Annotated in this window: 106 protein-coding genes, 1 tRNA gene and 1 pseudogene (2 of these 108 cut by a window edge); 45 read left to right on the plus strand and 63 right to left on the minus strand. The window is 65.9% G+C overall.

The features are described from left to right. The 5 genes from AB4Z42_RS11895 to rpmE form a co-directional block, all read right to left on the minus strand. Window positions 1-841 carry the 5' portion of a glycosyltransferase family 4 protein gene (locus tag AB4Z42_RS11895; protein WP_442009577.1) on the minus strand. 374 nt of this gene lie to the left of the window's left edge, so only the first 841 of its 1215 coding nucleotides appear in the window; its start codon is at window positions 839-841; its stop codon lies off the left edge, out of view. Further along, complete coding sequence (locus tag AB4Z42_RS11900; RefSeq protein WP_442009352.1) at window positions 841-1494, minus strand: L-threonylcarbamoyladenylate synthase; 654 nt, start codon at window positions 1492-1494, stop codon at window positions 841-843. The genes AB4Z42_RS11895 and AB4Z42_RS11900 overlap by 1 nt, the downstream gene beginning before the upstream one ends. 12 nt (window positions 1495-1506) lie before the next feature. Beyond that, window positions 1507-2343 (minus strand): peptide chain release factor N(5)-glutamine methyltransferase, encoded by an 837-nt coding sequence (gene prmC / locus AB4Z42_RS11905; RefSeq protein WP_442009353.1) that lies wholly within the window; start codon window positions 2341-2343, stop codon window positions 1507-1509. Further along, the gene (prfA, locus tag AB4Z42_RS11910; protein ID WP_442009354.1) at window positions 2340-3413 is read right to left on the minus strand and encodes a peptide chain release factor 1; all 1074 of its coding nucleotides are present in this window, start codon (window positions 3411-3413) and stop codon (window positions 2340-2342) included. The genes prmC and prfA overlap by 4 nt, the downstream gene beginning before the upstream one ends. A gap of 90 nt (window positions 3414-3503) precedes the next feature. Continuing rightward, window positions 3504-3755: a 50S ribosomal protein L31 gene (gene rpmE, locus AB4Z42_RS11915; protein ID WP_442009355.1), complete on the minus strand. Its 252-nt coding sequence runs from the start codon at window positions 3753-3755 to the stop codon at window positions 3504-3506. Window positions 3756-3983: 228 nt separating this feature from the next. Between rpmE and AB4Z42_RS11920 the strand changes: the two genes are divergently transcribed. Next, the gene (locus tag AB4Z42_RS11920; RefSeq protein WP_442009356.1) at window positions 3984-4622 is read left to right on the plus strand and encodes a TetR/AcrR family transcriptional regulator; all 639 of its coding nucleotides are present in this window, start codon (window positions 3984-3986) and stop codon (window positions 4620-4622) included. On the opposite strand, the gene rho is transcribed toward AB4Z42_RS11920, so the two are convergent. The 6 genes from rho to argS form a co-directional block, all read right to left on the minus strand. Beyond that, window positions 4619-6601: a transcription termination factor Rho gene (gene rho / locus AB4Z42_RS11925; RefSeq protein WP_442009357.1), complete on the minus strand. Its 1983-nt coding sequence runs from the start codon at window positions 6599-6601 to the stop codon at window positions 4619-4621. The two genes, AB4Z42_RS11920 and rho, sit on opposite strands and share 4 nt — an antisense overlap. 301 nt (window positions 6602-6902) lie before the next feature. Then, window positions 6903-7847 (minus strand): homoserine kinase, encoded by a 945-nt coding sequence (thrB, locus tag AB4Z42_RS11930; RefSeq protein ID WP_442009358.1) that lies wholly within the window; start codon window positions 7845-7847, stop codon window positions 6903-6905. An 11-nt stretch (window positions 7848-7858) separates the two neighbouring features. Continuing rightward, the gene (gene thrC / locus AB4Z42_RS11935) at window positions 7859-8941 is read right to left on the minus strand and encodes a threonine synthase (protein ID WP_442009359.1); all 1083 of its coding nucleotides are present in this window, start codon (window positions 8939-8941) and stop codon (window positions 7859-7861) included. Beyond that, entirely contained in the window at window positions 8938-10263 is a 1326-nt protein-coding gene (locus AB4Z42_RS11940; protein WP_442009360.1) for a homoserine dehydrogenase, read from the minus strand. The genes thrC and AB4Z42_RS11940 overlap by 4 nt, the downstream gene beginning before the upstream one ends. Further along, entirely contained in the window at window positions 10260-11648 is a 1389-nt protein-coding gene (gene lysA / locus AB4Z42_RS11945; protein ID WP_442009578.1) for a diaminopimelate decarboxylase, read from the minus strand. The genes AB4Z42_RS11940 and lysA overlap by 4 nt, the downstream gene beginning before the upstream one ends. A 35-nt stretch (window positions 11649-11683) precedes the next feature. Continuing rightward, the gene (argS, locus tag AB4Z42_RS11950; protein ID WP_442009361.1) at window positions 11684-13336 is read right to left on the minus strand and encodes an arginine--tRNA ligase; all 1653 of its coding nucleotides are present in this window, start codon (window positions 13334-13336) and stop codon (window positions 11684-11686) included. 104 nt (window positions 13337-13440) lie between these two features. Here argS and AB4Z42_RS11955 point away from each other — a divergent pair. Then, a tRNA-Arg gene (locus AB4Z42_RS11955) sits at window positions 13441-13513 on the plus strand. Window positions 13514-13610: 97 nt separating this feature from the next. Then, window positions 13611-14210 (plus strand): cysteine hydrolase family protein, encoded by a 600-nt coding sequence (locus AB4Z42_RS11960; protein ID WP_442009362.1) that lies wholly within the window; start codon window positions 13611-13613, stop codon window positions 14208-14210. Window positions 14211-14360: 150 nt separating this feature from the next. On the opposite strand, the gene AB4Z42_RS11965 is transcribed toward AB4Z42_RS11960, so the two are convergent. From AB4Z42_RS11965 to AB4Z42_RS11975, 3 genes are all read right to left on the minus strand, one after another. Beyond that, window positions 14361-15566 (minus strand): hypothetical protein, encoded by a 1206-nt coding sequence (locus tag AB4Z42_RS11965; protein ID WP_442009363.1) that lies wholly within the window; start codon window positions 15564-15566, stop codon window positions 14361-14363. A gap of 776 nt (window positions 15567-16342) precedes the next feature. Then, a complete protein-coding gene (locus tag AB4Z42_RS11970; RefSeq protein WP_442009364.1) occupies window positions 16343-17680 on the minus strand; it encodes an FAD-binding oxidoreductase in 1338 nt (445 codons plus the stop codon). A gap of 156 nt (window positions 17681-17836) precedes the next feature. Next, the gene (locus AB4Z42_RS11975; RefSeq protein WP_442009365.1) at window positions 17837-18466 is read right to left on the minus strand and encodes a MarC family protein; all 630 of its coding nucleotides are present in this window, start codon (window positions 18464-18466) and stop codon (window positions 17837-17839) included. A 119-nt stretch (window positions 18467-18585) separates the two neighbouring features. Between AB4Z42_RS11975 and AB4Z42_RS11980 the strand changes: the two genes are divergently transcribed. Next, the gene (locus AB4Z42_RS11980) at window positions 18586-18927 is read left to right on the plus strand and encodes a hypothetical protein (RefSeq protein WP_442009366.1); all 342 of its coding nucleotides are present in this window, start codon (window positions 18586-18588) and stop codon (window positions 18925-18927) included. Between the two features lie 4 nt (window positions 18928-18931). Here AB4Z42_RS11980 and AB4Z42_RS11985 read toward each other — a convergent pair whose 3' ends face one another. Both AB4Z42_RS11985 and AB4Z42_RS11990 read right to left on the minus strand, forming a co-directional pair. Next, the gene (locus AB4Z42_RS11985) at window positions 18932-19126 is read right to left on the minus strand and encodes a hypothetical protein (RefSeq protein ID WP_442009367.1); all 195 of its coding nucleotides are present in this window, start codon (window positions 19124-19126) and stop codon (window positions 18932-18934) included. A 14-nt stretch (window positions 19127-19140) separates the two neighbouring features. Then, window positions 19141-19596 carry a DUF4232 domain-containing protein gene (locus AB4Z42_RS11990; protein ID WP_442009368.1) on the minus strand — a complete coding sequence of 152 codons (456 nt, stop codon included), beginning with the start codon at window positions 19594-19596 and terminating at the stop codon, window positions 19141-19143. A 354-nt stretch (window positions 19597-19950) separates the two neighbouring features. Here AB4Z42_RS11990 and AB4Z42_RS11995 point away from each other — a divergent pair, with 354 nt between their 5' ends. Both AB4Z42_RS11995 and AB4Z42_RS12000 read left to right on the plus strand, forming a co-directional pair. Then, window positions 19951-20274 (plus strand): DUF732 domain-containing protein, encoded by a 324-nt coding sequence (locus tag AB4Z42_RS11995; RefSeq protein WP_442009369.1) that lies wholly within the window; start codon window positions 19951-19953, stop codon window positions 20272-20274. 438 nt (window positions 20275-20712) lie between these two features. Beyond that, window positions 20713-21699, plus strand: coding sequence for an alpha/beta fold hydrolase (locus AB4Z42_RS12000; protein ID WP_442009370.1), 987 nt, complete (start codon window positions 20713-20715; stop codon window positions 21697-21699). Between the two features lie 4 nt (window positions 21700-21703). On the opposite strand, the gene AB4Z42_RS12005 is transcribed toward AB4Z42_RS12000, so the two are convergent. After that, a complete protein-coding gene (locus AB4Z42_RS12005; RefSeq protein ID WP_442009371.1) occupies window positions 21704-22309 on the minus strand; it encodes a TetR family transcriptional regulator in 606 nt (201 codons plus the stop codon). 71 nt (window positions 22310-22380) lie between these two features. Here AB4Z42_RS12005 and AB4Z42_RS12010 point away from each other — a divergent pair, with 71 nt between their 5' ends. The 3 genes from AB4Z42_RS12010 to AB4Z42_RS12020 all read left to right on the plus strand — a co-directional run bounded on the left by AB4Z42_RS12010 (window position 22381) and on the right by AB4Z42_RS12020 (window position 24752). Further along, a complete protein-coding gene (locus AB4Z42_RS12010) occupies window positions 22381-23037 on the plus strand; it encodes a transmembrane-type terpene cyclase (protein ID WP_442009372.1) in 657 nt (218 codons plus the stop codon). A gap of 154 nt (window positions 23038-23191) precedes the next feature. Then, the gene (locus tag AB4Z42_RS12015; protein WP_442009373.1) at window positions 23192-24199 is read left to right on the plus strand and encodes a lipoprotein LpqH; all 1008 of its coding nucleotides are present in this window, start codon (window positions 23192-23194) and stop codon (window positions 24197-24199) included. 118 nt (window positions 24200-24317) lie between these two features. Then, window positions 24318-24752, plus strand: a complete 435-nt coding sequence (locus AB4Z42_RS12020; RefSeq protein ID WP_442009374.1) for a DoxX family protein — start codon at window positions 24318-24320, stop codon at window positions 24750-24752. A 19-nt stretch (window positions 24753-24771) separates the two neighbouring features. Here AB4Z42_RS12020 and AB4Z42_RS12025 read toward each other — a convergent pair whose 3' ends face one another. Next, on the minus strand, window positions 24772-25272 hold the full coding sequence (locus AB4Z42_RS12025; RefSeq protein WP_442009375.1) for a DUF4189 domain-containing protein: 501 nt from the start codon (window positions 25270-25272) through the stop codon (window positions 24772-24774). A 78-nt stretch (window positions 25273-25350) separates the two neighbouring features. Further along, the gene (locus AB4Z42_RS12030) at window positions 25351-26241 is read right to left on the minus strand and encodes an SDR family NAD(P)-dependent oxidoreductase (RefSeq protein ID WP_442009376.1); all 891 of its coding nucleotides are present in this window, start codon (window positions 26239-26241) and stop codon (window positions 25351-25353) included. A 101-nt stretch (window positions 26242-26342) separates the two neighbouring features. On the opposite strand from AB4Z42_RS12030, the gene AB4Z42_RS12035 reads away from it, so the two are divergent. From AB4Z42_RS12035 to AB4Z42_RS12060, 6 genes are read left to right on the plus strand one after another with little or no spacing between them, the layout of a single operon-like run. Next, the gene (locus AB4Z42_RS12035) at window positions 26343-26786 is read left to right on the plus strand and encodes a nuclear transport factor 2 family protein (RefSeq protein ID WP_442009377.1); all 444 of its coding nucleotides are present in this window, start codon (window positions 26343-26345) and stop codon (window positions 26784-26786) included. A 4-nt stretch (window positions 26787-26790) separates the two neighbouring features. Then, entirely contained in the window at window positions 26791-27978 is a 1188-nt protein-coding gene (locus AB4Z42_RS12040; RefSeq protein ID WP_442009378.1) for a sulfotransferase family protein, read from the plus strand. Next, window positions 27978-29231, plus strand: coding sequence for a hypothetical protein (locus AB4Z42_RS12045; RefSeq protein ID WP_442009379.1), 1254 nt, complete (start codon window positions 27978-27980; stop codon window positions 29229-29231). The genes AB4Z42_RS12040 and AB4Z42_RS12045 overlap by 1 nt, the downstream gene beginning before the upstream one ends. Window position 29232: 1 nt before the next feature. Further along, on the plus strand, window positions 29233-30066 hold the full coding sequence (locus tag AB4Z42_RS12050) for an oxidoreductase (protein WP_442009380.1): 834 nt from the start codon (window positions 29233-29235) through the stop codon (window positions 30064-30066). Between the two features lie 2 nt (window positions 30067-30068). Next, entirely contained in the window at window positions 30069-30887 is an 819-nt protein-coding gene (locus tag AB4Z42_RS12055) for a mycofactocin-coupled SDR family oxidoreductase (protein WP_442009381.1), read from the plus strand. 25 nt (window positions 30888-30912) lie between these two features. After that, a complete protein-coding gene (locus AB4Z42_RS12060; protein ID WP_442009382.1) occupies window positions 30913-31347 on the plus strand; it encodes a hypothetical protein in 435 nt (144 codons plus the stop codon). Here the strand turns inward: AB4Z42_RS12060 and AB4Z42_RS12065 are convergent. After that, entirely contained in the window at window positions 31332-32222 is an 891-nt protein-coding gene (locus AB4Z42_RS12065) for an LLM class flavin-dependent oxidoreductase (protein WP_442009579.1), read from the minus strand. The two genes, AB4Z42_RS12060 and AB4Z42_RS12065, sit on opposite strands and share 16 nt — an antisense overlap. Window positions 32223-32284: 62 nt before the next feature. Between AB4Z42_RS12065 and AB4Z42_RS12070 the strand changes: the two genes are divergently transcribed. Further along, window positions 32285-32698 carry a VOC family protein gene (locus tag AB4Z42_RS12070; RefSeq protein WP_442009383.1) on the plus strand — a complete coding sequence of 138 codons (414 nt, stop codon included), beginning with the start codon at window positions 32285-32287 and terminating at the stop codon, window positions 32696-32698. Between the two features lie 57 nt (window positions 32699-32755). Here the strand turns inward: AB4Z42_RS12070 and AB4Z42_RS12075 are convergent, their stop codons facing one another. Together AB4Z42_RS12075 and AB4Z42_RS12080 are read right to left on the minus strand one after the other, a co-directional pair. Then, the gene (locus AB4Z42_RS12075; protein WP_442009384.1) at window positions 32756-34081 is read right to left on the minus strand and encodes a flavin monoamine oxidase family protein; all 1326 of its coding nucleotides are present in this window, start codon (window positions 34079-34081) and stop codon (window positions 32756-32758) included. A gap of 27 nt (window positions 34082-34108) precedes the next feature. Continuing rightward, window positions 34109-35125 (minus strand): nitronate monooxygenase, encoded by a 1017-nt coding sequence (locus tag AB4Z42_RS12080; protein ID WP_442009385.1) that lies wholly within the window; start codon window positions 35123-35125, stop codon window positions 34109-34111. Window positions 35126-35214: 89 nt separating this feature from the next. Here AB4Z42_RS12080 and AB4Z42_RS12085 point away from each other — a divergent pair, with 89 nt between their 5' ends. Further along, window positions 35215-35607: a VOC family protein gene (locus tag AB4Z42_RS12085; protein ID WP_442009386.1), complete on the plus strand. Its 393-nt coding sequence runs from the start codon at window positions 35215-35217 to the stop codon at window positions 35605-35607. Here the strand turns inward: AB4Z42_RS12085 and AB4Z42_RS12090 are convergent. Both AB4Z42_RS12090 and AB4Z42_RS12095 read right to left on the minus strand, forming a co-directional pair. Continuing rightward, complete coding sequence (locus AB4Z42_RS12090) at window positions 35576-36235, minus strand: maleylpyruvate isomerase family mycothiol-dependent enzyme (RefSeq protein ID WP_442009387.1); 660 nt, start codon at window positions 36233-36235, stop codon at window positions 35576-35578. The genes AB4Z42_RS12085 and AB4Z42_RS12090 overlap by 32 nt on opposite strands. After that, a pseudogene (locus AB4Z42_RS12095) lies at window positions 36222-37136 on the minus strand (alpha/beta hydrolase); the annotation flags it as partial. The pseudogene AB4Z42_RS12095 and the gene AB4Z42_RS12090, both read right to left, overlap by 14 nt. 68 nt (window positions 37137-37204) lie before the next feature. Here AB4Z42_RS12095 and AB4Z42_RS12100 point away from each other — a divergent pair. Further along, window positions 37205-37846 (plus strand): TetR/AcrR family transcriptional regulator C-terminal domain-containing protein, encoded by a 642-nt coding sequence (locus AB4Z42_RS12100; RefSeq protein WP_442009388.1) that lies wholly within the window; start codon window positions 37205-37207, stop codon window positions 37844-37846. Here the strand turns inward: AB4Z42_RS12100 and AB4Z42_RS12105 are convergent. From AB4Z42_RS12105 to cysD, 4 genes are read right to left on the minus strand one after another with little or no spacing between them, the layout of a single operon-like run. Continuing rightward, on the minus strand, window positions 37843-38319 hold the full coding sequence (locus tag AB4Z42_RS12105; protein ID WP_442009389.1) for an Rrf2 family transcriptional regulator: 477 nt from the start codon (window positions 38317-38319) through the stop codon (window positions 37843-37845). The two genes, AB4Z42_RS12100 and AB4Z42_RS12105, sit on opposite strands and share 4 nt — an antisense overlap. An 8-nt stretch (window positions 38320-38327) precedes the next feature. Further along, the gene (locus tag AB4Z42_RS12110; RefSeq protein WP_442009390.1) at window positions 38328-39059 is read right to left on the minus strand and encodes a 3'(2'),5'-bisphosphate nucleotidase CysQ; all 732 of its coding nucleotides are present in this window, start codon (window positions 39057-39059) and stop codon (window positions 38328-38330) included. Next, window positions 39056-40900: an adenylyl-sulfate kinase gene (cysC, locus tag AB4Z42_RS12115; protein WP_442009391.1), complete on the minus strand. Its 1845-nt coding sequence runs from the start codon at window positions 40898-40900 to the stop codon at window positions 39056-39058. The genes AB4Z42_RS12110 and cysC overlap by 4 nt, the downstream gene beginning before the upstream one ends. Continuing rightward, window positions 40900-41823 carry a sulfate adenylyltransferase subunit CysD gene (cysD, locus tag AB4Z42_RS12120; protein WP_442009392.1) on the minus strand — a complete coding sequence of 308 codons (924 nt, stop codon included), beginning with the start codon at window positions 41821-41823 and terminating at the stop codon, window positions 40900-40902. Before cysD ends, cysC begins: the two co-directional genes overlap by 1 nt. 203 nt (window positions 41824-42026) lie before the next feature. On the opposite strand from cysD, the gene AB4Z42_RS12125 reads away from it, so the two are divergent. Further along, window positions 42027-42452 carry a PaaI family thioesterase gene (locus tag AB4Z42_RS12125; RefSeq protein WP_442009393.1) on the plus strand — a complete coding sequence of 142 codons (426 nt, stop codon included), beginning with the start codon at window positions 42027-42029 and terminating at the stop codon, window positions 42450-42452. A gap of 7 nt (window positions 42453-42459) precedes the next feature. On the opposite strand, the gene AB4Z42_RS12130 is transcribed toward AB4Z42_RS12125, so the two are convergent. The 11 genes from AB4Z42_RS12130 to AB4Z42_RS12180 form a co-directional block, all read right to left on the minus strand. Beyond that, window positions 42460-42783 (minus strand): hypothetical protein, encoded by a 324-nt coding sequence (locus AB4Z42_RS12130; protein WP_442009394.1) that lies wholly within the window; start codon window positions 42781-42783, stop codon window positions 42460-42462. Window positions 42784-42898: 115 nt separating this feature from the next. After that, window positions 42899-43888, minus strand: coding sequence for an NAD(P)-dependent alcohol dehydrogenase (locus tag AB4Z42_RS12135; protein WP_442009395.1), 990 nt, complete (start codon window positions 43886-43888; stop codon window positions 42899-42901). A gap of 86 nt (window positions 43889-43974) precedes the next feature. Continuing rightward, complete coding sequence (locus AB4Z42_RS12140; RefSeq protein ID WP_442009396.1) at window positions 43975-45264, minus strand: cytochrome P450; 1290 nt, start codon at window positions 45262-45264, stop codon at window positions 43975-43977. A 23-nt stretch (window positions 45265-45287) separates the two neighbouring features. Further along, window positions 45288-46691, minus strand: coding sequence for an NAD(P)/FAD-dependent oxidoreductase (locus tag AB4Z42_RS12145; RefSeq protein ID WP_442009397.1), 1404 nt, complete (start codon window positions 46689-46691; stop codon window positions 45288-45290). Then, window positions 46688-46903: a ferredoxin gene (locus AB4Z42_RS12150; protein WP_442009398.1), complete on the minus strand. Its 216-nt coding sequence runs from the start codon at window positions 46901-46903 to the stop codon at window positions 46688-46690. The genes AB4Z42_RS12145 and AB4Z42_RS12150 overlap by 4 nt, the downstream gene beginning before the upstream one ends. Window positions 46904-47071: 168 nt before the next feature. Continuing rightward, entirely contained in the window at window positions 47072-47563 is a 492-nt protein-coding gene (locus AB4Z42_RS12155) for a beta-class carbonic anhydrase (RefSeq protein ID WP_442009399.1), read from the minus strand. A gap of 104 nt (window positions 47564-47667) precedes the next feature. Beyond that, entirely contained in the window at window positions 47668-49581 is a 1914-nt protein-coding gene (locus tag AB4Z42_RS12160) for an ArnT family glycosyltransferase (protein ID WP_442009400.1), read from the minus strand. 19 nt (window positions 49582-49600) lie between these two features. Continuing rightward, window positions 49601-50866 (minus strand): glycosyltransferase, encoded by a 1266-nt coding sequence (locus AB4Z42_RS12165; protein WP_442009401.1) that lies wholly within the window; start codon window positions 50864-50866, stop codon window positions 49601-49603. 56 nt (window positions 50867-50922) lie between these two features. Further along, window positions 50923-52824, minus strand: a complete 1902-nt coding sequence (locus AB4Z42_RS12170; RefSeq protein WP_442009402.1) for a glycosyltransferase family 39 protein — start codon at window positions 52822-52824, stop codon at window positions 50923-50925. A 23-nt stretch (window positions 52825-52847) separates the two neighbouring features. Continuing rightward, complete coding sequence (locus AB4Z42_RS12175; protein ID WP_442009403.1) at window positions 52848-54425, minus strand: sensor histidine kinase; 1578 nt, start codon at window positions 54423-54425, stop codon at window positions 52848-52850. Then, window positions 54403-55107, minus strand: coding sequence for a response regulator transcription factor (locus AB4Z42_RS12180; protein ID WP_442009580.1), 705 nt, complete (start codon window positions 55105-55107; stop codon window positions 54403-54405). Before AB4Z42_RS12180 ends, AB4Z42_RS12175 begins: the two co-directional genes overlap by 23 nt. A gap of 184 nt (window positions 55108-55291) precedes the next feature. On the opposite strand from AB4Z42_RS12180, the gene AB4Z42_RS12185 reads away from it, so the two are divergent. Beyond that, window positions 55292-55828, plus strand: coding sequence for a hypothetical protein (locus AB4Z42_RS12185; RefSeq protein WP_442009404.1), 537 nt, complete (start codon window positions 55292-55294; stop codon window positions 55826-55828). A 3-nt stretch (window positions 55829-55831) separates the two neighbouring features. Here the strand turns inward: AB4Z42_RS12185 and AB4Z42_RS12190 are convergent, their stop codons facing one another. Further along, on the minus strand, window positions 55832-56065 hold the full coding sequence (locus AB4Z42_RS12190; RefSeq protein ID WP_442009405.1) for a hypothetical protein: 234 nt from the start codon (window positions 56063-56065) through the stop codon (window positions 55832-55834). Window positions 56066-56189: 124 nt separating this feature from the next. Next, the gene (locus AB4Z42_RS12195) at window positions 56190-56456 is read right to left on the minus strand and encodes a hypothetical protein (RefSeq protein WP_442009406.1); all 267 of its coding nucleotides are present in this window, start codon (window positions 56454-56456) and stop codon (window positions 56190-56192) included. Window positions 56457-56639: 183 nt separating this feature from the next. On the opposite strand from AB4Z42_RS12195, the gene AB4Z42_RS12200 reads away from it, so the two are divergent. Genes AB4Z42_RS12200 through AB4Z42_RS12215 form a run of 4 tightly spaced genes read left to right on the plus strand, consistent with a single transcriptional unit; the run spans window position 56640 to window position 62066 of the window. Continuing rightward, on the plus strand, window positions 56640-57617 hold the full coding sequence (locus tag AB4Z42_RS12200; RefSeq protein ID WP_442009581.1) for an ABC transporter permease: 978 nt from the start codon (window positions 56640-56642) through the stop codon (window positions 57615-57617). After that, a complete protein-coding gene (locus AB4Z42_RS12205) occupies window positions 57614-58543 on the plus strand; it encodes an ABC transporter permease (RefSeq protein ID WP_442009407.1) in 930 nt (309 codons plus the stop codon). The genes AB4Z42_RS12200 and AB4Z42_RS12205 overlap by 4 nt, the downstream gene beginning before the upstream one ends. Next, complete coding sequence (locus AB4Z42_RS12210; RefSeq protein WP_442009408.1) at window positions 58540-60375, plus strand: dipeptide ABC transporter ATP-binding protein; 1836 nt, start codon at window positions 58540-58542, stop codon at window positions 60373-60375. Before AB4Z42_RS12205 ends, AB4Z42_RS12210 begins: the two co-directional genes overlap by 4 nt. An 11-nt stretch (window positions 60376-60386) precedes the next feature. Further along, window positions 60387-62066, plus strand: coding sequence for an ABC transporter family substrate-binding protein (locus AB4Z42_RS12215; protein ID WP_442009409.1), 1680 nt, complete (start codon window positions 60387-60389; stop codon window positions 62064-62066). On the opposite strand, the gene AB4Z42_RS12220 is transcribed toward AB4Z42_RS12215, so the two are convergent. Further along, entirely contained in the window at window positions 62056-63309 is a 1254-nt protein-coding gene (locus AB4Z42_RS12220; RefSeq protein ID WP_442009410.1) for an alpha/beta fold hydrolase, read from the minus strand. The two genes, AB4Z42_RS12215 and AB4Z42_RS12220, sit on opposite strands and share 11 nt — an antisense overlap. 91 nt (window positions 63310-63400) lie before the next feature. Here AB4Z42_RS12220 and AB4Z42_RS12225 point away from each other — a divergent pair, with 91 nt between their 5' ends. Next, window positions 63401-63808, plus strand: coding sequence for a DUF1622 domain-containing protein (locus AB4Z42_RS12225; protein WP_442009411.1), 408 nt, complete (start codon window positions 63401-63403; stop codon window positions 63806-63808). Here the strand turns inward: AB4Z42_RS12225 and AB4Z42_RS12230 are convergent. From AB4Z42_RS12230 to AB4Z42_RS12250, 5 genes are all read right to left on the minus strand, one after another. After that, complete coding sequence (locus AB4Z42_RS12230) at window positions 63805-65346, minus strand: GMC family oxidoreductase (RefSeq protein WP_442009412.1); 1542 nt, start codon at window positions 65344-65346, stop codon at window positions 63805-63807. The genes AB4Z42_RS12225 and AB4Z42_RS12230 overlap by 4 nt on opposite strands. 13 nt (window positions 65347-65359) lie before the next feature. Beyond that, complete coding sequence (locus AB4Z42_RS12235; protein WP_442009413.1) at window positions 65360-67981, minus strand: AAA family ATPase; 2622 nt, start codon at window positions 67979-67981, stop codon at window positions 65360-65362. After that, a complete protein-coding gene (locus tag AB4Z42_RS12240; RefSeq protein WP_442009414.1) occupies window positions 67978-69126 on the minus strand; it encodes a metallophosphoesterase family protein in 1149 nt (382 codons plus the stop codon). Before AB4Z42_RS12240 ends, AB4Z42_RS12235 begins: the two co-directional genes overlap by 4 nt. Window positions 69127-69245: 119 nt before the next feature. Next, entirely contained in the window at window positions 69246-70781 is a 1536-nt protein-coding gene (locus AB4Z42_RS12245) for a PepSY-associated TM helix domain-containing protein (protein WP_442009415.1), read from the minus strand. Window positions 70782-70935: 154 nt separating this feature from the next. Continuing rightward, entirely contained in the window at window positions 70936-71481 is a 546-nt protein-coding gene (locus tag AB4Z42_RS12250) for a hypothetical protein (RefSeq protein ID WP_442009416.1), read from the minus strand. 87 nt (window positions 71482-71568) lie between these two features. Between AB4Z42_RS12250 and AB4Z42_RS12255 the strand changes: the two genes are divergently transcribed. Further along, the gene (locus AB4Z42_RS12255) at window positions 71569-72087 is read left to right on the plus strand and encodes a SixA phosphatase family protein (protein ID WP_442009417.1); all 519 of its coding nucleotides are present in this window, start codon (window positions 71569-71571) and stop codon (window positions 72085-72087) included. Between the two features lie 14 nt (window positions 72088-72101). Here the strand turns inward: AB4Z42_RS12255 and AB4Z42_RS12260 are convergent, their stop codons facing one another. Together AB4Z42_RS12260 and AB4Z42_RS12265 are read right to left on the minus strand one after the other, a co-directional pair. Beyond that, complete coding sequence (locus AB4Z42_RS12260; protein ID WP_442009418.1) at window positions 72102-72653, minus strand: DUF3558 domain-containing protein; 552 nt, start codon at window positions 72651-72653, stop codon at window positions 72102-72104. Further along, window positions 72650-73231 carry a DUF3558 domain-containing protein gene (locus tag AB4Z42_RS12265; RefSeq protein ID WP_442009419.1) on the minus strand — a complete coding sequence of 194 codons (582 nt, stop codon included), beginning with the start codon at window positions 73229-73231 and terminating at the stop codon, window positions 72650-72652. The genes AB4Z42_RS12260 and AB4Z42_RS12265 overlap by 4 nt, the downstream gene beginning before the upstream one ends. Before the next feature lie 114 nt (window positions 73232-73345). Between AB4Z42_RS12265 and AB4Z42_RS12270 the strand changes: the two genes are divergently transcribed. The 3 genes from AB4Z42_RS12270 to AB4Z42_RS12280 are packed head-to-tail and all read left to right on the plus strand — an operon-like array spanning window position 73346 to window position 79157. Next, window positions 73346-75073 (plus strand): ABC transporter ATP-binding protein, encoded by a 1728-nt coding sequence (locus tag AB4Z42_RS12270; RefSeq protein ID WP_442009420.1) that lies wholly within the window; start codon window positions 73346-73348, stop codon window positions 75071-75073. 8 nt (window positions 75074-75081) lie between these two features. Beyond that, complete coding sequence (locus AB4Z42_RS12275; protein WP_442009421.1) at window positions 75082-76974, plus strand: ABC transporter ATP-binding protein; 1893 nt, start codon at window positions 75082-75084, stop codon at window positions 76972-76974. 20 nt (window positions 76975-76994) lie between these two features. Further along, the gene (locus AB4Z42_RS12280; protein ID WP_442009422.1) at window positions 76995-79157 is read left to right on the plus strand and encodes a molybdopterin-containing oxidoreductase family protein; all 2163 of its coding nucleotides are present in this window, start codon (window positions 76995-76997) and stop codon (window positions 79155-79157) included. Here the strand turns inward: AB4Z42_RS12280 and AB4Z42_RS12285 are convergent. Beyond that, complete coding sequence (locus AB4Z42_RS12285; protein WP_442009423.1) at window positions 79154-79720, minus strand: hypothetical protein; 567 nt, start codon at window positions 79718-79720, stop codon at window positions 79154-79156. The genes AB4Z42_RS12280 and AB4Z42_RS12285 overlap by 4 nt on opposite strands. A 73-nt stretch (window positions 79721-79793) precedes the next feature. Further along, entirely contained in the window at window positions 79794-79997 is a 204-nt protein-coding gene (locus AB4Z42_RS12290; protein WP_442009424.1) for a hypothetical protein, read from the minus strand. Between the two features lie 39 nt (window positions 79998-80036). On the opposite strand from AB4Z42_RS12290, the gene AB4Z42_RS12295 reads away from it, so the two are divergent. Then, on the plus strand, window positions 80037-80927 hold the full coding sequence (locus tag AB4Z42_RS12295) for an AIM24 family protein (RefSeq protein ID WP_442009425.1): 891 nt from the start codon (window positions 80037-80039) through the stop codon (window positions 80925-80927). 7 nt (window positions 80928-80934) lie between these two features. Here the strand turns inward: AB4Z42_RS12295 and dtd are convergent, their stop codons facing one another. Beyond that, window positions 80935-81366, minus strand: coding sequence for a D-aminoacyl-tRNA deacylase (dtd, locus tag AB4Z42_RS12300; protein WP_442009426.1), 432 nt, complete (start codon window positions 81364-81366; stop codon window positions 80935-80937). Window positions 81367-81454: 88 nt separating this feature from the next. On the opposite strand from dtd, the gene AB4Z42_RS12305 reads away from it, so the two are divergent. The 3 genes from AB4Z42_RS12305 to AB4Z42_RS12315 are packed head-to-tail and all read left to right on the plus strand — an operon-like array spanning window position 81455 to window position 84739. Continuing rightward, complete coding sequence (locus tag AB4Z42_RS12305; protein ID WP_442009427.1) at window positions 81455-81661, plus strand: heavy-metal-associated domain-containing protein; 207 nt, start codon at window positions 81455-81457, stop codon at window positions 81659-81661. Further along, window positions 81661-82542 (plus strand): hypothetical protein, encoded by an 882-nt coding sequence (locus AB4Z42_RS12310; RefSeq protein ID WP_442009428.1) that lies wholly within the window; start codon window positions 81661-81663, stop codon window positions 82540-82542. The genes AB4Z42_RS12305 and AB4Z42_RS12310 overlap by 1 nt, the downstream gene beginning before the upstream one ends. A 1-nt stretch (window position 82543) precedes the next feature. Continuing rightward, entirely contained in the window at window positions 82544-84739 is a 2196-nt protein-coding gene (locus AB4Z42_RS12315) for a heavy metal translocating P-type ATPase (RefSeq protein WP_442009429.1), read from the plus strand. Here the strand turns inward: AB4Z42_RS12315 and AB4Z42_RS12320 are convergent, their stop codons facing one another. The 3 genes from AB4Z42_RS12320 to AB4Z42_RS12330 are packed head-to-tail and all read right to left on the minus strand — an operon-like array spanning window position 84740 to window position 87247. Further along, window positions 84740-85639 (minus strand): NAD-dependent epimerase/dehydratase family protein, encoded by a 900-nt coding sequence (locus AB4Z42_RS12320; RefSeq protein ID WP_442009430.1) that lies wholly within the window; start codon window positions 85637-85639, stop codon window positions 84740-84742. 28 nt (window positions 85640-85667) lie between these two features. Continuing rightward, window positions 85668-86078: a hypothetical protein gene (locus AB4Z42_RS12325; protein ID WP_442009431.1), complete on the minus strand. Its 411-nt coding sequence runs from the start codon at window positions 86076-86078 to the stop codon at window positions 85668-85670. 56 nt (window positions 86079-86134) lie between these two features. Further along, complete coding sequence (locus AB4Z42_RS12330) at window positions 86135-87247, minus strand: adenylate/guanylate cyclase domain-containing protein (RefSeq protein ID WP_442009432.1); 1113 nt, start codon at window positions 87245-87247, stop codon at window positions 86135-86137. A 69-nt stretch (window positions 87248-87316) separates the two neighbouring features. On the opposite strand from AB4Z42_RS12330, the gene AB4Z42_RS12335 reads away from it, so the two are divergent. Together AB4Z42_RS12335 and AB4Z42_RS12340 are read left to right on the plus strand one after the other, a co-directional pair. Further along, on the plus strand, window positions 87317-87817 hold the full coding sequence (locus AB4Z42_RS12335; RefSeq protein ID WP_442009433.1) for a DNA-deoxyinosine glycosylase: 501 nt from the start codon (window positions 87317-87319) through the stop codon (window positions 87815-87817). A gap of 64 nt (window positions 87818-87881) precedes the next feature. Further along, on the plus strand, window positions 87882-91010 hold the full coding sequence (locus AB4Z42_RS12340) for an ATP-binding protein (RefSeq protein ID WP_442009434.1): 3129 nt from the start codon (window positions 87882-87884) through the stop codon (window positions 91008-91010). 9 nt (window positions 91011-91019) lie between these two features. Here the strand turns inward: AB4Z42_RS12340 and AB4Z42_RS12345 are convergent, their stop codons facing one another. After that, window positions 91020-92396, minus strand: coding sequence for an amidase (locus AB4Z42_RS12345; protein WP_442009435.1), 1377 nt, complete (start codon window positions 92394-92396; stop codon window positions 91020-91022). Between the two features lie 114 nt (window positions 92397-92510). Here AB4Z42_RS12345 and AB4Z42_RS12350 point away from each other — a divergent pair, with 114 nt between their 5' ends. Both AB4Z42_RS12350 and AB4Z42_RS12355 read left to right on the plus strand, forming a co-directional pair. Continuing rightward, a complete protein-coding gene (locus tag AB4Z42_RS12350; protein ID WP_442009436.1) occupies window positions 92511-92948 on the plus strand; it encodes an HIT family protein in 438 nt (145 codons plus the stop codon). A gap of 3 nt (window positions 92949-92951) precedes the next feature. After that, the gene (locus AB4Z42_RS12355) at window positions 92952-93392 is read left to right on the plus strand and encodes a nitroreductase family deazaflavin-dependent oxidoreductase (RefSeq protein WP_442009437.1); all 441 of its coding nucleotides are present in this window, start codon (window positions 92952-92954) and stop codon (window positions 93390-93392) included. 5 nt (window positions 93393-93397) lie between these two features. Here the strand turns inward: AB4Z42_RS12355 and AB4Z42_RS12360 are convergent, their stop codons facing one another. Both AB4Z42_RS12360 and AB4Z42_RS12365 read right to left on the minus strand, forming a co-directional pair. Beyond that, window positions 93398-94435, minus strand: coding sequence for an LLM class flavin-dependent oxidoreductase (locus tag AB4Z42_RS12360; protein ID WP_442009438.1), 1038 nt, complete (start codon window positions 94433-94435; stop codon window positions 93398-93400). A 48-nt stretch (window positions 94436-94483) separates the two neighbouring features. Beyond that, the gene (locus AB4Z42_RS12365; RefSeq protein ID WP_442009439.1) at window positions 94484-95329 is read right to left on the minus strand and encodes a uracil-DNA glycosylase; all 846 of its coding nucleotides are present in this window, start codon (window positions 95327-95329) and stop codon (window positions 94484-94486) included. Window positions 95330-95387: 58 nt separating this feature from the next. Here AB4Z42_RS12365 and AB4Z42_RS12370 point away from each other — a divergent pair, with 58 nt between their 5' ends. After that, on the plus strand, window positions 95388-96626 hold the full coding sequence (locus tag AB4Z42_RS12370; RefSeq protein ID WP_442009440.1) for an MFS transporter: 1239 nt from the start codon (window positions 95388-95390) through the stop codon (window positions 96624-96626). Between the two features lie 6 nt (window positions 96627-96632). On the opposite strand, the gene AB4Z42_RS12375 is transcribed toward AB4Z42_RS12370, so the two are convergent. After that, window positions 96633-99254 (minus strand): LuxR C-terminal-related transcriptional regulator, encoded by a 2622-nt coding sequence (locus AB4Z42_RS12375; protein ID WP_442009441.1) that lies wholly within the window; start codon window positions 99252-99254, stop codon window positions 96633-96635. 140 nt (window positions 99255-99394) lie between these two features. Here AB4Z42_RS12375 and AB4Z42_RS12380 point away from each other — a divergent pair, with 140 nt between their 5' ends. From AB4Z42_RS12380 to AB4Z42_RS12395, 4 genes are all read left to right on the plus strand, one after another. Continuing rightward, entirely contained in the window at window positions 99395-101053 is a 1659-nt protein-coding gene (locus tag AB4Z42_RS12380; protein ID WP_442009442.1) for an L-lactate permease, read from the plus strand. A 19-nt stretch (window positions 101054-101072) separates the two neighbouring features. Beyond that, entirely contained in the window at window positions 101073-102434 is a 1362-nt protein-coding gene (locus AB4Z42_RS12385) for an FAD-binding oxidoreductase (protein ID WP_442009443.1), read from the plus strand. Window positions 102435-102529: 95 nt separating this feature from the next. After that, entirely contained in the window at window positions 102530-103771 is a 1242-nt protein-coding gene (locus tag AB4Z42_RS12390; protein ID WP_442009444.1) for a cytochrome P450, read from the plus strand. Next, complete coding sequence (locus tag AB4Z42_RS12395; RefSeq protein WP_442009445.1) at window positions 103771-104355, plus strand: TetR/AcrR family transcriptional regulator; 585 nt, start codon at window positions 103771-103773, stop codon at window positions 104353-104355. The genes AB4Z42_RS12390 and AB4Z42_RS12395 overlap by 1 nt, the downstream gene beginning before the upstream one ends. A 7-nt stretch (window positions 104356-104362) precedes the next feature. On the opposite strand, the gene AB4Z42_RS12400 is transcribed toward AB4Z42_RS12395, so the two are convergent. From AB4Z42_RS12400 to AB4Z42_RS12415, 4 genes are all read right to left on the minus strand, one after another. After that, the gene (locus AB4Z42_RS12400) at window positions 104363-106753 is read right to left on the minus strand and encodes an arylsulfatase (protein WP_442009446.1); all 2391 of its coding nucleotides are present in this window, start codon (window positions 106751-106753) and stop codon (window positions 104363-104365) included. A gap of 126 nt (window positions 106754-106879) precedes the next feature. After that, on the minus strand, window positions 106880-107599 hold the full coding sequence (locus AB4Z42_RS12405) for a siderophore-interacting protein (protein WP_442009447.1): 720 nt from the start codon (window positions 107597-107599) through the stop codon (window positions 106880-106882). A 27-nt stretch (window positions 107600-107626) separates the two neighbouring features. Next, complete coding sequence (locus AB4Z42_RS12410) at window positions 107627-108784, minus strand: acyltransferase family protein (RefSeq protein ID WP_442009448.1); 1158 nt, start codon at window positions 108782-108784, stop codon at window positions 107627-107629. After that, window positions 108781-110478 (minus strand): DEAD/DEAH box helicase, encoded by a 1698-nt coding sequence (locus AB4Z42_RS12415; protein ID WP_442009449.1) that lies wholly within the window; start codon window positions 110476-110478, stop codon window positions 108781-108783. The genes AB4Z42_RS12410 and AB4Z42_RS12415 overlap by 4 nt, the downstream gene beginning before the upstream one ends. A gap of 120 nt (window positions 110479-110598) precedes the next feature. Between AB4Z42_RS12415 and AB4Z42_RS12420 the strand changes: the two genes are divergently transcribed. The 3 genes from AB4Z42_RS12420 to AB4Z42_RS12430 all read left to right on the plus strand — a co-directional run. Then, window positions 110599-111123 (plus strand): LppP/LprE family lipoprotein, encoded by a 525-nt coding sequence (locus AB4Z42_RS12420; protein WP_442009582.1) that lies wholly within the window; start codon window positions 110599-110601, stop codon window positions 111121-111123. A 155-nt stretch (window positions 111124-111278) separates the two neighbouring features. Continuing rightward, window positions 111279-111779, plus strand: coding sequence for a hypothetical protein (locus AB4Z42_RS12425; RefSeq protein ID WP_442009450.1), 501 nt, complete (start codon window positions 111279-111281; stop codon window positions 111777-111779). A gap of 619 nt (window positions 111780-112398) precedes the next feature. Beyond that, on the plus strand, window positions 112399-115343 hold the 5' portion of the coding sequence (locus AB4Z42_RS12430) for a TM0106 family RecB-like putative nuclease (protein ID WP_442009451.1). The gene runs 472 nt beyond the window's last position; 2945 of the gene's 3417 nt are visible here — the first part of the coding sequence; the start codon lies at window positions 112399-112401; its stop codon lies off the right edge, out of view.

Genomic DNA, 115343 nt, shown 5'->3' on the forward strand with positions numbered 1-115343 from the left:
CGGTCTGCGATATCGGGCCCGCCGCGGTGGTCGAGGCCGCCGCGAGCATCAGCCCGATCAGCATCGAACCCGAGTCGCCCATGAAGATCTTCGCGGGGTGGAAGTTGTGGGGCAGGAAGCCCAGGCACGCACCGGCGAGCACCACCGAGATGACCGCGGGCGGATAGAACAGCACATCTCCCCCGTGATCTCGCAGCAGCCCGATCGAGAAGATGCAGATGGCGGAGGCGGTGATCAGACCCAGGCCCGCGGCGAGGCCGTCGAGTCCGTCGACGAAATTCATCGCGTTCACGATCGCGACGGTCAGCGCCAGCGTCAGCAGAATCGACGACACCTGATCGAGCACGATGGTGCCGACGCCAGGGATGTACAGGACGCTCCAGGCGACGCCCATCGTGACGAGCACGCTGGCGGCGGTGATCTGACCGGCGAACTTGGTGAGCGCGTCCAGGCCCCATCTGTCATCGATCAGACCGATGGCCATGATGAGCCCGCCGGCGACGACAACCGCCGGCATGCCCGATGAATAGACGAATCCGCGCGTGAGCGCAGGAAGCTGCGAGGCCAGCAGGACGGCGGCCACCACGCCGATGTACATCGCGAGGCCGCCCATTCGCGGAGTCGGCTGCAGGTGGACGTCACGCTCGCGGGGATAGGCAACGGCGCCGAGCCGACGGGCCAGCACCCGCACCCATCCGGTTGCGAAGTACGTGATGATGGCCGCGGTAAGACCGACAAGCACGAGCTCACGCAGGGGAACGCCGGTGCCGCGATCGCTGAGCGCAAGCAGGCCGTCTGCCGCGTAGACCACCGATGAACCGTACGTCACGTCGTCCCAGATCAATCCGTCAATGTCGAGGGGTCCACACCGAGCACCTTGGCCACCGCGTCGACAGTCACCGGCCCCTGCCGAAGCACCCTGGGGTCGTCACCGGTGAGGTCCACGATCGTCGACGCCGCCTGTTGTTCCGACGGTCCGGCATCGAGATACACCTCGACGAGATCACCGAGCTGGCCTCGCGCATCCTCCGCGGTCACCGCCGCGGGCCGGCCCGAGATGTTCGCGCTCGACACCGCCATCGGCCCCACCACGCGCAGAAGCTCGATAGCCACCGGATGCAGGGGCATCCGCACCATGACGGTGCCGTTCGCATCGCCGAGGTCCCATCGCAGCGATGGCGCCTGATGCACCACAAGGCTCAGGGCACCCGGCCAGAATGCGCGGATGAGCTCGCGGGCACTGGGTGGAACGGAGTACACCAGCCCCTCGATCGTGTGCCAGGAGCCGACGAGTACCGGCACGGGCATGTCACGACCACGCCCCTTGGCCGAAAGCAGCGACGAAACGGCCTCGCCATCGAAGGCGTCGGCGCCGATGCCGTAGACGGTGTCCGTCGGCAGCACGACCAGCCGGCCGCCCTTGAGCGCGCTGACCGCCGAGGCGATTCCGGTTGCCCGCGACTGCTCATCGAGGCAGTCGAACGTCTCCGTCATGAACCCAGCATCTCACCGGCTCCGCACAGCGGTGACGAACCGGGGCCGTCCCGTCAGATCGCGCCGCGCGGTGACGTCGTCGAATCGTCCTGCCCGGGTGAACGCTTCGACCGTCTGCGCCGCGGTGGTGTCATCGTGCTCGACGGCACAGAACCCGCCTGGGCGGAGCCATCCGGCGGCCAGTTCGGCGATGGCGTCGATGACCGCCATCCCGTCCGGGCCGCCGAACAGCGCATGTGACGGATCATGTTCGGCCACTTCGGGTTCCAAGACAGCGCCGTCAGGAATGTAGGGCGGATTCGCGACGAGGAGGTCGACGCAGCCGCCGAGTTCTGGCAGCAGGCCCGCGCTGGTGACGTCGGCACGTATCAGTTCGACGCCGGTGCCCTCGAGATTTCGTTTCGCGTACTCCAGCGCAGTATCGGAGTCGTCAACGGCGACGATGCGGGCGTCGGGCCAGTTTTTCGACAGCGCGAAGGCCAGCGCCCCGGTACCCGTGCACAGATCGACTATCACCGGATTCTGCGGTAACCGTTGCGCAACAGACCATTCCAGCATCGCTTCGGTCTCCGGCCGCGGAATGAACACCCCGGGTCCGACCTCCACGGTCACCGGGCCGAACGCCGCGGTTCCGACGATGTGTTGAAGCGGTTTTCGGTCAATGCGCTCGGCGACGAGTCCGTCATACAGCTCAAAGAAGCCTGGCCCCGCCTCGAAGAATGCAAGTCGTCCGCGGTCCACACCTGCGGCATGCGCGGCAAGCAATTCCGCATCAGCCCGCGGTGATCCAACTCCCGCCTCAGCCAACGCCGCCGCGGCGGCATCGATCGCCTGGCGGAGCACATTCATGCTTCTTGTAGCCGAGACTGCTTATCCGCCGCGGCCAGCGCATCGAACAGTGCGTCGAGTTCACCGTCGAGAACCTGATCGAGGTTGTGCGCCTTGAAGTTGATCCGGTGATCGGCGATTCGGTTCTCCGGGAAGTTGTACGTGCGGATCCGCTCGCTGCGGTCGACGGTGCGGATCTGGCTGGCGCGGTCCGCTGACGCGTCGGCGCTCGCCTGCTCCTCGGCCAGGGCCTGCAGCCGGGCTGCCAACACCAACATGGCGCGGGCCTTATTCTGCAGCTGGCTGCGTTCGTTCTGGCAGGTGACGACGATGCCGGTGGGCAGGTGGGTGATGCGCACCGCCGAGTCGGTGGTGTTGACGCCCTGGCCGCCCTTGCCCGACGAGCGGTACACGTCGATGCGCAGATCGGATTCGTCTATCTGGACTTCCTCGACCTCTTCGGGTTCGGGATACACGAGGACACCCGCCGCCGAGGTGTGCACGCGGCCCTGCGACTCGGTGACCGGCACGCGCTGGACGCGGTGTACGCCGCCCTCGAACTTGAGGCGGGACCACACACCGTCAGCGGAGTCGCCCTTGCTCCTGATCGACAACGTCGCGTCTTTGTAGCCGCCGAGATCCGAGAAGGTCTCGTCGAGAACTGTGACGGTCCAGCCGTGCCGCTCGGCGTATCGGATGTACATCCTCGCCAGGTCGGCGGCGAAAAGTGCCGACTCCTCACCACCCTCACCGGACTTGACCTCGAGTACGACGTCATCGGCGTCGTGGGGGTCACGGGGTGCGAGCAGGTCGGTCAGTTGGGTGTCGAGCCGTTCGACGGTGGCCTCCAGCTCGGGCACTTCCGCGGCGAAAGACTCGTCGTCGACGGCCAGCTCCCGGGCAGCTTCGAGATCACCGCGAGCCGTCTCGAGCTTGCGATAGGCCGCAACGATCGGTGACACCTGAGCGAACCGTCGGCCGACCCTACGAGCGGCAGTGGCGTCCGCATGCAGATTGGGGTCGGAAAGCTGGCGCTCCAGGTCGGAATGCTCGGTCAGTAGCGCAGTGATCACTGGCGCCGTGTCGGCCATGCCGCCCTCCTTCCCGAAGCGTTTCTTCCGCCGAACGCAAACCGACGCCCGGCCTGCGCTCGCGCGCAGAATCGGGCGTCGGAAAGACAGCTAGTTGTCTGCAGTGCTCTTCTCGGCGCTGTCAGCGCCGGTGCTCTTGCGCTTGCCATACCGCTTCTCGAAGCGGGCCACACGGCCGCCGCTGTCGAGGATCTTCTGCTTACCGGTATAGAAGGGATGGCACTGCGAGCAGACCTCGACGTGGATCTGTCCGCCTGCCTTGGTGCTACGCGTGGTGAACGTGTTGCCGCAACCGCAGTGCACCGTCGTGTCGGCGTAGTCAGGGTGAATGCCTGATTTCATGGTTTCCTCTTCAATCGTGGGTTCCGGGTCGCCCCTCCGTTGACCAGGAGGTTTCGGCGTGAACCGGGACCGAGGGTGTCGGCGCCATTATGCCAGGTCAACCGCCAAAGGCCTAAACGCGTGCGACCGAGTAGCTATTCCGGCGCACCGCCACTCTGTCGCGCCGAAGTGACGCGTCGGAGCGGATGAACAGATTTGCGAGTCTGTCTACCGTGACACAATGCCCAGGTGACGACGGGCACCCCCACCAAGAACGTCCGTGACCGGCTGATCGACGCGGCGGAGATCTGCATGCACGCGAAGGGCATCCGCGCGACCACGGTGTCGGAGGTGGCCGAGGTCGCCGGGGTGTCACGGGGCTGGCTGTACCGCCATTTCCCGGACAAGGTCACGCTTCTCGGCGCGGCCATCGTGCGCCTCAACGAGGCGTACTGGTCGGACGCGCACGCGATGCTCGAGCAGGTCGCCGGTCTGGACCACCAGATGGCGGTGGGCATCCGGCACGCCCGCACCGCATACGACGATCCCGGCGCGCTGCTGATGAAGCTGCGGTTGGAGGAACCCGAGGAGTTCTCGGCCTGCGCGGGCGCGGGCGTCCTGGGACTGGTGCCCGACCTGGCGGATTTCTGGTCGCGCTATCTCGTCGCGGCCCGCGATCGCGGTGAGATCCACGCCGGCACCGTAATCGACGAAGCCTCGGAATGGGTGGCGCGCATATTGATTTCGCTTGCCACCGTGCCTGGCGACACGCTCGATTCCGACAACGCAGACGCCGTACTCATCCACGTACGCCGATATGTGATGCCGGGCCTGCGGACCGACCCCACCGCGTCTGGGCCCACGCGCGAGCCGGGGACTGGCGACTAGTCGTTGTCGTTGCCGCCGGGCGTGTTCTTGGAGACCTGAACCAGGAACTCGTAGTTGTTCTTGGTCTTGCGCAGCTGGCTCATCAGCAGGTCGATGGCCTGATGCGGGTCAAGGCCGGACAGGACGCGGCGCAGCTTGTGCACCACCGCGAACTCGTCGGTCGAGAGCAGCAGCTCGTCCTTACGGGTGCCCGACGGATTGACGTCGACAGCCGGGAAGACTCGTCGCTCCGCGATCTTGCGGTCGAGCTTGAGCTCGGCGTTGCCGGTGCCCTTGAACTCCTCGAAGATCACCGTGTCACCGGTCGAGCCGGTTTCGACCATCGCGGTGGCGATGATGGTCAGGGAGCCACCGAATTCGATGTTGCGGGCCGCGCCGAGGAACCGCTTCGGCGGGTACAGCGCGGTCGAGTCGACACCACCGGACAGGATTCGGCCCGAGGCCGGCGACGCGTTGTTGTATGCGCGGCCGAGCCGGGTGATCGAGTCGAGCAGCACCACGACGTCCTTGCCCTGCTCGACGAGCCGCTTGGCACGCTCGATCGCCAGCTCGGCGGCCTGGGTGTGGTCCGACGGCGGGCGGTCGAAGGTCGAGGCGATGACCTCACCCTTGACCGAGCGCTGCATGTCGGTGACCTCTTCCGGACGCTCGTCGACGAGCACGACCATCAGGTGGCATTCCGGGTTGTTCTTGGTGATCGCGTTGGCGATGTCCTGCATGATCGTGGTCTTACCGGCCTTGGGCGGCGACACGATCAGCGCGCGTTGTCCCTTGCCGATCGGCATGATCAGGTCGATCAGACGCGTCGTCAGCTTGTCCGTCGTGGTCTCAAGGCGCAGCCGCTGATTCGGATAGAGCGGGGTCAGCTTGGTGAACTCGTCGCGATTCTTGGCATCCTCGACGGGTCCGCCGTTGACGGTGTCGAGCCGAACAAGCGGATTGAACTTCTGCCGCGGATTCTGACCGCCGCCTTCGCCCTCTTTGGGCACCCGGACCGCACCGGTCACCGCGTCGCCGCGGCGCAGACCGTTCTTGCGGACCATGTTCATGGACACGTACACGTCGTTGGGTCCAGCCAGGTAGCCCGAGGTGCGGACGAACGCGTAGTTGTCGAGCACGTCGAGGATTCCCGCAACGGGCTGGACGACGTCGTCCTCGCGCAGCTCGGTATCGCGGTCCTGACCGCCGCCACCTTCGCCGCCGCGCTCACGACGCCTGCGGTCCCGGAACCTGCGACCCCGGCGACCGCCCCGGCCCTCGCCGTCGTCGTCGTTCTGGTCGTCGTTGTTCTGGTCGTTGTTGCGGTTTTGGTCGTTGTTGCGGTTCTGGTCGTTGTTGCGGTTCTGGTCGTTGTTCCGATTCTGGTTGTTGCGGTTCTGGTTGTTGCGGTTCTGGTTGCGGTTCTGCTGGCCACCCTGGCGGTCATCGTCACCGTCGGACTTGTCGGATTCGGACTTGTCGCGCTGCTTGGGGGTCTGCTCTGCGTCCGCGTCACGCTTGGCGTCCTGGCCGCCGCCTTCTGCGGTCTGCTCGGTGCCACCAGGAGCGCCCGAATCACGGGATGCGCCGCGACGCTCGCGGCGTGGACGCTGCTGTCCGCTCTGCGCTTCGGGGGCGCTGTCGGCAGCAGTGTCAGTCGCGGCTGCGGCAGGCGCCTTCTCGGCGTCGGCTTTCGGGGTCGCGCCGTTGGCTTCGTCACGATGCTGGCGGATGGCCGCGACAAGTTCGCCCTTGCGCATGCCAGAGGCGCCGTCGACCCCGATCTGCTTGGCGAGCGCCCGCAGTTCGGGCAGCACCATGGTCGATAGGGAGCTCGCGCGGTCGCCGGACGCTACGTCCGCCGCCGGCGCGGTTTCCGCGGCTGGCGTGCTGTTCGACGCTTCTTCAGCCGCGGGAGTCGAGACGTCGGAATTCACGGGGCTCGGCAGCTGTTCGTTTTCGCTGCTACCGCCAGCCGTGATCAGGTCCGTTTCAGTCACGGATTTCCTTTCTTTCCCTCGCTGATCGAGTCATGCGGGGGTTCGGTGCGTTCAGCTAATCCGCTGAGCGCGGGGGTCCAACCATTGCCTCTGCAACAGTGATCGCCGGGATTCGCCGACAACCGGCGAACCGTCAGTCCATGAGATGAGCACTTGAAAGAAGAGTGGTCGTCCTAGTGTCTGCGCAGGCAAAGACGCTGCAATTGCTGGACGATTGCGAGAATAACCCGCTTCCGTGCTGGAAGCAAGAAAACACACTGGTTCGCATGTGACTCCTGTTGCTGACGCTTGCCAGCTCAGCTCAACGTGCGACGGCGACACCCGACGTCCACCGGACGCCCTCGCCGACCGTCATCTCTTTGACGGCGAATCCGTTCGCGGCGCCGAACTCCAGGGCTTCCGCAGGCAATGCCGGTTGTGTCGTCACTGCAATAATCGCAGGTCCAGCGCCGGATAACACCGTCGCTATTCCAGAACGCCGGAGGATCTGCAGGTATTCCGCGGAGCGGGGCATGGCGGCGGCCCGCTGAGGTTGATGCAGGACATCCTCGGTGGCCTCCATCAACAGATCCGGGCGCTCGGTCAGTGCCACCACCAGCAGCGCGGCGCGGCTCAGATTGAACCGGGCGTCGGTGTGGCTGACCTGCTCCGGCAGCAGCACACGCGTTTCCGCGGTCGAGGACCGTTCCTCGGGGATCGCGGGAAACAGATGGATGTCGGGGTGCAGTCGCATGGGCACGGCCGAGTAGCGCGGCAATACGCCTTCGTGTTCGGCCCACGACACCACCGCGCCACCAAGGACGGCCGCCGACGCATTGTCGGGATGCCCCTCGAACTCGCTGGCCAGCTGGATCAGTTCGGCTTCAGTGAGCGGCTCCGAACCCACCTGTGTCACAAGGCCGTTGACGACGGCGAGCCCTCCGACCACCGCCGCGGCCGACGAGCCCAGCCCGCGGGAGTGCGGAATGCCGTTGCGGCAGCGCACTTTTAGTCCCGGAACTCGCACACCTGCGCTCTGCAGCCCGTGCTCGATCGCGCGTACGACAAGATGCGTCGAGTCCAGCGGTACCTGACCGGCGCCCTCACCGTCGACTTCCACGAGGAGGCCCGATTCGATGGTCTCCACGACGATCTCGTCGTACAGGCTCAATGCGAGGCCGAGGCTGTCGAAGCCTGGTCCCAGGTTGGCACTGGACGCCGCCACGACCGACGCGGCCGTCAGTCCGGCCGGCAGATTCCGTGTCACAAGGCCACCCGCTAGACCAGACCCAGCTTCTCGACGACGGCCGACGGGTCGACGGGTAGCGCAGTGACGTTCGGCATGCCTTTCAGCGCCGTGTCAGGGTCCTTGAGTCCATTGCCCGTGACCGTGCACACCACAGTCGAGCCCTTGGCGACCCAACCGTCTTCGACGGATTTGAGCAGCCCGGCGATGCTGGCCGCCGAGGCTGGCTCGACGAAGACGCCCTCGGTGCGAGCCACCAGGTGATAGGCGGCAAGAATCTCCTCGTCGGTGGCGGCGAGAAAGCGGCCGTCGGACTCCTGCTGCGCCTCGACCGCGGTCGTCCACGACGCGGGTGAGCCGATCCTGATCGCCGTCGCAATCGTCTCGGGCGCAGTCACCGGCTCACCGAGCACCAGCGGTGCGGCGCCTGCGGCCTGGGTGCCCAGCATGCGCGGCAGTCGGTCCGACACCCCGTCGCGGTGGTACTCGGTGTAACCCTTCCAATAGGCGGTGATGTTGCCCGCGTTTCCCACGGGCAGCGAATGCACATCGGGAGCGATGCCAAGCGCGTCGACGATCTCGAACGCGGCAGTCTTCTGACCCTCGATGCGGAAGGGGTTGACCGAGTTGACCAGTGACACGGTCGGATAGTCGTTGGTGAGCTTGCGGGCCAGCTCCAGGCAGTCGTCGAAGTTGCCGTCGATCTGAATGATCTTGGCGCCGTGCATGACGGCCTGGGCGAGCTTGCCCATCGCGATCTTGCCCTGCGGGATCAGCACCGCGCAGGTGATGCCCGCCCGCGCGGCATAGGCAGCGGCCGACGCCGAGGTGTTGCCCGTGGACGCACACAGCACGGCCTGCTGACCGCGGGCGACGGCCTCGGTGACCGCCATCGTCATGCCACGGTCCTTGAACGACCCTGTCGGGTTGAGGCCTTCGACCTTCAGATGCACGGTGCAGCCCGTGTATTCGGACAGCCGGGGTGCGGGCAACAGCGGGGTGCCGCCTTCACGCAGCGTGATCGGTGTCCAGCTGTCCTCGACAGGGAGGCGATCGCGATATGCGGCGATCAACCCGGGCCAGGGCTGGTGTACCACCTGCCTCGCAGTACTCATTCGCTCGTTCCTTCCAGCCTCAGCACGCTGTTGATGCCCTCGACGACGTCGAGGTCTGCCAGCGCCTCGACGGTTTCGGAAAGGGCGGCGTCGGTGGCCTGATGCGTGACGACGACGATGCGCGCGCCGCACCTCAGGCCTTCCTGATCGACCATCCCTTCCTGGCGCACCTCGGCGATGCTGACCTCGCGCTTGCCGAATTCGGCTGCCACAGAGGACAGGACACCGGGACGGTCAGCCACGTTCATGCTCACGTAGTACCGGGTGGGGATGAAACCGATCGGCGAGATCGGCAGCTTGGCGTACTTGGATTCGCGCGGGCCGCGCCCGCCCTGTACCCGGTTGCGCGCCGCCATGACCAGATCACCCATCACCGCGGACGCCGTCGGCGCGCCACCTGCGCCCTGACCGTAAAACATCAGGCGCCCCGCGGCCTCCGCCTCGACGACGACAGCGTTGAAGGCACCGTTGACTGAGGCTAGCGGATGGTCCAGAGGTACCAGCGCCGGGTACACGCGGGCCGAAACCCGTTGCTGCCCTTCGTCGGTGGTCAGTCGCTCACATATCGCAAGCAGTTTGATCGTGCAACCCAGCGCACGCGCCGAGACGAAGTCCGCTGAGGTGACGTTCGTGATGCCCTCGCGATACACATCGTCGGCGGTGACGCGGGTGTGGAAGGCGATCGAGGCGAGGATCGCGGCTTTGGCGGCGGCGTCGTATCCCTCGACGTCGGCGGTCGGATCCGCTTCGGCGTAGCCGAGCGCGCTCGCATCGGCCAGAGCCGACGTGTAATCGGCACCGGTGCTGTCCATCTCGGACAAGATGTAGTTCGTCGTCCCGTTGACGATGCCCGCGACCCTGATCACGGTGTCCCCCGCCAGCGATTGCGTCAGGGGGCGAATTACGGGGATCGCACCGGCCACGGCCGCCTCGAAATACAGGTCCACGCGGGCCTTCTCGGCGGCCTGTGCCAGTTCGCCGGTGGCGATGGCCATCAGCGCCTTATTGGCGGTGACGACCGACTTGCCCTGCTCCAGCGCGGACAGAATGGCTTTGCGCGCGGGCTCGACCGGTCCCATCAGCTCCACGACGATGTCGACGTCATCCCGCGACACCAACTCGTCGATGTTGTCGGTGAGCAGGTCGATGGGCACGCCACGGTCGTCGGCCACCCTGCGCACACCGATGCCGCGCAACACCATCGGTGCGCCGATCCGGGCCGCCAGGTCCGGCGCGCTCTCCTCGATGATGCGGACGACCTGACTGCCCACGTTGCCAAATCCCAAGACCGCTACGCCGATGGGCTTCTCGTCGGTGCTCATTCGCTTGTCCTCACTTCCAGGCTGAGTAGATCGTCCACCGTCTCGCGGCGCAGGATCAGGCGGGCCTGCCCATCGCGCACGGCCACCACTGCGGGGCGGCCGATGAGGTTGTATCGGCTGGACATGGAATAGCAGTAGGCGCCCGTGGCCGCGACTCCGAGAAGGTCGCCGGGCTTGATGTCGTCGGGCACCCACGTATCGCGTACGACGATATCGCCGCTTTCACAGTGCTTTCCGACGATACGTCCCAGTGTCGACGACCCTTCGCTAACGCGGGAGATCAGACGGACGTCGTACTCCGCTCCATACAACGAGGTGCGGATGTTGTCGCTCATACCGCCGTCGACGCTGACGTAGCGGCGATACTTGTCGGACGCGACGGCCACGTCTTTGACGGTGCCGACCTCATAGAGGGTGATGGTGCCCGGGCCCGCGATGGCGCGGCCGGGTTCGACCACCAACATCGGTGCGGGCAGCCCGACGGCAGCGGACTCGTCGCGCACGATGGCGGTCAGCTTGGCTGCGAGCTCGGCCACCGGCGGCGGATCATCCTGCGGCAGATAAGAGATGCCGAGTCCACCACCCAGGTCGACGATCGACATCTGCGATGTCTTCTCGACGCCGAACTCGGCGACCACGTCGCGCAGCAATCCGATGACGCGGTGCGCGGCGATTTCAAAGCCGGCGACGTCGAAGATCTGCGATCCGATATGACTGTGCAGACCGACCAGCCGCAGATGATCGGTGTCGAACACGCGGCGCACCGCGGCCATCGCGGCCCCGCTCGCGAGCGACAGACCGAACTTCTGGTCTTCGTGGGCGGTGGAGATGAACTCGTGGGTGTGCGCCTCGACGCCGACGGTGACGCGCACCAGCACGTCCTGGACGACGCCCGCCTCCCCCGCGATCTCATCGAGACGTTCGATCTCCGTCATCGAGTCCAGCACCACGTGCTCGATGCCTGACTTGACGGCCGCAGTCAGCTCCTCGACGGATTTATTGTTGCCGTGCAGGGCGATTCGTTCAGCCGGGAAGCCTGCGTGCAGTGCGACCGCCATCTCACCGCCAGTCGCGACATCGAGCGAAAGCCCTTCTTCCGCGACCCAGCGAGCCACTTCCGAGCACAGGAAAGCCTTTGCGGCATAGCGCACGTGCTCACCACCACCGAAGGCGGCGAAGATCTCACGGCAGCGTGACCGGAAGTCGTCCTCGTCGATGATGAAGACGGGCGTGCCGAACTCGGCTGCGATATCGGTGACCGACACTCCGGCGATCGACACCACACCGTCATCGCCGCGAACGGTGTTCTGCGGCCACACATTCGGGGCTAGCCGCAGTACCTCGGCGGCCGACTGCGGTCGGGGCGGCGCACCACCGTGGTGCACCTCTTCGGCGTGCCGGGGTCCGGCGGGGTGCGCGATCACATCCGCTCCGGGGCGCTGACACCGAGAATGCCGAGGCCGTTAGCGATGACCTGGCGGGTCGCGGCGCACAGCGCCAACCGTGCGGCATGCAGATCGTTCGGAGCCTCGTCGCCTTGCGGCAACACGCGACACGAGTCGTAGAACCGGTGGTAGTCACCGGCCAGGTCTTCGAGGTAACGGGAGACCCGATGCGGTTCACGGAGTGCCGCTGCGGTTTTCAGCACGCGCGGGAACTCGCCGATGTTGCGGATCAGCACGCCCTCCTTCTCGTGCGTGAGAAGTTCGAGGTGGTCGGTGCTGGCCACAAGGCCCAGCTCGGCGGCGTTGCGGGCCAGCGCGGAGAGCCGGGCATGCGCGTATTGCACGTAGTAGACCGGATTCTCGTTGGACGCCGACGACCACAGTGCGAGGTCGATGTCGATCGGAGAGTCCACCGATGACCGGATCAGCGAGTACCGCGCGGCATCAACGCCAATCGCTTCGACCAGGTCATCGAGCGTGATCACCGTGCCCGCACGCTTACTCATGCGGACCGGCTGGCCATCGCGGACCAGGTTGACCATCTGCCCGATCAGCACCTCGACGGTTGCCGGATCCTCGCCGAGCGACGACGCGATCGCCTTCAGGCGGGCGATGTAGCCGTGGTGGTCTGCGCCGAGCATGTAGATGCACAGGTCAAATCCGCGTTCACGCTTATCGAGGTAGTACGCGATGTCGGCGGCGACGTAGGCGGGCGCACCGTCGCTCTTGATGACGACGCGGTCCTTGTCGTCACCGAAATCGGTGGTGCGCAGCCAGACTGCGCCATCCTTCTCGTAGACCTTGCCGGCTTCCCGGAGTTTGGCGATCGCCTGCTCCACGCGGCCGGAGGTGTGCATCGAATCCTCGTGCGTGAACATGTCGAAGTCGGTACCGAACTCGTGCAGCGAGGCCTTGATGTGCGTGAACATCAGGTCGACGCCGATGGCGCGGAACGTCTCCCGCATTTCGTCGTCGGGCAGGCCGAGCGCATCTGGTTCTTTGGTAAGCACCTGGGCGGCAATATCTTTGATGTAGTCGCCGGCATAGCCGTCGTCGGGCGTCGGCTCGTCCCTCGCCGCCGCGATCAACGAGTTGGTGAACCGATCGATCTGGGCGCCGTGGTCGTTGAAGTAGTACTCGCGGACCACCTTGGCGCCCTGCGTGGTCAACAGTCGGCCCAGCGCGTCGCCGACCGCTGCCCACCGCGTCCCGCCGATGTGGATGGGGCCGGTCGGATTGGCCGATACGAACTCCAGGTTGATGTTGCTGCTCTCGAGCACATCCGAGTGGCCGTACGCCGCACCGGCGTCGATCACGTTCGCGACGATCACGTTCTGGGCGGACGCAGCGATGCGCAGATTGACGAAGCCGGGGCCCGCGACGTCAGCGGCGGAGATACCGTCGGCCTGCGCCAGTGCGGTGGCGAGCCAGCCGGCCAGCTCACGCGGGTTCGCACCGACCTTCTTGCCCAGCTGGAGGGCCACATTGGTGGCGTAATCGCCATGCTCGGGGTTGCGTGGGCGCTCGACGGTGACCACAGCCGGAAGTGCCGCGGTGTCGAGGCCGTGCTCGGAGAGCACCGCAGCCGCGGTGGTCTTGAGCAGCTCAGCCAGGTCAGCGGGGGTCACGAGGGTCCATCCTATGGTCTGACATGGTCAGGCCCCGAATCCATTTCCGCTCACTTCGATGCGTTAGGCTGTCCACGCCCATCGGCGCAGCTTCATCGATATGCGCCCCCGTAGCTCAGGGGATAGAGCGTCTGCCTCCGGAGCAGAAGGCCGCAGGTTCGAATCCTGCCGGGGGCACCCATTTTGTACTGGCGAAACAGCGTTTGACGCCGCCGGCTACCTGGCGGTCAATCAGCCCTGACGGACCCGACTGCCGGACAGTAGGCTCCGAACCGTGTCTGCTCCCGAAACTCTGCGCGCGATGGCGGGCCTGCCGCTGACCCCGGTCAGCCTGTCCGATTCGGCGCTTGTCCTGATCGACTGCCAGAACACCTACACCCGGGGTGTCATGGAGCTCGAAGGGGTTCAGGCGGCACTCGACGAAGCTGCGACGCTGCTGGACCGCGCCCGCACGGCGGGGGCGCCCGTGATTCACATCCAGCACGACGATGGTCCCGGCTCGCTTTATGACATCGAGGGCGAGAGCGGTGCGATTGTGACGCAGGTGGCGCCGCGCAGCGGCGAGCGGGTGGTCATCAAGAACTATCCGAATTCGTTCGTGCAGACCGACCTTGACGAAATCCTCAAAGCCGCCGACGCGTCCAACCTGGTGCTCGCCGGGTTCATGACGCACATGTGCGTGAACTCCACGGCGCGTGGGGCTTTCAATCTCGGCTACTCGCCGACGGTGGTCGCAAGTGCTACTGCGACGCGGGCGTTGCCGGGTATCGGAGATGAGACTCTGCCTGCGAACGTCCTGCAGTCAGCAAGCCTGGCTGCGCTGTCGGATCTGTTCGCGGTCGTCGTCGTCGACAGCGCCGCGATACCCGACTGAAAATCGATCGCCCCGCCCATCCCCGCACTTATGCCACAGGTTCGAATCCCGATGGGGCATTAAATTATCTAGCTGAAGCAAGCAGCCGGCGGCCGAGCATATTGCCCGGCCGCCGGCCTCCACTGCGCGTGCTAGCTTGCGTTGCCGCCCTTACTTACTGCCGGCACCCGACTTATCGCCCGACTTGTCGCCGGACTTATCGCCCGACTTGTCGCCGGACTTATCGCCGGGCTTGCCGCCCTCAGCACCGGGCTTGCCGCCCTCAGCACCGGGCTTGCCATCCTCAGCACCGGGCTTGCCATCCTCAGCACCGGGCTTGCCATCCTCAGCACCGGGCTTGCCGCCCTCAGCACCGGGCTTGCCGCCCTCAGCACCGGGCTTGCCGCCCTCAGCACCGGGCTTGCCATCCTCAGCACCGGGCTTGCCGCCCTCAGCACCGGGCTTGCCATCCTCAGCGCCAGGCTTGCTGCCCTCAGCGCCGGGCTTGCCACCCTCGCCGAGCGTGCCTTCACCCGGACCGGGGTTGCCGGTACCCGATTGCGGGTTGTCAAGGTCCTGACCCGGCTTCGCACCGTCGTAACCCGTGGCCTCAAACCCGTAGCCCGACTTCGCGCTGTTCTCACCCGGCTTGGAGCCATCCTCACCCGGCTTGGCAGTGTCCTGCGCCAACTTGGGAGCTGCAGGGGTAGATCCCGGCGCGAGAATGGGCGCCAGTGGCGCTGCGAGATTCACCCCCGGCGTCGGGATGTGGAAGCCGAAGGAGGGTTCGAAATCGAATCCGAACACGAGTAGGCCGCCACCGATCGACACGTACTGCTTGTTGACACCCTTCCAGTTGAAGCTCACGCCGTTCTCGTCGACGACGGTGTCAGAGGTGAAGCCCAGTTGGCCGTACCACTCGACAAATCCCGGAATCCCTGTCGACCAGTTGCCGATATCCACGAGGTTGAGCTCGGCTTTCGGACCCTTGGTGGTCGTGGTTGTCGTCGGTTGATGTTCGGGGTGGTCGCACGGGCCGTGTCCGCCGGGCGTGGTCGTCGTCGTGGTCGTGGCGGGCGTGTAGGTGAACACGGCGGATTTGGTCACGTCGAGATTGAAGTAAGCAGGCCCGATGTGGGTGGTTTGTTGGAGGACGCCCTTGACGCCGACTTGGGTACCGGTCGGCCCTGAGTGGGCCCAGGCCCAGCCCCCGAGGGTGCCCTTCGAACCGCCGATTCCCTCGATTCCGACCAGCCAGGGCAGGACAAACCCGGCATGCGTATTGACAACATCTGTCGGGTCACCGTCGAAATCGATAACCGCGCCGGCTGACGCGGGTGCCGCGGTGAAGACCGACACGGCGAGAGGCAGCGCCACCACTCCCACACCAGCTTTTCGGATCCGCGCGGCGACCTGCCGGTTGCGTTGGCGCCGACGACCACTTTCTTCTAGACCCGTAGGTACAGCGCGATCCTTCATTTCCGATTCCCCTTTTCAAGGCCATATGAAGTGGGTCCGCAGTGCAGGAGGCCGCCTGAATGCGTGCCTTGCCCAGCTTTTCCACGTGTGACTGCAAAAAATCTGTGGGTGTGCCGATGGTGCTAGCAACGGTTTTAGAAGTTGCTATAAGCGTCGAACCTGTTGCTTACCGTTGCTCCAGAGGAAGCTATCACGCACCTAGCAACGTGAGAAGACCGCAGCTCAAAGCCGATAATGCCGGATGTAAAATCGACGCACGCGTAGAAATTAGCCAGCCTCTGTGAATATTCCAGGCTCTGAAATCGCTTTGCTCGTTCAGATCTAGCATCGCAATTAGCTCGCAAACCTGCATCGAGACTGGTCCCTGGGGGTTCACAGGTGGGAAGTGACCGCCCGTCGTGACACGTAGCAGACAACCTCTAAATGTTTGCTATGACCCGGCGGCACATCGTTGAGGAAGCGCAATAATTCATCTTTGTGGACTACGTCACACTCACAAAAAAGCGCCCCGAAGACGACGGAAGGTGGGTTCCACACCAAAAACCCTGTCGTGCAGCCCCACGACGCGGCCACCCGAGAGTGGCACAGTTTGCCGCGAGTCAATTTGCCGATCTTGCACAAGCAACGCTGTTACCTGTTGTTGCCGTCTTCGGTGGGCAGCCCACCTCGTCGCCTTAGAGGGCCAGCCCCGACGCCATCAGACCGTGTGGGTCGTAGTTGCTTCGGACGGACGCCAGCCGACCGAGGTTGTTGCCGAAGTACCGTTTGGCCGGGGTATCCGGCTCGACATAGTTGACGTATCCACCGATGGAGTGCGCCTTCACCTCGTCGTGCACCCTGGCCAGCCAGGCGGTGGCGGCCTTCGTTGTCTCCGGCGTCGATGGTTCCGAGTACCACTGGATGCACGCAGAATCGCGCCGCCATGGGAACGCGGTTGCGTCGGGTGCGACGTCACGAACCGCCCCGGTGAGTGACTCGATGACGACCGTAGCCCCGCCCACCGTCGCCGGCCAGGACTTCGTGGCGGTGACGATCGCCTGCGCTGCAACCGAGCTCAGCTCGCCGATCACGTCGGAGCCTGCGACGAATGCCCGCGGTCGGCTCGCACCGTCGCCACCCTCGAAGTAGCTGACGAAGTCCAGACGACCGCGGGTGCGAATGTCCGTCGACAGCGGTGAAATGCCAATGGCGGTAACGAGTTCCGCCGCGCGGCGCGAGCCCGCTCCGGCAGGGGTGGCCAACACCACCGTGCAACCAGCAGCCTCAGGTCCGACGGGGATGTTGATCAAGCCCCACGTCGCGCGCTCCGATGCCGCCAGCCACTCTGACCAGTGCACGATCACGTCAGCGACGGCGGGATCGGCGTATTTCATGGTGACGACGTCACGGTCCACCACGGGGTAGGTGCGGAACGAAAACGATGTCGTGACACCAAAATTCCCGCCACCGCCGCCACGAAGCGCCCAGAGCAGGTGGGCATGATCGTTCGAGTCGGCTGTCACCAGCTCGCCGCCGGGCAGCACAACAGACGCGGCAAGGAGTGCGTCACACGTCAGGCCCGCACTCCGGGCGTCGGCGCCAAGGCCACCCCCCAGCGTCAAGCCGGCGACACCTACGGTCGGGCAGCTACCGGACGGGATAAGCCGACCGTGGCCGGCGAGCATGCGCTGCAACGGATCCAGGCCGGCCCCTGCGGGAACGGTCGCAATGGTGGTATCGCCGTCGTAGGCGATGGCGCCGGCGACGCTCCGGAGATCGATCACCATGGTGTTGTCGGCAGCAGAGGCACCGACGTAGGAGTGCCCGCCACTGCGTGGGGCGACCTTGACACCGTCGGTCATCGCGAACTCCATCGCCCGGCGCACATCGTCTTCGGATTCGCAGATGACGACCGCGGCGGGCGCCGACCTGTCATATCGCGAGTTGAAGACGGTCTTCGCGGCGAGATAGTCCGGGTCCGACGGGAGTACCAGCCAGCCGCTGATGGCTGTCTTGAGCCGATCCCAATTCACTGGTTCGGGTTTCGGCGTTCGCGGCGAAGAGGGAACCGGAGTGGCCGGGGATCGATCGTGACATCCACTCAGTAGTGCGCTTGCTGCCGCTCCGACGCTGCCGCCCAGGAATGTTCGCCTCGGCAGCTGCCCTCGCATGGCAGCAGCGTAGGCGTCTTAACCGAAGAAGTTCTTGAGGCCGGCGAGGAACATCTGAAACCCGAGCGTCGCCAGCAGCAGGCCGCCGATGCGCGCCATGATCGCGACGGCACTCGGCTTCAATCGAGCGAGCAGACCGCCCATGAAGCAGTAGAAGAGAAACGTCACCACCGCAACGGCCGCGATCGCGATGGCCATGGCGAGCAGTCCCGAAGCCGACGTGTTCTGCGAGCCGAAGGCGATCGTGGTCGCGATGGCACCAGGGCCGGCGATGAGCGGGATGGAGAGTGGCATGAGCAGTCCATCGCCCTCCTCGGGCCCTTCCTTCCGCTCGTCCTCGCCCTGAGCCTTGGACGCGCCGCCGCCGTACAGCATCTCGAAACCCATTGCGGCAATGACCACACCCCCGACCGCGCCGAACACGTGCAGGTTGATGCCCATCGCCTCGAGCAATTCCTTGCCCGCCAAGGCGGACACGGCGAGGATGATCGACACGTAAAGCGTCACTTTGAGCGCGGCGCCCGCGCGGCTCTGAGGCCGGTCGGTCAGGACCTGGTTGAAGAACAGCAGCTTCACCGGATCGAACGGCGCGGTGATGACGAGCAGACCGATTGACGCCCGGAGGATGAAATCGGCGTCGACCTGCATGAAGCTAGATAGTAGGCGCTGCCGTCCCGCCTGAAGTGACAAACTGATCTTGTTCCGGATGACTCGCTCACATGGTTAGCTCCACACCAGCGAGCCGATGAAAACGCCGGAGGTGGCCGATGCGGACCTTCGTCGCCAGCGCCTGCGTGATCTGCGCGATCGCCGCGTTCGGCCTGTCTCTCTGGACATACATGGACGTATCGATGTTCGGCTTTCCGGACGGGTACGTCACCGACTACCAAAAGGCGGCAGACACACCGCTGACGATCATCACGTGGGTGTCGGCCGGTCTCGGCCTTTTGCTGCTGGCCCTCGCATTCTCACCGATCGGCTCCCCGTCGCGCGCGATGGGTTGGCTCGCCGCACTGATCGTGCTCGTGATCCTCGCAACAGCGGCGCGAGTCGGCGTCCCTTGGTATTTCGGAATCCATCTCGGACTCGACAATGGAGTCGGCGGCTGACTCCTCACTGGGTTGGATCAGCGAAGAGATCGGGGGCCCCGGGCCATTCGAACCGTCCGAGGTCGAAGCCGCCCTTCCCGGTTCCGAACTTCCGCCGTACTCCCAGATAGCGAGCGATCGTCATGTCGTAGAGCCCGATGTTGAAGATGGAACCCGCGGCTATCAGTTGCAACAACGCAGCGGGCCACGAACCATCCACGCGCGCAGCCGGATTCAGTGCGTCAATTCCAGTGGCCCGATGTAGGTGGCGGGCCTTGTTGCGCCGTCCTGACGCTGAACGGCGACGTCGCCGGGGATCCACGGGACCTCCAGCTGCGTGGTGGCATCTGGCGGTGTCACCACGATGGACGTGGGCATCCAGAAGTCTTCGGGGAGTGCGGGCTCTCCGATGGTCAGGATGCTGGTGGCGGACGCCCCGGGCGCAAGAGTCAGAGGCTGTGGATCGCCACTCTGTCGCTGCAGGCTGAACACCGGACCCCACGTTGGAACGGCGGGGCCGACGAGATCCACACCGGGGTAGCCCTGCAGCGTGCAAGTCTGCTGGGAGACGTTCGTCAGAATCAGCTCAAGCTGATCCTGGCCAACGTATTCAGTCGTGGTGAGCTCGCCGGTGCTCAGGCTCAAGGAATCGGTGGCGCACCACGGCTCGGCGGAAGCAGTCGTGCTCACTGCCGCCGGGCTGGCTAGCGCAGACGCAACGGCCATTCCGGCCGCCCACGCAGAGAATCTGGGAGCCATCAGACGGCCCTCCCGCCTTGGAAATCTCGATGGTGGTGGGAGAACTGTAGGCGCCACGCCGTGGTCCTGCCGACGATTGACCGGTGGATCCCCCACACTGTGGGGCAGCCCGTCGGTGCGACCCGCCCTTATGAGGGAATTCGGACACCACGCTTAGCGGGCAATTGGTTGGTGCCCGCATGCCCGGGCAATTTTCTGAAATCCGCCCGGCGGATCCCGGCGTTATGTAACGATTCGTTATGTAACGATTCGCGTTACCTCAGAACCCTTAGAGAAAGAACGACCATGAAGTATTCCCTGAAGATCGCCGGATCGGTTGTCGGCGGATTAGCTGCGGCCGCCATGATCTACGCACCTATCGCCGCAGCGGATTCCGCTGACGACGCCTTCATTGGTGCACTCACCGAGCAGGGCGTCACATGGCCGGGCGCTACCCCCGACAACCAGATCGCCGCTGGCAAGGGCGTCTGCCAGGACTGGACGGCCGGGGCCACCTTCGAGCAGGAGGTCACCTCGCTGACCCCCAACCTCACCGCCGAGGACGCTGCGTTCCTCATCGGTGCGGCGACGGCAGCATATTGCCCGCAGTTCGAGTCGAAGGTGAGCTAACTCGCAATCGGAAGTTATCGACAAACGCCCCGGCGAAATTCGCCGGGGCGTTTTTCGTGTGGAGTAAACGTTTCCTAATTGTTCTATTTTGATTACCGAATTTGTTCGGTCGCCGTCGCTCGGCAGTGGTTGCGCTGCCATAGTGACTCCCGCCTTCAATGGGACGAGACGTTGCCGCTTATGAGGTAGATGTTACGCCTGAGGGTGCTGAGGTCCTCGCAGGTCAGATGCTATTTCGCGCGACAGCGGGGCCGTGTGCGACCGGCCGATTAGGTTTTCGAGACTTGCGCCCGCCCCCATCGCACGGTGCGTTCACGACGAATAACGCCGTCTCGTTTTTGTTTTTGCATCAGCCGGGCGGTCCTACGCTCCAAGGAATTACCAAGTGTCCCCTTTCAGGCTTCTTTGAACAGAACGCCCATCGGAAGGGAGAATCCAATGCCTGCGTCACGTCCCGCCTTGCGGCCGGTGCGCGAGGTCACCGCGCCGTCGCTGCAGTTCCGCACCATTCACGGTTATCGCCGGGCATTCCGCATAGCCGGTTCGGGGCCTGCGTTGCTGTTGATTCACGGTGTCGGCGACAACTCCACGACCTGGAGCTCCGTGCACGCCCAACTCGCGCAACGGTTCACGGTCATCGCACCGGACCTCCTCGGCCACGGCGAGTCCGACAAGCCGCGCGCTGATTACTCGTTGGCGGCCTTCGCGAACGGTATGCGCGACCTGCTCGCCGCGCTCGGCATCGACCGCGCCACCCTCGTCGGTCATTCACTCGGCGGCGGTATCGCAGCCCAGTTCGCCTACCAGTACCCGCATATGGTCGAACGCCTTGTATTGGTGAGCAGTGGAGGCGTGACCAAGGACGTGAGCATCGCGCTGCGTGTGGCTGCCCTGCCGATGGGCAGCGAGGCGCTGGCCGCGTTGCGAATCCCCGGCGCCCTTCCCGCCCTGCAGCTCGCCGGCCGCGCCGCCGCGACGCTGTTCGGCTCGACCAAGTACGGACGCGATCTGCCAGACGGTCTTCGGCTGCTTTCCCGGCTGGCCGACCCCGCGGCGTTGTCGGCGTTCTCGCGCACTCTGCGGGCAGTCGTCGACAGCCGGGGACAGTTCGTGACCATGCTCGACCGCAGCTATCTGATGCGTTCGGTTCCGAAGCAAATCATCTGGGGCGAAGATGATTTCGTGATTCCGGTGAGCCACGCCCGGCTCGCGCACGAAGCGATGCCCGATTCGCGACTGGAAATATTCGAAGGCTCCGGGCACATGCCGTTCCACGACCACCCGGATCGTTTCGTCGAAACCATCGAGCGATTCATCGACTCGACACTGCCTGCCGAATACCACGATGACCGCCTTGGCTCGCTGATGCGGACCGGGGTCGAGGCGGACGCCACATCGAGCGACACCGCGTCGTTGGGCGCGTAGCGCCTCAGTCGGTACGGGTCGAGCGGGCGAGCGACATGATCAGGTGGTCGATGCCGGCGCTCGCCTCGTGGCGCGACGCCTCGACATCGACCGCGTTCGCGACGAACAGCGCCGCCTCATTCGTAGCGGCATTGATGAGCCGGGCGGTCATGCGGGTCGACGGCAGCGGTCTGACCTCTCCAACCTCCACTGCATGTTGCAGCAATCGGTCGAGGACATCGAGCGTGTAGCGATCGTCGATCTGATGCCAGCGGGCGAATCCCAGAACCGATAGCGCGTCCGTCAGCACGACCTGGCGGATGTAGGGATCTGTGCACCAGGCCAACAGGTTGTGCGCCGAAACCCTGATGATCTCCAGCGGCGAGGCGATACCGGCGCTCCACTCCTTGGCCCGACGCACGCCCTCTTCCTCGAACTCCGCGAGCAGGGCCTCGAGCACCGCGGCCTTATCGCGAAAGTGGTGGTAGAAGGCGCCTTTACTGGATTCGGCACGGATCAGGATCATGTCGACGCTGCACCCGTGATACCCGCGCTCGGCGAACAAGTCGCGCGCCGCATCAAGGATGGCCGCGCGGGTCGCGGCACGGCGCTGCGCCTGAGTGCGTCGCATCATTCGCGATTCCACCACATCATCAGATACAGACTACTAGTCTGTATCTATAACCACGGAAAGGGGGCGTCATGTCCCTGATCGACGCGCTCGGGCTCGCCAGTGGAATCTTCTGGATCGTCACCTACGCGTGCGTGATACGGCAGGGTCTGGTCGACCGCACCTTCGCGATGCCGTTCCTCGCCCTGGCGATGAACATCACCTGGGAGTTCCTGTTCACGTTCGTTTATCCGTCGGTCGGCGGAATCATGCAGGAGTCCATCAACGCAGTCTGGTTCGCCGCCGACATCGCGATCCTGGCGGTCTTCTTGAAGTACTGGCGCTCCGATTACCCGAAAAACCTTCCGGAGTCGTACTTCTGGCCGATGTTCGTGTTCACCTTCGCGATGGTGACCCCGATGATGGTCGCCACGGTGTCCGTATTCGGGCGCGAGAACGGTTCGGTCTACACGGCGTACATCGACAACCTGATCATGTCCGTGCTGTTCCTGAGCATGCTGCTGAGGCGGGGCGACCGGCGCGGCCAGAGCATGTGGATCGCGTGGGGAAAACTGCTGGGCACATTGACCGCCTCCATTTCGCAGTACCTCTACGACCCGGGAAACGCCATCTGGCTGGTGCTCTACATCGAGATCCTGATCCTGGATCTGCTCTACGTGTTCCTGCTGTCGAAAGCCCCGCGATACCAACGCGAAGAGGTGCCAGCCCCAGCCGCAACGATGCGCTGACCTCGTCCGTCTTTTCGCTTTCTGGATATTGACGTCACCGTGATTTATGGTGATCCGGCACCCTCCGAACCACGTGTGGCCCCGGACGGCGCGTTCGACTGTCCGTCACCGGTCCGCACAAAACGTGGCTCGCACCAGGAGGAACGACGTCGTTATGAGAATTTCCGGTACCACCCCCGTCAGACTGACCGCCGTTGGTATGGCGCTCGTCTGTGTTCTCGCCGGATGCAGCAAGAGCGACAAGGAGGCATCCCCGAGTTCGTCCGCGTCGGCGAGCAGCACCACGAGCGCTGCTATGACGACGGCGGCGGAGGCCGAGCCCGCGGCCAATGACTACAGTTCGCTGCTCATGGCCGCCGAGGACATCGACGCGCCCGAACCGTTCATCGGCGAGCCACCGAACGTCAATCCGGCCGGTCCGACCGGTTGGCAGGGCGTCGAAGCGCTGTACCACAACGCGGACAACACCGCGATGATCAAAGACAGCATCGCAGTCTTCGCCACTCCGGCCGAGGCCACAGAGTTCCTCAAAACGATAGTGATGGACCTTCCCTCGTCCACGGTGATTGGCACCGCAGAGACGTCGCCGTTCGGTTCCGACGGGGTACTGGTGCCTGGGACCTCACCGGACGGCACCAAGGCCGTCACGGTGCTGATGTTCACCGAACAGAATGCCGTCGTTGAACTCGAGTTCGAAAGTCCCCCAGGCGATCTCAATCCAGCGCCGGCGGATTTCGTGAGATCGGTCGGACAGCTTCAATTCGACGCCATCCAGGCGGGACTGCCGGACATCACTCCCCCGGCCCCCGCAGCTGCCGGCGCGGTTTCGCCCGTCGTCGTCAACGTCGACGGCAAGCCGCTGAATGTCCAGGGCCAGGTGGTGTGCGCGACCAATGACGGCAAGTACTCGATCGCGGTCGGCGACATGGCCACTGGGATCATCGTCGGTCTGGAGCCGGACGCCTCGGTGGTACACAACGTGGGTCTCGGCACTGTGGACGGCGTGGTCATGAGCTTCACCGAAGGGGTGCCGGGCAATACCGCCACTGCCACCAAGAATGGCAACACCTACAACATCACCGGCGCGGCTTCCGGTGTCAGCGAGGCCAATCCGGCTGAGCAGATCACCAAGCCCTTCTCCATCACTGTCACCTGCCCCTGACGGGCCGATATCTGCAGTATTGAGACTTCCCCAGCCGTGACGGGATAGGCGGGGTGATGAGTTTTGCACGCCTCGTCGGTCTGCTTATCAACAGCAGCCGTCGAACAAGGAGTTCAGCATGACCGTCACCTCTCATCACGCCGACCCCGCAGGCATCTCACCGGAACGTGCGGCGACTCGCGGGGGTCACAGGATCGGCGTCGCCATCAGCGCTCTCGTTGGAGCGTTTCTGGTGTTCGACGCGTTCGGCAAGCTCGCGGGCGTGCAGCAGGTTAAGGAGGGCGCACAGGCACTCGGGTTCCCGGTCGGCCAGGCGCTGGTGATGGGCGTCGTCTTGTCGGTCTGCGTGTTGGTCTATGCCATTCCGCGCACGGCTGTCCTAGGGGCCCTGGGCATCACGGCCTACCTCGGCGGAGCGGTGACCGCGAATATGCGAGTGGAAGCGCCCCTGTTCACTCATGTGTTGTTCGCGGTGTATCTCGGCGTGCTGATGTGGGCCGGCCTAGCCCTGCGCCGTCCGCAACTGCTGACGATCGTCGGCCTGAAACGCTGAAAGGCCTTCGCGCAGAAGGTCACCGGAGGGTCGGTGCCGCCGGTATGGGGGCCGGCGCCGGAACGGGATGCCGACTCGGTGCGGGAGCGGTTGTCGCGGTCGACGGCGGCGCAGTGGGTGCCTGTGTAGCACCCGCAACGAACCCACAGGTGGACGCCACTTCACTGCCGGACTCACCGAGGTCGTCCATCCCACTCGCTCTGGCCGCAGATGGATCCTTGGCCACGCCCCAGGAGAACAGGGATTCATTGGCGACAAGCGAAGCGCAATCCGGCCTCTGGACCGTGACGACGACCTCACAGGCAGATCCGCCGTTGTTGCCGCAGTCGAGCACGGCCGCTCCCCTGGCATCGGACTCCGTGGGTTGTTGCGACGACGTGCCATGGGCTCCGTCAAGCGGCGAATAGGCGATGGCGCCCCAGTACTCGCCATCGGCGTGGGTCGGCGCCGCGGTAACGACAACCGTCGCACCGATCATTGCTGCCGCACTGGCGGCGACGAGAAGCCCTTTGGTGATCATTCGCGCACTCCTCGTGGGATCCGACCGGACCCGGGCTCCTATCGGAACATCGTTCCTACCGCTGCGCAGCCGAATGGGCTAGACGGGCAAAGTCGTTCCCGTCTCGTTCTCGGCGAATTCCCAAAGCCTTTGGGCGTCCTCGTAGTCACAGGCATTCGTCGCCCGCCCACTGAGCGTCGGCGCGCCCTTCAAACCGAGCCGTCCGTCGCAGCCCACGTAGCTTCCCGGCGGTATCGGCTCGCTGATGCAGTAGAGCGTCGGCGCGGCACCGGCGTCGATGTCGTTACCGATCACTTTCGCGACCGAGGTCACCGCCGAGTGGAACGCGGACATGACCCGGGTGTCGGAAACATTCGACAGATTCGATGCCGCCCAACCCGGTTCCGACAGATACGTCGTGACCGGCGAACCCGCCTCACGGAGCCGTCGGTCCAGCTCCAGCCCCCACAACATCACCGCCAGCTTCGAGCGGCCGTACGCCGGAACGGAAGACCACTTCCGCGTTCGAAGGTGCGGATCGTCGAACGCGATGGTCGATGACTTGTGGGCGTTGGAGCCGACATTGATGATCTTCGAACGCACCCGATCGAACAGCAGGTTCGTCAACGCGAATGGGCCCAGAAAGTTTGTGCCCATCGTCATTTCGAAGCCGTCGACGGTATCGCTTCGCGTCGGCGCGACCAGACCCGCGTTGTTGACGAGGATGTCCACATCACCCTGGAGCAGGTCGGGAAACGCCCGCACCGATGACTGATCGGCGAGGTCGAGTTTGACCACGGTGGTGTCTCCGCCGATCTCCGTGGCGCGTTGCGCGCCAAGCTCCAGGTTGCGCACAGCCAGAATCACGTGCGCCCCGGCCCGGGTCAACGCGCGCGCTGTCCCAAGGCCGACACCGTTGGTTGCGCCTGTGACGATGATGCGCGTGCCACTTAAATCGCCGAGTCTGCTCGGTGCCCACTGTGTCGTCACGGTCTGAGATTAGCCAGTACCCAGTCCTGAGCACGACGCCGCGGTCGCGCGCATGAACGCAAACGTTGACATGACACAATCCGACTGGTTGTCTACCGCCGATGAGCGACGGAGCCCGCGAGATCGAGAACCTCGTGTACACCTATGCCGAACGTCTCGATGCAGGCGACCTCGACGGTGTCGCCGCACTCTTCGCCCACGGCCGGATCTGCGGGGTCGAAGACGGGCCGCCGGAGACGGTGTTCACCGGAGTGTCCGGCGTCCGGCAGATGTACGAGATGGCGACGCGGCTCTACGAGGACGGCACACCCAAGACCAAGCACTTCACGACCAACGTGCGCATTCAGGTCGATGACGCTGCCGGGACCGCGCACGGCAGCGCGTACTACTGCGTCACACAGGCGACGCCGGAGCTACCGCTGCAGATCATCGTGACCGGCCATTACCGCGACACGTTTCACCGCGTCGACGGCACCTGGTGGTTCGACACCCGCATCATGTTCGTCGACCAGATCGGCGACACCAGCCATCACCTGAAGTTCTGATCCGGTGGCGAATCCCTTCGACGCGGATGCGCTGGTGACGGCCGCGCAGCAGAAGGAGGGCCTTGCGGATTGGGGGCCGTTGCCGTTCGAGGAACCACTGGGCGTCCTCGCCGACAGTTACTCGTCGACAAACCTCAACGACATCGGCACGCATATCCTGCGTTCGGGTCTGGTGCACAGCCTGCGGATGAGATTGCGGGCGCAGGAGTGGATCCGGCGCCATCCGGAGATCACCGAGGAAGTCATCGTCGCACCGGTCGTCGTGGTGGGCATGATGCGCAGCGGCACCACCCTGCTGCAGCGGCTTCTGGCCGCCGACAACCGCTTTCACTGTGCGTACGGATGGGAAGTGGTCGAGGTCGCGCCCCGGCTCGACTCCGAATGGTCGTCCGGGGAGGACCCGCGTATCGCGGTCAGTGAGAAGCGCGAAGCGACGTCGCGGGAACTCGCCCCCGAACTGTTCTCCATCCACCCGATGTACGCCCGAGAGCCCGAAGAGGAGATCGTCTTCCTATCCGACGCGTTCCTGTCGCATGTGCCGGAGTCCGGCGCTCATGTGCCGCGATACCGGCAGTGGATCGATGAGCAGGATTTCTCGCCGGCCTACGCATACCTGCACAGGATGCTGCAATTCCTCCAGTGGCAGAAGCGGCAGCAGGGCATGCCCGCACGGCGGTGGGTGCTGAAATCGCCTGCCCACCTTGGATATCTGGACACGCTACGGGCGCACTTCCCCGACCTGCACGTCGTACACATGCACCGCGACCCCAAAGAGACGATCCCGTCCGGCGCCAGCCTCAACGCGACACTGCACGCGATGCACACCGACACCGTCGACCGCGATCGTGTCGGCGCCGAGTGGCTGCAACGGATGGGCTGGACAAATGACCGCGCGATGGCTTCCCGTACGGGGTGGAGCGACGAATCCGCGCGGTGCACGGACATCGAGTTCACCGAGGCGGTCGCCGACCCGATCGGGCAGGTGGCCCGTGTGTACGACGCGATCGGCTCAATATTGACGCCTGACGCCGAATCGGCCATGCGCCGCTGGCTGGCGGAGCGTCCCCGCGAACCCGCCCGCCCGCCGTACTCCGCAACAGATTTCGGGTTGAGCGACAGCCAGATCGACGACAGGTTCACCGACTACAACTCACACTTCCGCGCGGAAGCGAACACCTCGAGGAGGATGTGATGTCCGGATTCACAGGCGATCCCGTAGCGACGTCGTCGCAGCACGAACAGGAACTGGCCGCGCTCGAACTCACCAACCACCCCACCGTCAAGGCGGCATACCGCAGCGTCGCGGAGAAGTGGCTCGGTCGGGCCAAGGCCTCGGACGCGATGCGTGAGCGATTCGACGATGCGTTCGCCGAGGTGATGTTCTCGGCTGCGGTCTGGTCCTCCAATCAGGACAAACTTCGACCGAAGGTCAGCTGCATCACCCGGATCGGGCACCCGGTGTCCGGCCGTCCCGTCCCCGGATCACGTTGGGGCATCGACAATCCCGACAGCGTGTACCGAGTCATACCGATCTCCGGTGATGAGCGCTACGAGATCCACGGCCGCGTGGGCGCCAACCGGATGACGGAGAACTATTTCACGCTGTGGGACCCGAACATGGGCACCGTTGCGGTGCTCAACGGTCGCACGATGACGGTGGGGGCCGACGGTTCGTTCGTTATCACGGTCGACTCCGACCCCGCCGACGGGCGACCCAATCATGTTCAGACCACGCCCGAGGCGCACGAGTTCTACATCCGCGACGTGCTTCTCGACTGGGGCCGCGATGACCCCAACCACCTGAGCGTGCAGCGACTCGGCGCAGAACCGACCACTCCGCCGCGCACACGCGACGAACAGGCCGACGCCACCGCGGCGATGATGGCGTACTTCGCCGACTTCACCGGCAAGCTCAGCCACGGCGTCTACAAGATGGCGCCCAACAACTTCAACCTTGCGTGGTCCGCCGATCGTGTCGGTGCGATGCGCAACCAGGTGTATGTGATGGGGCGGTTCGAGTTGAACCCCGGCGAGGCTTTCGTCGTCGACGTGAGCGATGGCGGCGCCGAATACTTCACGGTGCCGCTGAGCAACATCTGGGGCACCACACTCGACATCGTCGATCGCACAGGCAGTCTCAACAAGTCTCAGTCGGTGCCCAACGAGGACGGCACCTACACCTACGTCATCTCCCCGACCGACCCAGGATTGGCGAACTGGATCGACTCCGACGGTCTGCCAGAAGGCATCCTGACGCTGCGCATGGCCGAATTCGGCGGCGACGGCCCCAAGGAAGACCTCGGTGCGCACGGACGCGTGGTGCAGCTCGACAACCTCGAAAAGGAGGTACCGAGTCTGAAGCGAGTGTCGGAACAGGAACGGACGACCGAGCTCGCCGATCGCCGCGCGGCCTATCTACGCCGGCTGCCCGAAGGGACGAACTGACATGGCCCGCTGGCTGATCACGGGATGCTCGACGGGGATCGGGCGAGAAATCGCACGGGCCGCACTGGAGGGCGGACACTCCGTCGTCGTCACGGCACGACGCACCGAGACCGTCGCCGAATTCGCAGAAACCTATGGTGATCGCGCCGCGGTTGTCGCATTGGACGTCACCGACAAGGACCAGATCGCGGCCGCGGCGCAAACGGCACAGGACGCGTTCGGCGGGATCGATGTTCTGGTCAACAACGCGGGCAACGGTTACCTATCGGCGATCGAAGAGGGCGAGGACGACAAAGTCCGTAAGCTGTTCGACACCAACTACTTCGGTGTCGTCGACACGATCAAGGTGGTGCTGCCCCAGATGCGCGCCCGCGGGTCCGGGCACATCGTGAACATCTCGTCGATGACGGGCCTGGTGGCCAACCCACCCAACGGGTACTACTCATCGACGAAATTCGCGCTCGAAGCGCTGACCGAGGCGTTGGCGCAGGAAGTCAAACCTCTGGGTATCAAGGTGACCGCGATCGAACCGGGCGCCTTCCGCACCGACTGGGCCGCCAGGTCGATGTGGGAGTCCTCCACGCCGATCGGCGATTACGACGAGAACGTCGGTGCTCGCAAGACGATGATCAAGGAGTTCGCCAATCACCTGCCCGGTGATCCACGCAAGGTGGCCGAGGCGGTGCTCATGGTGACCACACTCGACGATCCGCCGCTGCGGTTGCTTCTCGGCCGCGACGTGCTCAAGGCGGTGCGCGACAAGCTCGCGGCGTTCTCCGCGTCGATCGATGAGTGGGAGACGGTCACCAAGGACGTCAACTTCCCGAAGGAGTGACAGTGGGCAACCTCGACGGCCGGGTCGCGTTCATCACCGGCGCCGCGCGCGGGATGGGCCGGGCGCACGCGGTGAAGCTCGCGAGCGAAGGAGCCGACATCGTCGCCGTCGACGCCTGCACGACCTTCGACGTAACCGGCTATCCCGGCGCCACCAGTGCGGACCTTGCCGAGACGGTCAAGCTGGTCGAGAGCACGGGCCGCCGCATCGTTGCGCGCGAGGCCGACGTCCGGGACGGCGATGCGGTCGACGCCGTCGTCGCCGAAGGGCTTCGCGAATTCGGCCGTCTGGACATCGTCATCGCCAACGCCGGCATCATCCGCGTCACCGATACCGAGGAACGCCGGAAGACGTTCCGCGACATCGTCGAGGTGAATCTGGTCGGCGCCTGGAACGCCGTCGACGCCGCGATTCCCGCATTGATCTCCGGCGGCCGCGGCGGATCCATCGTGCTGACCAGCTCCACGCAGGGCATCAAGGCCTCGGGCACCGAACGAGCCGGCCTGCAGGCCTACGCGGCGTCCAAACGCGCCCTGGTGGCGCTCATGCAGGGCTGGGCGCTTCAACTCGCCCCGCACTCGATCCGCGTCAACACCATCCACCCCAGCGGCGTAGCGACCGCGATGATCCTCAACGACGCGACGATGGAACTCGCCGGCGTGAACGATCCGTGGCTCATCGCCCAGCAGAACGCGCTACCGATCGCGTTGGTCGAGCCGGAGCAGATCGCCGCGGCCGTGGCGTGGTTGGTCAGCGATGCAGGCACGTTCATCACCGGCACGTCCTGGCCGCTGGACGCCGGCTTCACACTGCGGAGCTAGCGGCCTCAGCTGATACGTTCGGCGCGTGCGCACCACCTTCGAGTTCGACTTCGAGACAACGGCGACGCCGGAACAGATCGTCGAGCTGATGACGGACTTCTCGGAGAAGCGTCACGACCGCTGGCCGGCATCGTCGTCCGCGGCGTTCGAGGTGTACCGGGTCGGCGACACCGACGCCGATATTCGCGAGGGCCAGGACTTTCCCAAACTGTGGGCCAAATGGCACTACGACTGGTCGGAGCCCAACTCGGTGACGTTGACGATTGCGGAAAGCGATGCGCTCGAACCCGGCGGGTTCATGTCACTCACGGCGGCGCCCCGCGAGGGCGGCAGCGCGGTGCACGGTGTGTGGCAACAGACCTCGAAAAGCATCCGCGGTCTGGCGGCGGTCACCATGATGCGGGTGATCGGGCCACGATTTCTGTCGGCGTACTACAAGAAGGTCTACGACGCGCTCTGAGAGTTGAAATCCTTGACCACGTCGGCAACACGGCGGACCTGGTCGATGTCTGAACTCGTTGGGATCAAATGGATCTCGTCGGCGCCGATCGCTTCGAATCTGCGCAGCACCTCGAGCAGCTCACCCTCGGTTCCGGCCCAACCCGTGGTGGGTGCCATCGCGTCGACGTACTCGGCCGGAATCCAGTTCATATAGCGCAGCAGATGCGCGTGGACCTGCGCGCGCGCTTCGTCGCCATCACCGATCGCGAACCAGAATGACGTGGCCAGGTGCGGACGCCTGTTGCCCGCCTGCGCCCAGGCCTCGCGTGCGACGTCGAACAACTCGTTCTGCTTGTCGACGTCCAGGTCCAGCGTCATCCCCGCGAGCCCGTCGGCCCACGCGGCCGCACTGCGCACGGTCTTGGGGCCGATGGTTCCCACCAGCAGTTGCGGTCCGGAATCCTGCAGAGGCCGCGGCCCGACCGGAATGACGGAGTCGGTGACCTTCTCCCCCGCCCAGATACGTCGCATCACCGCCACGCTGTCCGCCATCCCGCGCATCGTCTGGGTCGCGATGTCCGCACCCACCGCCGCGTAATCCTCGTGCCTTCCGCCCACGCCGAGTCCGACCGTCAGCCGACCACCGCTGAGCATGTCGCCGGTGGCCAGCGCCTTGGCCAGCATCACCGGGTCGTGCAGTTGGGGCACCACGACGGTCGTCACCAAGCGCACCCGGTCTGTCCAGGCTGCCAGCGCACCCAGCAGCGTCAGGGAGTCCGGATTGCTGAACGCGATGCGCTCTCCCCAGCACAGCGACGAGAACGGTCCGCCGTCGATCAGCTGCGCCCACGCCCGAAGCGTCGCGGCGTCCAGGTCCGGTTCCATCACCGGCATCGTCATCCCGATCTGCACGTCGGCGATTCTGGCACGACCGGAGAACTGGCACGATGACTTCCATGCCGATCAACACAACGTCCGTCGCGCACATCCGGCTCACCGTCACCGATATCGAGAGAAGCCGGCAGTTCTACGAGAGCGTGTTCGGCTGGCCCATCACCCTGGAGGTACCCGACGGCGCCGACGATTCGACGCGCGAGCAGCTGTGGTTTCTGTTCGGCGGAGTCATCTACAAGGCGGGCGATTCGGGGGTGGGCCTGCGCCCCGCGTCGGCCGACACGTTCGACGAGGACCGGACCGGTCTCGACCATTTGGCGTTCCGCCTCGCGAGCAAGGCCGAACTCGACGAAGCGGCACAGCATCTCGACGACCTCGGTGTCCCGCACGAACCGGTCAAGGACATCGGGATGATGTACATCCTCGAGTTTCGCGACCCCGACAACATCGCGCTGGAACTCATCGCCCCGAAATAGCGATTTCGGCGTGCTGAGTCTCGCTCAGCGTGACCACGCACGCCGAAATCGCCGAAACTAGCCGAGAATCCGGTCGGCTTCGCGCACGCCGCTCTGGTATGCGCCGTGCACGGTACCGAAGTACTCCGGGTTGGTGGCTTCGCCCGCGAATGCGAGCCTGTCGTTCACCGGTTCGGCGAGGGTCTTCATATCGTCGGGGCTCGATCCGACGGCGATGAAGCTATAGGAACCACGCGCGAAGGGGTCCGCGGCCCATCGGGTGACCAGCGAACCGGTCGGCTCGGGCGCTTTCAGCGCCGTCACCACCTGGGCCACCGCCTCCTCATCGGAGAGTGCCTCGCGCTCACGGGCATCGCTTCCACCACGCAGGCCGACGAGCAGTGGCGTTTCGGCGAATGTCTCACCGTTGATCAGCATCGACACCGGCTCGCCGCTGCCGACGAGCCCGATGACCTCATTGTCCGGCCAGAACGGCTGATCGAACTTGAGCACCACCTTGTCGAGCAGGCCGAAGCCGAGCCGTTCGATCGCCTGTTGCTTCTCCTTGGGAAGCGGCGGGTCGAAGGCAATCGTGCCCGCCTTCAGCACACCCAGCGGGACCGTCACGATGACCCTGTCCGCATCCACGTCGCCCTTGGTCGTCTCGATCCGCACGCCCGAGTCGCCGTGCGAGATGCGCTTGACCTCGGTGCTCAGTCGGATCGTCAACCCGTCCGCCTGATGCTGTACCAACTCGACATAGCCGCCCGGCAGGATCACGTCAGGTCCTTCGTACCCGCCCTCGGTGCCGAACCACTTGAGCGAGAGTTCATCTGGATCGGCCGCATACTCGCCCTGAATCTCGCTCGAGGCAACCCACGCGATAAGAGGATCATTGAGATCTGCGACTTTGGCCAAACCGTCGGCGACCGACTCATCGGGGCCGGCGTCGCCCCCGAGCGTCACGAGCTCTCCGGCGATGTCCTGCCAGCGGTTCAACGTGGTCTCGGTGTCCTGTGGGCTGACCTCGCCACCGTCACGGAACAACAGGACCTTGTCGAAGTCGGTTTCGACTCGCCGCGCGCCGACCTGATCCGCGAGTTCGACGAGCGGGTTGCCCTCGGTGCCGTGGATCCACGCCCCACCGAGATCGATGGGCACGCCCAGTGAGGTGTTCGTCCACGTGCGTCCGCCGATGCGGTCACGCGCCTCCAGCACCGTGACGTCCATTCCGCCATCGGCAAGCCGCCGTGCGGCGGTGAGACCCGCCATTCCGGCACCGATCACCACGATGCGTTGTTTGGGTTTGGGTTCATCACTGCTGCTACTGCAGCCGGGGAGCAGGGTCGCGGCCGCGAACACGCCCGCACTGACAGTGAACTGACGCCTGCTCAGCTGAGGCATGCCTGGACGGTATCCGCCCAGGCCGAATTAGGTCAGGTTCTCGACGATTTGCGCCACCGACGCGGACTTGACGTTCCGAAATCCCGTACCCGCCCACACATTGAAGCCGTGCGGATCGCCGGCACGCACCGCGGCCGCACGCACCGGGCTGGTCAGATAGTGGACCTCGGGATAGCCGAACGTCGATTCGGGTTCGTGCTCGTCGATGAACCGGTTCCGCAGTCCACGCGCATAACGACCGGAAAACGACCGGGTGACAACGGTTTCGGTGAACTGTGGATCCTGAAGTGCGGCGCGGTGGACGGGGCTGCTGCCGGCTTCATCAGCTAGCAGGAAGGCGGTGCCGAGTTGCGCCGCCACCGCGCCCGCCCGCATCACACGCCCGATGTCATCTGCGGTGGACAGTCCGCCCGCTGCGATCACCGGAAGGCCGACCGCCGCTGTCAGCGTGGCCAGCAGTTGATCGAGCGGCTCGGAAGCGGGTTCTGCCGAGGGGTCGAACGTCCCGCGGTGTCCACCCGCGGACGGGCCCTGTGCCGCCAGCACATCGACGCCCGCCGCGACGGCGGCCTGTGCCTCCGACAGCGTCGTCACGGTGCCGACGATGGTGATGCCTGCATCGTGCAACCGTTGGCATTCCTCTGCGCTCGGCACACCGAACGTGAAGGACGCGACCTCCGGCCGGAGTTCGAGCAACACGTCCAGCTTCGCCGCCCACGCATCGTCGTCGAATCGAGGCGCGCCGAGCTCAGCCCCGTACCGCTCGGCCTCCGCGGCCAGCGCCGCGGCGTACGCCTCGATCGCTGCGGGGGTGCCTGCACTCGGCTGCGGCGCAAACAGATTGGCGCCGACGGGTCCGGTCGTGAGGTTGCGCGCCTTCGCGATGCGCTCGGCGAACACGTCGGCCGTCAGGTATCCGGCGGGCACGAACCCGATCCCGCCGGCATTCGTACCTGCGGCGGCCAGCTCGGGTGTCGACGGCCCACCGGCCATCGGCGCGACGATGATGGGGACAGCGAGGTCGCGAAGGTCAAACGCGCTCATGTGACGCACCTCCTTGGTTGGAACGGCAGTGAGTCCCTCCATCCTGCATCGTTGCCGCCCGGCCGCCGACGGTGGTTCACTGGATCGACATGGCAGTCACGTTCAACCACACCATCGTCGCCTCGCGGGACCGAGAAGCATCGGCTCGGTTCTTCACCGAGGTGTTCGGCCTACCGGCCGCCAGGGAGTTCGGGCCGTTTCTGGCCGTCGCACTCAACCACGGCGCCAGCCTGGACTTCGCCCAGGCCGGACCCGACGAGGACATCCGCCCGCAGCATTACGCCTTCCTCGTCTCCGAGGACGAGTTCGACGAGATCTACGGGCGCATTCGCGAGCGCGGGCTGCAGCACTGGGCGGACCCCAGGGGCAGCCGTCCCGGCGAGATCAACCACAACGACGGCGGTCGCGGCGTGTACTTCCAGGATCCCGGCGGGCACTATCTGGAGATCATCACCCGGCCCTATGGATCCGGCTCGGACTGACCCGCGACGCGAGCAGATCGACACCGTCACCCCGGAGTGCAGGCAGCATCCGCGCCCGGTTGCCCAGCACGGACACCAGTTCGGCGGAGCGGCCCTCGACGAGTGGTCCTACCTCGCCGTGAGACCAGTCGGCGTCGGTGGCGCGCAGTCGCAGCCCTCTGCTGTTGCGGAATGCGGGCACGAACGGATTGGGCAGCGCCACTTGCGTGTTCAGCACCGCCACCAACGCCGCGACGGGAATCTCCGGCACACGGCCGATTGCGTACAGGATGTCGAGTTCGTGAGTGACGTGATCGCCCAGCAGCAGCCGCGGCGGGAAGATGCGTCCCAGCCCGCGGGGGTGGTACACCAGCTGCGCGAATTCGGCGAGCAGTTCGACGGGACAGCGCTCCGCGGCGAGCATGCGCGCCATCGCGGTGTTGGCGCGGTCGAATGAGCCCCCGTGACAGACTATTTCGCCCACGGTGACTCCCGGGCCCGAGCGGTAACCGATGACGAGATGGGCCAGCACATCGTGGTTTGACCATTCGTCACACAGGCTGGGGTGCGCCCACTCCTCGGGGCCGAGGGTTGCGGCCAGCGCGCGGAATCGTTCGTCGTTGTGGCGCAACATTTCACGGACGGACATCGAGGTGCTCCTGCAGGAAGGCGGTCTGGTCGGCGAGGGCCCGGCTGACAAGCGGTGGGTGGTAGATGGCGAAATGGTCCGATTCGTAATGGCGGGCGACGCCGCGCGGAGCCCGACGCGCGACCAGTTCGGCGTATTTGGGATCCATCAGATTCTCGCGATCGCAGACGCACACCAGCAGGGGCGCCGCGACGTTGCGCGCCTGGCGCAGCGCCGATGTGGTCACCATGGCCATGGCGTCCACGGCGGCGATCCGGTTGTCGAAGTTCCCGCCCGGCGGCACCGTGGAGTTCCAGCCGGCTTCGGCGCCCTCGACGGTGACCATCGCAAAGCCTCCCGGTGGTCCGACGATCGGCACATATCGGCGACCGCGCCGCGTCGCGATGCGCAGGAGGTCCTCGGTGATCGCCGGCGCGAGGCGTAGCGACGCGAGCAGTCCGAGTCGGCGGGCGGCGCCCGGACCGTGCACGATCGGGCACTGCACGACCGCGACCGCGACGTCGTCGCGAGCCGCCGCCACGCGGATCACGTTCATTCCGCCGAGGCTGGTGCCCCACAGCCCCATCCGGGCGCTGTCGATATCCGCTCGCTCACCGAGGTGTGCGATCGCCGACGCCACGTCCTGGCACTGGTCTCGCGTCGAGATGTGTTGCCGCGGTTGCCCGTCGGATTCGCCGGTGTGTCGGTAGTCGAATGCCAGGGTGGCGATGCCGGCCGCGGCGAAGTGCTGTTCGTACTGGGCCAGCATCATGTCGTGCGTCGCACCAAGGCCGTGCACCAGCACCACGGCCGGATGGGGTCCGGCACCGGCAGGCAGCGTCAGCCACGCCGCGCATCGGGTGTCTCGCGAGTGGAAGTCCACGCGCTGGGTCGGAATCGTCACAGTCATCGTCCACTCCTGATAAGTACGTTGTACGTATGGCTAGACTGCTTCACGTACGACGTACTTGTCAAGGAGGTCGGAAAAGGTTGCGCGCACGGTTCACCACCGATGAGATCGCCGCCGCGGCGTTGAGAATCGTCGACGACGCCGGAGTGAGCGCGTTGAGCATGCGCGCCCTGGCCGCAACGCTGGGCACCGGCCCGATGACGGTCTACAACTACGTCGCCGATAAGGAAGGCCTGGAGGAACTGGTCGTCGCCGCGGTCGTCGCCGAGGTGCGGGTGCCCGAGCCGACCGCGGACTGGATCGACGACGTCTACGCCGTTGCCGAGGCGATGTGGCTGGGGATCCGCGCGCATCCTGCCGCCATTCCACTGGTGCTGACGCGCCGGACGTCATCGGCGACCGACTTCGCGGTGGCCGACGCGCTCATCGCCGCGCTCGGCCGCGGCGGCCTTTCCGACCCCGACCGCCTGTCCGCATTCCATGCCGTCTTCGCGCTGGTCGTCGGGGCCGCCCAGGCCGAACTCGCGGGGCCGTTCACACGTGGCCGTGATGCCGGCGATGCCGCGGCGCGCATCGGATCAGCAGCAGGTGCGGCTCACCCCAACGTGGAAGCGCTCTCGCACGTCGCGGGCAAGGTGTCGGTGGAAGAGGACTTCGCACAGGGGCTGCGGATGCTGCTCGACGGGATCGCCGCGCGCGGCAAGAAGCGACGTCAGCGCTAGCCGAGGGAGTGGCCGCGCCGTTCCTCCTGCGCCCGATAGTCGTCGGCCAGCTCGCCGACATGCTTGGGCAGGGTGCCTGCGGCCACTTCAGCGACACTGGTCTGTTCAAGAACAGACCGCATGCTGGCCCGCAGCGCCCGCCACACGTCGGTCAGCGCCGCGGTAGGACCGGAGTACGGCAGGTCGCCGAGCCCGATGTCGCGCACGCTGGCCAGTGGGCCGTCGATGCACCTCAATACGTCGGCGAGGCTGATCTCGGCCGCGGGCCGGGCCAGTTCGTATCCGCCATCGCGGCCGCGATAACTGCGCACCAGCCGATCGGTGCGCAGGTCGGAAAGGATGTCGACGAGGAACTGTGGGGGGATGCCCTGGGCCTTGGCCAGGTCGTCGGTCTTCACCACCGCACCCTCTTCGGCGGTGGCCAGCTGAATCATCGCGCGGACGGCGTATTCAGCTTTGGCCGACATCCGCATGAGCCCAGTCAATCACGCGTGACCGAGAGCACGGCCTCGGCGAGTTCGGGGCGACACACCACCACGTCCGGAAGCCGTGGGTCCCGCCTGTTGTAGATCAGCGGCGATCCGTCGATCCGCGATGTGTGCAGCCCGGCCGCCCGGGCCACCGCGACCGGCGCCGCCGAATCCCATTCGTACTGTCCGCCGGCATGTACGTAGACGTCTGAAAGCCCTTGCACCACGGAGGCGACCTTGGCTCCCGCCGAGCCCATTTCGACCAGCACGCCGTCCAACGCCGCACGCACGTCCAACGCCACGGCGGGCGGCCGCGTACGCGAGACCACGACGCGCGGCTTCGCAGGAGCCGGCGGCGGGGCGCTGACAGTCGGGGTGGCGAGCGTGATGCCCTGCGCGGGAAGGGCCACCGCCCCTGCGACCAATTCCCCCGACTGCCACAGGGCTACGTGTACCGCCCAGTCGTCGCGGCCCAGCTCGGAGAACTCCCGGGTGCCGTCGAGCGGGTCGATGATCCACACCCGGTCGACGGACAGTCGTATCGGGTCGTCGGCACCCTCCTCAGACAGCACCGCGTCACCAGGCCGCTCCGCCGCGAGTGCCGCCATCAGAAAGTCGTGGGACCGCTTGTCCCCCGCCGCTTTCCGCTCATCCTGGCTGGCCTCGGCAAGCTCGTCGCGGACTTGCAGCAGAAGCGTGCCCGCCTCTGTCGCCAGGCGCGCAGCGACGTCATGATCGCTCACTGCTTGCTCTCCAGCAGTTCGACCACCCTGTCAGCGAGCTCATCAGGCGTGTGCTCGGGGGTGAGCTGCAGATCGGGAGACTTGGGCCGTTGGTACGGGCTGTCGATCCCGGTGAAATGGGTGATCTCGCCTGCACGGGCCTTCTTGTACAGCCCCTTCGGATCGCGCCGTTCGCAGTCTTCCAGCGGGGTGTCGCAGAACACCTCGAAGAAGTCCAGGCCCGCGTCGGTGGTCACCTGGCGTGCCAGGGCACGGTGCTCCTCCAGCGGGCTGATGGCGGGTACGAGCACGACCTGACCGGAGTCGGCGAGGATGGCAGCGATATGTGCCAGTCGCCTCTGGTTCTCGGCGCGGTCGGCCATCGAGAATCCGAGGTCGGCATTGAGCCCATGGCGCAGGTTGTCGCCGTCCAGAACGTAAGCGGGTACGCCCTTTTCGAGCAGTTTCTGCTCGACGAGCATCGCCACCGAGGACTTTCCGGATCCGGACAGTCCGGTGAACCAGACGGTCCTGCCCTTCGACAACCGGTCCTCGGCCTTGCACAGCGACTCGTGGCGCACTGTGTTCGGGCTCGACGTGCGTGCCGTGACGTACGGCAGGATCATTCCGGCCGCGACGGTGCCGTTGGTGTTCGGATCGATCAGGATGAATGAACCCGTCGCCGCGTTGCGGCCGTACTCGTCGAGCAACAGCGGGACCTGAGTGCGTAGCGAGATGCGGCCCAGCTCATTGAGTTTGAGTGCCGTGGCGGTCTTGTCACGGTGCAGTGTGTTGACATCCAGACGGTAATCAAGCGCCGTCACTTTCGCCCGAGTGGAGCGGGTGGTGTGCTTGATGATGTAGTCGCGACCGGGCTCCAGCGAGGTCTCGTCGGCCATCCAGCACACCGTCGCGTCGAAGTCCTGCGCGATCCGGGGTTGGTTGTTGGGCCGGGCGAGCATGTCGCCACGCGAGATGTCGATGTCATCGGCCAGGCTCACCGCAACGGCCATCGGCGGAAACGCTTCGGAGACAGGCCCCGTCGGGCCTTCGATCGCGGTGATCCGGCTTGTCTTGCCGGTCGGCAGTACCACGACCTCATCGCCGGGACGCATCACGCCACTGGCAACGGTGCCGGCATAGCTGCGGTGATCGGCGTGCTCGTGCGTCTGAGGGCGGATGACGTACTGCACCGGGAATCGCACGTCGATCAGGTTGCGGTCGCCTGCGACGAAAACCTCTTCGAGGTGACTCAGCAGCGCCGGTCCCTCGTACCATGGTGTGACGTCGGACTTCGTCACCACGTTGTCGCCGTTGAGCGCCGAAAGTGGTATGGACGTGACGTCCTGAACGTCCAGACGCGCCGCGAACTCGTGGAAGTCGTCGCGAATCTTCTCGAAGATCTCCTGATTCCAATCGACCAGGTCCATCTTGTTGACCGCGAGAACGATGTGCTGAATACCCAACAGCGAGGCCAGGAATGCGTGTCGCCGCGACTGTTCGAGCAGCCCGTGGCGGGCGTCGACCAACACGATCGCGAGCTGCGCCGTCGAGGTGCCGGTCACCATGTTGCGGGTGTACTGCACGTGACCGGGAGTGTCGGCGATGATGAATTTCCGCTTGGACGTTGCGAAGTAGCGATATGCGACATCGATGGTGATGCCCTGCTCACGCTCTGCGCGCAGGCCGTCGGTCACCAAAGCCAGGTCGGTGTAGTCGTTTCCGCGTTCCTTGGAGGTGCGCTCGACAGCGGCGAGCTGATCCTCCATGACGGCCTTCGAGTCGAACAGCAACCGGCCGATGAGGGTCGATTTGCCGTCGTCGACGGAGCCGGCGGTCGCGATGCGCAGTAGCGTCGCCATCAGAAGTAGCCCTCTCGCTTACGGTCTTCCATGCCTGCTTCGGATATGCGGTCATCGGCGCGGGTGGCGCCGCGTTCGGTCAAGCGCGAAACCGCAGTCTCGGCGATCACCTCGGACACCGTGCTCGCAAGCGATTCCACGCAGCCGGTGCAGGTGACGTCACCGACGGTGCGGAAGCGCACCACCTTCTCGACGACCTCCTCGTCCTTGCGCGGTTGCAGATACTTGTGCACGGCCAGCAGCATGCCGTCGCGCTCGAAGACCTGGCGCTCGTGCGCGTAGTAGATCGACGGCAGCTTGATCTTCTCGGCGCCGATGTATGACCAGATGTCGAATTCGGTCCAGTTGGAGATCGGGAATGCCCGGATGTGCTCGCCCTTGTGATGGCGACCGTTGTACAGGTTCCACAGTTCGGGCCGCTGTGCCTTGGGGTCCCATTGACCGAACTCGTCGCGGAAGGAGAACACCCTTTCCTTCGCGCGCGCTTTCTCCTCGTCGCGGCGTGCACCGCCGAACGCGGCGTCGAACTTGTTCTCGCGGATCGCACGCAGCAGCGTGAACGTCTGCATCGGGTTGCGCGACGGGATGGTCTCCACCACGCGGCCCGCATCGATGTCGTCCTGCACCTTGGCGACCACGAGGCGCACGCCGGATTCGGCGACGAGGTCGTCTCGGACCGCAAGCACCTCGTCGAAGTTGTGCCCGGTGTCGACGTGCATCACAGGGAAGGGCAGCCGGCCGGGCTTGAACGCCTTCAGCGCGAGATGCAGCATGACGATGGAGTCCTTGCCGCCGGAGAACAAGAGGACCGGCTTCTCGAACTCCGCGGCCACCTCGCGAATGATGTGGATGGCCTCAGCCTCCAACGAGCGCAAATGGCTCAGTTCGTAGCGGCCCGCATTCAATTGCTGAGTCTCGGTCATAGTTTCCTCGTAAAGTTGGTAGAAATGACCAGCTTTATCTGCATAACCCGATATGAAACCAGGCGGAGCCTGCTCTGTCAACGCCCGGCCTGGTATCTCGGAGGGCGAATGTGCGGCTTTCTACGCGTGCGCGGCACGGATGCCACACAAGACACCGTGGCGATTACCCGGGAGGTAATTGATCCGGTGCAGATACTGGAACCATGTCGACCTCAACCCCACCCAAGACCGGCGCGGACGTGATGGCGCAGTTCATCCCCGCCTCGCCGTTCGTCTCCAAGCTCGGCATCGTCGCCGAGGTGCTCGACGGCGACGAGGTCCGGCTGCGGCTGCCCTGGGACGAATCCAACGTCACCGTCGGCGACATGGTGCACGGCGGCGCGATCGCGGCGCTGGCAGATGTCGCGGTGATGGCCACGGCCTGGGCGGGCGCGCAGGTACCCGACTCGCTGCGCGGTGTGACCACGTCGATGTCGATGCAGTTTCTGGCGCCGGCCCGCGCAACCGATCTGATCGCGATCGGGCGGGTGCTGCGGCGCGGCAGGACCTTGGTCAATTGCGATGTCGACGTGGTCACCGCGGAGGGTGAGGCGATCGCAAAGGCGATAGCGACCTACAAAGTGGGATGAAACAGGCTCAGTTGCAGCCGCTGACGTTGACGAGCCTGCCGTTGAAGCCGATGCAGCCGTTGATGTTGGACCCCGGCGGAGGCGGGGGTGGTGGTGGCGGCGGCGGGAAGTCCTCGGGCAGCGGGGCGTAATACGACGGCGGCGGAGCGTAGTCGGCGATGGCACCCGCGACGTCGACACAGCCACCGACGGAGACCCGCCTGCCCGCGCTCGCGCACACATCCGCGGACGCGACGGCAGGGGTGTAGATCACCGCGAGCGCTCCCGGTGCCGTGACAAGGGCGAAGAACGCTGCGCCCGCGCCCGCCAATGATCGTAGGTTTGCTCGCATGGATCTGGAGTATAGGCGCGGTACGAGCACCAACGGCGAATCAGCGCGCTAAAAGCGTGACCTCGTTGAGCGCAGCGACGCGTACGTCCTCGTTCGTTGAGCGGGGGTGAATCCTCTAACCGTTCGGCGTGATGACGGCGCGTCCCGCGATCTTGCCGTCGTGCAGAAGCTGATAGGCCTCCGCAGCACTCTCGAGCGGGAAATGCTCGACCAGCATCGTGATCTTTCCGGCCGCAGCCAGCTCGATGACTTCGATCAGCTCGGGAATGGATCCCCAGAACGGCGAGGCGACAGAGCATTCCTTCGCCGGGCTGTTGAAGTTCACGGGAAGGGCGGCATCGCCGAGTCCGACGATGGTGAGGTGCCCGAGCACCCGCGACACCTGCGCCGCCATTATGAGCGTCGGGTTGACGCCGACGAAGTCGAGCACCACCTCAGCGCCCTGACCGCGGGTCATGTCCTTGATGCACCTGACCGCATCATCCCCCGATACCAAGGCTTCGTCGGCGCCCATCGTCTTGGCGATCTTCAGCTTGTCTTCCGAAGTATCCACCGCGACAACGGTTGTCGCCGAACACAGAGCCTTGAGTACCTGGATCGCCATCTGACCGAGCCCGCCGGCTCCGATCACCACCGCCGTCGAGCCCGGGCCGAGTAGGTGCACCGAGCGCTTCACGGCGTGATAACTCGTCAGGCCCGCATCGGTGAGCGGCGCCGCCTCACGCGGGTCAAGACTCCCCAGCGGGATCAGATAGCGCGTCGACGGGACAAGGAGGTACTCGGCCATGCCGCCGTTCGTGCCGCCAAGTCCGCCTGGGCTCGGCTTTCCCGGTGTCTGGCAGTAGTTCTCGACGCCCTGCCGGCAATTCATGCATAAGCCGCAACCCCATGGGCCGTACACGATGACCGCATCACCTGGCTCGAAACCCGTTGCCCCAGGGCCCATCTTCTCGACCCACCCGGCGTTCTCGTGCCCGAGCGTGAAGGGCAGCGTGAACGACCGCGCCCCGGCGGGCGCTTCCAAGAGATGCAGATCCGAGTGGCACGCTCCCGCGCCGCCAACCTTGAGCAGCACCTCCCCCGGCCCCGGCTCTGGCACCGGCACGTCCCGAAGTTGTCCCGGCTGTTGCCATTCGACGAACTGGAAAGCCTTGATTTCGCGGCCTCCTTTCTCCCCGTCGCTTCGCTCGCCTAGCCGTCCTTGATCCGGTCGAATTCGACTTCGAGATGCAGCGGACCGCGGAACACCTGGTTCACCCGGTAGGGCGGCGGGTCGACGATCAGTCGCGGGTTCTCGACGCGCCGCAGAAATGTCTCCAACGCGATGTTGACCTCGAGGCGGGCCAGCGGCCCACCCACGCAGCTGTGCACTCCGCGGCCCCACCCCACGTGCTGATTGTCCGGACGCTGGATGTCGAACCGCTCGGGGTCGGGGAACCGCTCGGGATCGCGGTTGGCTGCGCCGTACAGCAGATGCACCGCTGAGCCCGCCGGGATGACCGTCTCGCCGACCTCGATGTCGGCGGTTACGCTGCGGCTCGGGAAGAACTGAACCGCGGACTGCAATCGCAGGACCTCTTCGATCGCCTTCGGGATCAGTTCGGGTTTCTCGTGGAGCAGGTCGATCGACTCCGGGTTGCGCAGCAGCGTCAACACACAGTGCGCGATGGTGTTGACCGTCGAATCATGCCCGGCGATCAGCAGCAACATCGCGTTCGCCGCAGCCTCTTTCGGTGTCATCGGCCCGTCCGGCCCATCCTTGTCGTTCACCAGCTTGGACAGCACGTTGTCCTTTGGATCCGTCAGGAACCCATGGATCAGGTCGGCCATGTACGCGGTAAGTGCTGCCGTGCTTTCCTTGCCCTTCTGCGCGCGGGCCCGCCCTTCTTCGGTGGCGGCCTCTGGACCCATATCGGCGCCGGCCATGAAGTCGAAGATCCAGCCGTGGAAGGTGGGTTCGTCCTTGAGCGGCACACCGAGGATTTTGCAGATCACGGCCACCGGCACTGGGTAGGCGTATTCGTCGACCACGTCGAAGCTGTTGCTGCCCAGCCCGTTAATCCCGGCCTTCACCTTGTCGAGTAGTTCGTCGCACAGCGTCTGGATGTCGGCTGCCATGTTGGGGATGACGTCCGGGGAGTGCGGTGGGGCGAAGTGCCGCATGACCTGTCTGCGCTGCTTGTCATGCTTAGCGGGGTCGGAAACGATCAGACTCGGCTCGCGCCCGTAGGCCTCCATGTGGTCGGCGCCGACGTCAGGCGCATCAGCGGCGGGTTTGGCCGAGATGGGGCTGCGACTGATGTCGGAGCTGACGTGGGGGTCGTGCGCCAGCTGGAGCAGCTCGCGGTATCCGGTGACGACGTAGACCTTGTCGGCGACCTGCACGACCGGCGTCTTCCGGAGCTCGTCGAAGAACCGGTATGGGTCGTGGCGGTTCTCGTACCTCATCGCCTCGGTCCAGGCGGTTTCTGCGGTTGTCATGGCGATCCGTTCTAGAGTGCGGGCTAGCGGCTCTTGGGGCGGAACTCGGCGCCCCGCGACGTCGGGTCATGGCCGGTGAGCACGACATCGGGAATCCCCGTCGGCTCGCGCGGGTCGGGGAAGCGGGCCGACATCGGTTTCGCGTCCGCCGGCTCGTCATAGCCGGGCGGCGGTGGAGGGAACGGTGCCGAGCGCTCGATCATCGCTCCGTAGTACTGGAGCCACTTGCCGTGGTTGAAGGTGATTGCTCCGACGATGCGGCCGTTCTTGCCGAACGCGGCGGCGAATCGGAGGTCCTCGACGGAGCCCTGGGTGAAGACGATCTCGTCTCCGAAGGAGCACACCCCACAGCCCTTGATGTTCACGCCGAACTGGCCGGACCAGAACTGCGGCAGCGGCAGGTGTGGGCGTCGGCCGGTCTCGAGGTTGACCATGTTGTGAGCCGCGGTCTGAGCCCCGAGCACCGCGGCATCCACGTGCTCGATGGACATGAACTGGTACTCATAGAGCACGTGCGGTGCCCGCGCGATGTCGCCGGCGACGAAGATGTTGTCGGTCACCACGCCGTTGATGTCGAAGGCGCGACAGCCCGCGTCGCAAGCCACCCCCCAGAACCCGGTCGCGAGTTCGGCGCCTTCAAGCCATTCGATGTTGCGGATGGAACCCAGCGACGCGACCACCACGTCGACGTCGAGCGTGGTTCCATCGGATAGCTTGGCACGCCGAACGTGTCCGTCCGCGTCTCCTTCGAGTGCCTCCACTGCCACACCCGTACGCAGGTCGACGCCTGCGTCACGCTGCATCTTGGCGGCGATATCGCCGATCACTCCCCCGAGGGCGCCGACGAGCGGGGCGCTGGATCGCTCCGCAACCGTCACGTCCAGTCCGAGATCGCGGCAGACGGAAGCCATTTCGGAACCGATGAAGCCTGCCCCGACAATCAGCACTCGCTTCGGCCTGGCCTTCAGTGCCGCCTGCAGTTCGGCCGCGTCATCGCTGGTGCGCAGGGTGAACAGGCCCTTCAGCTTGGCCTCTTCCGGATTGAACCACTGCCGGGACCGGACGCCGGTGGCGATCAGCAATCGGTCGTAGGGCACCTTGTCGCCGTTGGCGAGCAACACCTCTCGGTTGCCCCGATCCAGGCCGGTCGCCGCGACACCCAGGCGCCAATCGGCATCGATCGCCCGCATCCGCGGCAGCTTGGTGTTTCCCGCGGGCACCCACCCCTTCAGCACCTGCTTGGACAGCGGCGGGCGGTCGTACGGCTCGTGCACTTCGTCGCCAATGAGCGTCAGCGATCCGGTGAAGCCCTCGTCCCGCAACGCCTCCGCGGCGCGGAGCCCGGCAAGTGAGGCGCCGACGATGACGATCCGGCCCTCAGCCTTGAAGGTCCGAACGAGGTCATCGATCAGCGGCTGCGTCCTCACTTGGTGGTCCGGTCGGCAGGTGGATCCATCTCGGCGATGATCGCCTGCACCGGGCAGGAGGCAACCGCCCGCGCGACCTGCTGACGTTGCGAGTCGTCGGGATTCGGGTCGTATGCCAGCGCTTCCTCACCCTGCAGTTGCAGCACTTGTGGCGCTAGTGGGACGCATTGCGCGTACCCGAGACAACGATTCAAATCCACGACAATTCGCACTGTGGCGGCTCCTTCTCAACCGACGCTGAGGACTGGTCAGCGCAGTTCCCGAAACCTCAGGGAAGAGGGCCGACAGTACCGCCTACACGTCCGCAGGAGGGTCTGTATGGCCGATGCCATCCAGGCGGTTGACTGCCTTGCCAAAGTTGCCCAAGTGCCGACGCGGCTCTAAAGCGTGACCTCGTTGAGCTTGCCGGTCGACACATCGAAGACGAACCCGCGCAGGGACTCGTGTTTGGTGACGAACGGGCTCGCTTCGATGCGGCGCAACGACTGGCGCACATCCTCGTCGACATCGACGAACGCCTCCGCCGCCCACTCCGGTTTGATGCCGGTGTCGTCCTGGATCTGCTGTTTGAATCCGTCGTCGGTGAAGGTCAGCATGCCGCAGTCGGTGTGGTGGATCAGGATGATCTCTTTCGTGCCGAGCAGCCGCTGGCTGATGGCCAGCGAGCGGATCTCGTCGTCGGTGACGACGCCTCCCGCATTGCGGATGACGTGGGCCTCGCCGTCGCCGAGCCCGAGTATCCGATAGACGTCGAGCCGGGCGTCCATGCACGCCACGACGGCGACGTGCTTACTCGGCGGCAACGGCAGCGGGCCCGAGAAGGAGCTCGCGTAGGCCTCGTTGTTCTTCAGGTACTCATCGGTCACGGACATTGCTCGACTGTATCGCCGCTCGGCGGTGTCCGAGCCGAAGAGAATCAGCCCGATCGAATCGACGACGGCCACCCTACTTAGGGGGAAGCAGGGCGGCCGCCTGGTCAGTTGCCGATCGGGGCGTCGAGGTCGTACACGGTCGCGCCCGCTATATCGGTCGGCGTGAAGTTCTTTTTCACCCACGTCGCGATGTCGTTGGCAGTGCCCGACTCTCGCCAGATCGGACCAGCGCGACCCCCGGAGATGAAGTAGCGCACCTCATGGTTGGCGACATAGCCCTGGAACTGCTCGAGCGTCGGCGAGTTGTCCGAACCGGAGAACCCGCCGATCGCCATCACCGATGCACCGGTGTTCAGTTCCAGACTGCCCGCCTCCATCGAGCCGATGGTGGCCGCGGCCCATCGGCTGTCCGCACCTCTGACGAGGTTGTCCAGTATCGGATTCTCGACGATGGCGCGGCGTCCACCTGGCCCGCCGGGCCCCTCGTCTCCTTGCGGAACCATCTGGGAGTAGCGGTTGGGACCCGCGACGGCCATCGGCCCGCTGCTGTGCGCGCTCGCCACCGTCTCGATGGCGTACGCGGCGGGCCCGAGAACACCGAAAAGCACTGCACCGGCGATCAACACGGCTGTGGAGCGGCCGAGCCGATGAGCGCCGACGGCAAGGATCGCCGCGACGACGATCGATCCGACCACCACGATCCAGCGCAATGCGGGGCACCAGTCCGGCGTTCGGTTCAGCAGGATGAACGCCCACACGCCCGTGCCCGCAGACATGGTCGCCAGCACGACACGTGGCGCCAGAAACTCCTTGCCACGCCACAGCTCTCGCACCGAGATGCCGATCAGCGCGGCGATCGCGGGCGCCAGGGCCACCGTGTAGTAGGGGTGAATGATGCCGTCCATGAAGCTGAACACGGCACCAGTGACCACAAGCCAGCCGCCCCACATCACCAGCGCGGCACGGACATTCGCGGTCCGCACCGTGCGGCGTGTGAACCAGAGCCCGGCGAGCAGGCCGATGAGCGCTGCAGGCAACAGCCACGACGCCTGGGCGCCCATGGACTCACCGAACAGCCGGCCGATCCCGGGTTCACCGCCGAAGAACGACATGTGGCCACCGGCTGCCCCGCCAGGACCGTCGGGCGCCCCACCGGGCGGACCGCCACCATGAGCGCCACCCAGGACACGCTCGAGTCCGTTGTAGCCCAGCGTCAGCTGCAGCAGGCTGTTGTCCGACGAGCCGCCGATATAGGGCCGCGAGTCAGCGGGCCACAGTTCGACGAGGGCGAGATACCAGCCGGCCGATACGACGATCGCAAGGCCACCGATCGCGAGCTTGCCGATCCGTTTCCACATGCCGACCGGGGCCGCGACGAGGAACACCAGGGCCAGGCCGGGCACCACCAGGAAGGCCTGCAGCAGCTTGGTCAGGAATGCGAAGCCGATGACGCAGCCCGTCAACACCATCCAGCGTGTGCTCGCGGTCTCGGTGGCGCGCATCATGCAGTACGCGGCAACCACCAACAAGAACACCAGCAGTGCGTCGGGGTTGTTGAAGCGGAACATCAACGCCGCGATCGGGGTCAGCGCGAGAACAGCGCCCGCCATCAAGCCCGCCGCCGGACCGCTGCACCGGCGGACGGTCGCATACAGCACCGCGACGGCGCCGACTCCCATCAACGCTTGCGGCAGCAGCATGGTGAACGCGCTGAAGCCGAAGATCCGGCCCGACAACGCCATCAACCACAGTGAGGCAGGTGGCTTGTCGACGGTGATCGCGTTGCCCGAATCCAGCGAACCGAACAGCCAGGCCTTCCAGTCCTGCGTGCCGGCTTGAACTGCGGCGGCATAGAAGTCGTTGGCCCAGCCCGACGAGCCGAGCCCCCACAGGTACAGCACTGCGGTGGCCGCCAGAAGGGTGAAAAGTGCGGGCCGTACCCAACGGGGCTGCGCAACGTCATGAGGGTCGTGTGGCGCAGGCGTGGGGTGCGGACGCACGTCTGTGGTGGTTGTCATCTACGAAATCCTTTGTCGGTCAGACTCGGCGGGCCCTGCGGGGGTGAAACACCCAGCCGCGCAGGAGGACGAATCGCGCCGAGGTGGCCACAAGATTGGCCATTACCAGCACGACGAGCTCGACCAGGTGGTGCGGGTCAGCGACGAACATGTGCAGCACGGCCAGCGACCCGCTGGTGATCGCCAGTGCGATCGCGAACACGATGAGACCTTCGACGTGATGACGGGTCACGTTGGCGCTTCCGCCGATCCCGAAGGTGAATCGGCGGTTGGCGGCCGTGTTGCCGACGGCGGTCAGCAGCAATGCGATCAGGTTGGCTGCCTGTGCGCCGAGCGATCCCTGCAACAGGATGAACAGCAGGGCGTAAGCCGCCGACGACACCACGCCGATCGTGCCGAACCTCACCAGCTGCCGGAACAATGAGCCGGGCGCAGCCGAGCGCTGTGACGAACCCAGCTGTGCGGCAATCGCATTCACCGGTATCGAACCGTTCGCGAAGCTGCGCAGCAGCCGACCGATGCCCTTGAGGTCAGCGGCCGCGGTCGCGACGATGTCCACCCGGCTGTCGGGATCGTCTACCCAGTCCACCGGGATCTCGTGGATGCGCAGACCGCTACGTTCGGCCAGCACCAGCAGTTCGGTGTCGAAGAACCATCCGGTATCGCCGACATGGGGCAGCAGGCGTTGCGCGACATCGGCGCGAATCGCCTTGAATCCGCACTGTGCGTCGGAAAATCGGGCTGCAAGTGTCGATTTCAGGATCAGGTTGTAACAGCGCGAGATGACCTCGCGCTTGGCACCCCGCACCACCCGCGAACCGCGACCCAGCCGGGTGCCGATCGCCAGGTCGGAATGCCCTGACACCAGCGGAGCCACCAGCGGCGCGAGTGCGGCGAGATCGGTCGACAGATCCACGTCCATGTAGACGAGCACCGGCGCGTCCGACGTCGACCACACGGTATGCAGCGCCCGGCCCCGGCCCTTCTCGGGCACCCGGACCACCCGGACATCGCTCAGCTCGGCGGCCAGGTCGGCGGCGATCTGCGCGGTGCCGTCGGTGCTCGCGTTGTCCGCGATCGTGATGCGGGCCGAGAACGGAAAATGCTCGCGCAGGTGACGGTGCAATCGGTGCACCGAGTCGGCGAGGGCGGCTTGCTCGTTGTACACCGGCACCACCACGTCGAGCACAGGCACGCCCAAATCGCGGGCTATCTCGGTGGCATTCGGCCGGGATTCGAATCGGGCCCGAGCAGGTGTGCCACGTTCTAGGGCGGTTTCGGTCATGTGATCCATCGTCGGGTTGGAGGATGTGCTGGCCGTTGGGCCAGGCTGTATGCGAGCTATGAATCCTTTGGCGGCTTGGTGAGGTCGTAGACGACCGCGCGGTCGGCGACCAGTGGTGTGTAGTGGGTCTCCACCCATTCCGCGATGTCCGCGGCCTGGTGGCTGCCGCCGCCCGACGATCCCCAGTGACCGGTCATCGTCATCATTCGGTCGCGGATGAAGTAATGGATCTGCCGTGCGGTGACGTAGTGCTGGAACTGGTCGAGCGTCGGCGAGGGATCGGTGCCGTTGAAGCCCCCGACCGCCATCACAGGAGCGCCGCTCGCCAGCTGATATCCCGCGGCGTTGTTGGAACCGATGACCGCCGCCGCCCACGTGTAGTCGCCGGCGTCGCGGGCGAGGATGTCCGACAGCCCAGATCGGGGCGTCGGCGAGTCGAGCAGCCCGGGCGGCCCGATCATCGCACCGCCCGATACACGATGTGAAGGGCCGACGCTCGGTATCGCCCCGGTGTGGGACGATGCCGCGGTCGCGATCGAGAACGCCGCAGGCGCGGCCAGACACGACACGATCGCCAGCGCCGCGACCGATCGCGCCACCGCAGGCGCCAGCCGGCCCGAGACGAGCAGGAGTACGGCCGCGCCCACTCCCCCGACCGCGACAGCTGCCCGCAGCCACGGGATCCACTCGGTGTGCCGGGACAGCAACACCGCGGCGAGGATGGTGGTGACGAGTGCCGCCCCGGACAGCGCGGTCGCGGCGCGAATATCGGACCTGTTCTGCCACAGCACTATTCCGCCGATGCCTATGCACGCCCCGATCGCGGGGGCGAGCGCCACCGTGTAATAGGCATGCACGATGCCGCTGGCGAAGCTGAAGACCGCCGCAGACACGAGCAGCCATCCGCCCCAGACGATCAGCGCCGCCCGCATTCGATCGGTGCGTGGTGCGCGCCGCGTGAGGATCAGACCGGCCGCGAGGCAGATGATCGCGGCGGGCACCAACCATGCGATGTCGAGCCCCATTCCCGTGCCGAACAAACGGCCCAGTCCCGCGTCATGGTTCGGATTGCCGAGCCCGCCGGGCTCATTGCCGGTCAACCGGCCTAACCCGTTGTAGCCCAACGTCAATTCGACGATGCTGTTGTGTTGCGAACCTCCGACGTACGGCCGCGAGGACGCCGGCCAGAGCTCGACGAGCGCGAGGTACCACCCTGCCGAGATCACCATCGCCGTCGCGGCGAGAAACAGATCGACGACTCGGCGCGTCAGCGGGCGGTGCCCGGCGGCGAGATACGCAGCTGCGAAGCCGGGAAGCACCAGGAACGCCTGGAGCATCTTGGCAAGGAAGCCGAATCCGACCGCAACGCCCGCAGCCACCAACCACCAACGGCTGGCGTCTTTTTCACACGCGCGCTGCACGCAATACGCGGCGGCGACCAACAGCAACACCAACAGCGCATCCGGATTGTTGAAACGGAAGATCAACGCCGCGGCCGGCGTCGCCGCGAGCACCGCGCCTGCCAAGAGTCCGGCACCGGGTCCGGCCACGCGGCGAACAGCGGCATAGAGCAGTCCGACGGCCGCGACCCCTTCGAGCGCCTGGGGCACCAACAGGCTCCATGAGTTCAGTCCGAACAGCCGGACGGACACGTCCATGACCCACAATGCCGCGGGCGTCTTGTCGACGCTGATCGCGTTCGCCGGATCGCTGGACCCGAACAGCATCGCGGTCCAGTTGCTCGAGCCTGCCTGAACCGCCGCCGTGTAGTAGGCGTTCGCCCACCCGCTCTCGGAGAGATTCCACAGGTACAGCACCGCGGTCGCCGCCAGCAGAAGTGGCAGGCCCGCCCGCGTGACGACGGTGACGCGCGCCTTTTGGAGGCGCGTCGGGGCCTGCTCAGCACCCCGGCCGCCGCGGGAGCCCAGCTCGCGAGGAATGGCCAGGGTCGATGTCACTGACACGATCCTGTCCGGACCGGCTATGTCCAGGATTGGCCCGCGCTGTGGCTTGTCTGTGAATTGCTCGGCAATGTCACAGTGAAGACGGTTGAGCCGGGCCCGCTGCGCACGTCGATGACGCCCCGGTGAGCCTTGACGACCGCCGCGACGATCGCGAGCCCCAGCCCCGTGCTTCCCCCGCGCCGGGAGCGCGACGTATCACCCCTGGCGAACCGTTCGAAGATCTCGGGCTGCAGCCACTCCGGGATGCCGGGCCCGTCGTCGGCCACCGTGAGCACGACATCGCCACCCGAGCTCTCCAACGACGTGGTCACCGATGTGTCCGGCGGGGTGTGGGTACGCGCGTTGGCGAGCAGGTTGGCCAACACCTGGTGGAGGCGTGCTTCATCGCCTGTCACGACGACCGGTTCGTCGGGGAGGTCGAGCGACCACTGATGATCGGGTCCGGCGACGTGGGCGTCACTGACGGTGTCGACGACCAGACGCGAGAGGTCCACCTGCTCTTGTTGCAGCGGCCTGCCGGTGTCCAGGCGGGCGAGCAGGAGCATGTCCTCGACGAGTTGTGTCATCCGCTCGGTCTCGGACTCCACGCGGCTCATCGCATGCGCGACGTCGTCGGGCACATCGCTGCGCTTGCGCTGCGCCAGTTCGGTGTACCCGCGGATCGCCGCAAGCGGTGTGCGCAGTTCATGACTGGCGTCCGCGACGAATTGACGCACCCGGGTTTCGCTGGCGTGGCGCGCGGACAACGCGCCCGCGATTCGGTCGAGCATTCGGTTCAGTGCGGAGCCGAGCTGTCCGATTTCGGTATGTGCGCCTGCGGGGTCCACCTTCACGATCGGTGTCGGCAGCCGAACCTCGCCGCGGTCGAGCTCCAGGTCGGCCACCTGCCTAGCCGCGGCGGAAACCGTTGACAGCGGCGCGAGTTGGCGCCGGATGATCAGGATTCCCGCCGTCGTCCCGCCGACCAGTGCCGTGGCGCCCACCACGCTGAAGACGATCGCCACGGTGATCAGGGTGTCGTCCACTTCGGAGGTGGGCAGGCCCGTGACGATGGTCTCTCCGGGGCTGTGCGCGCGCATCGCGATCACGCGGTAGCGGCCGAGCCCGTCGAGCGCGACGGTCGTCGGCGGTTGATGGGGCTCGATGTGGGCCAGTTGTTGCGCTGCGCCGGAGCTGATCTCACTGCGGGTGCCGTCGGCGGTGATGACACCCGCATTCTCCGGCGTTCCGTGCGAAATCACCGCGCCGACGGTGCCGGCGGCCTGCCCGGGCGCGTTGAGGAAGGACGGACCCGGCCCGAGATCGTCACGGATCATGATCCGTCTGGGAAATCCAGGTGGACCGGGGAACCCCGCCGGCGGTGGGGGTGGACCGAATTCGAATAGGCCCGCAGAACGCCTGCCCGCCTCGGCCAGCCTTTCGTCCAGCTGGTCGGTCAGAAAGTGTTGCAGCGCAATGATCGTGCCGACACCGATGCCGGCGCACACCAAGGCCAGCAGAATGACCTGGGAGACGAGCAGCCGTGTCCGAAGCGACCACGTCCGCGGCGAGCGCAAGCGTGTCAGCTTGCCCTCACCGCGTGGGCTTGAGGACATAACCGGCGCCGCGCAGCGTATGGATCATCGGTTCGCGCCCATTGTCGATCTTCTTGCGCAGATACGAGACGTACAGCTCGACGATGTTGGACCGCCCGCCGAAGTCATAGCTCCACACACGGTCGAGGATCTGGGCCTTGCTCAGTACCCGCTTGGAGTTGCGCATCATGAACCGCAACAACTCGAATTCCGTCGCGGTCAACGTGATCAAGTCACCCGAGCGGGTCACTTCATGACTGTCCTCGTCGAGCACCAGATCGCCAACGACGACCTTCGCGCCGCCCGACTCGCTGGTGACCCCGGTGCGGCGCAACAGGGCGCGCAGCCGCAGCACCACCTCTTCGATACTGAACGGCTTCGTCACGTAGTCATCGCCGCCCGCGGTCAGGCCGGCGATGCGGTCTTCCACCGAATCCTTGGCGGTCAGTAGCAGCAGCGGCAGGCCGGGGATCTGCTCACGCAGCCGGTGCAGGACATCCAGCCCGCTCATATCCGGGAGCATCACGTCGAGCACCACCACGTCGGGCGGCGTCTGGCGGGCCAGGGCGATGGCACTCGCCCCGTCGCCTGCGGTCGCGATCTCCCAGCCCTCATACCGAAGGGCCATGGACACCAACTCGGCGAGTACCGGTTCGTCGTCGACGACCAGCACATGGATGGGCTTACCGTCGGCCCGGCGCATGACAATGCGCGCGGGCTCCTGGGCATTGACTGCCGAACCGTTGGAACTCACCACATATCCATTATCGGCAGTGCCGTGGGCAGCCACTGTGTGTTGCCTATGCGCCGGCTGTGAATCACCGGATTCGTGCAATCCCTGAACACGCGCACAGCCAACCCACATGTGGATCGTGCAGCGTGGTGGCATGTCCATCGATCAGCAGCCCGAGGAACCCGTATGGGGTGCGCCGCAGCCCTCCGCGCAGCGCTGGGGCATGCGAGAGAGCGTCATAGCCGTCGGTGTGGCCGTGGTCATCGCAGGACTCGGCGGTGCCGCGATCTACGCCGCCACCGGCGCGCATACCCAGCAGGCGTTCGCACACGAAATGCCCTTCGGGCCGCCGGGTGCCGGATTCAGTGCCGCGCAAATGACCGCCGCATCGCCGGCCCTGCACGGGGAACTTGTCGTCGCCGACGGAAAGGGCGGCTTTTCCACGTTGCTCACGCAGATCGGAAGAGTGACCGCGATCTCCCCGACCGCCGTGACGGTGCGCAGCGAGGACGCCTTCACCCAGACCTACGAACTCCTGCCCGCGGCGCATGCCGATCGATCGATCGTCGTCTCCGAGGAGGTGTCCATCCAGGGCACCCGAAAAGGCCAAGTGGCGACCGCCAACACCGTGAATGCACGGAGCGGCCCCGGTAGCCCTGCCGGACCACCGGGGCCTCCGCCGCAAAATTAGGTTTTACGCCGTCGGGGCCGGCTCGGCCGTCACCTCGGGAACGGCGATTGAAGTCTCAATCTCGGTCGGTGCCGTCGTCGACGTGCTGGTTTCACCGAGTGTGATCTCCGGGTTCGGCGGGGCCGGCGGCTCGTCCTGGGCGGAACTGACTCCGGACACCACCCCGAATGCGCCCATGGCCAGCAGCGCGCTGGTCCCTAATGTCGCCGCCCCCAGTTTCAGCTGCTTCGATTTCACCTTGACCACTCCATTCGGTCCTTGGGAGCCACCTCCGAGCGTGGCTCATCGAACAGTGCATAAAGGGGTCAACTTTGGCCCCTACATCTGTAGGGGTAACCGAACTACGTGCGGACGAAACGATTTACTTGGCGGCGTTCTCCTCAGACGGGAGCGGCGCGGGGCCCTTCATAGTCGGCTTGGCCATGCCGACGGCCGGTGCAGTGGACGGTGTGGTCTGCGTGCTTGTCACGCCCATGGTGATCGGCTTCGATTTCGCCACCGCAGCGCCGTCGTGCTCCTGGGCGACCATCAGGCCGATCGCGGTCATCGCGACCACGGCGCTGGCGCCGATCGTGGCTGCGCACAGCCTCAGATCGACACGGGATTTGCTCTTCTGCTGGCGTTGCATGTCACACGGCCCCTCTTGTGTTGCCGGTTGTCACCTCGGCGTGGCCACCGTCGAATTGCAGGTCAATAACCACTGAACGCCTCGAATCTGCGCATCCGCTGCACGCCACGTGTGAGTTGTCCAGAGTTCGGCCACCGGAATCTCATAACCTGTGCGCATGCAGCCGACATGCGGACCGACCGGATGACGCGTTTCCTGGCGCGCCGGCTGCTGAACTACGTCGTCCTGCTGGCGCTGGCTTCGTTGCTGGTGTTCTTTCTCGCGTCCTGGCAGTTCGATCCCCTCGAGAATCTCCAGAGCCGCAACCCGCGCCCGCCGGAAGCCGTCATCGAGGCGAAGAGAGTCGAGCTCAATCTCGACAAACCGATCCTGGTCCAGTACGGACTGTGGGCGTCCGGCGTCCTGCACGGCGATTTCGGCACCACCGTCGGGGGTCAGCCGGTGACGGACGAGCTGTGGCGGCGTGTCGGCGTCAGCCTGCGACTGCTGGTTCTCGGCTCGGTCATCGGCACCGTCGCCGGTGTGATCATCGGCGCATGGGGGGCGATTCGTCAGTACCGTCTGAGCGATCGCGTCATCACCGCCCTGTCGCTGCTGGTGATCAGCACCCCCCCATTCGTGATGGCGACCTTGCTCATCTTGTCGGCGCTGGGAGTCAATTCCGCGTTAGGAGTTCAACTGTTCGAATTCACCGGCGAGACATCGCCGGACGCGATCGGTGGCGCGTGGAATCAGTTCGTCGACCGCCTCCAGCATCTGGTACTGCCCACGGCCACACTCGCGCTCGGGGGGATGGCCGGGTACAGCCGGTATCAACGCAACGCAATGCTGGATGTGCTGGGGCAAGACTTCATTCGGACCGCCCGCGCCAAGGGACTGACCCGTCGACGTGCGCTGTTCAAACACGGGCTACGCACCGCACTCATCCCGATGGCGACGATGTTCGCCTACAGCTTCGCCGGACTGTTCACCGGAGCGGTGTTCACCGAGAAGATCTTCGGCTGGCACGGCATGGGTGAATGGTTCATCCAGGGCCTCAATACCCAGGACATCAACATCATCGCCGCCATCGTCGTATTCGCCGGTGTCACAGTCCTGTTGGCCGGGCTGCTCTCCGACGTCATCTACGCGATGCTCGACCCGAGAGTGCGGGTGACATGACCGAACCCGTCACCACTGATTCGTCGACGACCGCGAAATCCGGCGTCGACGTTGCCGCCTTCGCGTCGAGGCGCACCCTCGTACTGCGACGGTTCCGGCGTAACAAGCTGGCGGTGGCTTCGCTTGTGCTGCTCGCGCTCATGTTCATCGGCTGCTACGCCATACCGCCGCTGCTGCCCTACAACTACAGCGATCTGGACTTCTTCGCGCTGCAGCAACCGCCCGGCACCGAGCACTGGTTCGGCACCAACTCGCTCGGCCAGGATCTGCTGGCCCAAACCCTGCGCGGAATGCAGAAGTCGATGCTCATCGGAGTCTGTGTGGCGTTCATCTCCACGATGATCGCCGCCACGGTAGGGACGATCGCCGGTTATTTCGGCGGCTGGCGCGACCGCACCCTGATGTGGATCGTCGATCTCATGCTGGTGGTGCCGGCGTTCCTGCTCATCACCATCGTCGTGCAGCGCACCAAGGGTGACATCGTATGGATGATCTTTCTGCTGTCCGTCTTCAGCTGGATGATCAGCTCCCGCATCGTGCGGGGTATGACGATGAGCCTGAAAGAGCGCGAATTCGTCGTAGCTGCGCGGTATATGGGTGTCCGCGATTCGCGGATCATCATCCGTCACATCGTGCCGAACGTGGCGTCGATCATCATCATCGACACCGCGCTGAACGTCGGGGTGGCCATTCTGGCCGAGACCGGGCTCAGCTACCTGGGTTTCGGCGTCCAGCCGCCCGACGTCTCGCTGGGTACCCTCATCGCCAGCGGCACTCCCTCGGCGACCACCTTCCCGTGGCTTTTCCTGTTCCCCGCGGGTGTTCTGGTGTTGATCATCTTCTGCGCCAACCTCGTCGGTGACGGCCTGCGCGACGCGCTCGACCCGGGCAGCCGGGCATTGCGGCGGCGGAAGGCACGCAAGTGAGCCTTCTGGAGGTGCGCGACCTCACCGTCGCCTTCCCCACCGACACCGACGACGTCAATGCGGTGCGCGGCATGAACTTCGACGTCAATCCGCGCGAGGTCGTCGCACTGGTCGGCGAATCGGGTGCGGGCAAGTCGGCGAGCGCGATGGCCGTCGTCGGTCTGCTGCCCGAATACGCCGCGGTGTCCGGATCGATCCGGTTGCACGGTGACGAACTCATCGGCTTGTCGGACGAACGGATGTCGAAGATCCGCGGCAAGACCATCGGAACCGTGTTCCAGGACCCGATGTCGGCGCTCACGCCCGTCTACACCGTCGGCGACCAGATCGCCGAAGCGATCGAAATCCATCAACGCGACACCACGAAGCGCGCCGCGCGTTCTCGCGCCATCGAACTGCTCGAGCTGGTCGGGATCGCCCAGCCGGAACGTCGATCGCGGTCGTTCCCGCACGAGCTGTCCGGCGGCGAACGACAGCGCGTGGTGATCGCGATCGCGATCGCCAACGATCCCGATCTGCTGATCTGCGACGAGCCGACCACGGCTCTGGACGTCACGGTGCAGGCGCAGATCCTCGAGGTCCTCAAGACCGCGCGCGACGTGACGGGTGCAGGCGTGCTGATCATCACCCACGACCTCGGGGTGGTCGCGGAGTTCGCGAACCGGGCTCTGGTGATGTACGCCGGACGGCCCGTCGAGATCGCGCCGGTCGACGAGCTGTACCGCGACCGCCGAATGCCCTACACGGCAGGACTTCTCGGCTCAGTACCTCGGCTGGATGCCGCGCAGGGCGCACGGCTGGTGCCGATACCCGGCGCACCACCGGCGATGGCCGCATTGCCGCCCGGCTGCCCGTTCGAGCCGCGCTGTCCGCTGGCGATCGACGATTGCCGAGTCGCCGAACCGGACCTCCTCGAGATCGGGCCAACGCACCGCGCCGCGTGCATCCGGACCGACGACGTCGCCGGCCGCAGCGCCGCGCAGATCTACGGCGTATCCACCGAACCTCCCGCCATCGCAGCGGCCGCGGACCGGCCCGTCGTGCTGCGCGTCCGGGACCTGGTCAAGACGTACAAGCTGACCAAGGGAGTGGTGTTCCGCAGGCAGGTCGGCGAGGTGCGCGCGGTCGACGGCGTCAGCTTCGAACTGCAGCAGGGCCGGACGCTCGGCATCGTCGGTGAATCCGGGTCGGGCAAGTCGACGACGTTGCACGAGGTGCTCGAACTGACCACCCCGCAATCGGGTTCGATCGAGGTGCTCGGTACCGACGTCGCAACGCTGAGCAACCGGACCCGCCGGGAGCTGCGCTGCGACCTGCAGGTGGTGTTCCAGGATCCGGTCGCCTCGCTGGACCCTCGGCTCCCCGTGTTCGACGTTCTGTCAGAGCCGTTGAGCGTCAACGGCTTCGACAAGAATCGAATCGACGACAGAGTAGCCGAGCTGCTCGGCATCGTGGGACTGCGCAGGGAAGATGCCACGCGGTACCCCGCGGAGTTCTCCGGAGGACAGAAGCAGCGCATCGGCATCGCGCGGGCGCTGGCCACCCAGCCCAAGATTCTCGCGCTCGACGAGCCCGTTTCGGCGCTCGACGTGTCGATCCAGGCGGGCATCATCAATCTCCTGCTGGATCTGCAGCAGCGGTTCGAGCTGTCCTATCTCTTCGTCTCCCACGACCTGTCGGTGGTCAAGCATCTCGCCCACCGGGTCGCTGTGATGTACAAGGGCACCATCGTCGAACAGGGCGACGGGGACCAGGTCTTCACCGACCCTCGACACGACTACACCCGCCGCTTACTTGCAGCGGTGCCGCAACCCGAGGTCAATCGCCGCTAGAGTCGGTGCGCATGAAGATCGGACGCTTCGCTCAGGCCGTCGGACTGGCAACCGTGATCGCTGCGCTGACCCTGACCTCCTGCTCCGGCAGCAATCAGGAGGCGCCTTCTGCGGGCGGATCCGCAGAGGTCGGCAGCACCAACGACATCAACCCGCAGGACGTCGCCAACCTGCGTCAGGGCGGCAACCTCCGGCTGGCACTCAACGACTTCCCGCCGAACTTCAACTCACTTCACATCGACGGCAACACCGGCGATGTCGGCTCGCTCATGCGGTCCACCATGCCGCGCGCATTTCGAATCGCCGCCGACGGCTCGGCCACGGTCAACACGGACTACTTCACGAGCATCGAGCTGACGGGCACCGACCCACAGGTGGTCACCTACACGATCAACCCGAAGGCGGTATGGAGCGACGGCGCTCCGATAACGTGGGAGGACATCCAGTCTCAGATCAACGCGACCAGCGGTAAGGACAAGGGATTCGCGATCGCGGCGACCAACGGCAGCGACCGCGTCGAGAAGGTGGAGCGCGGACTCGACGACCGACAGGCGGTCGTCACATTCTCCAAGCCCTGGTCCGATTGGAAGGGCATGTTCGCGGGCAGCACCGTGCTGCTGCCGAAGAGTTCGACGGCCACGCCGGAGGCGTTCAACCGCGCGCAGCTCAATGGGCCGGGACCGTCGGCGGGACCGTTCGTCATCTCCAACCTCGACCGCGGTGCGAAGCGGATCACGTTGACGCGCAACCCCAAATGGTGGGGTCAGGCACCACTGTTGGACACCATCACCTATCTCGTGCTGGACGACGCGGCGCGGATTCCCGCGTTGCAGAACAACACGATCGACGCCACCGGTCTGGCCACCCTCGATGAGATGGAGATCGCGCGCCGGACCAACGGGATCTCCATCCGCCGCGCCCCCGGACTCGGCTGGTATCACTTCACGTTCAACGGGTCTGAAGGCAGGATTCTGGCCGACCCGGCACTGCGGCGCGCCGTCGCCATGGGCATCGACCGCAACACCATCGCCGCGGTGACCCAGCGTGGACTTGCCGACAACCCTGCCCCGCTGAACAACCACATCTACGTCGCCGGCCAGGAGGGCTACCAGGACAACAGTGGTGTCGTCGCGTTCGACCCCGAGAAGGCCAAACAGGAACTCGATGCGCTGGGCTGGAAGATGAACGGCCAGTTCCGCGAGAAGGACGGCCAACAGCTGGTGATCCGCGACGTGCTCTTCGACTCGCTCGGGACCCGCCAGTACGGACAGATCGCGCAGAACAATCTCGCCCAGATCGGCGTCAAGCTCGATCTCGACATCAGGCCCGCGGCGGGCTTCTTCACCGACTACGTCACTGTCGGTAACTTCGACATCGCCCAGTTCTCTTGGAGCGGTGACGCATTCCCGCTGGCGAGCCTGACCCAGATCTACCGCACAGATGCGGAGAGCAACTTCGGCAAGATCAGCAGCCCGGAGATCGATGCCAAGATCGAGGAGACTGTCGGCGAGCTGGATCCCGCGAAGGCGCGAGCGCTCGCCAACGAGCTAGACAAGATGCTCTTCGAAGAGGTTTTCAGCCTCCCCTTGACGCAGTCGACCGGAAACATCGCGGTGCGCAACAATTTGGCGAATTTCGGCGCGTTCGGCCTTGCCGATGCGGACTACACAAAAATCGGCTTTATGAAGTAGCGCGACGCACAGTTCGGGGAACCACTGCGGGCACAGCCGACTCCAGGGCCACCGCTGTCTCGATACCCCAGATCAATGCCCGGACGCCCAATCCGGCCGGTTTGGAATCCAGTGCGCTCTCTTGTTCGGGCAGACGCTCCAGCGTGCCGTCGTAGATGGCGTCGACGATCTGCAACGCGGCGGTCTCGCGCAGATCGACGATGCTGTGGCCGGCGGTCGCGAGATTGACCAGGACCGAATTCGGGATCAGCGATGCCACCCGCTGCGCCACCGCGGGCGGGGTGATCAGATCACGGCCTCCTGAGATCACCACGGTGGGCCAGGTGAATTTCGGCATCTCGGCGATCAGGTCGAAGGGTTCGGCGTCAAATTCCGTTGTGCCCGAATCGACTTCGAGGTACGCCTCCGCGGGATCCAACGGCTTGCCATCCGGCGTCGCCCCGTAGTTGAGCTCGCGGTACGCGATGCGGTTGACCAGGTCGGGCTCGTTCCGATACGGCGCCTTGCGCTCCATCACGAGCCGGCTGGCCAGCGCCAGGCCTGACCACAGCCAGCGCCTGCCGGTGAGCAGCAGATCCAGTTGACGCTGTAGCAGTGTGGCGCCGCCAAAGCCGTAGACGACCATGGCCAGCTGCGTGGCCGCCGGTGTGAACTGATCGTCGTCGACCAGCCGCCGCACCTTGTGGGCCAGCTCGGCGGTCTCGGGGTCTTCGCCCCGCCAGAGCAGCCGACGCGTCGTCTCACGGACCGCATCGATGTCCTGGGCGGACAGCACCGGCGAGTCGAGGACCATTGCGTGGACACGGTTGGGGTGGCGCACACCGAACCCGGCGGCGAGATAGGTGCCGTAGGAGGTGCCGTAGACGACCGCCTTGTCGACGCCCGCGTCGTCGAGTACCGCGGCCACATCGTCGACGGCCTGATTGACCGTCAGGGCCTCGGGCGGGAGGTCGGCGCCGCGATCGTCGTGCCGTGACATGCCCACACCGCGGTGCTCGATCATGATCACGTCCAGGCCCTCGGCGGCCGCCCGGCGGCGAAAGCCCCTGTACAACGCCACCGACGCGGCCCCCGGACCGCCGGGGATGACAACCAGCGGATGCGCGGTCTTGCGCCCGGTCCGCACGTAGTAGAGGTCGAACTCGTCAGACGAGCCTTTCCGCACAGGCCGCCGGACAGCGCGCACACCCGGAAGCGCGGCGAGTTTGTCGTGCGCCCGCCGACGCCTGGCACTCATGGTCATCGAGGTCCATTGTGCCCCTCACGCGCTGAGGTTCTATAGAGTCGCGGAGCGAATCGATCACACCCACGGGCGAGACCGGAGCCGAGGCAGCGTGCGAACTGAGAAGTTCTTCGAGTGGGCTACGCAGGCGTTCGAGGTACTGGGCGTTCTGTCGATGGTCGTCGGATTCGTCTTCGCATTCGCGCTGTCGATAGTCACGTGGAAGCGCACCGGTAGCGGCGTTCGCGCATTCACGACGTTGCGGCAGTCACTGGGTGGAGCCATTCTTCTCGGCCTCGAATTGCTTGTCGCTGCGGACATCGTCAAGACCGTGACGTCGAGGCCGTCGCTGACCGACGCCGCCATTCTCGGCATGATCGTCCTGATCCGGACGGTCCTGAGTTTCACGATCGAAATCGAGATCGACGGTGTGGCACCGTGGCGCAAGGCGCTGCGAACCGGGCCTGAAGTGCTGGCCAGCGCGGCTCGCAAGTCCCTGCAATCCGAGCCCGACCCCTAGCCTGCCGAGCCGATCAGGTCGGCGGCCTTCTCGCCGATCAGGACGCTCGGCGCATGGGTGTGCCCGCGGATGATCGTCGGCATCACCGATGCATCGGCGACACGCAGCCCTTCGACACCGCGGACCCGCAGCTGCGGGTCGACAACGCTGTCCTCGTCGCCACCCATCCGGCAGGTGCCCACGGGGTGATAAAGCGTGTGCGACAACGAATTCAGCGCCCGTTCCAGCGTTTCGTCGTCGAGGACCGTGGCATTCAGCGGTCTGGCGATCGAGCCGATGATGTCACTGAGGGCGGGAGACTTCGCGATCGTCGCGCACATCCGCAGACCGGCCATCAGCGCTTCGCGGTCCGCACCCGCGGAGTCGGTGAGATAGCGCGGATCGATGATCGGTTTGTCCTTCGGATCCGGGGACCGCAGCGTGACGGTGCCGCTGCTGTACGGCTTCAACAGGACCGGACCCATGACGACGGCGTGGCCCGGATACGGGTCGCCGAGACCCTCTTCGAAGTACGGTGCGGGCGCGAAGATCAGCTCCAGGTCGGGCAATTCGAGATCCGCGCGGCTCTTCACGAACCCGTATGCCTCGCCGACGTTGGACGTGAGCATGCCCCGTCGGCGGATGAGATAGTTCAACAGCTCGAGCGGCTTCTCCGCCGCGAAGAGCGTGTCGTTGGGTACGTCGAATCCCAGCGGCACCACCAGATGATCCAGCAGGTTGCTGCCGACACCCGGCGAGGGTGCGACCTCGTCGATGCCGTGCTCGCGCAGCTGATCGCGATCTCCGATTCCGGAGAGCATCAACAATTGGGGACTGTTGATCGCGCCACCGCACAGCACCACCTCGCGCCGTGCCCGCACCACCTGCCTGGTTCCGCCGCGCTCGAACTCGACGCCGACGGCACGGTGCCCGTCGAAGAGAACCTTGGTGGCGGTGGCCTCGGTCAAAAGAGTCAGGTTCGGTCGCTTGAGTGCAGGCCGCAGGTAGGCATCCGCGGTGCTCCATCTGGCGCCGCGGCGCTGGGTGACGAGGGTTTCGCAGAAGCCTTCCGGCTCAGCTTGATTGGGCTCCTCGACGTGGTAGCCGCATTCCTGCACGGCGCTCAGCCACGCGGCGGTCGACGCCCGTGGGCTTCGCTGACGCGCGATCGACAGCGGCCCGCTTTCGATGCGGCGGAGGTACGGTTCGAGGTGGGCGTAGCTCCACTGCTCACCGGCAGCGGTACCCCATTCGTCGTAGTCCGCGGCGAAGCCCCGCACCCACATCATCGCGTTCATCGATGACGAGCCACCGAGCATTCTGCCTCGCGGCCAATAGATCTCGCGTCCGTCGAGCTCCTTCTGCGGCTCCGTCAGGTAATCCCAATCGACCGGGCTGCGCAGCAGCTTGGAGAAGCCCGCGGGTATGTGGATGAACTTGTCTTTGTCCTTCGGTCCGGCTTCGAGCACCACGACCGCCGCGGACTGATTCGCACTGAGGCGATTGGCCACGACCGATCCGGCTGAGCCCGTTCCCACAACGATGTAGTCGGCGTCCATCGCCGGAGTCTAGCTAGGCGGTCAACGCGATGTGATGGGCACCGTCGACCGCGGCGTAGCGCTGCGGGCTGCACGTCAGCACGATCACCTGCCCCTCGCCGCCGACCGCGTTGAACACCGCGCCCATCTTCACGAGGCGATCGGCGTCGGTGAACCCCAGCGCATCGTCGATCACCACCGGGACGGTGTCCTCCTTGGCCACCAGCGCGGCGCCGGCCAGGCGTGCCACGATGCCCAGCTGCTCCTTGGCCCCGCCCGACAACGACTCGTAGGGGACCGTGCGCCCTGACAGGGTGCGGCTGCAGATCTTGAGGTCGCTGTCGACCTCGACCTCGAAACTGGTGCCGAAGACCAGGCGACCGAGTCTTTCCACCTCGCTGCGGAACGGGTCCACGTAGCGCAACCGGGTGGCGTCGCGGTGACGCGTGATCACCGAACGCAGCAACTCGGCGGCACGCGCGCGACGCTGCACGCGCAGGTGCTCCGCCTCGGCGTGCTCGCGTTCGGTTTCCGCCGCATCCAGTTGTCCCTTACGCCCCTCGGCGCCGTACACCCTCAGCTGCGTCTTCACGTCGCGCAACGCCTCGGTTACCTCATCGTGGGCACGCCCCACCGCATCGGCGCGACGGGTGGCGTCGCCGAGCACCGCCGCGACAGTGTCGGGCGCCGCGGCGGCCAGCTCGCCGCCGAGTTCGGCGACGAGGGCGTTCGCGCGACGCGCCTCTTCCTGATGCACCTCGGCCGTCACCGCCAGCTGCTCGTCGGCGGTGATCGCGCGCTGTCGCGCCAGCTCGTCACGCGCCAGCGTGATCCGGCCCTGTTCGGTGACGAGTTTGTCCCGCAACAGTGCGACACGGGTCTCGCGCTCCCCCAGTTGTTTTGCTGCCGCCTCGGCGACCTTGCGGTGCTTCTCGCAGTCCGTGATGGCCTGGGTGACGGCAGCCGTCGCCGCGTGGAGTTCGGCACGCGCGGCACCGGGGTCCGCACCGAAGAGGTCGGTGGCGACGGGTTGACGGGCGGTCAACTCGGTCAACCGGGTCCGCAGCGCCTCGACCGATGCGTCACCGGTCAGTGCCTCGATCCGGGCACCCAATCGATCCCGGGTGGCCGTCAACTGCTGCCGACGCTGGTACACGGTGCGCGCAGCGCCGATATCGGCGACCCCGCCGGCCGCCAGCGCCGCCGCCAGAACCTCTTGCGCGGCATCCAGTTTGGCTTGTGTCTGCGACGCAGGCGTGCCCGGCGTCAGGCGTGCGGTCAGCACCCCGGGGACGTCGATGTCGGTCCGAGCGCTGACACTCGTCGCCCAGGTCTCGCCCGCGGTAAGGGCGATCGATTCGCCGCCCAGACGCACGTGGATGTCAGCGACTGCGACCAACTCGACATGGGCCGATACCAGTTCGACCTGACCCATCGCCACATCGACCGCCGACCGTGCGGCCTCGATGGCGCGCATCCCCTCGTCGGTCAGTGCCATGCCGGCGAGCTCCGTACCGGCGGATTCCAGATCACGTTGCGCCACAGCGATCTTCGCCAGCAGCGATGCCACCCGATCGGCTTCGTCCCGGTCCGCGATCTGGTCGACGGCCCGGCGGGCGACCTCTGCCCGCTGCCGGGCCGTGTCCACCGCCGACCGTGCCTGTTCGGCCAGCGCGTCGGCCTCCTGCTGGACCTCGGCGGCGGTGGTGAGCGCCTCCCCCGCCGCAGTGGCCGAGGCTTCGAGCTCGATGATCGCGACGGCCTTTTCGTCGATGCCGTCCCGCAGCTTGCGCCGCTCGTCGACCGCGGCGACCGACGCGGTGCGCGCGGCATCCGCCGCGGTCGCGACCAGCTCGGCCTGCTTGAGTTCGCCGGCCAGTGCGGCGACGGCGTCGGCAGCGGACTGGGCTTCCGCGAGTTGCTTCGAGGCGCTCGTCCGCTCGGCCGCCAGCCGCGCGAGCTCGGCGGTCAGCGTCGCATGACGCCGGACCGCGTCGTCGACCTCCGCGATCGCGGCCGCGCAGCGCGCCAGCTCTTCGTCGGCGGCCCGCAGGCGGCTCGTCGCGGCGGCCCACTCACCGGTGGGACGGCCGGTCCGGGTGAAGTAGCCGAGATATTCGGTCTCGATCCGGTCCACAAGCAGAGGTTCGGCGCCGGACATTGCGACGGCCTCGCCTGCGGCCACGTCGAGCGCGCGCGACAACGCATCGCAACCTGACAGGTCCACCGCCCCGGTCGACGCGGACTGCAGGACGCGCTGCGCCTGCCAGAGGCAGGTGTCGACGGTCTCGTCCAGCATCGCCCTGACCCGGTCGTGCGCCTCGTCGCCGGTCAGTTGCTCGCGCCGTGGCGCCAGCACCGTCAATTCGGTCTCACACCGCTTGTGAAAACGCTTGTGGTACACGAATCGATAAGGCCCGGTGGAGATTTCGGCTGTGATCTCGGCGCCGACGTCGGCGTGCGTCGGCTTGACCTCTTTGACCTCTTTCTTCGACGACCGGTCCTTGGACTCCAGAAGCAGGTCCAGCGCCTCGATCATCGACGACTTGCCGACCTCGTTCGCACCGCTCACCACGACCACGCCGCGGTCGGGGAACTCGACCTCCCGGTGCGTGATGCCGCGGTAATTGGTCAGGACCATCCGGTGCAGTTTCACGCCACACCTCGGTCCGCGAGACGCAGCAGCAGGGCCAGCGCGGCACGCGCGTCGTCGGCGTCGTCGCCCTCTGACCGGGCCGCACCGACCAACTCGTCGATCGCCGCCGCGGCGAAGCCGCCGATTCCGAGGTCGTTGAACTCGCCGTCGGCGGGTGTCACCGCGATGTCGGACTGTTTGTCCCACAACGTGAGTGCCGCGAACAGCCGCGCGTACTTGTCGAGGCACGCATCCAGTGCGGCCTTGTCGGTCACCGTCAGTGAACCGGTCAGCCCGATCCGCACGACGGTGCGTTCCTTCTCGGGCATCAGGTCGAGGTTGAGGTCCAGATCGGCGATGTCGCGGCTGTTGTCCACTGAGCGGCGCAGCGTCACGAATCGCCAGCGGCCCACCTTGTGCGGCTCGACCCGCGCCGCCGAATCAGGATCGGCCTCGTCGATGTCGACCACCAAGACGTGGCCGGGATCGGTCTCGATGTCGTCGTAGTTGGTGACCTCCGGCGAACCCGAATACCAGATGCGGCCCGTGGAACCGACCTGCATACGAGAGTGCTTGTCGCCCAACGCCACATAGTGCACGGCGCCACGGGCGATCGCGGCCTCCAGCGCCGCCAGCCGAATGAGCGACGGCCGGTCCTTGTCGGGAACGAAGATGTCGACGCCGCCGTGGCCGACGACGATGCGGGCCACGCCGTCGGCAGGCAGGTCGTCGAGCACGGAGGCGACGGGATCTGCGCACGGCGCCTTGGAGGTCCACGGCGCCGCAACCAGTTGCAGCCCGGGGCGTACCTCGTGCACACCGGGCCGGTCGAGGACCGTCACGTTGTCGGGACACTCGGCGCCGAACAGCGGACTGGTGTACACCGACGATGCGTCCAGCGGATCGTGGTTGCCCGGCAGCAGATACACCGGGACACCGATGGCGCGCATCGCCTCCAGCGACAGGCTGATGTCCCGGGGAGCGAGTTGGTTGTGCTCGAAGACGTCGCCCGCCACGACCACGAACTCGGCTCCGGTATCGGCGGCCACCCGGTTCAGGCCGGCCACGACATCACGGCGCGCGGCCGAATAACGCGGCTGCGCCTCACCGTTGAGGAAGTAGCGGGTCATGCCGAGCTGCCAGTCGGCGGTGTGTACGAATCGCATCTCGGCCCATCCCTTCTACTCACGCGCGGCGAGTCCCGCATCCAGCCTGTCTCTTTGCCAGGCATCGCGAGTGTAGGTCTGGCCGCCGACAACTCCGGTGAGGCGCGGCGCGGCCGCCCTTACTGCATCGAACCCACCGGCACCTCGTCGTCGGCCACGGTTTCGCGCGTCCGATCCCTCGTCGCGAAAACGACCTCCAAACCGAGCACGACGAGCAGCGACACCCCGAAAACCGGAAACAACAGTCCGAGAACAACTGCAGCGACCGACACCGCGACGACGGCGCGCCTTGGCGTATCGGCGCGGGTGCCCGCGCCGGCCGGACCCGGCAATCCACGACTGCCCGGGGGACGACGGCACCACCACATCAGCAGCCCGGTCAACGCACTTAAAAGCACTCCCAGACATGCGATGGTCGCCGAGATGCGAGTCAGCAATCCGAACTGGTTGCCCATGTGCATCGCGATACCGAAGCTGGTCACCCGGGAGAGCCCACCGTCCTGTGCGGCGGTCGCGTTGGTGATCGTCTGCCCCGTGAACTGGTCGAGATAGAGCGTGCGCTGCTCCGAGAGCTTCTGCGGCCACGCGTTGACCACGGTGTAGCTGCCGTACCGCGTTTCTCCGTCCTCGGTCGTGTCCGAAGGCGGGAAGATCGCGTAGCCCGGGACCATGTGCTCGGTCTTGGCGATCCCGTCGACGTCAGCGAACGACAGGCGGGCCGGCAGCGGACCGTCGGCGGCTGATGCGTAGACCGGATCGTCGGTCGCCGCCCAGGCGATGCGTCGACCCAACCGGTCGTAATCGCCCATCGTCGCGGGCGTCGACGGCGCATCGACCTTGGTCGAGGGCGCGATGGTGGACGAAAGGGCTCGCCAGTTCTCACCCCAATATCGCGACCACGTCAGACCCGAGAGCACGTAACAGATGAGGACCACGGCGATCACCACACCGGTGAGCGCATGCAGATCACGCCACCGGATCCGGCCACCTTTGCGCCAGCGGACCTTCAGCAGCGGCTTCGCGGCTTCGATCGCCCGTGGCCACCACAGGTAGATCCCGCTGGCCAGCAGCACGAGGATCCATACCGCAGTGAGCTCCATCCAGAGATTTCCGATCCCGACTCCGATCGTCGCATCGGGGTAGGACGACGGCGCGATGACGTGTCCGAGCGATGGCAGGTGCACCTTCGTACCGTCATTGCCGAACAGCCGGTGCAGCTGGTTGGCCCACCCGACGAGCCCGGACAGTTCACTGCGCTGCCCCAGATATCGCCCGGTGTAGGGGTCGACGAAGACCTGGGTGAGGTTGGCTTCACCGTCAGCCGACGCCGTCGCGGGCAGGAAGTCGACCCGCGTCGACCGGTCCGCGGCGGCGGGCGGCGTGACGGCGTCGAGGGTGTAGTCCTGCGCCACGCTGTTCGCCGCGACAGCGACCTGGTCATCGAGTGGGACGGTTTCCGGTCCCGCCGCGACGACGTAGAGATCGCGGTTCAGCCAGTCATTGAGCGGTTGGGTGTACAGGATCACCAGCCCGGAACACGCGAGCAGCACCAGAGCCGGTGCTGCGAAAAGGCCCACCCAGAAATGCAGGCGCCAGATCCGCCGGAGTACGGCCGCGTCGCCGCCGCGGCGCTTCACCACGGTCGGCGAACTCATCGGTCACAGCCGATCACAAAGAGAGGTGTCTTGAACACCTGATTCACTTCCTTCGTTCAGATCGAGAAAAGGGGGAAACCCGTTGCAATGGAACGAGTTCGAAACACCACACGAGCCTTGGCAACTCGTGATGTGGTGTGTGAGGAGACGGGCGCTAGGCGGCCAATGCTGTGCGCAGTGGTGGCGCACGCATACCGAGGCCCGCGCAACGCAACACCGACTGTGCGACGACGTCGCCGGTCGCCACCGGCAACAACCGTGCGACCGGCCTGGAGGCGGCCGTCACGAACAGTCGTAGCCAGGACAGCACCGACGCGCACACGACGTAGAGGTATTCGACTGAGGTGATCGCGATGCCGAGCACAGCGGCGGCCGCGAGGTGCGCGGCGGCCATCGACGGCGTGAGACCCAACCCGTCGCCGTGATGGTGCGCCGCGGAGGTCATCAAGCTCAGGTGACCGAGCGACTGCGCGACGGTGAGCGCGCCGATGACACCGGCCACCCTGCCGCGGCGGCCTTCGAGCGGCGCGATGGCGAGCACGGCGCCGACGGTTGCGCACACCAGCATCGAGACGATGAGCCTGCCGCCCTGCGGCACCACTCCACCGGCAGCGGCGTGAGCGCCGACCGTGACCACAGCCGACGACGCCCCCACCAGGGCACCGCGTACCCAGCGCGCCCGTGACTTCGGCGTACCCACGCGCCGCACCCTACCGTTGCGACTACTACGTCGCCTAGTAGACCCGTTGACCACGCCAGAACCGCGCGTCACATCTACGGTGGGACCGTGAGCGACACCTTCCGCACGCTGTTGCTGCTTCGCCACGCCAAGTCGGACTATCCGCCCGAGGTCGCCGACCACGACCGCCCGCTCGCGCCGCGCGGTATCCGGGAGGCCGAGTTGGCAGGCGACTGGCTGCGGGCGCAAGCTCCCGCGGTGGATGCGGTGCTGTGTTCGACGGCGACGCGTACCCGCGAAACGCTGCAACGGACCCGCATCGACGCACCGACGGAGTTCGTCGACGGCCTCTATGACGCGACGCCCGGCGCCGTGATCGACGAGATCAATCGGGTGGCGTCACGCTTCGACTTCGATGTGGACACCCTGCTGGTCGTCGGTCACGAGCCGACGATGTCCGGCGTGGCACTCGGACTGGCGACGGCGGACGGCAGCAACAACGCTGCGGCCGCGCGCATCTACGCGAAGTTTCCGACCTCGGGAATCGCGGTGCTGCGTACCGGCGAAGACTGGAGCGAACTCGCTGTCAACGGCGCCACTCTGGTCACCTTCTACGTGCCCAGATGAATGTCCCCGTGCGCTCAGGCGCGGGTGGCCAGCGTCAGCTCCATCAACTTCAGCGCCATCGCGCAGGCATCGCTGCCCGGAGTCTGCGGGTTGACCCACCACCCGACCACACCTGCGGCATCGCTGGCGACCCCACAGGCACCGCTCGGATCGTTCGGGCGCATCACGATGGATTCGATCCCGGCCACTGACTTGTTCTCGACCTGGTAATTGAGTTTGTCGGCCACTTCGCGTTCGTTGTCCAGACTGCCCTGCTCGAACCAGAACCGGGTGATGTCGACCAACCCCGAGGGGTTGGCGGCCTGCCAGCGGCACACCGCACCCACGAATGTGCTCTGGATGTCCAGCGGATCCGCCTGCACCGTTTCGGCGAGGATGTCCGTCGTCAGGACGTCGCACTCCTTCTGCAGATTCGGGTACTGCCGTTCGGAGTCGTTGTTCCTGGGCACGTCGCCCGAACCCGCCTTGGTGGCGGTGCCGTCAACGGTGCTCGTGCACCCTGCGACGACGGACATCGCGGCCAGCGCCACGACCAGAGCGCCTGCGGCGCGACGGACAAGTCTCATTTGGAGTTCACAATCGACTGGCGGGTGAGTTCCTTGGCGACCCCACAGGCATCCGGGAACGGCTTCTCGCTGTAGCTGACGGACCATTCGATGAAGTCGTCGTCGAACTGGATCCCGATCTCGCACAGGTTGGTTCCGAGAAGCGGATCGTCACCGATCGCGATGAAACCGTCGTGACCCTCGATGTTGATGTCCTCCACGCTCAACCGCGTCAGTTCCTCGGTTTTGCGTTCGCGCCCAATCGGGCTGCCCCGGAACCACGTGAACGAGAAGTGCGGGCCCAGGATGCTGCCACCGGACAGCCATTGACATCCCACCGAGGTCTTCGCGGTGTTGACCAGTCCCGGTACCCGGGTCTGCGAAATGACCTCCTGGTCGCTGATCCCGCCACATTCGGGAAAGAACGGACCGTGGGTGGCACTTCCCTGAGCCCCCGAGGTCTGCGGGACATCCGGGTTCGCCGGCTGCGAATCCGAGCAGGCGGCGATCAACGGGATGATCGCCGCGGCAGCCACGGCCAACGCCTTGGCGTTTCGGCTCTTGCGAGCCGCGCGCGTCGTGGAAGTCACGCCATGCACTGTAGCGGCAGGTCAGAAGGTCAACCACCGACATGCCGGTTGACCTGCCTATTTATGCAATTCACAGGCGACACTGCCGATCAAGACAATGGGCAGGTATGCGACAGTAGCGACATGTTGTGGGCGCTGCTGCGAAAGTATGCGCGGCCATACCGGTGGCTGCTCGCGATCGTGGCGGTGTTCCAGTTGATCAGCACGCTGGCATCGCTGTACCTGCCCACCGTCAACGCAGCGATCATCGACGAAGGCGTCGCCAAGGGCGATCTGCGCATCATCGTCGAGTTGGGCGGCGTCATGCTCGGGGTCACCGCACTGCAGGTGCTCTGCGCGATCGGCGCGGTGTACTTCGGGTCGCGGGCAGGCACCAGCTTCGGCCGTGACCTTCGATCGGCGATCTTTCACCACGTGACCGGCTTCTCGGCCGAGGAGACCGCACGCTTCGGCGCGGCGTCACTGCTGACCAGGACCACGAACGACGTTCAGCAGATACAGCTGCTCGTGCAGCTGACCTGCACCATGCTGATCACGGCGCCGATCATGTCGATCGGCGGCATCTTCATGGCGATCCATCAGGACGCGGGCCTGTCGTGGCTGCTTCTGGTCAGCGTGCCGATCCTGGCGGCCGCCAACTACTGGATCGTGTCGCATCTGCTGCCGATCTTCCGGCGGATGCAACGCCTGATCGACGGCATCAACCGGGTCATGCGCGAACAACTCGCCGGTATCCGCGTCATCCGTGCGTTTGCCCGGGAACCGTTCGAGCGCAACCGATTCGCGCAGGCCAATGAGGCCCTCGCGGACACCGCGGTCGAGGCGGGCCGCTGGCAGGCGCTCATGTTGCCCGCAACCACGCTCGTGATCAACATCTCCAGCGTCGCGCTGATCTGGTTCGGCGGCTTGCGAATCGATGCCGGCGAGATGCAGGTCGGTTCGCTGATCGCGTTCCTGTCCTATTTCATGCAAATCCTGATGGCGGTCCTGCTGGCGACCTTCATCCTCGTCATCATCCCCCGCGCATCCGTATGCGCGGACCGCATCGGCGAGGTGCTGTCCACCGAGCCGCAGATCACCAGCCCGCCCAATCCGGTGCGGCCTGCGGGCATCGCCGGCGAGATACGCCTGGACGGCGCCTCCTTCAGCTATCCGGGCGCCGAGCTTCCTGTACTGCAAGACATTTCGCTGACCGCGCGGCCCGGGACGACGACGGCGATCGTCGGATCGACGGGATCCGGTAAGTCGACACTGGTGGCGCTGGTCTGCCGGTTATATGACGTGACAGCCGGATCGGTGCGCATCGACGGCATCGACGTGCGGGACTTCGATCCCGAACAACTGTGGGCGGCGATCGGTGTGGTGCCGCAGCGGGGATACCTGTTCTCCGGCACCGTCGCCGACAATCTGCGCTACGGGAAGGCCGGTGCCACCGAGGACGAGATGTGGCGCGCGTTGGAGGTGGCAGCGGCAGATGACTTCGTGCGCAGCCACGCAGACGGACTGGAGATGCGCGTCGCGCAGGGCGGTATCAACTTCTCGGGTGGCCAGCGGCAGCGACTGGCCATCGCACGTGCGGTCATCCGCCGTCCCGCCGTCTACCTGTTCGACGATGCGTTCTCCGCGCTCGATGTGCACACCGACGCCCGGGTACGCGCCGCGCTTCGGGAGGTGTCGGCGGATTCGACGGTCATCATTGTCTCCCAGCGTATTTCGACGGTGTCGGCGGCGGATCAGATCATCGTCATCGACGACGGCCACATCCTCGGAGTCGGCACTCACGATGCGCTGTTGACGGAGTGCCCCGAGTACGCCGAGTTCGCCGACTCCCAGTCGGTCGGCGCATCGTGACCGGAGCGATGGGGCGCCCGATCCGTGGCGCGGTGCAGGCACCCACGGAACGGTCGCGCGACTTCAAGGGCTCGGCGATCCGACTGGTCAGGCAGCTGACTCCGCAGCGTGCGCTGGCCTCGACGGTCATCCTGCTCGGCGTCGGCGGCATCGCGATCGGTGTCGTCGGCCCGCGCATCCTCGGACACGCGACCGACCTGTTGTTCAACGGCGTGATCGGCCGCCAGTTGCCCGCAGGCCTCACGAAGGAACAGGCCGTCGCCGCGGCGCGCGCACGCGGCGACAACACCTTCGCCGATCTGCTGTCCGGCATGAACGTGGTGCCCGGACGTGGTGTCGACTTCGCCGCCGTCGGCCGCACGCTCTTGCTGGCATTGGCCCTGTACCTGGTTGCCGCGCTGCTGATCTGGCTGCAGGCCCGGATGCTCAACGTCGCGGTGCAGCGCACGATGGTGGCCCTGCGCTCCGATGTCGAGAACAAAGTGCACCGGATGCCGTTGTCCTACTTCGACTCCCGCCAGCGCGGCGAAGTGCTGAGCCGGGTGACCAACGACGTCGACAACATCCAGACGTCGTTGTCGATGACGATCAGTCAGCTGCTGACATCGGTTTTGACGGTCGTCGCAGTGCTGGTGATGATGTTGACCATCTCGCCGCTGCTGACGCTTCTCACCATCGTCACGGTGCCGCTGTCGCTATGGGCGACGCGGGTGATCGCGCGGCGATCCCAGCGGCTGTTCGTCGCGCAATGGGCCAACACCGGCCGACTCAACGCGCACATCGAGGAGACGTACAGCGGTTTCACCATCGTCAAGACGTTCGGTCATCGCGCCCACGCCCAGGAACAGTTCAGCGAGTTCAACGACGATGTGTACCAGAGCAGCTATGGGGCGCAGTTCTTTTCGGGCCTGGTGTCGCCGGCGACGGTGTTCATCGGCAACATCAGTTACGTCGCGGTGGCGGTGGTCGGCGGTCTTCAAGTCGCGACAGGTCAGATCACCCTCGGCGGCATCCAGGCCTTCATCCAGTACGTCCGCCAGTTCAACCAGCCGCTGACCCAGGTCGCAGGCATGTACAACACACTGCAATCGGGGGTGGCCAGCGCGGAACGGGTGTTCGACCTCCTCGATGCCGAGGAGGAGTCTCCAGAGCCCGCGCCGATGCCCCACCCCCCCGACAGAAGCCCCGGCCGGGTGGAGTTCAGAAACGTCACGTTCAGCTACCGCCCCGGCACACCCGTGATCAATGATCTGTCCCTGGTCGCCGAACCGGGAACCACTGTGGCCATCGTCGGGCCGACGGGCGCGGGCAAGACGACGCTGGTGAACCTGCTGATGCGGTTCTACGAGGTCGATTCCGGCCAGATCCTGGTGGACGGAGTGGACATCGCCACCGTGAGCCGCCAGTCGCTGCGGTCTCGCATCGGCATGGTGCTGCAGGACACCTGGCTGTTCGGCGGCACCATCTACGACAACATCGCCTACGGCCGGCCGGATGCCAGTGAGGACGAGGTGACCGAGGCTGCCACCGCCGCCTACGTCGACCGGTTCGTGCACCAGCTGCCCGACGGATACCAGACGTGGGTCAGAGACGACGGCGGAAACGTCAGCGCCGGCGAGAAGCAGCTCATCACGATCGCCCGTGCCGCGCTGTCGAGTCCGCACGTGTTGGTTCTCGACGAGGCGACCAGCTCGGTGGACACCCGCACCGAGCTGCTCATCCAACAGGCGATGGCCGAACTCCGTCGCGACCGGACGAGTTTCATCATCGCGCACCGGCTTTCGACGATCCGCGACGCCGACGTCATTGTCGTCCTCGAGGCAGGCCGCATCGTCGAAAACGGCAACCACGCCGAGCTGATGGCTAAGCGTGGCGCTTATTGGCTGATGACGCAGGCCTAGTCGCCGTAGTCTCGAAAGTGATGAGCACGACCGTCTACACCTTCTGCAGATACTGCTCGGCAGCCTGCGGCATCGAAGTCACGGTCGAGGACAACAGGGTGACGAAGATATCGCCGGACAAACAGAACCCGCACAGCTGGCAGGACTTCTGCGCCAAAGGCAGAACGGCGAATCAGCTTGTCGAGCATCCGCGCAGAATCGTGGCGCCGATGCGACGGGTCGGTGATTCCTATGTCGAAGCCAGCTGGGATGAGGCGATCAGCGACATCGCCGCCCGGATGACCGCTCTGATCGACGCCGACGGACCCGACGCGATCGGCCTCTACTACGGGAACCCGGCCGGCTACTCGTCATCCAACGTGCTGTTCATGATCGCCTGGCTCGACGCCGTCGGAACGCAGAACCGGTACGCCGTCGGCTCGGTGGACCAGAACGCCATGCACGTCGTCGCGGACGCGATGTACGGATCGATTCTGATGGCGCCCGTGTCCGACGTCGACAACTGTGACTACTTCCTGCTGGTCGGCGCTAATCCGGCGGTGAGCGCATGGAACTGGCTGGAAACGGTGCCCGGCGGTTGGAAACGGACACTGGAACGGCAGCGACAGGGCGCCACGCTCGTCGTCGTCGATCCGGTTCGGACCGAGACCGCGGACAAGGCGGATCTGCACATCGCCGTGCGGCCGGGTCAGGACTGGGCCCTGCTGCTCGGCATGGTCAAGGTCATTCTCGATGCGGGCCTCGAGCACGCCGCCGACTGCCGAGAGCTGGCGACCGGTGTCGACGCACTCCGCGCGCTCGTCGCGGACACCGACCTCGACGAGATGGCGGCGCGCTGCGACGTCCCACGCGCGGTGATCGAGCGGGTGGCAAGGGAATTCGCGACCGCACCGCGTGCGATGGTGGTCACCCGCACCGGCGTCTCACTGCATGTCACCGGCACGATCGGCGAATGGCTGGGTCACGTGTTGAACGTGATCACCGGTCGCATGGACCGACCGGGTGGACGCAGATTCGAACCCGGCTACATCGACGCGCTGAAGTTGTCGGGCCTCGCCACACCGCCGGCGCACAAGAGTCGCCTGCGTGGGCGTGACCTCGTGGCCGGTGCACACGCACTCGCCGAGCTGCCCGACGAGATTCTGACACCGGGACCCGGCCAGATCCGGGCGATGGTGATCAATTGCGGAAACCCGGTGGTATCCGGACCACGCGGCGAGAGGCTCGACACGGCGCTCGCAGATCTGGACCTGTTGGTGGCAATCGACTTGGTGCAGAGGGAAAGTCACCGCCACGCCCACTGGCTGTTGCCCGCCGCGCACTGGCTGGAGCGCGATGACCTGATGGCGTTGACCAGCAACCTTCACGACGAGCCGTACGTGCAGTACGGGCGGCGCGCGGTCGAGCCGCCAACGGGGACACGTGAGGAATGGCGCATCTTCGTCGATCTCGCGATCGCCATGCGCAAGCCGCTGTTCGGCGCGAAGGGGTTGAACGGCTTCATCGCGGCCACGCGCAGACTGGCCCGGCTCGCCCGCAGGCCGGCTCTCGAGTTCACACCACATTGGCTGAACCGGCTGCTCGTCGCCACCAGCCGGAAAGTCAACGGGCGCAAGGTCAGTTGGCGCGAGCTGTTGTCCAATCCGCACGGGCTGGTGCTCGGCCCGCGCGAGTTCGGGCATTTCCGTGCCGCGCTTCGAACCGATGACAAGAAGGTGCACGCGGCCCCACCGGAGTTCGTCGCCCGTGCACGTGAATTGCTCGCCGAGCCGGTACCGCAGGCTCCGGGCGGTTATCCGTTCCAGCTGGCGAACCGGCGCAATCGGCACTCGATGAACTCCTGGCTCAACGAGCTTCCCGGCCTGCATCCGTCCGGTAAGCGCAACGATGTGGTGATCAATCCCGAAGACGCCGCGACGCTGGGAATCGCGGACGGCGATATGGTGCGGGTGTTCTCCGAGGTCGCCGAGATCAACGTGGCCGCGTCGATCAGCGATCGAGCGCGCCGGGGTGTCGTGATCGTCGACCACGGTTGGGGCTCAAGGATTTTCGACCCGCGGCGTGACGGCGTTCCGGAGATGTACGGTGCTAACCGGAATCTGCTCGTCGACAATGTGTCCGTCGACCCGCTGTCCCAGACCTCACCGCTGAACTCGTCGTACGTCGGCGTCGAGCGCGTCTAGAGCTCCGGGCCCTCGGCGCGCAGATCGTCGACATTGCGCATCGCGTCGCGCAGCTTGCCCAGCCATTCGTCGGCGTGCTCGCCCACCAACCTGACCGACCATGCCAGGGCATCGGAACGTGAGCGCGCGACGCCCGCGTCCACCAGCGTGTCGAGGACCTGGCGTTCCGGCTGCCGAAGGCGGGTCATCACCGGCACGGCGATATGGGTGAAGAGGACCTGTTCGGAGTCGTCGCCACCGATCTCGACGCCCCACGCAACCTTGCGCCCGTAGCGGCCCTCGGCTTCGTCGGCGATCCGCATTCGCTCGGATCGAGTCTCCTCGCGGAAGCGCGCGATTCTGCCGGAGGCATGGGCTTCGCTCTCGTCCTCGTCGGCATCGGGGAGGTGCCCGATGACGGTGATCTCTTCGCGGTCGACGACGACCGTCGGGTCGCCGGCGAACCAGCCTTCGGGTAGCCGCCCGGCGAACCAGTCGGCTGCGTCACTTGCGTCGGGCTGCTGGGCCTGTTGCCAGCCGCCGGGGCGGCCGGACCGCCGTGCATGGGGATGATGATGTCGCATGATTACATGCTTACACCGTTACATCGCCGTTGGAACGGCTTTCTCCACAGGCGAACAGCACATGCTTCGAGTGCTACTTGCTGTTCATGAGCAGAACGGCGCCGCCGCCCACGACCGCACCGATGAGCAACAGTACGGCCAGCGTCGGACTGACCAGCCACCACACCAGACCCAGCCCGATGATCACCGGGGAGGCGACGAACAGCACCATGCCCGGGTGCTGCTTGATGACCGCGAGAGCGCTCTGCGCACGTACCCGGTCAATTTCTTTAGCCATGTCACCAGAATGCCAGCCCGTTGGCCTACTTTTGGCACCATGACAGGACCTAACAACGGAAGCTGGCGGCCCGACCCCGAAGGACGGTACGAGCATCGCTGGTGGGACGGCCAGCAATGGACTGATCAGGTATCGCACCAGGGTCAGGTCGGCCGGGCGCCACTGGGCGGCGGCGCACCTGCGGGTCCGCAGCCGCCACAACAGCAGGCGGGACCACCCCAGGCGGCTGTCGTCGGTGGCCAGCCTGCGGGCGACGGCTTCTCGGGCATCACAGGCGATCTCGTCGACGGTCGATTCAGCGAGAAGGAAGCCAAGCCGATCGCGAATCAGAACTCGAAGCTGCTGCGCGTGCGACTCGGTGAACCGTTCATGGCCCGCCAGGGCGCGATGGTCGCGTATCAGGGCAATGTGGACTTCGCGTTCGAGGGCGGCGGCGCATCGAAGTTCATCAAGAAGGCGCTGACGGGTGAGGGCCTGCCGCTGATGCGGTGCCAGGGTCAGGGCGACGTGTTCCTGGCCGAGCGCGCATACGACGTACATCTGCTGAACCTGAACAACTCCGGCTTGTCGATCAGCGGCAAGAACGTCCTGGCCTTCTCGGCCAGCCTCGACTGGAACATCGAGCGCGTGAAGGGCGGCAGCATGGTGGCCGGCGGGCTGTTCAACACGACGCTGCGCGGTACGGGTTGGGTGGCGCTGACCACCGACGGCCCACCGGTGGTCCTCAACGCGGCGGAGGCACCGACGTTCGCCGACACCAACGCGGTGGTGGCGTGGTCGGCGAACTTGCAGACCCAACTCAAAACGAGCTTCAAGGCAGGCGCACTGATCGGCCGCGGTTCGGGCGAGGCGGTTCAGGTGTCGTTCTACGGACCGGGCTTCGTGATCGTCCAGCCGTCGGAGGGCATGCCGACCGTCACCACCGCGTAGTCCGACGTCACAACTCCAGCAGCACCGTCACGGGGCCGTCGTTCACGAGTTCGACCTGCATATGCGCCCCGAACACGCCGGTCTGGACCTCTGCGCCGAGTTCGCGCAGGGCATCGGCGAACGCCGTCACCAGCGGTTCGGCCACCGTCCGCGGGGCGGCGGCGTTCCACGCGGGTCGACGGCCCTTGTCGGTGTTCGCATAGAGCGTGAACTGACTGACGACGAGAATCGGCGCGCCGACATCGGCTGCCGACTTCTCGTCGTCGAGAATGCGTAACTGCCAGAGCTTTTCGGCCACCCGCTGCGCCTTCGACGTGTCGTCGTCGTGGGTGACACCCACCAGGGCGACCAGCCCCTGGCCCGCGGGATGCACCGCCCCGACCACCTCACCGTCGACTCGGACCGCCGCCGAGATCACCCGTTGAACCAGAACGCGCATGGTTGCCGATGCTGCCACGCGCGCTCAAGACGTAAAGCATCCGGACCCGCGTTTCCATACCCCATGGGGGTATGGTACTAATGGAGTCATGAGGACGACAACGGTCACCGTAACCGGAATGAGCTGTGGGCACTGCGCCACATCGGTGCGCGAGGAGATCACCGACATTCCCGGTGTGCGAGCGGTCGACGTGGACCTCGTCAGCGGCAACGTCACCATCGACAGTGACAACGAGGTCGAGACCACCGCCATCAGGAGTGCCGTCGAGGACGCCGGCTATCAGCTGGCGAGCTGATGAAGACGGGTCAAAAGGTCACCGCCTTCATCGTCGGCCTCGCAGCGGTATTCGCCGTATCCGTCTGGATCGGCAACGCCGTCGGTCCCCGGGAAGCGACGATGACGGCCGCACAAGAACTGCCCGGCGGATTGCAGTCGACCCAGGACGGATACACCCTCGAGCTGGCTGACCCGCTCGCGGCGGCGCAGGCCGATGTGCCGCTGCGGTTTCGCATCCTGAGCCCGACGGGGGCGCCGGTGAAGCGGTATGTCGAGACCCACGACAAGCTGCTGCACCTGATCGTCGTTCGCAACGACCTCGCCGTCTTCCAGCACGTCCATCCGACCCTCGACGCAGAGGGCACCTGGACAGTGCCGCTGAACCTCACCCGCGCCGGTGACTACCGGGTCTTCGCCGACTTCATGCCCTCGGGCGGCCCCGCGTTGACGTTGGGCGCCAACCTGCACGTCGCCGGCAAGTACGACCCGCAACCGCTGCCCCCGGCATCGACGACAACACAGGTGGACGGCTTCACGGTGAAACTCAGCGGGACACCTGAAGCCAACGACGCGTCGATGCTGACACTCTCGATCGAGCGGGACGGTAAGCCCGTCGACGACCTGCAGCCGTACCTCGGCGCCTACGGCCATCTCGTCGCGGTGCGGGCATCGGATCTTGCCTATCTACACGTCCACCCGATGGGTGAGCCGGGCGACGGCACCACGGCCCCTGGTCCAGACATCGTGTTCCACACGACGTTTCCCAGCACGGGCTCCTACCGACTGTTCCTCGACTTCCAGCACGGTGACGTGGTCCGCACCGCCGCGTTCACCGTGAATGTCAGCGAGGCCGCGCCGACGACGGCACCCGCCGCCGGTGGCGGCGGCCATCACCACTGACATGACCGTCGTCGAACTCTCGGTCGACGGCATGACCTGTGCGTCGTGCGCCAACCGAATCGAGAAGAAGCTCAACAAGATCGGCGGTGTCACCGCGACGGTCAACTTTGCGACCGAGAAGGCCCGTGTCGAGTTCGGCGACGACGTGACCGCCGACCAACTGGTGGCGACGGTCGAGGACGCCGGATATCAGGCTCATCTGCCGACGTCGGAACCGGCCGAGACGGACGGTGATCCGACCAACGCACTCCGTGTGCGGCTGCTGATCTGCCTGGCGCTGGCGGCGCCGGTCGTGGCGATGGCGATGGTGCCCGCGTGGCAGTTCGCGTACTGGCAGTGGCTGTCGCTGGCTCTTGCGACGCCCGTAGTCCTCTGGGGCGCATGGCCGTTCCACCGGGCGGCATGGGCGAATCTGCGCCACGGCACCGCGACGATGGACACGCTGATCTCCATCGGTACCCTTGCGGCGCTGGGGTGGTCGATCTACGCGCTGTTCTTCGGTGCTGCGGGCACACCGGGGATGACCCACGCCTTCGAGCTGACGATCGGACGCGCCGACGGCAGCGGCAACATCTATCTCGAGGCCGCAGCGGGAGTCACCACGCTCATACTTGCGGGCCGGTATTTCGAGGCGCGGTCGAGGCGACGTACGGGTGCCGCACTGCGAGCGATGCTCGAACTCGGCGCCAAGGATGTCACGGTGGTCAGAAACGGCGCCGAACAACGCATCCCGATCGAGCAGCTGAAGGTCGGCGACGAGTTCGTGGTGCGCCCGGGCGAGAAGATCGCTACGGACGGCGTGGTGGTTGAGGGACACTGCGCTGTCGACGCATCGCTGCTGACCGGGGAATCGGTACCGGTGGAGGTCGAACCGGGCTCCGATGTGGTCGGTGCCACCGTCAACACCGACGGCCGACTCGTGGTGCGGGCGAGCCGGATCGGCGCCGACACCGCACTGGCTCAGATAAGCCGGCTGGTCGAGGAGGCCCAGAACGGCAAGGCGCAGGCTCAGCGGCTGGCCGACCGGATCTCCGGGGTCTTCGTGCCGATCGTCATCGCGTTGTCCGTTGCGACGCTCGGATTCTGGATCGGCACAGGCGGATCGGTCGCGGTGGCGTTCACAGCGGCGGTCGCGGTGCTGATCATCGCGTGCCCCTGCGCGCTGGGCCTGGCGACACCGACGGCCTTGATGGTGGGCACCGGCCGGGGCGCGCAACTGGGCATCTTGATCAAGGGCCCGGAGGTGCTGGAATCGACAGATCGGGTCGACACCATCCTGTTGGACAAGACGGGCACCGTGACGACCGGCACGATGACCCTTGTCGACGTGATCACGGCCGGTGGTGAGCAGCCCGACCAGGTCCTGCGACTGGCAGGTGCGCTCGAGGCGTCATCCGAACATCCGATTGCCAAGGCGATCGCGGCCGGCGCACGGGCGCGGCTCGGGGAACTGCCTGCGGCAGTGGATTTCACCAACCTCCGGGGCCTCGGCGTCCGCGGCGTCGTCGACGGCATCGATGTGGCCGTAGGTCGCGAGCGGCTGTTCACACATGTGCCCACGGAACTCGTCGAGTCGATGCGGAGTGCGGAATCCGAGGGCAGGACGGCGGTCGTCGCAGGCCGTGACGGCGCGGCGCACGGCGTGCTGGTGGTCGAGGATGCCGTCAAGCCGACATCCGCCGACGCTGTCAAAGAGCTTCGCGCTCTGGGTCTTACGCCGATTCTGCTGACCGGCGACAACGAGACGACGGCCCGCACGGTTGCGCAGCAGGTTGGAATCGACGAGGTGATCGCGGGTGTGCTGCCTGCGGACAAAGTCGACGTGGTCAAACGGCTGCAGGCCGACGGCAAGGTGGTGGCGATGGTGGGCGACGGCGTCAACGATGCGGCCGCGCTCGCCCAAGCCGACCTCGGTCTGGCGATGGGCAGTGGCGCGGACGTGGCGATCGAGGCAAGCGACCTGACACTTGTCCGCGACGACCTGCGCACCGTCGGGGACGCGATCAGGCTGTCGCGGCGGACGCTCGCGACCATCAAGGGCAACTTGTTCTGGGCGTTTGCCTACAATGTCGCCGCGTTGCCGTTGGCGGCAGCAGGTTTCCTAAATCCGATGATAGCCGGTGCCGCAATGGCTTTCAGCTCAGTCTTCGTCGTCAGCAACAGCCTGCGCTTGCGCCGCTTCAAGCCGTCGCGCTGATCAGCCCACCAGCTCCGGGTGGAACTTGGCCGCCATTCGGCGCAGCCCGTCTTTCCAGTCCACAGCCGCGGGACCGATGAGTTCGCGCATGAACGTGACGTCGAGGGGGTTGCCGCGCAACGCCTGATCGCTTTCCCTGAACGACGGCTCCGCGCCGACGAGTGAGCCGAGGTACGTGCACCACTCCTGGATGCTGACGAACTGCTCACTGGCCCAGTTGATCGTCGTCGCCGGAACCGAGGCCACCTCAAGGAGTTTCGGGATGGTCGCGATGATGTCGTCCTCGTGCATCAGGTTGTAGCGGGCCGGCCCACCGGGCGGGACCGGGATCGGCGCACCGTTGAGCATCATCTCCATATGGAAGAACGGCCATCCGCCGTTGTCGCCGTACGGCACGTTCAGCCGGGCGATGGTGCTGGGAATGCCCAGGGCACGGGCCATCGTGCGGACCACGACTTCGCCTGCGATCTTGGAGATGGAATACGTTGGTAACAAAGGCTTGTGGTTGTCACCGAGGACGGCGCGTTCAGCGCGCGGATCGTCATCGGGCGGGTCGTAGACGGCCCCCGATGAGCAATGGAGGAAGGCCTTCGCCGAACGGCAGTGGGCCATGAGGAGTCCGACCGACTCCGCATTGGCGGCGAGATCCTTGTCCCACCGGCCGCTCTTGGCCACGGCAAGGTTGATGACGTAGTCGAAATCCGACGGGATCCCGGTGAAGTCTCCGCGGGCCAGGTTGACCGCCTCGCAGTGCACACCCGCCTTCGTGAGACCGTCCCGCGCGGCGGTGTCGGTGAAACGGGCGATGCCCCACACCTCGTTGTCCGCCGCCAAGGCTTTCGCGACCGGGGTGGCGACCTGTCCGGTCGGGCCGGTGATGAGGATCTTTGAACCGCGCATCGGCTGATCGTAAGCGACCGCGCAACGACTACAGAGTCGCGTTGACCGGTCCGAGCAACAAGCAGTTGGGATCGGTCGTGTAGTCGAAGATCGCACTGCAACCCCGACCCGTCGACGCGTATGTCGCGCCGGGCTGGTAGGGCTCATAGAACACCTGCGTCGGAACCGCATTTCTGGCGTTCGTGCACTGTTCCGACCCGCCCTGGATGGACAGGCATGCGATGCCGTACTTGGGCTTCCACGGCGCCAGGCAGCCGGCGGGGGTCAACGTGGCTGTCACCTTCGTCACGCCATTGACCTGGACCACCTGCGGCGGCGACAGCGTGTAGTTGCACGGACCCGGGTTCGGTGGCGGCTGGGCGTGCGCCCCACCGGCGCAGGCAAGTCCGCCCAGCACGACGGCTGAGCTCATCCCGATAACCATGGCGGCCCGGTTCATTCCTGGATCGTAGACGAACCGCCGCCGTCTTCGGGCTGGTCTTGGGCTATCGAAGGTCAGTCCGCCAGCCGGGCCCGGAAAACCTTGGTCTCTCCCTTGACACCCTTGAAGTGGCGCGCACCCGCGAACGACCACACAAACCGGTCGGCAGAGCCGATCGCCTCGCGTGCCGGTTCGGCGACCAACACCGAATCCGGCCGTGCGGCACCGGTCACCCGGCTGGCGACGTTCACGGGACTGCCGAACCAATCCCCGGCGCGACTCACCGCCGAGCCGTAGGACATGCCCACCCGGATCTGCGGGAAGTCCTCGTACTTCCCGGCCACGGCAAGCAGATCCAGCGTGGTGCTCAGCAGCGCTGCCGGGTCCGGGCTGACGAGCATCACCGCGTCGCCGATGGTCTTGACGAACCTGACCGGCGGCGAGACGACATCGTGCGCCATGGACGTGAGCCGACGGGCCAGGCTCTCCAGTTCCTCCGGGGGCACCGCTTCGCCGAGGCGTGTGAAGCCGACCAGATCCGCGAACGCCACGGCGACACTGCGCGCGCCAGGCAGCGTGCCCGCGGCGCGTTCGGCCGCGCTGACCGCTTCGATCTCCAACGTGTGGCGGAGCTGCACCCGCAGGACGTCCTCGCACAGTGGACCGAGCAGAGGTGACACGTCCCGCACCAGCACCTCATAGGATTTCGCGAGCTCCAGTTCGGAAGCCCCCGGTGTCAGGACTGCCTCCAGCACGACCTCCCGCATGGCTTCCGCGGTCTGCGCCAGGCCGTGCCCGAGCACTCTCGCCACCGCGATCACCTGGTCCCGGCTCAGGCCCATGTCGAGGAAGATCTTGATGCGCGCGGCCGCCTGGATGTCGGCGCGCAGATGAATGGCAGCGTCCGGATCGTCGGCTCTGGGCAGACCGAGTGCGGACTGCATCGCCTCGAGCAGTTCCAGATCGATGCCGACCTCGTCGCATATCTGACGGGCCGGAACATGCACGCCGTCATTGCCGACGATGCGCCCCGCGGGCAGCAGCATCGGCGAAACCTCGTCCCGGATCTGGTCGACACCGAAACCCTCGCTCAGCAGCCACTCGATGAGTTCGGCCCGCTCGGTACGGGCGCTGCCCTCGAGGCCGTCGAGTAGTCCGGACGCCTCGATGTCGAAGTCTTCGGCCACCGGGTCAAGGTATACCGCGGCCGCATGCGATATTCGCTTCATGACCGCTGTCGCCGCCGGGGCGGCTCCGTGACCGCGCCCCTGGTGCATGGGCTTCCGCCGATCGCCGGCGAGGGCGCACACACGCTGATCCTCGGCAACATGCTCAGCGTGATGTCCGTGGCGTCTCAGCAGTACTACGGCAATCCCCGCAACGCGTTCTGGCGGATCACCGGTGAGCTCTTCGGATTCGCCGCCGACGACCCCTACGACGACCGGGCCGCCGCGCTTGTCGCCAACGGCTTCGCGGTCTGGGATGTGCTGAAATCATGCAGGCGCGCAGGCAGCCTGGATTCGGCGGTCCAGCCGGACAGCATGGTGCCCAACGACTTTGGCGAGCTGTTTCGAACGCATCCGGGTATCACCCGGGTCTTCTTCAACGGTGCGGCCGCGGAGGCGAACTTCAACCGGTTCGTCCGGGACGCGCCGGATGTGCAGTACCGGCGTCTCCCGTCGACGAGTCCGGCACAGACCATGCGCTACGAGGAGAAGCTGGCCGCCTGGCGCGACGCTTTAGCCGCACGTCAATAACGTTCCCAGCCGAAGCGACTCGCCTATTCTCAGGTCAGCAGCAATGCGGGCAGGCGGAGATTGGATGACGGCGGCGGTGATTTGCCGGGCGTGCGGCGCGCAACCACGCGCCGAAGCGCGGTTCTGCGATGCCTGCGGGGCCCAGATCGAGGCGCCGACGGCCGAGTACAAGCAGGTGACCGTGCTGTTCGCCGATGTGGTCCGTTCGATGGACCTGGCGTCGACCGTCGATGCCGAACGGCTTCGCGAGATCATGGCTGAACTGTTCGACCGCTCCGCGGCGATCGTGCAACGGTACGGCGGGACGGTGGACAAGTTCACCGGCGACGGAATCATGGCCGTCTTCGGCGCACCGACAACGTTGGAAGACCACGCCTTGCGCGCATGCCTGGCTTCCCTGGACATCCAGCATGACGTCGGCGCCACGTTGCAACTCCGGATAGGCCTGAACTCGGGCCAGGTCATCGCCGGTGAAATCGGCTCGGGGAAGGCGGGTTACACGGCGATCGGTCAGCAGGTCGGCATGGCTCAGCGGATGGAATCCGTCGCGCCGCCCGGTGGAGTCATGCTGAGCGAGTCCACGGCACGGCTTGTGGAGCAGGCCGTTGTGCTCGGTGACCTGGAAATGGTTCAGATCAAGGGTTCCGAAGAACCTGCGCCGGCGCGAAGGCTACTGGCCATCAGCGAACACCGGCCATCGCGCCGTACGGAATCGGCTCTGGTCGGACGCAGTTGGGAGCTCAACACGATCGCCGCGATCCTCGACGAGGCCATGCTCGGCGCGGGCTGCGTCGTCACCGTCGTCGGGCCACCGGGCATCGGCAAGAGCCGGCTGATCCGGGAAGCCACAGCGATCGCGGACGTACGCGGGGTGGAGGTCGTCGGCACATACTGCGAGTCGCATGCGCACGACGTCCCGTTCCACGCATTGGCCAGATTGCTGCGCTCGGGAATGGGAATCACCGATCTGAACGCCGCGGACGCCCGCAGCCGTGTACGTGAACAACGTGGCGACGCGGACCCGGAAGATCTCGAGATCCTCGACGACCTACTCGGAATCCGAGACCCGACGGCCCCACTACCTGACATTGCCCCCGACGCGCGGCGCCGAAGGTTAACGGCGCTGGTCAACTCCGCCGCCCTCGCGGGTCCCGACCCGACCGTGTACGTCATCGAGGACGTGCACTGGATCGACGACGCAAGCGAATCGTTGCTCGCCGATTTCCTCGCGGTGGTGCCCCAGATCCCGGTCTTGACGCTGATTACCTATCGGCCCGAGTACCGAGGACCCCTGAGCCAGATGCCTGGCGCGCAGACGATCGCGTTACGGCCACTGAGTGAGGCACAGGCCACGACGCTGACGGCGCAACTGCTGGGCGCCGATCCACCACTCTACGATCTCGCCGGACGAGTGGCTGAACGCGCGGGCGGCAATCCATTTTTCGCCGAGGAGATGGTGCGCGACCTCGCTGAGCGCGGAGTGATCGACGGTGATCCGGGTTCCTACACGCTGAGAGGTGACATCGAAAGCGTCGATGTGCCTGCCACCCTGCACGCCACCATCGGAGCCCGCATCGACCGCCTCGACGGCGTAGCCAAACGAACGCTGAACGCGGCAGCGCTCATCGGGTCGCGGTTCGATGCCGATCTGCTGTCCTCACTGGTCGATGAGCCCGATGTAGTACCGCTGATCGCCGCGGAACTCGTCGACCAAGTGACGTTCGGTCCTGTCCCCCAGTACGCGTTTCGGCACCCGCTGATCCGCGCTGTTGCCAACGATTCACAGCTCAAATCCGACCGCGCCCAGCTACATCGACGGCTGGCGTCGATCATCGAGGACCGCGATCCAGGCTCGGCTGACGCGAACGCCGCATTGATCGCGGAGCACTTCGAGGCCGCAGGCGATTTGCACTCAGCGTTCGAATGGCACATGCGTGCTGCGTCTTGGGTGAATCACCGCGACAACAAGGCGGTGGCGAGTAGCTGGCGAAGAGCGCAACAGGTGGCCGATCGACTTCCCGATGATGACCAAGATCGTCTTAGAATGCGAATTGCACCCCGAACCATGCTGTGCGCGACGGGGTTCCGGCTGATCGGCCGCGGATTCGCCTCCGGCTTCGACGAACTGCGCGATCTGTGCCTCGCCGCCGATGATCTGCGGTCGCTAGCTGTTGCGATGTCGGGTCCGGTAATGGAGCTCTCATTTGACGCGCGCCGACGCGAGGCGTCCAGACTCGCCGACGAACAAGTCCGACTGCTCGAGTCCATCGACGATCCGGATCTCACCCTCGCCCTGATCAATGCTGCGATATCGGTCAAGTATGAAACCGCAGAGGTTTGCGAGCTTCTGCGGCTGGCCGAGCGCGCCATTGGCCTCGCCGGCGGCGATGCAAAGAAAGGGGGACGGCTCGCAACGAGCTCCCCGTTGTCAATGGCGTTCGCCTTTCGGAGTCTGGCCCGCTGGTGCCTGGGGATCACCGGTTGGAAAGGCGACGCCGAGAAGGCCGTACAGATGGCAAACACGGCGGAGCCGGTTACCCGTGCGGGTGCGATGTATTACGCATACTCCGTGCCGATCCTGAACGCGGTGCTGCAGACCAGCGAGGCGGCGGTACACGAGACGATCGAAACATTCTCTCAGGCAGAGCAATCCGGTGAAGATGTCGCGTTGGGGTTGGCCCAAAGCAATCTGGCCATTGCACTGGTGTGTCGCGGTACCGACTCGCGTGCTGAGGGGTTAGAACGTATTGCGCAAGTTCGCGAGCTTGCACTACAGGAACGTCACTCCAGGACTGCGCTACCGCTCCTCGACGCGATCATCGCTCGGGACCGGGTGCAGCAGGGTGAACTCGATGGGGCAATCGAGCTGTCCCGATCGGTGATACGCGAGGAAATCGACGGCGGAGGCGCGATGTGGATTCCGATGGCGACAAACCACTTCGTAGAGGCCTTGTCGCAGCGCGACGCTGAAGGAGATATCGCGGAGGCGCAGGCGGCGATCGACCAGCTGGCCGCCTTGCCGACAGACCCCGGATACGTCCTCAACGAGATCTGGTTACTCCGGATGCGAGCGCTGCTGGCCCGGGCACAAGGCGATGACGCGAGATACCGTGACTACCGTGACCGCTACCGAGAGACGGCCACCTATCTCGGTTTCGAAGGCCACATGGCGATGGCCGACGAGATGCCATGACGGCCGCGGCTAGGACACCGGGGGCCGACGGTCCGCCCACGGTCGCGCCTTCTCGATCTGTGCGCTCAGTGACAGCAGGGTCGCCTCGTCGAACGGCCTGCCCGCCAGCTGAAGCGATGTCGGTATTCCGTTGCCGTCGAAGCCCCACGGCACGACGGCGGCAGGCTGGCCCGTGACGTTGAACAACGCCTGGAACGGCACCCGCGCCGCGACGAGTGTCAGCGTCGAGACCGCACCGCGGCGCTGGTACGCGCCGATGCGCGACGGACCCAACGCCGTGCCCGGTGTGATGACGACATCCACGTCGTCGTAGATCGACATGATGCGTTCGGTGATCATGCTCTCCGCCGCCCTGATGCGATTGATCCGCTCCTCCGAGATCAGTCCACCGATCCGCGCGAAGTTCCGGGTGCGGGGTTCGAGTCGCTCCGGCCGTGCCAGCGTCTGGACATCGTCGTACACACCGCGGAAGTACCGGGCCAGTGCATGGGCTATCGCGGTGGGCGGATAGTCGGGATCTCGAACGACGACCTGATGCCCTAGCTCGCGCAGCAGCACAGCCGAATCCTCGAGCGCCGCCCGCTGCTGGGCACCCACCCGGGTCACCACTCCCGCAGGCACCTTGGTGCTCAACGCGATTCGCAACCGGCCGGGCTCCTTCGCCGCGGCGGCGACGAAGCCGGACTCATCACTCGTCACGTCCAAAAAGAGTGCGGCGTCTTCGACCGATCGCGCTATGGGGCCGTTGACCACGAGGCCGATCCACGCGTCATCGTGAGGTGCCAACGGGACGCGATCCCGCTGCGGCTTGATCCCGAACAGTCCGCACCACGTCGCCGGAATCCGGATCGAGCCCATGCCGTCGGACCCCAACGCCATCGACGCGAGTCCCGCGGCGACCGCCGCGGCACTGCCGCTGCTGCTGCCGCCAGGGGCGTAATCGGTGTTCCACGGATTTCTCGTCGCACCGAACGTGATGGTCTCGGCGAACGACCACACCGTCATCTCGGGCACGGCGGTCTTCCCGACGATGACGGCACCCGCCTCGCGCAGACGCCGAACCACCTCGGCGTCGGCGGTGCGAGCGGGCCCGTGGGCCGACGTCCCGCACGTCGTCACCTCCCCCGCGACGTCGACGTCGTCCTTGATGGCGATCGGCACACCGAGCAGTGGGAGCCGCTCACCTGCATCCAGGTGGGCCTGTGCGGCGGCGGCCTGCTCCCGAGCGCTGTCGGCAAGGACGACGCGATAGGACCGTAGTTGGGGATCGAGGCGGGTGATGCGCTCCAGGTACACCTCGAGCAGTGCCGGCGCGGTGATGGTTCCGTCCGCCAGCATCCGTGCCTGGGCCGCAGCGCCGGCGAAGGCGACTTCACGATCGTCCATGTGAACCTCAACTCCCGAACGTACCGGCGCATTCACCTTCGCCCGGAGAGCGTAGCCGCCCCACTCGTCGAGTGGGCCGGCCGAAGGCGCGGCGAGGGGCGCTAACGTGGCGGAATGCCCTGTGTGTTCTGCGCTGTCGTCGCCGGCGAGGCTCCGGCCATCAAAATCTATGAGGACGACGACTATCTGGCACTGCTCGACATCCGGCCGTTCACCCGGGGCCACACCCTCGTCATCCCCAAAACGCACTCCGTCGACCTGACCGACACGCCGCCGGACACGGTCGCCGCCATGGTGACCATCGGGCAGCGGATCGCCCGCGCGGCCCGACAGTCCGGTCTGCACGCCGACGGCAACAACGTCGTCATCAACGACGGCAAAGCGGCCTTCCAGAGCGTGTTCCACATCCACCTGCACGTGCTGCCACGGCAGAGTGGCGACAAGCTGGCCTTCGCCAAAGGCATGCTGGTGCGCCGCGACCCCGACCGCGAGGAATCGGGGCGCCTTCTTCGGGAAGCGCTGGCGAAACTCGACTCCGCTGCGCAGGATTGACCCATGGCGTCACGCGTTCAGCGAGCGATGTTGAAGGTACTGAGCATCCACGACATGGTGTATCAGGGGACCAACGGCTGGATCGGCCACCGCCTGCCCTTCGCCCCGCCGAATCTGTTGCTGCGGTCGATCGGAGCGAAAACGGGTGCCGCCAGAACGAATTCGCTGACCTATGCGCGGGACGGCGCGAACTATCTGATCGTCGCATCGAACGCCGGCGCGAGACGGTACCCGGCCTGGTACCACAATCTGAAGGCGCATCCCGAGATCGAGATCAACGTGGGCCGCAAACGATTTCCGGTCACAGCGCGGATCGTGGGGCCCGACGACGCCGACTACTCCCGGCTCTTTCGGATCGCCGACGAGAACAACAGCGGCCGTTACACGGCCTACCAGAAGAAGACGACGCGACCGATCTCCGTCATCGAGCTGACGCCGGCCTAGCGCCGTTAGAACAATTCCTTGGCCAGCAGTTCCAGGGTCTTCTCCCGCGCGGGTGCTGTCGAAGGTTCGGTGCCGCGGCGCGCCGAGGCCGCCGGGTTGACCATCACCTCGTCGACACCGAATTCGTCGGCGAGCAGGCGTATCTGGTCGGCCGCCTCGGCCGGTGACCCGACGACGGAACGGCGCAGAACGGCTTCGGCGACGCTCTGTGCCTGCGGGCTGATCACGGTGGATTGGGCATCCTCGACGAGATCCAGCGGTCCGAGCGGTTGACCGGTCCGCAGCCGCGCCATCATCTGCAGGTTGGGTAGCGCCAAAGCCATTGCCTCGTCGTGTGTTTCGGCAACAATCGCGTTAACGGTAAGGAAGGTCAGGGGCTCGGGCGCCAGCTCACTGGGCCGGAACTCCGACCGGTACACCGCCAGCGCCTCGGCAGTGCCCTGGCCCGAGAAGTGGTGCGCGAACACATACGGCAGACCCTTCGCGGCGGCCAGGTGCGCCGAGTACATCGAGGAGCCGAGCAGCCACAGCTTGGGCTCCGTCACCGCGGCAGGGGTCGCCTTGAGGACGTACCGCTGGTTCGGGATCGGCACCCGCACACCGTGCGCACTCATCAACGCGACGACGTCATCGAGGTACTCGGGGAAGGCCTCGATATCGCGATCGTCACGGCCGGCGGCGCCGCGCAGAGCCATCGATGTGACCGGGTCGGAACCGGGCGCCCGGCCGATGCCGAGATCGATGCGCCCGGGGTGTGCCGCCTCCAGCAGCGCGAACTGTTCGGCGACGGCCAGCGGCGCGTGGTTGGGCAACATGACCCCGCCAGAGCCAAGCCGCAGCTGTGTGGTGTGCGCGGCCAGATGGGCGATGACCACCGGCGGGCTGGTCGCCGCGACCGATGGCATGTTGTGGTGCTCGGCGATCCAGTAGCGGGTGTAGCCCAGCCGGTCAGCGGCCTGCGCCAGGCGGGTCGAGGCCGCCAGCGCATCCGATGTGGACTGGTCGGTGCGTACCGGGACGAGGTCTAGGACAGAAAGGCGCATTGCACCTTCAACGCTACGTCGTCCCCTCGCCTTCCCCGACGGACACATCTAGTCGACGGACGCCAGCGCCTTGGCCTCGCCGAACACGTCGTCGAGCATCTGCGGGGTGAGTCGCCCGGTGAACGTGTTCTGCTGGCTGGGGTGATAGCAGCCGATGAGCGTGACGTCGCCAAAGTCGGCGGTCGCGCCGTGTCCGAACTTCGGCGCAGGCGACCCGACGACACCACCGCCGTTGCGAATCATGTCCAGCACTGCCCGCCACCCGAACCCGCCGAGCGCGATGATCACCCGCACCGACGAATGCGTCAGCCGCCACTCGGCGTCCAGCCACGGCGCGCATGCATCCCGCTCCTTCGGCGTCGGCGCGTTGGCGGGCGGCGCACACCGAACCGCGGCCGCCACCCGGGTGTCGTTGAGCATCAACCCGTCAGCGGCGTCAACGCAGACCGCCTGATTCGCCAGGCCTGCGCGGTGCAGCGCGGCGAAGAGGAAATCGCCGGAGCGGTCACCGGTGAACACCCTGCCGGTGCGGTTACCGCCGTGCGCCGCAGGCGCCAGCCCCACGATCATCACGCGCGGCCGCGGCGACCCCCACCCGGGTATCGGCCGCCCCCAATACGGTTGGTCGGCGTAGGACTTGCGCTTGACGACGGCGACTTCCTCACGCCACGCCACGAGCCGGGGACACGCTCGACACACCGATATCTCGGCGTCCAGCTGCTCGATCGTCGTCACAGCGCGTGCCAGCCGGACCACCTGCGACGGCGTCGTCGCGACCGCGGTCGCGGACGAGGCCACGTCACCGGGCCACCCGGCGCCCGGTGGTACCGGCGAATCGAACAGCGCGCCGGTGCGCGGATGGGCGAGCTTCACGGTCACATGAACACTGTGCATGCGGCCCAAATTGGAATGCCGGGCGGCCCTGGCCGCTGCTAGATTCGTCCCGATCCTTATGACGAACACCAAGCGCGGCCCGCTGTACCTGATTCTGTTCGCCGCGCTGATGGCAGGTGCAGGCAACGGCATCTCGATCGTGGCATTCCCGTGGCTTGTGTTGCAGCGCAGCGGCTCTGCCCTCGAAGCATCCATCGTGGCCATGGCGGGGACGCTGCCGCTGCTGGCGGCCACGCTGATCGCGGGCGCCGCGGTGGACTACCTCGGGCGCAGGCGCGTCTCGATGATCGCCGACACGTTGTCGGCGGTGTCGGTGGCGGCGGTACCGGTGCTGACGCTGGCTTTCGGGGTCGACGTCATCAACGTCGCGGTGCTTGCGGCGCTGGCCGCCCTCGGCGCGTTCTTCGATCCGGCGGGCATGACCGCCCGCGAGACGATGCTGCCCGAGGCAGCCGGTCGTGCGGGCTGGACCCTCGATCGGTCGAACAGCGTCTACGAGGCGGTCTTCAACCTGTCCTACATCGTCGGACCGGGCATCGGCGGTCTGCTGATCGCCACGCTCGGCGGCGTCAACACCATGTGGGCGACCGCGACCGCGTTCATCCTGTCGATCGTCTCGATCGGCGTGCTGCGACTCGAGGGCACCGGCAAACCCGCCCGGGACACGCTGCCGGAGAACGTCTGGGCGGGCATCGTCGAAGGCCTGCGATTCGTCTGGCACCACCCGGTGTTGCGCACGTTGGCGTTCGTGGATCTGGCGGCGACCGGCCTGTACATGCCGATGGAAAGCGTTTTGTTCCCGAAGTACTTCACCGACCGCAACGAGCCCGCGCAACTGGGGTGGGTGCTGATGGCGCTGAGCGTCGGCGGCCTGATCGGTGCGCTGGGATACGCGGTGCTGTCGAAGCACATGAGCCGTCGCACCACCATGTTGACCGCGGTCATCACCCTCGGCGTGGCGATGACCGTGATCGCGTTCTTGCCCCCGCTACCGCTCATCCTCGTGCTGTGCGCTGTCGTCGGGCTGGTGTACGGGCCGATCGCCCCGATCTACAACTACGTCATGCAGACGCGGGCGCCCAAGCATCTGCGCGGCCGGGTGGTTGGGGTGATGGGATCGCTGGCATACGCCGCGGGCCCTCTCGGATTGATCCTCGCGGGCCCACTCGCCGACGCGGCGGGACTTCATGCGACCTTCCTGGCGTTGGCGCTGCCGATGTTGCTTCTCGGCGTCATCGCGGTGTTTCTCCCGGCCTTGCGGGAACTGGACCGCCCGCCCGCGCAACCGCCTGCCTGAGCTCTCTCATCGCGCCGCGGCCGGCCCCGCGCGAGCGATCGAGGCGAGTTCCTCGCGGGAGCTGGCCCCGACCCGCTGACAGGCGCGGTACACGTGCCCCTCGACGCTGCGTACGGACATCACCAGCCGGTCGGCGATCTGACGGTTCGACAGACCGGCAAGGACGAGTTCGACGATCTCCCGCTGACGGCCGGTCAAGGGCTGGCCCGCCGGACTGCGCAACGCCGGTGTGCACAGCCCACCGCATGCGTCGCTGAGTTCCTTCGCCACCGCGGCGGCCCACAGACCGCGCTTGCGCTGCTGGGCTCCGGTGAAGGCGACGGCCGCCTGCGCGGCGACATCGGCGGCCGCAGCGCGGTCGCCGATCGCCCGGTATTCGCCCGATGCCGCCAGCAGCCCTTCACCGTCGCCCGCGGCCAACGATTTCATATGGCGGGCAACGGCTTTGGCCAGCGGCAGCCCCAGCTCGTCAGCGAGCTCGCGGGCACGCTCGGCTCCAGATACGTCGCCCCACTGCGCCGCCACCTGCAGACAGGCGAGTTCGTGTGTCGGCTGATTACGTTCACGCGCTGTGGCGCCCCCCGACTGCACCGTGGCGATCGCCTCGGTGACGCAGCCGTTCGCCGCGAGCGACCACCCGGTGGCGACGCTCAGCGCGGTCTGCATGAACAGGTAGTCGGGCGGCACACAGGACTGCGCCTCGGCGATCGCGGCCCGTGCGGCGTCCGCCTCGCCCAGTTTCGCGTGCGTCTCGGCAAGCAGGAAACAGGTGGCGGGTCGCAGACCGGTTGTGACACCATGCCTTTCGACGCCCGCGAGTGCCTCGTGCAGGAGTTTCACGGCGACCCTGACGTTGCCGCGCATCAGTTCGACGACACCCATCAGGGAAGCCAGGTTCGCGTACGCCAGGCTCGGAACCTCATGTGCGGAGTCGGCGACCCGCGCAACCATGGCGACGCATTCGTCGATCCTGCCGGTCAGCCTGCATGCCCGTGCGTAGACGGCACCGAACCAGAACCGCATGTGCGACGCCTGGAACGATGTGATGGCGCGGCCGAGGGCGGCCTGCGCCACGGTGGTGAGGTCATCACCCCGGCCCAGTGCCCCCAGCGCCATGGTCAACGCAACCGACGCCATCATCGCGTGGTAGTCGGAAAGGAAGCCGGAATCCAGTGCCGCTGTGGCCTTTTCCGCTGCGAAGTCACACCGCGCGGATGCCGCGTCAACACATGCCTGGACCGCCATCCGCGCAGCAGTGTCGGCCGCCGATTCCGGGCCAAGTGCCAGATCGTCGAGCAGCGCGGCAGCATCGTTACACCGGCCGAGCATCCAGATCAGGTTCGCGGCCCGCAGCGTGGCCCACTGGTTTGCGCCGTCGGCGCCGTCTTCGCCGATCGCGCGCAAGACGTCCTCGGTCTGAGGACCGCGGCCGAGCAGCAACAGATTCATCGCCCGCACTCCGAGGGCCTCGGGAGCCCCGGCCGTTGCCGCCGCGGTGGCGAAGCGATCGGCCAAATCGAGGTCCAGCAGAGTCATCGCGAACTGCGCGGCCTGCAGGCACAGTTGCGGGTCCGGCGGCAGATCGGACTCCAGCGCAAGCAGGGCCCGCCGCACGGTCGCCTGGGAATCCGCATCCGGATCCTTTGCGAGCCGCTGCGCCAATCGGCCGCGAATCTTCGACAAGTACATCTCGCCTGCGGCGGCGCGGCGCAGTTCGCCGTACAGCGGATGGGCCATCCGGGCCATGAGGTGATCGCCGGAACGCTCGATGGTGATCAGTTTCATCTGCTCGGCACTCTCGAGGTCGCCCCGCCCCACCAGATCGCACAGCACGTCGACGGCGAGTGGTTCGCACTGGGACAGGGTGTCGACGACGAGGGCCACCTCCGGGCTGAGTTCGTGTAGTTGCCTGCCGACCATGTCGCTGATGCTCTGCGATACCGCGACGTCGCCGTCCCACATCCAGACACCGGAGATCATCCGCATCCGGCCCGCGGCCACCTGGTCGTTGACGAGCTGATGCAGGAAGAGCGCGTTTCCGCCGGTGAGCTTCCAGAAACGCCGCGCGGTTCGGGCGTCCACGGCGCCGCCAAGAACGGTCTCGATCATGGCGCATGTGGCGTCGACGGTCAGCGGCTCCAGGTCTAGACGCGTGAGCAGACCGTCCTTCCACAGGGCGGTGATGGCGTCCGGTGGCTTCGTGCCTGCCCGCATGGTCACCACGAGGCGGGCGCCGCGGCTGTGGGCGAGCTGGTGAACGACGTGTGCGGACAGTCCGTCGAGAAGGTGTGCGTCATCGACGCCGATCAGGATTCGGCCCTGACGCTGTTGAGCGACAAGGGAATTGATCAGGTGCCGCACGTTGGGCATCGGATCGGCGATCGCATCGCTGATCAGGGCGGTGAAGGCGCCGAGTGGCAGCGCCCGCGCGGATTCGGTGCCGACGATCCAGTTCGTGCGCTCCCCCGCACTCTCGGCGCGCATAAGGACTTCGCGTGCGAGCCGGGTCTTCCCGACGCCCGCCGCCCCCACGATCACCACGCCGGAATTCCTGCTACCCCCGCTGAGCGCGCGACGAATCGTTGAGAGCTCGCCGTCCCGGCCCGCCAGCGGATCCCCGCTGATCACGGCGCGACTATAACGCGCGTCAATTTCGTATGCGGGTATTTCGTTATCTGGTTACAGACGGTGATCTCCGCGGTTACAGATACGGCCGCCAGGGGTAACCCCGACCTAGATGTGATGCGCACCACAATCGAGGTCAAACCATGTATCAGCAAGTTCTTGATCCGGTCGCCGATTCGCTCGCCTGGAGTGCGGTGGTCGCCGCGTTACCGCTCCTGCTGCTCTTCGTGATGCTCGGCGCGTTGAAAGTGACGGCCTGGGTGGCGTCGCTGATATCGCTGGCCGTCAGCATCGTGATCGCGGTCCTGGTCTACGGGATGCCCATCGGACAAACCCTGCTCGCGGGAACCGAGGGCGCCGCGTTCGGTTTCTTCCCGATCCTGTGGATCGTCATCAACGCGATCTGGGTGTACCAGATGACCGTGGAGACCGGCCATTTCGACGTATTGCGGCGATCCTTCAGCCAGGTGAGCGACGACCAGAGGATTCAGGCCATCATCATCGCGTTCTCCTTCGGCGCGCTGATCGAGGCGCTGGCCGGATTCGGCACACCGGTCGCGGTGACATCGGTGATGCTGATGGCGCTCGGCTTCAAGCCGCTGAAGGCCGCCGTGCTGGCCCTCGTCGCCAACACCGCACCCGTCGCGTTCGGCGCCATGGCGACGCCGATCATCACCCTGGGCAAGGTCACCGAGCTGCCCGTCGACACGCTGGGTGCCATGGTGGGTCGGCAGACACCGATTCTGGCGCTGCTCGTACCGCTGGCGCTCGTCGCCATCGTCGACGGCTGGCGCGGTATCCGGGAGACCTGGCCGGCCGCGCTGGTCTGCGGGGTGGTCTTCTCAGTCGCCCAGTACGCCACCTCGAACTTCCTGTCGGTGCCGTTGGCCGACGTGGTTGCGTCGCTCTTGTCGGCCGCCGCGGTGGTCGCCTTGGTACGGGTCTGGCGACCGAGGCACGCCTACACCGAGCAGCCGGCGGTCGTCGCGGGCGGCGCGGCCGACGAACCGTCCGCCGATTTCGCTCAGCGGGTCGAGAACGCCGACGCCGGCCACGATTCGCGTGCCGACGTCATCCGCGCGTATGCGCCGTACGCGATCATCATCGCGGTCTTCGTCGTGTGTCAGATCTCCGTGGTGAAGAGCCTGCTCGACAAAGCGACGTTCGCCTTCAACTGGCCGGGACTCGACGTCGTCGACCCGAACGGCAAGGCGTTGTCACTCACGAAATTCAGCCTCAATCTGCTGACGACTCCTGGCACCCAGATGCTCGTCGCCGGCATCCTCACCATGATCGCGCTGAAGCTCTCCGCACCACGGGCACTCAAGGCCTACGGGGTGACACTGCACCAGCTCCGCTGGGCCATCGTGACGGTCATGACGGTGCTCGGGCTGGCCTTCGTGATGAACCTGTCCGGGCAGACGATCACCCTCGGCACCTGGATGGCCGCGGCGGGTGGCGCGTTCGCGATCCTGTCGCCCATTCTGGGATGGCTGGGGGTCGCGGTCACCGGCTCCGACACCTCCGCCAATTCGCTGTTCGGCGCACTCCAGGTGACGGCTGCGAACCAGGCCGGGCTTTCGGAGGTTCTGATGGCCGCGTCGAACAGTTCCGGCGGCGTGCTCGGCAAGATGATCTCGCCGCAGAACCTCGCCATCGCGGCCGCGGCCGTCGGCCTCGACGGCAAGGAGGGTGACATCTTCCGCCGGGTGGTGCTGTGGAGCCTGGGCTTTCTCTTGCTGATGTGCATCCTGTCCGGATTGCAGGCCTCGCCCGTGCTGTCCTGGATGGTGCCGTCGTGACGACTCGTAGCATCGAACCGTGAGCGCTCTCGAGAGCCTGATAGCCGATCTCCCCGACGGCACGGTCGTCACCGACCCCGACATCCTGGAGTCATACCGGCAGGACCGCGCGTTCGATCCGAACGCGGGAACGCCGCTGGCGGTGGTGCGTCCGCGGTGCACCGAGGAAGTGCAGACGGTGCTGAGATGGGCGACCGCCAATAAGGTGGCGGTCGTGCCCCGCGGTATGGGCACCGGATTGTCCGGCGGGGCAACCGCTTTGGACGGCGCGCTCGTACTCACCACCGAGAAGATGCGTGATATCGCCGTCGACCCGGTGACCCGCACGGCGGTCGTCCAACCGGGTCTGCTGAACGCCGAGGTCAAGAAGGCGGTCGCCGAACACGGGCTGTGGTACCCGCCGGATCCGTCGTCCTTCGAGATCTGCAGCATCGGCGGCAACATCGCGACCAACGCGGGCGGATTGTGCTGCGTGAAGTACGGCGTAACCACCGACTACGTGCTCGGTCTCGAGGTGGTGCTGGCCGACGGCACCGCGGTGCGACTCGGCGGGCCGCGCCTCAAGGACGTCGCGGGCCTGTCGCTGACCAAGCTGTTCGTCGGCAGCGAGGGCACGCTGGGTGTCATCACCGAGGTGACGCTGCGACTGCTGCCGCCGCAGCGGGTGGCCAGCACCGTCGTCGCCACGTTCGACAACGTCGAGGCCGCCGCGCAGTCCGTGGTCACCATCACCGGCAAGATGCGGCCGTCGATGCTGGAATTCATGGACTCGGCATCGATCAACGCCGTCGAGGACAAACTGCGAATGGGGCTCGACCGCTCGGCTGCCGCGATGATGGTCGCGGCCACCGACGACCGCGGACAGTCAGGTGTCGAGGACGCCGAGTACATGGCCGAGGTGTTCACCGAACACGGTGCCAAAGAAGTCTTTTCGACCAGTGACCCGGACGAGGGTGAAGCATTCGTCGCCGCCCGGCGGTTCTGCATCCCCGCCGTGGAGCTGAAGGGCTCGCTGCTGCTCGAGGACGTCGGCGTCCCGCTGCCCGCGCTTGCCGATCTCGTCGCTGGTGTCGGCAAGATCGCCGCGAACCACGACCTGATGATCTCGGTGATCGCGCATGCCGGCGATGGCAACACGCACCCGCTGATCGTCTATGACCCCGCCGACACCGCGATGGCCGAGCGCGCCCATCAAGCGTTCGGCGAGATCATGGATCTGGCCGTCGGCCTCGGCGGCACGATCACCGGCGAGCACGGCGTCGGACGCTTGAAACGCCCCTGGCTGGAGGGTCAGATCGGCCCCGACGCGATGGAACTCAACCGGCGCATCAAGGCCGCGCTGGACCCCGGCAACATCCTCAACCCCGGCGCGGCCATCTAGCGGGGCATACAAATCGCTGTGCGTTATCTGCGACAGACCGATTAATCTGCCGCTATCTATTGACACGTTAATAGGCTCTGTCGTATCAATGAGACATGACGGCTACTCTGTCTCAGAGCTCGTCCGCTCGGTTTCAGCTCGCGACCGCCGAATCGTGGGCCAGCCCATGGGCGATGTACCGCGCGCTGCGTGACCACGATCCCGTGCACCACGTCGTCCCCGACGACAGACCCGATCACGACTACTACGTGATGTCACGGCACGCCGACATCTTCACGGCGGCGCGCGACCACGAGACGTACTCGTCGGCCCAGGGCCTCACGGTCAACTACGGGGAACTCGAACTCATCGGTTTGGCCGACAACCCGCCGATGGTCATGCAGGACCCGCCGGTGCACACCGAGTTCCGCAGGTTGGTGTCGCGAGGATTCACACCACGCCAGGTCGAGGCGGTCGAGCCCAAGGTGCGCGACTACGTGATCGAGCGAATCGAGCGCATCCGCTCCAACGGCGGCGGCGACATCGTCGCCGAATTGTTCAAGCCGCTGCCGTCGATGGTGGTCGCGCACTACCTCGGTGTGCCGGAAGCCGACCGCGACAAGTTCGACGGCTGGACCGAGGCGATCGTCGCGGCGAACACCGCCGAGGGCGGCGTGGTCGGGGCGCTGGGCACCCTCGGTGACGCGCTCGGAGAGATGATGGCGTACTTCACCGCGCTCATCGAAAAGCGACGCGTCGAGCCCGAGGATGACACGGTCTCCCATCTCGTTGCCGCCGGTGTCGGCGCGGACGGCGACATCGCGGGCGTGCTGTCGATTCTGGCGTTCACCTTCACGATGGTCACCGGCGGCAACGACACCACGACCGGCATGCTGGGCGGTTCTGTGCAACTGCTACACCAGCGACCCGACCAGCGAAAGCTGCTGGCCGACAACCCCGATCTGATCCCCGACGCCGTCGACGAGTTCCTGCGCATCACCTCGCCGGTACAGATGCTCGGGCGGACGGTTACCCGCGACGTCACGGTCGGCGACACCACGATCCCCGAGGGGCGCCGCGTGATGTTGCTCTATGGATCGGCCAACCGCGACGAACGTCAGTACGGCGACGATGCGGGCGAACTCGACGTGACGCGTCAACCGCGCAACATCCTGACCTTCAGCCATGGCGCCCATCACTGCCTCGGTGCCGCGGCCGCCAGGATGCAGTCGCGGGTCGCACTGACAGAGCTGATGACGCGGATGCCCGACTTCGAGGTCGACGAAGACGGAATCATCTGGGCCGGAGGCAGTTACGTACGTCGACCATTGTCGGTTCCGCTCACGGTCAAAGTCTGATGCCCGGCGATTGGCTGGCCGCACAGCGGACCGAGGTGGCCGCCGACCGGATTCTGGATGCTGCCGGTGAGCTGTTCGCCCAGAAGGAAGCGGCCACCGTTGGCATGCACGAAATCGCCTCGGCCGCGGGCTGTTCCCGGGCCACGCTGTATAGATATTTCGAAAATCGGGATGCGCTTTACACCGCCTACGTACACCGTGAGAGCTACCGGCTCTACCGCGACATGACCGATCAGGTCGCTTCGGTGGCCGATCCGCGCGAGCGTCTGATCGAGGGCATGATGGTATCGCTGCGCAACGTCCGCGAAAGTCCGGCGCTCGCATCGTGGTTCGCCAAGGCGCAGCGGCCAATCGGCGCCGACATGGCCGAACAGTCCGAGGTGATCAGGGCACTGACCGAGGCCTTCGTGATCTCGTTGGCACCCGACGAGGCCGACGTCGTCGCGCACCGGGCCCGCTGGCTGGTGCGAGTGATGATGTCTCTGCTCGTCTTTCCCGGCCACGACGAGGCCGACGAGCGGGCGATGCTCGAGGAGTTCCTCGTGCCGATCATGGTGCCCAACCAACCCGACCGGGCGGGTTAGCGTCCCGCTACTGGCGAGACATCGAGATGTTCAGTTTGGCCTCGGCGGTGACCAGGTGGTCGTGGCTGTCTTCGCCGACGTCGATCTTCACCCAGTCGATGACACCGTTGAACTTGTTGCCGTGCGCCGCGTAGTCCTGCGATGCCGGTGAACCGGTGTCGGAACCCACATCACAGGCTTCGTCGGCCGAGAACGCCAACGGTTCCGTGCGTTCCACCCTGCCGTTGCCGACAGCCTTGCCGTCGTAGTAGAGCGTGACGGTTCCGCCCTTGCCCAGCCCGCCGCCGTCGTAGCTGAACTCCATCTGCAGCTGATGCTCCCCGCTGGGAATCGGCTCGTCGGCGGTGACGTAGAAGTAGTCGATGCCGAAGAAGTTGTAGCAGTACTTCAATGCGCCCTCGTGCGCATAAAGCGACCAACCGCCGACACCGCCACCCTGGGTCACGATCACACCTGCGGCACCCGCATCGGGCACCGTCACTTTCGCGCTGACCACATGCGATCGGTTCTTGATGTTCACGACACAGTTCTCCAACAAGCGCATTCCGGAGAACAATGTCTGGCTGTTGCCACTGATCAGTTTGGGCCGCCCGGCGATGTCGGCATCGAAGCGTTCCACTGACCGGTCGTCGATCGGGACCACGTTGTACTTGGTGGCCTCGATCAGCCACAACCGTTGCAGCTCAGCCAATTTCTGCGGGTTCTCGGCAGCGAGGTTGTGCGCCTGGGTCCAGTCGTCGGGGCCGTAGAGTTCCCATACGTCGTCGTCCAGCGCCGGCTGACCGCTCATCAGCCAGGGTGTGCGGTGTTTGGTGACCGCGGTCCAGCCCTTGTGATAGATGCCGCGATTCCCGAACATCTCGAAGTACTGCACCACATGGGTTTCCGGCGCGTCGCCGGCGCGCAGCGTGGACATCATGCTGACACCCTCCAACGGCGCCTGCTGGATGCTGTTGACGATGGTCGGCGCGGGAATGTCGGCCGCCTCCAGGATCGTCGGAGCGACATCGATGACGTGATGGAACTGATCGCGTGTTTCGCCCTTGTCCGCAATGCCGTTCGGCCAGTGCACGATGGTGCCGTTGCGGGTGCCGCCCCAATGCGACGCCACCTGCTTGGTCCATTGATACGGTCCGCACAGTGCGTGCGCCCAGCCCACGGCGTAGTGGTTGTAGGCATTGGGCGTTCCGAAGTCGTCGATCTTGGACATGAGGAACTCGGTGGTCTCGAGCCCAGCCATACCGTTGAGCGTGACCATCTCGTTGAAGCACCCGTTGGGTGTGCCCTCGGCCGACGCACCGTTGTCGCCGATGATGTAGTAGATCAGCGTGTTCTCCAGCGCGCCCAGATCGTCGATCGCATCGACCAGCCTGCCGATCTCGTGGTCGGTCTGCTCCAGGAACCCGGCGTAGATCTCCATCTGACGCGCCAGCACCGGTTTGAGGTCGGCGGGCATATCGTCCCACGCCGGAATCTCGTCGTGGCGCGCGGTCAGTTCGGCGTTTTCTGGGACGACACCCAGCGCCTTCTGTTGCGGAAGCATCCTCTCCCGCAACAGATCCCAACCCTCGTCGAACTTGCCTTTGTATTTGTCCGACCATTCGGCCGGGACATGGTGCGGCGCATGGGTGGCGCCGGGCGCGAAGTACATGAAGAACGGTTTGTCGGGCGCCAGCGCCTGCTGCTGGCGGACCCAGGTGATCGCCCGGTCGGCCAGATCCTCGGTGAGTGTGTAGCCCTCCTCGGGCGCCTTCTCCGGCTCGACGGGCGTCGTGCCCTCGAAGAGGCCCGGGTAGTACTGGTTGGCCTCCCCGCCGATGAAGCCGTAGAAATGCTCGAAGCCCGACCCGGTGGGCCACTGCCCGAACGGTCCGACCGGCGACACCTCCCACACCGGGACTTCATGACACTTCCCGAACTGGCTCGTCGAATATCCTTTGAGCCGAGGGGTTTCCGCGATCGGCGCCTTATCCTTGGGTCGGACGCTGCTGTAGCCGGGCGCGGAGGTGGCGATCTCGGTGATACCGCCCATCCCCACCGAATGGTGGTTGCGTCCCGTCAGCAACGCCTGGCGTGTCGGCGAGCACAAGGCTGTGGTGTGAAATCGGTTCAGTTTCAATCCATTAGCGGCCAGCCGGTCGGCCACCGGAGTGTTGCACGGCCCGCCGAACGCCGACGATGCGCCGAAGCCGACATCGTCAATGAGCACGATCAGCACATTCGGCGCACCCTCGGGCGGGCGCAACATCGTGATCGGTGGATAGGTGGTGTCGGGGTCTTTGGCGTCATACGTCGTCAGTCCCACGTGCTGCGGATCGGGGATCGGCAGGATGTCGCGCCGCACTGCGGGCGATCCCGCATACGACTGGCCGTTGTTGTGCGCTGACGGGCTGGGCATGGTCGTCCTCTCGGCGATTCGGACCACGCTTCTCGAGTCCGAGACGGCCAGACTATGCGGGGTTGTCCCACATCGCGGGGCTTTAGTGCGTGCGTAAGAAGGTCGTCACTTCGCCGTCTACCTCCGTCAGGCCACCCAGTACGCCTGGGCCTTCATGGATTTGCGCGGAATGCCGTAGTCCTCGCGCAGCACCTTGGCCACGGCGCGGGTGGTGCGGTTGTCGCATGCAACCCAGCCGAAGTGGTCGGAGGCGTCGAACGCCGACGAGCTGATGGCCTGTACCAGTGCCTCGCCGTTGTTCTTGCGATCCACCCACTCGACGTCAGCGGCCCGGCCGCCGACCGGCAGTTCCTTGTCGCCGTCGTGAGCGGCCTCGAGGAACACCCACGACGGGGTGTCACCGATCGCGTCGAGCAGCGAGTTGACCGCGGCCAGCGAGGCGGTGTCGCCGACGATGATGTATCCGGCCGGCCGCGGTTCGGGTAGGTGGAAGCTGCTGCCCAGCACCGTCACGTCGACGGTGTCCCCCGGCTTCGCGTTGCGGGCCCAATTGGCCGCCACGCCGTCGTGCAATGCGAATTCGATTCCGACCGTGTTCGCCTCCGGGTCCGGATCGACGAGCGTGTAGCCGCGTTGATGCAACTTGTCGCCGTCGGCGAACCACATCCGGATCCACATCGTCGGGTGCAGCGCCTGGCCGGTGAGCAGGCCGCCGGCCTCGAACCTCAGCCGCACGTAATGCGGGCTGAGTTCGTCACGCCCCGTCACGGTCAGCATGTAGTCGCCCGCGCCAAGCAGCTTGAGCACCGTACCCGGGAAACCACGCGACAGCTTTGTTTCCGCCATGCGAGTTAGGGTAACCTAACCACCATCTCAGGTGGGCCTCACGCGGGTCAGGCGGTGCAACAGCCAGGCCAGCGGCACTGTGACGACCAAGGTGACGAGGAACAGAGTCCACATCGAGCCGGTGTAGATCTGGTACCGCACGACCTCGACCATCACCAATTCCATCGTCAGGAGATGGAGCAGGAAGATCTCGTAGGAGATCTCACCGAGGAAGACCATGGGCCGCGACGCGAGAAACCGCGCGTAGAGACCGCGGTCCCCGAGCGCCAGTGGCGCCACCATCAGCGTGGCGATCACCGCGTAGAAGCCCGCCTTCACCAGCGCCTCACGCAATTCCGCCGGTGACGTGGTCGGCGCGCCGCCGATCGGCGTGGACACGATGAAGTAGCAGACCACCGCGAGCGGAATGCACGCGAGCGCATAGGCGCGCACACCCAGCGGCTGCAGGACCGCGAGCACCATCCCACCGAGGAACCACACGAGGTACGTCGGCAGCCACAGCCGCGCAGCGTCAGGCAGGAAGTCGGTGGTGTGCACGAGGACGAGCCAAGCCGGGGTGAGCAACGCCAACCCGCCGATGCCCGCCAACAACAGGCCCGGCCGCCACCGGCGCCGGCACAGCACCACGATCAGCAGATAGGCCAGCACCGGAAGCACGACATAGAAGGCGGCCTCGACCGCCAGGCTCCACATCTGCGTAAGCCCTTGGTGCAGAAACGAATACAGATAGTTGTCGGTGTAGATCTGGGTCAGCGTGAGATTGCGGAACAGGCCTTCCCAGGTGTGCCCGGGGTTGGGGCCCGCAGTGCGGAAGTGGTAGAGCAGATACGCCGCCAGCACGGTGACGACGTACGCCGGCATGATGCGGCGCACCCGGTGCCATGCGTAGCGGCGCACCGACGGCGCGACATATCCCTCGATGTCGTCGGCCCTCGCCGAAGCCTTCACCCACGGGGCGAAAAGCAGAAAGCCGGACAGCACGAAGAAGATCGGCACACCGATCTCCGCGCGCGACCATACCAGGCCTGCGTAACCGTGCGTGTACTTGCCCGTCGTGTACGCGGCGTGGGTGAGCATGACGAGAAGTGCCGCCACAGCCCGTATTCCCGTGAGCGACGCGACGCGCTCAGGCCTACCAACGGACTCCAGGCCGCCCTGCGCGTCGACGCTGTTCGACAGGGTCATTTGGACTTATGGCCGGGTTTCCCGCCTTTTCGTGGCGGACGATCGGGTTGCAGATTGATCAGAACGCCCTGAATACGTGTGCGCTCAAGGGCTTTCATGGTTTCGCGGGACAGATTGGCGGGCAGTTCCACCAGGGAATGGTCGGGCCGGATCGAGATGTGCCCGAAGTCGCTGCGATTCAGGCCACCCTCGTTCGCGATCGCCCCGACGATGGCTCCCGGCATCACCTTGTGCCGCTTACCCACTGAGATGCGGTAGGTGGCGAAGTCGCCCCGCCGTTCGCGTGCATGCTTGGGCCCGCGGTCGGAGCGCTCGGGCCGCTCGCGGCGCTTCTCCGGCGGCGGCTCCGACATCAGGAACTGCTCACCGTCGCGCGCCTGCGCCGCCAGCGCGGCGGCGATGTCCACCATCGGGACGTCGTTCTCGCGCTCGTAGTCCTCGATCATCCGCCGGAACAATTCGAAACCGGGAGCGCCGAGGGCATCGGTGATGGAGTCCGAGAACTTGGCCACCCGCTGCGCGTTGACGTGGTCGACGGTGGGCAGTTCCGCTTCGGTGAGCTGTTGGCGGGTCGCCTTTTCGATGGACTTGAGCATGTGCCGCTCGCGGGGCGACACGAACAGCAGCGCCTGCCCCGAGCGGCCTGCACGGCCGGTGCGTCCGATGCGGTGCACATACGACTCGGTGTCGTGCGGGATGTCGTAGTTCAGCACGTGCGAGATGCGCTCGACGTCCAACCCGCGGGCAGCGACGTCCGTCGCCACGAGGATGTCGATGGTGCCGTCCTTCAGTGCTGCGATCGTGCGCTCGCGCTGCGCCTGCGGAATGTCGCCGTTGATCGCGGCCGCCGAGAAGCCACGGGCACGGAGCTTTTCGGCGACCTCCTCGGTGGCCTGCTTGGTGCGGACGAAGACGATCATCGCCTCGAACGGCTCGACCTCCAGGAGGCGGGTCAGGGCGTCCATCTTCCGCGGGCCCGACACCTGGATGTAGCGCTGCGTGATGTTCTCTGCGGTGGCGGTTTTCGATTTGACCGACACCTCGACCGCGTCGTGCAGATATTTCTTGGTGATCTTGCGGATCGCCGGCGGCATCGTGGCCGAGAACAACGCCACCTGCTTGTACTCCGGAGTGTCGGCGAGGATGCGTTCGACGTCCTCGGCGAAACCCATCTGGAGCATCTCGTCGGCCTCGTCGAGCACCAGGTAGTCGAGATGGGTGAGGTCGAGCGTGCCCTTCTCCAGGTGGTCGATCACCCGGCCCGGGGTACCGACCACCACCTGGGCGCCGCGCCGCAGACCCGCCAGTTGCGGACCGTAGGACGAGCCGCCATAGATGGGTAGCACGTTGATCTGGGGTAGATGGGCTCCGTAGCGGCTGAACGCCTCCGCCACCTGCAACGCCAACTCCCGCGTCGGCGCCAACACCAAGGCCTGTGTGGCCTTGTTGGCGGGGTCGATCTTCGACAGGATCGGAATGGCGAACGCCGCGGTCTTTCCCGTACCCGTCTGAGCCAGACCCACGACATCGGAGCCCGCCATCATCGGCGGGATGGTGGCGGCCTGGATGGCCGACGGCGACTCGTATCCGACGTCGCTGACGGCCCGCAGCACCGACGGGTGTATCTGCAGGTCGTCAAAGGTCAGATCGGCAGTCGGATCTGCCCGGTCCGCGTCCGGGTTCGAGGACGTCATCAGTCGAAGAGTCTAGTGCCCGTCAGCTGCCCGACCCGCCGCACGGCCTGACCGATCGCACTGCAGGGTTTCGGTACCGTGCCCAACGTGAGGTCGGCGGTGGTGATTTGTGGGGTGGCGATGGGAGTCGCATCGGCCGTCGCCGGATGTGGAGCAAGCGACTCCACCGCCTCCAAAACCCCTGGGCCTTCGGCGTCGCCCGTCACCACGGCGGCCCCCGCTGCACCGGCCCCCGCTGGCCCGATCTCGCCGCAGGCGGCCCAGGCCGATCCATGCGACGTCAACCTGGCCGCACCTCAGATCGCGAGCGCGGTGTCGGAATTGCCGCGTGACCCGCGAAGCAATCAGGGCTGGAGCCCCGAGCCGCTGGCGGGCAACTACAACGAGTGCGCCAAGTTGTCGGTGGTGATCGTGAAGGCCAACACCAATGCGGAGAACCCGAACACCCGCGCCGTGATGTTCCACCTCGGCCAGTTCATCCCAAGCGGTGTGCCGGATACCTACGGCTTCAACGGCATTGACAACGCTGTGACCACCGGCGACACCGTCGCGCTGCGGTATTCCAACGGAGTCTCGGGACTGGACAGCGTCGTGCGGTTCCGCTGGAACGGCAACGGAGTGGAGCTGATCGGCAACACGGGTTAATTTCCGCCGAACGTGAGTTCGGCGGAGTGCCCAGGTCAGGGGCCTACCAGCAACCACTGTGCCATCTAGCTCGGCGCATTGAGAATCTGTTGAGGGCAACCCGCGAGTCTCTTCTCAACCACAAAGCGCTGTGGCTCCAAAGAGAAGGAACTCCAATGAGCACCACCCCGTCCGCCACCACCAACAGCACCGTTCACGCGATCAAGAAGTTCGCCACCGCTGCGGCCATCGCGGGGGCGCTAGGTCTTGCCGCCCTCGGCATGGCCAACGGCACCGCGGCCGCAGCACCTGCCGACAACTCCGGGTCCACTACTTCCGGCGCTTCCGAGCAGGCCGGACCAAGCTCCCCTTCAGCCGGACCGAGCTCCTCTACAGCCGGACCGACCTCCCCTACAGGGGACTCCGACGGTTCTGCGATCCCCGCGCCCAAGTCAGCCCCGGCCGCCAGTCCGGCAGCCAAGACCACTAACACCCCGACCTCTACCGTCGGCAACGGGCGACAGCCCGGCGACACCAGCTCAGCCGTGGCCCCATCGACTGAAACCGCCAATGTGTTCAAGCAGAGCATCCCGCATACCGTCAACCAATTCGAGGGCAGGCCGGAGGCGCAATACCCGATTGGGACCCCGTTGTGGAACCTGACGCCTCAGCAGTAGGCGTTCGCAAGTGCATCGACGCGGATGACCGCTGCCTGCAGGCGGGCGCGTCGGCCGAGATCGAACGCTGTCCGGGCCGGCGTGGTCACCGGTATCCCCGCCACGATGCAACGCTCGCTGTTTGGAGTCGCCCGCGATGAATGACGATGCCCTCCACATCGCAGGTGTCTTGACGGATCAGCTCTGCGGGTTGCGCCGAGTCAATCCACAGTGCTCCGTGCAACGCTGCGGCCGATATGCCGGCTACCGTCGCGTTACGTTGCGACCACAACCATGCAGCGACAGCGCGCCGCTCGGGCGTGAGCTCAACCCCTTGGGGCAGATAGACATTGCGGTAGACCATCCGGTGACAACTGACCAACGTCCGCCTCGTCAGTGCCTACTTTCAACGCTTCAGTGCCGATGAACGGCATCATTTCTTGATCCATGCGCCGACGGTCGCCGCCCGGTCCCACATCGAAGGGCGACCGCAACTCTCCGACGAAGCGACCTGTGGATGAACGCGCAGCTGTGGACGGACGAGCGTGGGCTTGTGTCACGCTGAGGCGGCCATTTGTGTGCGGGTGACCCACGTTCGCGCCTGAAGTGGGGTGTCGTTGTGCTGGCCTACAGTGGCACCGTGTTCGTCTCTGACGGCCAAGTCATCTACAGCGCATCCGACCTCGCGGCGGCCTCCCGTTGCGAGTACGCAATGCTGCGCGCATTCGACGCCAAACTCGGGCGGGGGCCGAAAGTCTCCGTCGAAGACGAATTGCTCGCCCGCACTGCCACGCTCGGCGACGAACACGAGCAGCGCCATCTCGACGAGCTTCGCGGATTGGCCAAGGAGAACGTCGCGGTCATCGGCCGGCCCAAGTACACCGTCGACGGGCTGACCGCAGCGGCCGACGCGACCATGCGCGCCGTCGAGCGCTGGGCCCCGGTGATCTATCAGGCCGCGATGTTCGACGGCCGGTTCGTCGGTTTCGCCGACTTCCTGGTGCTGGACGGCGACCAGTACAGGCTGCGGGACACCAAGCTCGCGCGCTCGGTCAAGGTGGAGGCCCTCTTGCAGCTTGCCGCCTACGCTGACACGCTGGCCCGCGCGGGCGTACCGGTGGCAGACGACGTCGAGTTGGTGCTCGGCGACGGCGCGACCGCCAGATATCGCGTCGACGAGCTGCTTCCCGTGTACCTCAGCAGGCGCACCGGTCTGCAACGGCTGCTCGACGACCACCTCGCGAGCGGCGCCGCGGTCACGTGGGAGAACGAGGACGTGCGGGCGTGCTTTCGGTGTCCCGAGTGCGAGATTCAGGTCCGCGCCCATGACGACCTGCTGCTCGTGGCGGGCATGCGCGTGAGCCAGCGGGCCCGTCTCATCGATGCGGGCATCACCACCGTCGCCGAACTCGCCGCGCACACCGGTCCCGTGCCCGAGTTGGCCGGACGCACCGTCACCGCGCTGACGGCGCAGGCGCGGCTGCAGCTGACCCCGAAGGTCAACGGCAAGCCCGCCTACCAGGTCATCGATGCGCAGCCGCTGATGGTGCTGCCCGACGCCAACAAGGGCGACCTCTTCTTCGACTTCGAGGGCGATCCATTGTGGACCGTCAACGGCCGGGAGTGGGGCCTCGAATACCTCTGGGGCGTCCTCACCGTCACCGACGAGTTCCACCCGTTCTGGGCGCACGACCGTGCCAGTGAGCGCAAGGCGCTGACCGACTTCCTGGCCATGGTCCGCAAGCGGCTGAAGCGCTACCCGGGAATGCACATCTACCACTACGCGGCGTACGAGAAGAGCACGCTGTTGCGGCTGGCGGGCCGATACGGCGTCGGCGAGAACGACGTCGACGATCTGCTGCGCAACGGCACTTTGGTCGACCTGTACCCGTTGGTGCGCAAGAGCATTCGGGTCGGTACCGAGAACTACAGCATCAAGTCACTTGAACCGCTCTACATGGGCAACGAGCTGCGCGACGGCGAGGTGACCACCGCCGCCGACTCCATCACGCAGTACGCCCGCTACTGCGCGCTGCGGGACGACGACCGGCCCGACGAAGCGGCCGCCGTACTCAAGGAGATCGAGGACTACAACGTCTACGACTGCCGGTCGACGCGGCGCTTGCGCGACTGGATGATGGCCCGCGCCATCGAATCCGGCGTCCCGCCGCGCGGCCCGCAGGCGGTGCGCGACGACAGCGACGCCGACGTGATCGAACTCGGCGACGATCTCGAACGCCGGCTGCTCAAGTTCGCGGGCGACGGCGTGGAACCGCGGACCGCCGAACAGACCGCGGTTGCCATGGTCGCCGCCGCAAGGGGCTATCACCGCCGCGAGGACAAGCCGTTCTGGTGGGGCCACTTCGACCGCGTCAACAATCCCGTCGACGAATGGTCGGACAACAGCGACGTGTTCATCGCCGATCGGGCCGAGATCGTCAACGACTGGCACCAGCCGCCGAAAGCGCGCAAACCGCAACGGCACGTACGGTTGTTCGGCGCGCTAGCCAACGGCGGACTGGCGAACAGCATGTTCGCGCTGTACGACCCGCCCGCACCAACCGGTCTGGCCGACGACCCCGACCGGCGCGGCTTCGGTTCTGTCGCCGTCATCGAATGCGACAACCCCGAGGCGCCCACCGAGGTTGTCATCGTCGAGCGACAACCCAAGGAGGGCGACACCTTCGACCAGGTGCCGTTCGCACTGACCCCAGGTTCGCCGATACCCACCAAACCCCTGCAGGATTCGATCGCCGACACAGCGGCCCTCATCGGGGTGAGCTTGCCGAACCTGCCCGCCGACGCCGTGACCGACATCCTGCTGCGCAGACCGCCGCGAACGCTGCGGGGTATGCCGCTCCCCCACACCGGATCCGACACCGACGACATGACCTCGGCGCTACTGGACCTCGACTCGTCATACCTCGCAGTGCACGGCCCTCCCGGCACCGGGAAGACATTCACATCGGCCGCGGTCATCGCGCGCCTCGTCAACGATCACGGTTGGCGCGTCGGGGTTGTCGCGCAGTCACATGCCGTTGTCGAGCATCTGCTCGGCTGCGTGATCGCTGCGGGAGTCGACCCCGAACGGGTGGGCAAGAAGAAGAGCGCGGGCGCACCGTGGTGTGACGTCGACGAGAAGGACTACGCCGCATTCATCACCGGCTCGGAGGGCTGTGTGATCGGTGGCACCGCTTGGGATTTCGCCAACAGCGGCCGCGTTCCCCGACTCGCGCTCGATCTGCTCGTCGTCGAGGAGGCGGGCCAGTACAGCCTCGCCAACACCATCGCCGTCGCACCTTCCGCGCGCAACCTGTTGTTGCTCGGCGATCCGCAGCAGCTGCCGCAGGTCACTGTCGGCACCCACCCCGAGCCCGTCGACACGTCGGCCCTTGGCTGGCTTATCGATGGAAGGCACACGCTGCCAGCAGAATTGGGTTACTTCCTCGATCTCTCCTATCGCATGCATCCGACTGTGTGCGCGTCGGTATCCCGGCTGTCCTACGACGGCAGACTGCAGTCATTCAGTGCGGTGACGACTGCGCGCAGCCTCGACGGGCAGTTGCCCGGGGTGCGCGTGCTCAC

This window comes from Mycobacterium sp. 2YAF39 (genome assembly GCF_052114565.1).
In the GTDB taxonomy this organism is placed as follows: Bacteria; Actinomycetota; Actinomycetes; order Mycobacteriales; family Mycobacteriaceae; genus Mycobacterium.

Excerpts from the sequence above, each read along its gene's own strand:
- AB4Z42_RS11900 (WP_442009352.1), bottom strand. The coding sequence starts at position 1,494 with ATGACGGAGACGTTCGACTGCCTCGATGAGCAGTCGCGGGCAACCGGA.
- prmC (WP_442009353.1), bottom strand. The coding sequence starts at position 2,343 with ATGAATGTGCTCCGCCAGGCGATCGATGCCGCCGCGGCGGCGTTGGCT.
- prfA (WP_442009354.1), bottom strand. The coding sequence starts at position 3,413 with ATGGCCGACACGGCGCCAGTGATCACTGCGCTACTGACCGAGCATTCC.
- rpmE (WP_442009355.1), bottom strand. The coding sequence starts at position 3,755 with ATGAAATCAGGCATTCACCCTGACTACGCCGACACGACGGTGCACTGC.
- thrC (WP_442009359.1), bottom strand. The coding sequence starts at position 8,941 with ATGAGTACTGCGAGGCAGGTGGTACACCAGCCCTGGCCCGGGTTGATC.
- AB4Z42_RS11940 (WP_442009360.1), bottom strand. The coding sequence starts at position 10,263 with ATGAGCACCGACGAGAAGCCCATCGGCGTAGCGGTCTTGGGATTTGGC.
- AB4Z42_RS11975 (WP_442009365.1), bottom strand. The coding sequence starts at position 18,466 with ATGCAGGTCGACGCCGATTTCATCCTCCGGGCGTCAATCGGTCTGCTC.
- AB4Z42_RS11980 (WP_442009366.1), top strand. The coding sequence starts at position 18,586 with ATGCGGACCTTCGTCGCCAGCGCCTGCGTGATCTGCGCGATCGCCGCG.
- AB4Z42_RS11995 (WP_442009369.1), top strand. The coding sequence starts at position 19,951 with ATGAAGTATTCCCTGAAGATCGCCGGATCGGTTGTCGGCGGATTAGCT.
- AB4Z42_RS12000 (WP_442009370.1), top strand. The coding sequence starts at position 20,713 with ATGCCTGCGTCACGTCCCGCCTTGCGGCCGGTGCGCGAGGTCACCGCG.
- AB4Z42_RS12005 (WP_442009371.1), bottom strand. The coding sequence starts at position 22,309 with ATGCGACGCACTCAGGCGCAGCGCCGTGCCGCGACCCGCGCGGCCATC.
- AB4Z42_RS12010 (WP_442009372.1), top strand. The coding sequence starts at position 22,381 with ATGTCCCTGATCGACGCGCTCGGGCTCGCCAGTGGAATCTTCTGGATC.
- AB4Z42_RS12015 (WP_442009373.1), top strand. The coding sequence starts at position 23,192 with ATGAGAATTTCCGGTACCACCCCCGTCAGACTGACCGCCGTTGGTATG.
- AB4Z42_RS12020 (WP_442009374.1), top strand. The coding sequence starts at position 24,318 with ATGACCGTCACCTCTCATCACGCCGACCCCGCAGGCATCTCACCGGAA.
- AB4Z42_RS12025 (WP_442009375.1), bottom strand. The coding sequence starts at position 25,272 with ATGATCACCAAAGGGCTTCTCGTCGCCGCCAGTGCGGCAGCAATGATC.
- AB4Z42_RS12035 (WP_442009377.1), top strand. The coding sequence starts at position 26,343 with ATGAGCGACGGAGCCCGCGAGATCGAGAACCTCGTGTACACCTATGCC.
- AB4Z42_RS12045 (WP_442009379.1), top strand. The coding sequence starts at position 27,978 with ATGTCCGGATTCACAGGCGATCCCGTAGCGACGTCGTCGCAGCACGAA.
- AB4Z42_RS12050 (WP_442009380.1), top strand. The coding sequence starts at position 29,233 with ATGGCCCGCTGGCTGATCACGGGATGCTCGACGGGGATCGGGCGAGAA.
- AB4Z42_RS12065 (WP_442009579.1), bottom strand. The coding sequence starts at position 32,222 with ATGCCGGTGATGGAACCGGACCTGGACGCCGCGACGCTTCGGGCGTGG.
- AB4Z42_RS12070 (WP_442009383.1), top strand. The coding sequence starts at position 32,285 with ATGCCGATCAACACAACGTCCGTCGCGCACATCCGGCTCACCGTCACC.
- AB4Z42_RS12075 (WP_442009384.1), bottom strand. The coding sequence starts at position 34,081 with ATGCCTCAGCTGAGCAGGCGTCAGTTCACTGTCAGTGCGGGCGTGTTC.
- AB4Z42_RS12080 (WP_442009385.1), bottom strand. The coding sequence starts at position 35,125 with ATGAGCGCGTTTGACCTTCGCGACCTCGCTGTCCCCATCATCGTCGCG.
- AB4Z42_RS12085 (WP_442009386.1), top strand. The coding sequence starts at position 35,215 with ATGGCAGTCACGTTCAACCACACCATCGTCGCCTCGCGGGACCGAGAA.
- AB4Z42_RS12090 (WP_442009387.1), bottom strand. The coding sequence starts at position 36,235 with ATGTCCGTCCGTGAAATGTTGCGCCACAACGACGAACGATTCCGCGCG.
- AB4Z42_RS12105 (WP_442009389.1), bottom strand. The coding sequence starts at position 38,319 with ATGCGGATGTCGGCCAAAGCTGAATACGCCGTCCGCGCGATGATTCAG.
- cysC (WP_442009391.1), bottom strand. The coding sequence starts at position 40,900 with ATGGCGACGCTACTGCGCATCGCGACCGCCGGCTCCGTCGACGACGGC.
- cysD (WP_442009392.1), bottom strand. The coding sequence starts at position 41,823 with ATGACCGAGACTCAGCAATTGAATGCGGGCCGCTACGAACTGAGCCAT.
- AB4Z42_RS12125 (WP_442009393.1), top strand. The coding sequence starts at position 42,027 with ATGTCGACCTCAACCCCACCCAAGACCGGCGCGGACGTGATGGCGCAG.
- AB4Z42_RS12130 (WP_442009394.1), bottom strand. The coding sequence starts at position 42,783 with ATGCGAGCAAACCTACGATCATTGGCGGGCGCGGGCGCAGCGTTCTTC.
- AB4Z42_RS12140 (WP_442009396.1), bottom strand. The coding sequence starts at position 45,264 with ATGACAACCGCAGAAACCGCCTGGACCGAGGCGATGAGGTACGAGAAC.
- AB4Z42_RS12155 (WP_442009399.1), bottom strand. The coding sequence starts at position 47,563 with ATGTCCGTGACCGATGAGTACCTGAAGAACAACGAGGCCTACGCGAGC.
- AB4Z42_RS12160 (WP_442009400.1), bottom strand. The coding sequence starts at position 49,581 with ATGACAACCACCACAGACGTGCGTCCGCACCCCACGCCTGCGCCACAC.
- AB4Z42_RS12165 (WP_442009401.1), bottom strand. The coding sequence starts at position 50,866 with ATGACCGAAACCGCCCTAGAACGTGGCACACCTGCTCGGGCCCGATTC.
- AB4Z42_RS12175 (WP_442009403.1), bottom strand. The coding sequence starts at position 54,425 with ATGTCCTCAAGCCCACGCGGTGAGGGCAAGCTGACACGCTTGCGCTCG.
- AB4Z42_RS12180 (WP_442009580.1), bottom strand. The coding sequence starts at position 55,107 with ATGCGCCGGGCCGACGGTAAGCCCATCCATGTGCTGGTCGTCGACGAC.
- AB4Z42_RS12185 (WP_442009404.1), top strand. The coding sequence starts at position 55,292 with ATGTCCATCGATCAGCAGCCCGAGGAACCCGTATGGGGTGCGCCGCAG.
- AB4Z42_RS12195 (WP_442009406.1), bottom strand. The coding sequence starts at position 56,456 with ATGCAACGCCAGCAGAAGAGCAAATCCCGTGTCGATCTGAGGCTGTGC.
- AB4Z42_RS12200 (WP_442009581.1), top strand. The coding sequence starts at position 56,640 with ATGACGCGTTTCCTGGCGCGCCGGCTGCTGAACTACGTCGTCCTGCTG.
- AB4Z42_RS12205 (WP_442009407.1), top strand. The coding sequence starts at position 57,614 with ATGACCGAACCCGTCACCACTGATTCGTCGACGACCGCGAAATCCGGC.
- AB4Z42_RS12215 (WP_442009409.1), top strand. The coding sequence starts at position 60,387 with ATGAAGATCGGACGCTTCGCTCAGGCCGTCGGACTGGCAACCGTGATC.
- AB4Z42_RS12220 (WP_442009410.1), bottom strand. The coding sequence starts at position 63,309 with ATGACCATGAGTGCCAGGCGTCGGCGGGCGCACGACAAACTCGCCGCG.
- AB4Z42_RS12230 (WP_442009412.1), bottom strand. The coding sequence starts at position 65,346 with ATGGACGCCGACTACATCGTTGTGGGAACGGGCTCAGCCGGATCGGTC.
- AB4Z42_RS12240 (WP_442009414.1), bottom strand. The coding sequence starts at position 69,126 with ATGCGATTCGTACACACCGCCGACTGGCAGCTCGGCATGACCCGCTAC.
- AB4Z42_RS12245 (WP_442009415.1), bottom strand. The coding sequence starts at position 70,781 with ATGAGTTCGCCGACCGTGGTGAAGCGCCGCGGCGGCGACGCGGCCGTA.
- AB4Z42_RS12260 (WP_442009418.1), bottom strand. The coding sequence starts at position 72,653 with ATGAGACTTGTCCGTCGCGCCGCAGGCGCTCTGGTCGTGGCGCTGGCC.
- AB4Z42_RS12270 (WP_442009420.1), top strand. The coding sequence starts at position 73,346 with ATGTTGTGGGCGCTGCTGCGAAAGTATGCGCGGCCATACCGGTGGCTG.
- AB4Z42_RS12275 (WP_442009421.1), top strand. The coding sequence starts at position 75,082 with ATGGGGCGCCCGATCCGTGGCGCGGTGCAGGCACCCACGGAACGGTCG.
- AB4Z42_RS12280 (WP_442009422.1), top strand. The coding sequence starts at position 76,995 with ATGAGCACGACCGTCTACACCTTCTGCAGATACTGCTCGGCAGCCTGC.
- AB4Z42_RS12285 (WP_442009423.1), bottom strand. The coding sequence starts at position 79,720 with ATGCGACATCATCATCCCCATGCACGGCGGTCCGGCCGCCCCGGCGGC.
- AB4Z42_RS12290 (WP_442009424.1), bottom strand. The coding sequence starts at position 79,997 with ATGGCTAAAGAAATTGACCGGGTACGTGCGCAGAGCGCTCTCGCGGTC.
- AB4Z42_RS12295 (WP_442009425.1), top strand. The coding sequence starts at position 80,037 with ATGACAGGACCTAACAACGGAAGCTGGCGGCCCGACCCCGAAGGACGG.
- dtd (WP_442009426.1), bottom strand. The coding sequence starts at position 81,366 with ATGCGCGTTCTGGTTCAACGGGTGATCTCGGCGGCGGTCCGAGTCGAC.
- AB4Z42_RS12305 (WP_442009427.1), top strand. The coding sequence starts at position 81,455 with ATGAGGACGACAACGGTCACCGTAACCGGAATGAGCTGTGGGCACTGC.
- AB4Z42_RS12310 (WP_442009428.1), top strand. The coding sequence starts at position 81,661 with ATGAAGACGGGTCAAAAGGTCACCGCCTTCATCGTCGGCCTCGCAGCG.
- AB4Z42_RS12315 (WP_442009429.1), top strand. The coding sequence starts at position 82,544 with ATGACCGTCGTCGAACTCTCGGTCGACGGCATGACCTGTGCGTCGTGC.
- AB4Z42_RS12320 (WP_442009430.1), bottom strand. The coding sequence starts at position 85,639 with ATGCGCGGTTCAAAGATCCTCATCACCGGCCCGACCGGACAGGTCGCC.
- AB4Z42_RS12325 (WP_442009431.1), bottom strand. The coding sequence starts at position 86,078 with ATGAACCGGGCCGCCATGGTTATCGGGATGAGCTCAGCCGTCGTGCTG.
- AB4Z42_RS12340 (WP_442009434.1), top strand. The coding sequence starts at position 87,882 with ATGACGGCGGCGGTGATTTGCCGGGCGTGCGGCGCGCAACCACGCGCC.
- AB4Z42_RS12345 (WP_442009435.1), bottom strand. The coding sequence starts at position 92,396 with ATGGACGATCGTGAAGTCGCCTTCGCCGGCGCTGCGGCCCAGGCACGG.
- AB4Z42_RS12350 (WP_442009436.1), top strand. The coding sequence starts at position 92,511 with ATGCCCTGTGTGTTCTGCGCTGTCGTCGCCGGCGAGGCTCCGGCCATC.
- AB4Z42_RS12355 (WP_442009437.1), top strand. The coding sequence starts at position 92,952 with ATGGCGTCACGCGTTCAGCGAGCGATGTTGAAGGTACTGAGCATCCAC.
- AB4Z42_RS12360 (WP_442009438.1), bottom strand. The coding sequence starts at position 94,435 with ATGCGCCTTTCTGTCCTAGACCTCGTCCCGGTACGCACCGACCAGTCC.
- AB4Z42_RS12365 (WP_442009439.1), bottom strand. The coding sequence starts at position 95,329 with ATGCACAGTGTTCATGTGACCGTGAAGCTCGCCCATCCGCGCACCGGC.
- AB4Z42_RS12370 (WP_442009440.1), top strand. The coding sequence starts at position 95,388 with ATGACGAACACCAAGCGCGGCCCGCTGTACCTGATTCTGTTCGCCGCG.
- AB4Z42_RS12380 (WP_442009442.1), top strand. The coding sequence starts at position 99,395 with ATGTATCAGCAAGTTCTTGATCCGGTCGCCGATTCGCTCGCCTGGAGT.
- AB4Z42_RS12390 (WP_442009444.1), top strand. The coding sequence starts at position 102,530 with ATGACGGCTACTCTGTCTCAGAGCTCGTCCGCTCGGTTTCAGCTCGCG.
- AB4Z42_RS12395 (WP_442009445.1), top strand. The coding sequence starts at position 103,771 with ATGCCCGGCGATTGGCTGGCCGCACAGCGGACCGAGGTGGCCGCCGAC.
- AB4Z42_RS12400 (WP_442009446.1), bottom strand. The coding sequence starts at position 106,753 with ATGCCCAGCCCGTCAGCGCACAACAACGGCCAGTCGTATGCGGGATCG.
- AB4Z42_RS12405 (WP_442009447.1), bottom strand. The coding sequence starts at position 107,599 with ATGGCGGAAACAAAGCTGTCGCGTGGTTTCCCGGGTACGGTGCTCAAG.
- AB4Z42_RS12410 (WP_442009448.1), bottom strand. The coding sequence starts at position 108,784 with ATGACCCTGTCGAACAGCGTCGACGCGCAGGGCGGCCTGGAGTCCGTT.
- AB4Z42_RS12415 (WP_442009449.1), bottom strand. The coding sequence starts at position 110,478 with ATGACGTCCTCGAACCCGGACGCGGACCGGGCAGATCCGACTGCCGAT.
- AB4Z42_RS12420 (WP_442009582.1), top strand. The coding sequence starts at position 110,599 with ATGGGAGTCGCATCGGCCGTCGCCGGATGTGGAGCAAGCGACTCCACC.
- AB4Z42_RS12425 (WP_442009450.1), top strand. The coding sequence starts at position 111,279 with ATGAGCACCACCCCGTCCGCCACCACCAACAGCACCGTTCACGCGATC.